Source organism: Streptomyces sp. NPDC007346 (genome assembly GCF_040703535.1).
Lineage (GTDB): Bacteria > Actinomycetota > Actinomycetes > Streptomycetales > Streptomycetaceae > Streptomyces.
Genome location: NZ_JBEYKR010000012.1, coordinates 1 through 85,132, shown reverse-complemented (window position 1 = coordinate 85,132; position 85,132 = coordinate 1). Strand labels below are relative to the sequence as shown.

Below are 85,132 nucleotides of genomic sequence, written 5' to 3'. Positions count from 1 at the left end.
ACCCGATTGCGCTTCACGAAATAGGCCACCACCACCAGCACCGTGGTGGCCGCGATGAACCACAGTTGCAGGCGCGATGCCGGACACACCGCCACCGTCACCGTGGACGGCGAGGTCCGCGACAACGCCACGGTGCGCGCCGACCAGCGCGAGCGCCTGGAGGGCCGCCGCGCCGCCCTGGAGGCCAAGGGCGACAAGCTCCGGCAGGAAGCCGAGTCCCTGCACCGCCGGTCCGACGAGATGGTCGAGCACCTCCCCCTGGGGCAGCCGGTCATGCCTGGCCCGCGCGGCCGGGCCCACCGCAACCTCCTGAACCGCAGCATCGACACCGCGATCAAGGGCGCCCTTACCGCCTGGTCCACGTCCGCGGCGAGTGGCGCAGGGTCGCCCGCGCCAACCCGAAGACCGTCAGCGTGACGACCGGCTACAGCTGGACCGACAAGTACGGGTGGGAAGAGGTCCGGGGCCACCGGGCCGCCGCCGACACCGCCTAGGACTGATCACCTCAGCGCGCGCCCGGTCGCCCCGGGCGCGCGCGGCCCCACCCCTCACTCACCAGCCAGCGAGGACACCATGACCGGCGACTCCACTAGCTTCCAGAGCATGTTCGACGCGATGAAGAGCGCGTACGAGCGGGACCACCCCGGCGAGCAGGACCCCGTACCGCCGTCCTCGACGCCGTACAGCAAGGCGCGCGAGCTGCCGCCCGTAGACCCCGGCGTCCCCTCCGCGCACGTCCGCACCGCCTACCACCTCCGCCAGGGCCCCCGCATGGCCAACGGCGAACACGCCGTTCTCGACCAGCCACTCAGCTCCGGCAGGCTCAGCCGCGTCCAGGGCGACGCGCTCTGTAAGCCGCAGGCGAAGTTCTGGGGCCTCTACGAGAGCCCGGACCGGACGGTGTCCTGCCCTCGCTGCAAGGCCATGGCGGAGCGGCACGGGATCACCATCCGCACGCCGCTCTGACCTCCTCCGGACACCGTCCGGACGCTCTCCCGGACGGTGTCCGCAGCGGCGTCCGGACGCGGCCCGCCGGAGGACGCCCGCACGGGCCCCCGGAGGCGCACGGACACGACCCGCCCAGACGCGTCCGGACAGCGTCCGACCAGCAGGAACACCCTCCGCGCGGACACGTCCCGAACACCTTCCCAGACGCGTCCGCGCCCCCTCTCCGGACACGTCCGGACACAGAAAGGACACCCATGAACGGCCCCCTCGTCGTCATCCCCTGCGCCGCCCGCAAACTCGACCGCCCGGCCCCGGCCGGAGACCTCTACCAAGGCAGCTATCACCGCGCCTGCCGGCAGACCGCCGACACCCTGACCGCCACCGGAGGCACGACCGTCATCCTCTCCGGCCTCCACGGGCTCCTGCCCCTCGACCGCGTCACCGCGCCGTACGACATGCGCATGGGCGACCCCGGCAGCGTCACCCCCGACCGCCTCCGCGACCAGGCCCAGGGGCTCGGCCTCGCAGACGCCCCCACGGTCGTCGTCCTCGCCGGAGCCCTGTACGTCACCGCCGCCCGCGCCGTCTGGCCCCATGCCTTCGCCCCCCTCTCCGGCCGTGGGATCGGCCGCCAGCTCCAGCGCCTTGCCGAGCTCCGCGCCGAACCCCTCTTCCCTCTCTTCTAACTCGCCCCGCCCCGGACGACCGCCCGGGGAACCACACGCTCATTGGAGAACCCGTGTCCCTGCTACTCGCCCTCGCCCTTACCGCCTCCGCCGTCTACGCCTGGCGCCGCTACAACACCCGCCGCGGCCCCAGCGCCTCCGCCGGCGCATCTGCTGCCGCCCGCACCCGGCAGCTCCGTACGCCCCTCGTCCGCCTCGCCACCGCCCTCGGCATCGACACCCGCGCAGAGCGGGAGGCCCGCAACTGGGAGGAAGGGGCGCGTGGTGAACGCCGCGCCGCCGCGCGCCTCCAGCCGCTCACCGATGCCGGCTGGTGGATCCGCTACGACCTCGCCCTCCCGCCCGGGGAAGGGTCGGCGAACGTCGACGGCCTGGCCATCAGCCCGGCCGGGAAGCCGTTCGTCCTCGACCCCAAGGTGATGCACCCCCGCTTCCCCGTCACCGTCCACGCGGGCCGGGTCTGGCACGGCAACCTCGACGTCACCCGGCGCATCACCAGCGCGGGCAAGGAGGCCGCGGCCGTCTCCCGGGCCCTCGGCGTGCCGGTCGTCGCCATCGTCGCCATCGAGGGCGCCCGCCTCCTCGGCCCCCACAAGCGACCGGCAACCGAACTGGCCCTCGGCCCCGTGCGCATCGTGCCGGCGCACCGCCTGCCCGCCGTCCTCCAAGCACAGGCACACGTCCCCGGGCAGCGCCACGCGGAGGCCCTGGTGGCCACCGCCGAGCGCGTGCTACCGCCATACCTGGGCCGTTAACGTGTCCTGATGTTGCAACTTGACATTGCAATATCAGGTTGCAAGTATGTGGGTGTTGGGACAGGGACACCACCGGCAGGGGAGCAACACCATGGCGCACCGCGAGACCACCGTCACCGTGCACGGCACCCGTCGCACCATCCGCACCGAGCAGACCGGCACTGTCCGCCAGATGGAGACGCAGCACACCCGCGCAGTCCGCGCCGCGATCGAGGAGCTGCACGCGGCCGGGAAGGTGGACGCCCTGTCTGCCGCCCAGAAGGGCGCCCGCGCCGCCGTGCACGCCGCCCGCAACCACAACTCTGGCCCCCTGGTGACCGCCGCCGTCGACGCGAGCCGCGCTGTGAAGCGCATCGAGACCTTCAAGGTCAACGTCCTGTCTTTCCCGAACCTGAAGGCGATGACCCGCCCCCACCCGGCGGTGAAGTTCGATCTCGACCCCACCGACCCCTGCCTGGCCGAGGCGCACCACGAGGTCATCGACCCCGACGCCCTCGCCGCTGTCGAGCCCACCGCCGAGGAGCCCCCGGCCCGCCTGCCCGGACAGACCTTCCTGGACTCGCTCCTGGCCCGCCACCTCCCCACCCCGACCCCGAAGGAGGAGGAGCCGATGGACCTGGAGACGTTCCTGAACGACTTCTTCGCCCCGGCGGACATGGGCGACGGCGAGGTCATGGAGGTGAGCGAGTTCATGGGCCTGGTGCCCGACGAGGCGTGACCCGACCAGCAGGGGCCCGCACGGTGCGCGTACGGGCCCCTGCCACATCTCTGAACCCCTCTGACCAGGCACGATGACCGTAGAATGAGGGCAGCCAGAGGCCCCCGGGTGAGCTTTCGCGGGCAGCACCACGGGGGCCGTGCCGACCACCGAAAGAGCGGTGACGACATGTCCCAGACTACCGACGCGCCCCGGCGCCCCTCCTCCCTGCTGGCTGAGGCCGCGTTCCGCGCCCGCCTCGCGGAGCTGGGGGCGACCCTCCTCGAACCCGCATGGTTGGGCAACGGCCAGCCGCACCGTGTCCGCTGCGCCGCCGGGCACGACTGCACCCCGCGCCCGAACAGCGTCCAGAAGGGCCGAGGGGTCTGCCGGACCTGCGCGGGCTCGGACCCCGCGACGGCCGAGGCCGCGTTCCGGGCCCGCCTCGCGGAGCTGGGGGCGACCCTCCTCGAACCCGCGTGGCTGGGCAACGGCCAGCCGCACCGGGTGCGCTGCGCCGCCGGACACGACTGCACCCCGCAACCGAGGAGCGTCCAGGGCGGCCGGGGAGTCTGCCGGACCTGCGCACGCAGGGACCCCGCGTCAGCCGAGGCCGCGTTCCGGGCCCGCCTCGCCGAGCTGGGGGCCACCCTCCTCGAACCCGCGTGGCTCGGCGCCACCCGAGGGCACCGGGTGCGCTGCGCGGCGGGCCACGACTGCACCCCGCGCCCGAACGGCGTCCAGCAAGGGGAAGGGATCTGCCGGACCTGTGTGGGCATGGACCCGGCGACCGCCGAGGCCGCGTTCCGCGCTCGTCTCGCGGAGCTGGGGGCCACCCTCCTCGAACCGGTCTGGCTCGGGAACGACCGAGGGCACCGAGTGCGCTGCGCCGCCGGACACGACTGCACCCCGCGCCCGAGCCACGTGCAGCAGGGGGGAGGCGCCTGCCGGAGCTGCGCGGGCAAGGTGTGGGATGCGTTCTACGTGGTCCGCGACGACGTCCGCGACGTGCTCAAGCTCGGTATCACGTCCGGCGACCCCCGGCCCCGACTGCGGACCCATGCCCGCGCGGGCTTCCGCGCCGTCCTGCGCGTCCACCGGGATCTGCCCGGCGACGTCGCCCCGGCGCTGGAGCGGACCGTCCTGGCCGCCCTCGCCGAGGTACGCGAGGCGCCCGTCCAGGGCCGGGAGTTCTTCCCGGCCCGGGTGGAGCCGCTGGTCCTCGCCCTGGTGGACAGTCACCTGTCCGGACGCCACCTCTCCGCCCGCCGCAAGCGCGTCACCGTCACGTACATGCCGGACGCACCGCAGTAGCCGACCCCCAGGGGCCCGCACACATCCGCGTGCGGGCCCCTCACCGTCTCCCCGGACACCCACCCCCCCTCACGGGCTGCCGGTCCGGCCACGGGGAGCCTGCCCCCTCTGGCCTTATCCTTCTGCGCCCTCACGACGCCGACCAGGGGAAGACCATGACCCAGGCCACCTACCTGCGCACCGACACCATCCCGCTCGCCCAGCTCCAGCCGTTCCCCGGCAACGCGAAGCGCGGGGACGTCGGCGCCATCCTCACCAGCCTCACCAGGAACGGCCAGTACCGCGCCCTCGTGGTCCGAGAGACCGATCCCGGGCGGTACGTCGTCCTCGCCGGGAACCACACCACCCAGGCCATCGCCGCCCACGGCCCCGGCGACTGCGGCATGACCGTCAAGGCCGGCGACGAGGAACGCCCCTGCGGGGTGTGCGGCAACCAGGAATGGGAGCCGTCCGCCCGGTGCGAGATCGTCCACTGCGACGACGACACCGCCACCCGCATCAACCTCGTGGACAACCGCAGCGGGGAACTGGGGGGCTGGGATGAGCAGGCACTCGCGGACCTGATCGGCGGCCTGGACGACCTCGACGGCACCGGCTACAGCGACGAAGACCTGTCCGGCCTCCTGGCCGCCATCGAGGAGGCTGCCGACGAGGAGGCCCCGGAGCCCGACGAGGAGGAGCAGGCGCCGGCCCGGCCGACCGGCACCCCCGGCGCCCCGGACACCACCGGACCGGAGCCCACCCCGGCCGCGGCTTCCGCCGGCGACTCCGTGCCGCCCCTGCCGCCGCCCCCGGGCCACGTCATCATGACGCTGACCTACCTCCCTCCGGACCGCGACGAGGCCGCGCGCCTCGTGTCCAACGCCCGGGAGACGTTCAAGGACGACGGCGCCCCGGGGATCGTGCTCCGCGCCCTGCGCGCCCTGACCGCCGTCCTGGACTCCCGGCACGCCTATGACGGAGTCGTCACCGTCACCGAGCTGCTGCGAGCCGCCGGGGTCGAGCAGCCCTGACCTCCGTCGAGCTTGGTCTCCGTGTTTTCCTGATCGTTTCCTGATCGCGGAACCCCCTACCGGGGCGGCGCGGAGCGCCCCACCACTGAGGGATGACTACCGAAGACATCGCCGCATTCGTCGCGGCGCACCCGCCCCACCCCGGATTCTCTGCGGACCAGATCGCGGACGTCTGGGACGAGCTCAGCTCGGTGGCTGACGTGGAGGTCATTGCTACGGACACGAGCGATCGGGAGACGCGCAGCACCCTGGAGCACGCCGCTGCGTACCGCCGGCAGCTCGCGGCCGCCGTGCGGTGGGTGAAGGCACACCATGGCGATGAGGTCGCCAACTCCTTCGTCACGTACCTCGGGAACGCGTCCTCCAGGAGGGGCGCGCACGCGATTCCCCCCGCCCCGTGAACCCTCCGGTCGTACGGCAGAACGCAGGGACAGCCTCGTCCGGCCGAAGCGTCCGACCACACGTCCCGGCCGCCGCGCTCGCCTACCTGGCGCTCTCGGCCTCCTGACCCACCCGCAAGGGCCCACCCGGACACCCGGTGTGGGCCCTTCCGCCTGTCCGTCGAAAAGCCGTCAACTCCGATTCTGATCAGCACTGGTAACCCGTCTCGGGGTGCCGGTCGCAACCTCCGCTTATCCTCTTGCGCTGCCATACACGACGAGGAAGGGCCAGCCCATGGCACAGGCCACATACGAGGGCACTGCGCTCGTGCCGCTCGACCAGCAGGAAGGGCACCACCCATGACGACCGATCAGGCAACCTACGCCCGTACCGCCCTCGTCCCCCTGGACCAGCTCACCCCGTACCCCGGCAACGCCAAGAGAGGCGACGTCGACACGATCCTCTCCAGCCTCCGCCAGAACGGGCAGTACCGCTCTCTCGTCGTCCGGGAGATCGAGCACGGGCCGCTCGTCGTCCTCGCGGGCAACCACACCATGCAGGCCTTCGGTGCCCACGGGCCCGGCGACTGCGGGGTCAAGGTCAAGGCCGGGCGCGGGGTACGGCCCTGCGGGATCTGCCAGAACGACCCGGCATGGGAGCCGACCCCGCGCTGCGAGGTCGTCCGGTGCGACGAGGACACCGCCCGCCGGGTGAATATCGTGGACAACAGGGCGTCCGATCTTGGGACTTACGACTACGAGGCGCTGTCCGAACTCCTCGCCGGCCTGGACGACCTGGACGGCACCGGCTACACCCCCCGGGACGTCGAGGACATCACCGCGCTGCTCACCGCCCCGCCGGATGAGGTCCAGGACCTGGCCGACCACCACGGCGAACCCAACGAAGACATCTTCCGCCCCAAGATCAGCATGTCCGTGGACGCGGAGACCTTCGACCGGTGGCGCGTGGCCCTGGACGCCCACCCGGGCAAGGACGACGAGGCCAAGCTCCTCGGCCTGCTGGACGAGATCGAGCGCACCCGGGCCACCACGGAGGCCACGGCGTGAGCGTCCACCTCGGCGGCCGGGGCGAGCCGTTCAAGGCATTGTGCTCGTACGCGTTCTGGCGCCCGACGAACATGCGCGACTTCGTCGGGAAGCTGGCCACCCCGGACACCATGATCTTCGGCGACTCCGGGGCCCACACCGCCCGCACCATGGGCCTCCACCTGACCCTGGAGGAGTACGCCGCCTGGTGCCAAAAGTGGGACCGCCAACTCACCCTGTACGCCAACCTGGACGTCATCGGCGGACCCGAGGCCACGTGGCGCAACCAGAAGGAACTGGAGGACCACGGCCTGGAGCCCATCCCCGTCTTCCACACCGGCGACCCGTGGGAGTGGCTGGAACGCTACCTGGACGAGGGCTACACATACATTGCCCTCGGCAAGCTCCTCGGCAACCCCGTCAAGGACGTCCTGCCCTGGGTCGCCAAGGCCTTCCGCCTCGCTGGAGACCGCGCGGTCTTCCACGGGTTCGGCATGACCGTGTGGCGAGCACTCCGGGAGTTCCCGTTCTACAGCGTGGACTCCTCCACCTGGACGTCTGGCTACCGCTTCGGCGTCGTCAAACTCTTCGACACCACCACCGGCACCTGGACCGACATCAAAATGCGCGACCGGGCTGCACTGCTCAAGCACCGGGACCTCGTCCGCGCGCACCACATCAGCCCGCTGTCCCTCGCCTCCCGGGCCACCTACAACCGCACTGACGCCACCGTGCTGGCCGCCGTCGCCTGGCGTCGAGCGGAGGAGTACATCCGCGCCCGTCACGGCCCCATCACCATCCCGCCCGGCCGGCACAACCCTGTCACCCGGGGCGGGCCCCGTACTGCGACCCCCGGCCTCCACCTGTACCTCGCGGAGGCCACCACCACCAACCTCTACCGCGCCGCAGCGGGCATCCAGGCCGCCCGGCAGGAAGCGAGCACCCCGTGACCGAGACCTACCCGGAGACCGTCCCCGTCCCCGCCGCCCTGCTGCGCACCGTGGACGTCGGCCCGTTCGGTATCTACTTCACCAACGTCAACCGGGCCATGGGACTGCGCGCCCACTCCCACACCGGGGCCGTCACCGTGGTGTACGACACCGTCGGCCGCCACGGCTACCCCTCGTTCGCGGAGACCAACGCCGCGCTGGAGGCCCGGATCCACGAGCTCACCCGCAAGGTCTTCAAGGACGCCACCAACGAGGACATCGCCGACCGCCTGTTCGCGCACCTGGACGGCTACGTGGCCCCCGAGTGGGAGCCCTGGGGCGGGGAGTACCGCCTGCGCGCCGTCCACCTGGACGTCATCGGCGTCCACGACGACATCGGTCACGACAACTCCACCACCCGCTACACCGTCGCCCGCCCGCACACCCTCCTGGGAGCCCACTGATGCCGCACGCCGTGACGGTCCGCCACAACTTCGAAGCCGGGCACCGGCTCCCGCACCTGCCCGGGAAGTGCCAGTCCCTCCACGGCCACTCCTGGTGGGCCGAGGTCACCGTCGAGGCCCCCGACCTCGCCGACGGGCTCGTCGTGGAGTTCGGCCCCTTCAAGAAGCAGCTCCGCCGCTGGATCGACACCCACCTCGACCACGGGCTCATGCTCGGCCCGAAGGACGAGCTGCTGCCGCTGCTCTCCCAGTACGGCAAGGTCCACGGCGTCCCCGGCTGGCCCACCGTCGAGAACGTCGCCGCCCTCATCGCCCGCGTCGCCAGCGACGCCCTGTTCGACCTCGTGCACGCCCCCGGCGCCCGGGTCACCCGCGTCAGCGTTTCCGAGACCCACGTCAACGCCGCCACCTGGACCGCCGCATGAGCACCATCACCGTGGACCTAGCCCACACCCTCGTCGTCCGAGAGACGTTCGGACCAACCGTTCAAGGCGAAGGGCCGTCGACCGGGCGCCGCTGCGGCTTCATCCGCCTCGGCGGCTGCAACCTCTCTTGCCACTGGTGTACGGTCGCGGGCACGATGATCTTGCGGCCTGACTTCACCTGGACCCCCGTTGAGCTGCTAGAAGTGGGGGACGTGGTGCTCGGTCGCACCACCCCCGGGAACGGCAAGCACGGAGCCCTCGCGGAGTCCACCGTCACCCACGTAGCGCGCCGCCAGGCACCCCTCGTTCGCGTCAATGGTGGTCTCGTGTGCTCCGCCGACACCCGTGCCTGGACGTCCAAGAACTCATCTGTGCGGTCCGGCTGGAGGGAGTTCTCCCGCAGCCAGGGATTGAACTGCACCTTCCTCGCCGATCCCGTGAAACGCGACCAGGCCGATTACGAGCGCGGCTACATCGCGGGCATGGCAGACGGAGACGGCTCCTTCTGGACCCTCCGGCAAAAAGCCAAGGACCGGACCTACCGGCGGTTCCGCCTCGCACTGAACGACCAGACGATGCTGGACCGCGTCCGTGAGTACGCCGCTCGGGCCGGATACACCCTGCGCCCCGGTGTCCACACGCGTACCGGCTTCAAGGGCCCTGGGACTCAGGCGTGCTTGTGGCTCACCAACCACAAGGAGGCGGAGCGCCTGGAGGCGTGGGTCGAGGAAGACGTCGACAGCGAGTCCTGGTCATGGGGGTACCTCGCAGGGATCTTCGACGCCGAAGGCAGCCTGTCCCAGACCAGCATCATCCGTATCTCGCAGTACCCCACCAGCGACGACGGGCGCCGGGTCTACGAGCGCGCCTACAACGCCGCCGTACGCCTCGGGTTCGGCGTCGCCCGGGAGCCCAAGGGAATCCGCCTGCGCACCGCTGGCGGGGAGATGTGGCGGTTCTTCAGCGGCGCGACCCCGGCCAAAGCCCATGCCCTGGCCAAGGGCATCGGCCGGGCCCCGAACAACGCCCGAGAGGTCATCTCTGTCGAGGACGCCGGAGAGGGCGAGGTGATCGCGCTCACCACCAGCACCGGCAACTACATCGCCGAGGGGTGGCTCGTCCACAACTGCGATACCCCGGAGACGTGGGACGCCTCCCGCTTCGACCTGCGGGCCACCCTCACCCGCCGGACCGTCGAGGACATCGTCACCCGGGCCATGGAGGGGCTGCCCGGCCTAGTCGTCATCACGGGCGGGGAACCGCTGCTCCACCAGCAGCAGGACGGATGGAACTCCCTCCTCGTCGCCCTGGAAGGCGCCGGCGCCGACATCGAGGTCGAGACGAACGGGACGGTCACCCCGACCCCCTTCACCGCGGCCCGGGTGACCCGCTTCAACTGCTCGCCCAAGCTGGCCCACGCCGGGGACCCGGAGGACAAGCGGATCAACGGGAAGGCCCTCGCGGTCCTGCGCTGGACCGGCCGCGTCGCCTTCAAATTCGTCTGCACCGGCCCCGCCGACCTGGAGGAGGTCGACCGCTTCGTCCGCGACCACAACATCCCGGAACACCTGGTGTGGATCATGCCCGAGGGCACCAGCGCCCCGGACCTCGCCGACAGCCTCCAGCGCCTCGCCGAACCCGCCATCGCAGCGGGCTACAACCTCACCCAACGCCTCCACATCGCCCTGTGGGGAGACGAACGTGGCAGGTGAGACAGCGTGCAGACAGGGGGTAAAGTCACCGTGTGGCAAACAGGCTTCCCCTCCTGCCGCGCCTGTGGGCGCGCACGACCATCGACCCGGAAACGGGCTGCTACCTCTGGACAGGAGGCACCCAGAACGGCCCCGGCAGCTACGGGCAGATCACTTACAACGGGCGCTCCCGTCCCACCCATGCCGCCGCCTGGGAGGAGCTGACGGGCCAGCAGGTACCGAAGGGTGCTCACGTGGACCACGTAGCCGCTCGCGGCTGCCGGTACCGCAACTGCTGGAACGTCGCTCACCTGGAGGTGGTCACCCCCAGGGAGAACACCCTCCGGGGCACGTCGCCGGCAGCGCTCAACGCGAAGAAGACGCACTGCCCCAAGGGGCACGAGTACACCCCGGAGAACACCCGTGTACTGGCGGGCTCGCGCTACTGCCGCGCCTGTGGAAGGGACCGAGCCAACGAAAAGTACCGGCAAAAGCAGGAGGCCGCAGGGAAGACCGTCGGTCCTCGCATGCAGGACAAAACTCACTGTGTCAACGGCCACGAGTTCACCCCGGAAAACACCTGCGGAGACCGAGGGCGACGACGCTGCAGGACATGCAGCAACGAGAAGTCGAGACGTGCGCAACAGAAGCGCCGCGAGCGGCTGAAGCAACAACAGAACTGATCAGGTCTCAGCATCCCTGCTGTGGCCCCCAGAAGGGATGCTGACCATGCGCACTGCGATCACCCCCGTACTGAACGCCCCCGCCGCCCGCCGTAAGACGGTCACCGCCTACCGCAAGGGCGTCCGCTCCTGGCTCATCGGCCGCGGCCTGGACCCGGACAGCCCGGCCCTGGTCGACACCCCGGACCGCGTGCTCCGCGCCCTGGAGGAGATGACCGCCGGCTACGCCGAGGACCCGGCCGAACATCTTGCCCGCGTCTTCCCCGTTGACCACGACGGCGGCCCCATCATGGTCACCGGCGTCCCCTTCACCTCCCTGTGCGAGCACCACATGCTCCCCTTCACCGGGCACGCGGACATCGCCTACCAGCCCCGCCCCGGCGACCCCGTGGCCGGACTGTCCAAGCTCCCGCGTGTCCTGGACGTCTACGCCCGACGCCTCCAGACACAGGAGCAGCTCACCCAGCAGGTCACCACCGCCCTCGACCGCCACCTCTCCCCGCTCGCCTCCGCGTGCGTCATCCGCTCCGAACACGGCTGCCTGGCTCACCGAGGAGCGAGGAAGCCGGGGTCCGTCATGGTCACCGCCTCCTACACCGGCACATGGCGCGACGACCGGGAGGCACGCGCCGAGCTCCACCGCCTCATGAACCGGTAACCACCACCCCGGACCCGGGCGGGCACACCCACACCGTGCCCGCCCCCACCCCGGTAGTTGAAACCGAAACATGGACACATTCCGTGAAACCAGGGAGGCACCCCCTCATGGGCAGCTCACCCGGCCAGCGCCTCACCGCAGCCGAGCGACGCAAGAAGGCCCTCGCCCTCCAGATCGCCGGCCTGGACCTGCGCACCATCGCCGACCAGGTTGGCTACGCGGACGCCTCCGCCGCGAAGAAGGGCATCGACCGGGCCATCGAGGAGAGCATCGCCCGCACCAAAGACGACGTCGACGAACTGCGCCGCCGGGAGGTCATGCGCCTGGACCGCCTCCAGGCGGCTTTCTGGAGCCCTGCCGTGAAGGACCGCGACAAGAAGGCCGCCGACATCGTCCTCAAGTGCATCAACACCCGTGACCGGCTCCAAGGGCTGTCCGCCCCGGTCAAGGTCGAGCACTCCGGGGAGATCACCGAGTACCACATCGTCGGCCTGGACCCGGAGGACCTGGTGTGAAGGCGGAGCCGGAGCCGGAGCGCCTGGTCGTGCAGTTCGAGCCGCGCGGCGCGAACTTGGACCTGCTGAAGTGCCGGGACACGGAGGTCGCGGCCGTCGGCAGGGCCGGGACCGGGAAGACGCTGGCAGCCTGCTGGAAGCTCCACCTCACCGCCATGAAGGTGCCGGAGCTCCAGGCGCTCATGCTGCGCGCCACCCACACAAGCCTCACCGCGACGACCCTGATCACTTTTCAGCGGAAGGTCGCGGCCGCCGCGCTCAAGGACGGCACGGTGCGCTGGTTCGGCGGCTCGGGGAAGGACCCGGCCGCGTTCCGGTACGCCAACGGCTCCACGATCCTCGTCGCGGGCGGCGACCGCCCGGAGAAGTTCCTGTCGGCCGAGCTGGACCGCGTCTTCGTGGACGAGGCGGTCGAGGTCACGCTGGACCTCCACGAAACGCTCATCACCCGGCTCCGGGGCCAGGCGCCCACGTACAAGCAGATCATCCTGGCCACCAACCCGGCCCACCCCCAGCACTGGATCAAGCAGCGCGCCGATGGCGGGCAGATGACCATGCTGACGTCCTCGCACCGGGACAACCCGGCCTACGTGAACCGGGACGGGAGCTACACCCAGGACGGGCAGGAGTACATGGAGAAGCTGGACGCGCTCACCGGGGTCCGGCGGATGCGGCTGCGTGACGGTAGGTGGACGGCCGCGGAGGGCGTCATCTATGAGGAGTACGACGAGACGGTCCACCTGGTCGACCGGTTCGCCGTGCCGGCGGAGTGGCCGCGCTTGTGGACGGTGGACTTCGGTTTCACGAACCCGTTCGTGTGCCAGTGGTGGGCCATCGACCCGGACGGGCGCCTCGTGCTGTACCGCGAGATCTACATGAGCCGCCGGACCGTGGATCAGCACGCCCGGGACATCCTGGATCAGGTGAGCGTGGTCGAGGACGACGGGACACGGGTGTGGACGGAGCCGCGGCCGATCGCCGTGGTGTGCGACCACGACGCCGAAGGGCGAGCCGTCCTGTCCCGGGAACTCGGCCTCACCACCACGGCCGCCCACAAGGCCGTCAAGTCCGGGTTGCAGGCCGGGAAGACCCGACTCAAGGCAGCTGGCGACGGGCGGCCCCGCATGGTGTTCATGCGGGACACCCTGGTGGAGCGGGACGAAGTCCTCGCGGACGCGAAGAGGCCCCTATGCACGGCCGAGGAGATCACCAGCTACGTATGGGCCAAGCCCAAGGAGTCCGCCCTCAGCAAGCCAGAGCCGGAGGAGCCCCTCAAGGTCGACGACCACGGGATGGACGCGATGCGGTACGCGGTCGCGGAGCTGGACCTCGTCGGGCAGACCTCGGTACGGTCCCCGGCCAAGGCCACGGGGCGCAGCAGCACGGCAGCCTCCCGCTACGGGCGCAGCATCGCGAGCGGGGGAGGTGCTGGTCACCCCGGCGGCAGGTAGCAAAGCTGACTGAGGCGGGCACGCCAGTGCCCGCCTCAGTCGGGGGTCGCTACGCAACTCGTGGATGCGCGCGGAGTGTACGGCCCGCGCCGGCAGGCCGCCGCCACGGCCCGTGGGAAACTGCCGCCATGACTCTCCTCGACGGCGAGCAGCTGCTCCGCGAGCACCTGGACCGCAACCCGAACGCGCAGCGCGCGGCGCTCCACGACGCCCAGTACGCGGCGGACGTGCATCGCCTGCGTACGGTCCTTGACCGGCTCGGCCACGCCCTGGCCGCCGAAGGCGTCACCGAGAGCGCGGCCCGGCGGATCGGGGCCCGTCTCGTCACGGACCTCCTCGGCACGGACGAGGCGAACGACCGGATGGGGGAGCGCGCCCGCATGGTGGCCCAGGTGATGGAGACGGGCGTCCTCCGCATCCCGATCCCGCTCACCTGGTGACCGCGTAACTCGACGCGAGAGGGGGGCCGGTGGCCACCGAGTGCGGATCGACCTCGGCGCTTCCCATGGGCACTGGCGTCAAGCCGACCACCGGCCCCCGGCGCAGCAGCCTAGACCCGCTACGCCTCGTCCTCTGGGACCCACACCTCCGCGTCCTTCCACCCCAGCGACTTGTACTCGACCGCCCCGGGGTAGCGCTGCCGCACCAGGTCCATGAGCGACTCCTCCGTCATGGCGAGCGCCTCGTCCGGCCACGTGGCAGACGCCGTGACCGACTGGCCATGAACGGCACCGTCGGCCATGACCGCCTCCGCGAGGAGCACCTTCACCGGAATGGGCTTCATCGGGATGTCGTCTGCGTCCACGGGGCGACGCTAGCAATCCGTGGCACAGACCGTGAGCGGTCCGCCACACTGGGACCGTGAAGCTTCCCCGCGTGGAGTGCCCGAAGTGCAAGCGGCCGACGGCTGTCGCCCCCATGGCCGGATCGCTGACGAAGGGCCACCTATGGCGGCACGACGACCCGGGCGCGCGCCGAGACCCCGACGGCTCCCTCGTGTCCTGTAGCGAGTCGCTCACCACCGTCGACCTGCCCGAGGCCGGCCGGCAGATGGAGCTGGACCTCGACGAGCCGGACACCGAGCCCACCACGGACGAGACGGACGAGACGGACGAGTACGCGTTCGCCCTATTCTGAGTATCGAGCTGCTGCCCTGGACGTCGCGCCCGTGGCCGGAGCTGCTCCTAAGCGCTGACGGGCGAGACTCCGGAGCGTAGCCCGCTGCGCCTCACCGGCGCCGTCCCGCAGACGGAGCGGGCCCCCAGGGGACGTACACCCCGGGGGCCCGAGCCAGGTCCGGCTGCGCTCCGGGCCGGAGGCGCCGATGGATGCAGAGTGGGTCTACCTCTGCGCCGCCCGGACGCTGTATGGGCGTAACCGCCGGCACCTCATGGCGAGGAGGGTACACCCCGCCGAACCTTCGGATTGATCAGATTCGGGGCCTTCGACCCGTAGGGATTGATCAGATTCCGGGTGTCGATCTTGCTATCGACGGCTTGCTCTATAGTGCTCCGCCGACCACCACGAAGATCGTCACCAAGGGGCCGAAATGATCACCGTCTGGGAGCTGGTCCTCCTCGCCTTCGCCGGCTACCGGGGGACGCAGCTCGCTGTCCACGACAGCATCCTCGACCCCGTCCGCGACCGCATCCACGAGTGGCACGAGGCCCGCCCCGAGTCCGGCGCCCGGGAGTTCGTCATCACGCTGATCTCCTGCGTCTACTGCATGGGCTGGTGGATCTCCGGCGCTCTCCTGGCCACGTACCTCCTCGTCACCGGCAGCTGGACCGGCACCCCGCTCCTCGTCCACGGCATCGAGTGGCTCGCCGTCGCAGGGGCCGCCGTGGCCATCAACCGGGTCGATGACACGCTCGGGCGCCTCACGTGACCCGGAAGGACATCACCGCCGCCGCGACGCGGTACGCCACAAGCACGACCAAGAAGCCGGGGTCGGCAGCCCAGTCCGGTACCCAGGGCGACCAGGCGCGCGCCTGGTCCTTCTACCGCACCCCGGAGGTCCGGTCCTTCGCGAACTGGATCGGCAACGCCATGTCGGGGGCGCTGCTCCACGCCGGGCACACCACCAGCGGCACCGACATCGAGCGAGTCCCGGACGACCACCCGGCCGCCCGGATCGTCGCGGAGATCGCGGGGGGCCCTCAGGGGCAGGCCCAGCTCCTGCGCGAGTACGGCCGCCACCTCGCCGTCGCCGGGGAGGCCTGGACCGTCATCCGCCCGCTCCGTGAGCAGCGCACGGAATGGCACGTGGTCTCCGTCCTGGAGATGAGCCGCAAGGGCACCAACCTGGAAGCCACGATCGGCGGGGAGCCGGTCCCCATCCCGGCCACCGACCCCGACAAGGGCGTCCCGGACACGGCCCCGATCGCGATCCGGGTATGGGACCCCAGCCCCGAGAGGCACGTGCTCGCCGACTCCCCGGTCCTGGGGAGCCTCAACGAGCTGGAGGAGCTGCGCCTCCTCAGTGCCGCCGTACGGGCCGTCACCCTCTCCCGCCTCACCGGCCGCGGCGTCCTCGTCGTCCCCAAGGGCGCCCGCTTCCCCACCACCGGCACCAAGGGCGAGGAGGAGGATGACCTGATCGACGTGTTCCTCCAGGTCGCGGAGACCGCGATCCGTGAGCCGGACTCCGCTGCCGCCACCGTCCCGATCATCCTCGAAGTGCCCGCCGAGATGGTCGGCTCCATCCAGCGGCTCACCTTCGAGTCCAATTTCGACGAGCTCGCGATCCAGCTCCGCGCGGAGAACATCAGGAGATTCGCGACCGCCGCCGATATCCCCGCGGAATTCCTCCTCGGCCTCGGCGACGTCAACCACTGGGGACAGTGGGGACTCACCCAGGAGGCTGTGCGCCTCGGGATCGTGCCCCGCCTCGACATCGTCACCCAGGCCTACACCCGGTTCTGGCTGCACCCCCTGCTGGAGAGCGAAGGCATCGCCGACGCCAGCGAGTACGTGGTGGCCGCGGACTCCTCCCCGCTCCGCGTCCGCACCAACCGATCCCAGACCGCCGTCCAGGTTTTCGAGCTTGGCGGGATCAGCGCCCAGGCCCTGCGCCGCGAAACCGGGTTCGACGAGAGCGACGCCCCCACACCTGATGAGATCGCCGCCCGCCGACACAGGCAGTCGCCAGGCGGCGGAACGGAGCTTCCTGTGGATGAGACGAACAGCGACCCCGACACCCTCCCCGCCTCCGCCGCTCCGACGCTGAACGAGGGCCTGGTCGCCGCCGCCGACGGGCTGATCTGGGCGGCCCTCTCCGCCGCCGGGGAGAAGCTACGCCGCACCCCGGCCTGCCCCCGCTCCCGGCGCGCCCAGGCCCGGGAAGTCCAATCCGCCGAACTCCACACCCTCCTGCGGGTGGAGGCCGTCCAGGTCGAGCAGTGGCGCCTCCTCGATGGAGCATGGACCCGCACCCCCGAGGTCGCGAGCCGCTACGGCATGGACCCGGAGTGTCTGGCGGACAGCCTCGACACGTACTGCCGGGAGCTGATCGCCGCCGGCATCCCCCACAGCTACACGGTCGTACCGGCCGCGATCAGCAGCTGCACCGAGGCCGCGGCGTGACCGGCGAGGAGCAGCCGCAGACGATGGTCCCGGCCGCCCGGAGCCTGCCGCCCCCCGCCCTCGTCACTGCGGGAGCGGACTGGCGCGTCGAGTGGTGCACCACGTGCAAGGCCTGGTCGCGGCTCACCGGCTCCGTGCTGCTGCTCACCCCGGACGGTGTCTCGACCGTCGGCACATGGGCCTGGTGCGAGATCTGCGACGACCCTGCCGACCAGGAGGCCCGCCGTGTATGACCCCTCCGCATTCATGAGCGAGTTCATCAGCGAGTTCATGCGCCAGATCCACCGTGACGCCGCGCGCGCCCTCGCCGATCTCCCCGCAGACCAGGACGCGGGCGTCATCGTCACCCCGGTCCTCGTCATCGAGGGCCACGAGAGCGTCGAGCTGGAGCCCATGGCCTTCTACCGCCCGAAGGAGGCCGCCGCCCGTGGCCGCCGCTGAAGAACTGGAGACCAAGCTCGACCAGGCCGAGACCGACGTCGCGAAGATCGTCCTCACGGTCCTCGCGGAGATCGCCGCGGAGTTCGCCGACGACCTCGCGGACGCGACGGAGATCGTGGCCGCCCGGTTCAGCGTGTCCCGGATCGCCGGCATGTGGGCGTCGAGGATGCCCCGGATCGTGCGCCGACTGCTGCGCGTCGCCGAGACCGCCGCCACCGACACGGCCGACACCGTCGAGATGCCGCTCCCGGAGGGCTGGGACGACCTGCCCGGCCGCCATGAGGACGGCCGGGAACTTCCGCCGGGCATCGGGGAGTACGTCCAGGTCACGGAACACCTGCTGCGCGCCGTGGGCGACCGCCTCGCCGACGTCGCCGTACGGGAACTGGCCGCCGGGGTGGAGGCCGAGGAGAGCGTCGACGAGCTCCGTGACCGGCTCCTGGCCGCGTTCCGCCGTGAGGGGGCCCAGCTCGGTACGGCAAGGGAGCAGCGCATCGCGCGTACGGAAGCCGGGCGGGCCTGGAACACCGCGACCCTTGCCGCGGCCCAGGCGCTCACCGGCCCGGACAGGCCGCTCGTCAAGCAGTGGCAGACCCGCCGGGACACCTCTGTGCGCGACGCCCACGACAAGGTGGATGGGCAACTCCGCTTCCTGGACGAGCCGTTCACCGTCGCGGGGGTGGAGATGTCCGCCCCGCTGGACCCGACCGCCCCACCCGCTCTCACGGTCAACTGCCGCTGCATCCTCCGGGTCCAGGCCGCGGACCGGGACGTGGTCGCCACCTGGGAGGGCTTTCCACACCTCACCGGCCGCGATCCCTTCGGATCTCAGACGACCGCCGGGAGCCCGGTTAAGAATCCACGGAAGGAGTCGATCGTGTCCGACCATGTGACGGCTGCGGCCGACGGTAGTCATCTGTCCGGCGCGATGATCGCGCTCATCCCGACCGCCGAGGACGCCGAACGCCTCGCGATCGAGGGCGGCGAGGCCGTCGAGGAGCTGCACCTGACGCTGTACTTCCTCGGCGCAGGGGCCGACTGGTCGGAGGACCAGCGCACCGAGCTGATCGACAACGTCCGCACGAAGGTCCAGGAGCACGGCCTCGCGGACGACCTGGTCTACGGCCGGGCTTTCGGCGCGAACCACTGGAACGCCGGCAGCGATGAACCGTCCTGGGTCTGGTCCGTCGGCGACGACCGCGACCGCCCCGACGACGCCCCGACCCTCCAGTCCGCTCACTGGGCAGCCACGTACGCCCTGGAGGACCGGCACGGCCCGGACATCCCCGCCCAGCACACCCCATGGGCCGCGCACGTCTGCGCCGCGTACTCCGACGACCCCGGCCTGCTGCCCGAGCTGGAGGCCCGGCTCGGCCCCGTCACCTTCGACCGGATCCGCGTGGCCTTCGCCGGCGAGCACACCGACATCCCCCTCGGCCCCCAGGAGGAGCCCATGGAACCCGACACCGACACCACGGCGGACGGTATGCCGATCCGCAGCTGGTCCAACCCCGACGACACCGCTCTGGCCTTCGAGAACGAGGAGACCGGCGACGGCCGCCTCTTCGTGGCCGGCTCCGTGTACTGGGAGGACACCAGCATGCCGCTCCAGTACGCCGACGAGATGCTGATGGGCCACCAGGGCGCCGAACTGGTCGGGGCCATCGAGACGGCAAGCCGGGACAGCAACCGCATCACCGGCTCCGGCGTGCTCTACACCAGCCGCCCGGCCGGCAAGGACGTCGAGAGTCTCCTGGAGGAAGAGGCCCCGCTCGGGGTGTCCGTCGACCTGGACGACGTCGACGTCGAGTTCGTCACCAGCCCGGCCCCGGAAGGCGAGGGGGAGGACTTCGCGGTCATGACCGCGTCCCTGCCGGCCGCGAGCGTCATGCAGCTCCCGGACGGAGCATGGAGGATCAACGCGTCCACGGTCGGGCGGTGGACGGCGTCCGGCACCACCATGTCCCAGGCCCGGCACTCCGTACAGCTCATCACCGGCCCCGGAGGCCGGGTATCGGCTGCGGCAGCTGAGCAGGCCTTCGGCCTCGTGGGCGGCCTCCGGAACACGGGCAAGCGCGATGGGGTGAAGGCCGCGGCCGGGGACCCGGACGACCCGGACGGCATCGTCATCCACTCCGAGCGCGCCGGGGACTTCATCATGCGGATCACCCGGGCCCGGCTGCGCGGCGCGACGCTCGTCGCCATGCCCGCCTACAGCCGCGCCCGGATCGTCCTGGACCCCGTCGAGGACGAGGACGCCGACCGCGCAGCCTCCATGCGACAGGTGGCCGCCCTCATCGCCTCCTCACCGGGCGATGACCACTGGCGGGTCGTCGGGTACGTCTCCTCCTCCCCGGCCGCCGTCAGCGTCCGCGAAGTGGCCCGCGCGCTCGGCATCACGATGCAGACCGCGCGCGGCCACCTCACCCGGGCCGCCGAAGCCGGGCGCCTGGTCCACCTCGGGGACGGCCTGTACGTCGGCGTCTCCTCCCTCCCCGAAGGGGCTGAGGCCACGGCTGCCGCCCTCCCGGCAGAGGACGAGGACCAGGGACTCCAGGAGCTTGTGGCGTCGGCCTGGGCCGCGATGCAGGACCTGCCGCCCATGCCCGCCGCCTGGTTCAAGGAGCCGACCGCCGAGGAGCTGCCGCCCGGCTCCGGCGGCGTCCACTACGCCAAGGGCCGCGTCTACGGGTGGGTAGCTCAGCGCGGGGTGCCGCACGCCGGCTACCCCGGGAAGAACCTCACGATCGAGTCCCTGGGAGACCTGGACTTCAGCCACTTCCTGCGGCAGCGGTTCGTCCTGGATGACGGGACGTACGTCAAGGTCGGCGCCTTCACCATGGGGGTAGGCCACCACCGCGACGGCGCCCAGTGCGAAACGGCCGCCTGCCAGTTCGACGACTCCGGCACCGTCGGCGCCATCGTCACGGTGGGCATGAACGACGGCGGGCTGTGGTTCTCCGGAGCCTCGGCCCCGTGGCTCTCGGAATGGGACGCCCTCACGTTCCAGACGTGCCAGCCCAGTTACCACCTGCGGCAGGGGCCCGGCGGACGGTACGAACTGCGGGCAGTCCTGTCCGTACCTGTCCCCGGCCACTCCTCGCCGCTCCTGGCGTCCGTCGTGGAGCGCTCCAACCTCGCCCTGGCCGCGTCCGCCGCCCGGCAGGACACCCTGCCCGGACACCTGGACACCGCGTCCGCGCACGCGTCCGCCCCGGTATCCGGACGTCTGGTGTCCACCCCGGCTGACCTGCCCGGACAGCGCCCGGACACCGTGTCCGCGACGAGCCCGGACACCGCCGGACAGGGGGAGCTGGTCGAAGCCGTCGCCGCGCTGCTCACCAGCCCCGCGTTCCTGGACCGGTTCGCCGGGGCCATGGAGCGCAGGGAGGCCGAGCACGCCGCGAACCGGGCCGAGGTGGAGCGCCTGGCCGCGTCCCTCGCCCCGGCCCGTCAGGAAGTCGCCGCCGGACTCGCCGGCACCGTCGAGAAGGGAGCGGCCTAATGGCATGCTCGTGCCAGAAGAACCGCAAGCAGTACGAAGTCGTCACCGAGGCCGGGAAAGTCGTCTTCACCGGGGCGTCAAAGCCGACAGCTGACAACGTGTCCCGGCGGTACCCGGGCAGCGTGGTCAGGGAGAAGCCCAAGGCCGCTAAGGTCGGGTAGCTCCCAGACGCGACGAGAAGGAGGAGCCGGACACATGGCCTGCAACTGCTCTCACGAGACCCGCACCACCCCGCCGCAGCCCTCCGGCACGCGGTATGAGGTGCTCTCCGGCGGGCGGGTCGTGTTCCGGTCCCCTGATTCCGACCAGGCAGAGACGGTGGCCGCCCGCTGGCCGGGCGGTACCGTCCGGCCGGTCGACGACAGCACCCCGTACACCGACACGTAACCCCCCGCTTGACAGCCCCCTGCCCGACAGGGCAGGGGGTTAAGATCGCACCAGCAGACGACTGATGGTTCTGGGCCTGGCGTCTCCAGCGTTTTTGGAGCCCCGCCCGTGGACCCCTTCGAGCTCCCCGCGGACATTACCGCCCTCAACGACGACGACCTGGCCGCCCTCCTGGACGGCGCCGTCCAGGCATTCGATGCCCGCTCCTCCAGCAGCACCGTCACGAGCGATGACCTGGCCCAGCTCCGGCAGCTCGCGACCGCCGTCGACGCCATCCGCCAGGAGCAGGCCAGCCGCGAGGAAGCGGCCACGCAGGCCGCCGCCGAGATCGACGCCCTGGCCGCGCAGGTCCGTGGCGGCGAGGAAGAGCCGGAGGCCGCCACCGACGCGGGCGAGGACACCACGGCCGCAGCCGAGGAGCCGGAGCCGGCCGCGGAGCAGCCGGTCACCGCCGCGGCGGTCGTACGCCGCCCGGCCCTGGACCTCTCCCGCGTCCGGAGCCGTCAGCCCCGTGTCCTGCCCCCGGACCCCAACCCCCGCCCCGAGATCACCGCCTCGGTGGACGTCCCCGGCTACCAGCCGGGCCAGCCCCTGGACATGGAGGGCGTCACCGAGGGCATCATCCGCCGCGCCAACGCGCTCAAGACGGCGGGCGGCGGCGTCGGGCTCACTGCCAGCTACCGGCTGCCGTTCGATAACCGGCTGATCGTCAACGACAGCTCGTCCGGTACCGAGGGCACCCGCGCGGTGATCCTGGCCTCGGACCAGTCCCGCCTGGAGGGCGGGGACATCGTCGCGTCCGGCGGCTGGTGCGCCCCGTCCGAGACCGTCTACGAGCTCGCGAACGTGGCGTGCCCGGAAATGCTCTGGGACGCCCCCGAGATCCAGCTCGCCCGAGGCGGGCTCCGGTACTTCCCGATCCCATCCCTCGACGTCGCCAGCATGACGTTCGTGCACACCGAGGCCGACGACATCGCCGGCACCGAGAAGCCCTGCTACACCATCCCCTGCCCGGAGCCGCTCGAAGTCCGCTGCGACGCCGTCGGCGTCTGCCTGGAGTCCGGGATCCTCACCCAGCGCCATTTCCCGGAGCTGGTCGCCTGGTACCAGTCCGCCGTCATGGTGGCCCACGAACTCCGCATCCGGCAGCACCTGTTCGAGCAGGCCGTGGCCCAGGCCACCCCGGTCACCCTCCCCGCGACCTTCGGCGCCCTGTCCGCCGTCTACGCGGCTATCGCCCTCCAGTCCTCCGACATGGTCGAGCGGCACTCCCTCTGCGACAGCATCAACATCGAAGTCGTACTCCCCTGGTGGAGCCGCGCCCTCATGCTCACCGACCTGGCCCGCCAGACCAACCGCTCCCTGGACGAGGTCAACGTGGCGCAGCTCGTCCGCCTCTTCGCGACGCTCGGCGTCGGTATCCAGTGGGCACGCGGGCTCGGCCCGGCCGTCCCCGCCGACATCGGCGGCACCGACCCCGCCACCGCCTGGCCCGCCCAGATCGACATGCTCATGTACATCGCCGGGTCCCTCCAGATCGGCCGCGGTGGCGAAATCTCGCTGGGCGTCGTCCACGACTCGACGAAGTTTTCGACGAACGACTACACCGCGATCTTCAGCGAGGAGTGCGTGGCCCTGATCAACCGGGGCCCGGACCTCCGCCTGATCACCATTCCGGTCTGCCCGTCCGGAGCCACCGGAGCACAGACCGAACTCGCCTGCCCCGCGGCCTGAACCGCCCCAACTACAACCGCAGTTGAGGAGGTGGGTGCATGCCGCCCGCAGGCATGGGACGACGCGTCGAGGCCATCCCCGGGGTACCACTGCCCTACGGGATCCTGGGCGGCTGCACCACCATCCTGGACGTCACCGACCCGCACGAGCTGCTCGGTGTGGAGTGGCAGGCCCTCGGGTGCTGCCCCGTCCACGACACCGACTGGTGCAGCGACGAGTCACCCGGGGAAGGCTCCTCCCCGCCCAAGGAGTTCTGCCGACCGACGTACGAGGACGCCCAGCCCGTCACGGTGTACGCCGGGATGGAGTGCTCCACGATCGGCTGGTCCTACCAGGAGGCCATCGAGCACGCACGGGCCACGATGGAACTCGGCGAGCAGCGGGCCGTGGAAGAGGCTTTCTGGCGGGACACCCTGTCCGCCCAGGCCGTCGACCTCACCCCGGCCGCCGGACCCGTCGGCATCGCCCAGGGCGTCGCCGCCCTGGAAGGGTGCCTGGCGGAGTCCTACGGCGGTGTCGGCGTCCTTCACGTCCCGGCCGGAGCAGCGGCCCTCCTGGGCTGCTGCAACGTCCTCACGCGGGTGGGCGATTCGCTGGAGACCCTCGTCGGGAACTGCGCGGTCATCGGGGCCGGCTACAGCGCGCTGAACACCGGGCCCGGCGGCATCCCCGCCGACCCGGGCACCGCGTGGCTGTACATCTCCGGCCCGCTCCAGGTCCGCCGCGGCCCCATCGACATGATCCCGGACGGCCCCGGGGCGTCCGTCGACTACCGATACAACGACAGGCGGGTACTCGCCGAACGCACCTACGTGGTGAGCACCACGTGCACGGTGTGCGCAGTGGCGGTGACGACGTGTCCCTGACCAGTTTCATCGGCGTCAAGCCACGCCCAACGTTTCCCGGAAGCCAGCGTCGAGATGTAGCTGGCCCGTACGCCGAATTCATCTGCAAGCGCTCGCGCGCTGCCCAGGTGCGGATGCCGAGCGCCCTTGACGTACCGCTGCCGGATCAGCCGAACTTCATCCCTTGTCAGCTTCGAACGCCACGAGAGCTCGCCTCGGTTGGCTTTGGTGCCACGACCCGCCTCGGCCATGTCGAGCATGTTCCTGGCTGCGTCGCCAAGGTAGAGGTGCCGGATGCTGATGCACCCGTCTTCGCCTCGATGACAGGTGTGCAGCACGTAGGTATCGCCCGGGTCTCCGTGTGCAAGCCTCCACACAGCTCGGGCGGCGTTTACCTGCTCACCCTGGTAGTTGATGGTCCAGCGGTATGCGTACCCGCTGAGGACCAGGCACTCGTCACCTGTGGCATGGGCCGCCGTACGCAGCTCGGCCATCAGCTCACCGTTGCTACGCACGTACGGCCGGGCGTCGGGAGCGCCATGCGTCCGGGACCACTTCCAACAGTTGACGCACCAACCAGGCGCGTAGCGGGCTGTGCGCGTGCAGAGCTTCCCGTTGGCGAATGTGACTCTGCAGGTCGAGGACGTCACGCGTCCGTACGGCGTGCGGCCTGCCGGGTCGGAACCGCCGTTGCGGTGCGACCAGGCGGCACAGGGGCTGCACCAGCCGGTGGCGTACTTCCGGCGGCGGGCGCATGGGGTGCCGTCGGCAAACACCACGACACACGTAGCCTGGGTCATGTCGACTCCTTCGCAGTCGGCCATGCCCCCGGACGGTTGCACCCGTCGCGGGGGTCTTTGTGCCCTCACTCTACCGACGAAATGCCTGTTCAGGACCGGTTTCGGAGGGCTTGCCCGTGAGTAGAGACATGATCCAGATCCGTCCCACCGCCGGCCAGCGCCGGGACTTCGCCCGCTGGGCGGTCGCACAGACCCCGAAGGTGCGCACCGTCACCACCCACGACTTCGCCGTCCCTTCGCCTCTTTTCGCGGACATGCCGGAGGAGCTGCTCGTCGGCGCGCTCGTGGAAGGACGCCGGTACGTCTCCCCGGAGGAGGACGCCCGTACCGGGACGCCGCCGCCCGGGGATCTCCTTGGCGTCAGCAACCCGAACCCGGGTGCCCAGCTCCTCGAGTGCGGTCTCTGCTACGAGGAGGACGGGGAAGAGGTCCACCCTCACCCGGAGTGCCCGCTCGGCACTGCCCCGGCCCTCGTCGAGGCCGCTATGACCGCTGCTCTCACGGCGGTGGAGCTTGCGGCCCTCAACACAGCTCAGGGGCCCATGAGGGAGGCGGTACGGGGCGATGTCCTCCCGGAGGTCCCCGCAGCCTCGTACGCCCCGGACAGCGTCGCCCTGGAGCCCGCCACGGGCGAGGGCGGAGACTCAAGCGGCCTCGCTGCGGATGGCCCCCCGTACGCGTGCGGTCTCTGCCCACGGGACTTCCCGACGAAGCGCGGCCGGGACATGCACCGGAGCCAGAAGCACCCGGAGGCGCCGGATGCCGGTTGAGCCCATCCCTTGTGCGCCGGGCGGTGGCGGGGGCAGCGATCCGGGCCCGTCCTGCTGCGCCCCCTCCATCACCTCCGTGCCCCTGTGTCAGGAGGACGGCACCCCGCTACTCCTGGTCCTCCGCTCCGCCTGCGCGTGCGACGGAGCAGATCCCGGTGACCCGGAGGTCGCCGGGTGGATCGACCCGGCCACCGGCTCCTACACGGCAGGTCCGGCTCCGGCCGGTGCCGGGCCGTGTCCGTCGAGCGACTGCGCGTCCGTCTCCGTCCTGCGCCTGTGCGACAACACCGGCGACGACTGCGTGCCGTTCCTGCGGCACCTCGTCCACGACTGCGACGGCGCGGTCACGGCCTCCACGGACACCGGCACGGACGGCACGAGCCCGTACACCCCGGCCGGGGAGGCCATCGACTGCGGGGACTGCCCGTGCGACGATCCGACGAAGGCCGTCCCCCTCTGCGACTACCAGCCGGACGGGAGCAGCGCCCAGTTCCTCCGGTTCCTCACGTACGACTGCGAGACCGGGCAGGTCACCGACCAGTTCGACACCGAGCTGGACGCGGTCACCCCGTACACCCCGGTCGGTGAGGTCGGCGAGTGCGGGCAGTGCCGCCCGGTCCCGATGTGCCCGCAGCTCCTCGGCTACAGCGGCCCGGACACCTGGGTCATGCCGGAGGGTACGGAGTCCTTGGCCGTCACCGTGGTGTGCGGGCCGGTGACGGTGACCGACTGCGCGGGCAACGTCACGGTGATCAGCGAATGCGGCGCGGCGTTCAACTGGTCGTCACCGGCGGGGAGTTGTGCCCCGGGCTCCCTGTGCGGCCCGTTCACGGTCGACCTCCCCGAAGGGGCCGCCGTCTACATCAACCTCCTGGCCCCCTGCGACGTCGGAGATGTGTCGTGAACTGTGACTGCTGCCCCCCGGTCATCTTCAGTAACGGCGGTGAGCCCCCCTGTATCTCAACCGACCCGGACAACGCGCTTACCCAGGGCAGTGACGGGTGCCTGTTTTCGCCGCGGCCGTGCACGGCGAGCACCGTGCAGCTCTGTGACGTCTCCCTCGGTGACCCGGCCGGCGAGCCCACGGCCACCGATACGGACCCCGCGCCCTGGTACAACTTCGCCGGGCAGGCGCCCCTGCCTGGTGGCGGACAGTCTCTGTGGGACGGCGGCACCCTCACGTTCCCCGCCGACACCGCCGGCACTGGGGGCACCGACAAGACGCATCGCGCGGTCGCTGCGCTCCTCACCGCCCCACTTCCGGTCTGTGACAACGGGCAGGTCACTGTCACCGCGTCCGTCGACGTCGAGAACCTTGGGCCGTCTAAGGGCTTCATCACCGACGGGTACCTGAAACTCGGGCTGGCGGACGGCATGATCCTCGCCGTGACCGCCTCCCAGGAGACCCCCGCCGGTGCGGTCCGCACCCTCACCGTCACGGCGGCTATCGACAGTGCCCTCCTGGCCGCCGGGCAGGGGGCCGTCTACCTGGACCGTGAGACGTACGACGAGGGCTCACAGAAGACGTGGGAGGCCCGAAACTTCACCTGGGCCGTGCTGGACGCGCCGGACCCGGCGGACTGTGTCGTCCCGTTCCTCCGCACGGTGATCACGGACTGTGCAACCGGCACCGTCCTGTCGACCGTCGACACCGACCTCGACGGCAACCCCTACACCGTCCAGGGCACCGCCGGCCCGTGTGACACCGGCAGCGCTCTCACCCTGGACCCCGACCCCTGTAACGCGGCCCAGACGACGGACGGCGGTCTGCTCGTCCCCCGTGCCGTGCTCGAAGGGGTCGGCTCCGGCGGGGCGGCGGGCCCGGAGCGGTCCGTGGACATCGACGTCACCGAGACACCCGGCTGCCCGGACACCTGGGCCGTCGGGGCACGCCTGGCCATGGTGTCCGATTTCGTGAACGCGGAGGGCCAGCACCAGAACCTCCTGGCCCAGGTCGGGCAGGACGTCCCCGTACCCGCGTCGGACATCGTCCTGCCGGAGGCCGGGGTCTACCACGTCGACGCTGACGTGCGGTACGCGCTCGGCACCGAGACGGGCGGTAGCGGCTACCTCCTCGGATGGCTCCAGGACGAGACGACCGGCCAGCTCCTCACCAGCTTCACCCAGCTCGCCGCGATCAACTCCCCGGCCGGGCAGGAGCACCAGGGCGGGACGGCTCACCTCATGACGGAGTACGCCGCCTCCACCGGTCCTCGGACCGTGCGCCTGCACCTCATGGCCGTCGAGACCGGCGGCACCCTCTCAGCCGCCGAAGCCGGCGGGTCCGACAGCAACGGTGCGACGCGAGTGCGCCTTCTGAAGATCCGCGACTGAGCCGCGCCCGCCACCTCTTCTACTGCTGGCCTGACCGAGAGCGAGACGACATGCCTGCCGGAGGCAGCACCGCCCCCCGCCACCAGGCGGAGGGCGGTGCGGATTCCTCAACCCGCGACCCACGCCTTTCGCTTGCCGTTGGCGATGTCGGAGATCAGCGATGGCACGACCCCGAACTCTTCGGCCAGCGCCAGACGATTACCCGGGTTCCAGCGGTTCCCCCGTACGAAGCGGCGCCGAATGTCGCGGACCTGTGCGTCGTCCAGAACGGCTCGCGCCGCTCGCAGACCGCGTGGTGGAACACGGCGTCCGGCGGCGTCCATGTCATGCATGTTCCGGGTCTGATCGCCCAGGTAGAGGTGGCGGACATTCACACAGCCCACGTCACCACGGTGGCAGGAGTGCAAGACCCAAAGGTCGCAGGGGTCCCCGTTGGCGATCATCCACACGGCTCGGGAAACGAACATTCCCCGGCCGTTGTACTTGATGCTTGGCCGGCCTACCCAGCCGGTGAGCATCACGCACTCGTCCGTCGTAGCAATCGCGGCGGCTCGAATCTCGGCCATGAGCTCGCCGTTGCCCTTCGCGCTGGGACGGCCCTCGGGATCGGCCCCGGCGTTCCTGTGCGACCACTGGTAGCACGTCCTGCACAGCAACCGGCGATGGTTAGTGACCGCTCGGATGCAGTCAGATCCGTCTGCGAATGTGACGCGGCACGTACGGTTGTCCATGTCGGACCTCTCTCTAGGTCTGGCCACGCCCCCGGACGGTGCCAGCCGTCGCGGGGGTCTTTGTGTGCCAATTCTACTGCTGCGACCTGTAACTACATTGAAAATGCGGGGATTTGACCATGCCTGTCGGTGGCGGTTTTGGCGGCTCAGGTGGATGCGGCTGTGGTCCTGATGTCGAGACGTGTGACTCTCCGACCGAGCCTTTGGCGACCGTCGGCTTGTGCCTGGCCGACGGGACACCGATCGCTGTCACCGTCGTACGTGACTGCGCAACCACGGTTACGTCGGAGGGGTGGATCAACCTCACCTCGGGCGCCTTCTCGGCCGGTGCGCCCCCGGCCGGGACGATCTCGTGTGGGGATAGCCGGTCTATCACCACGAACGGGACCTTCTGTGACGTCGCGGAGGACGGCGCAGTTCTGGGCTTGGTCCTCGTCGAGTACCAGTACGCGGCCGACGGCTCGATCGCCTCGGTGCGCCTGGTCGACGCCGTCACCGGCGAGACGTATGTGCCGGCAGGCGAGGTGAGGACGTGCCCGGCCGGGGTGGAGCAGCCGGAGCGGGACATGGTTCAGCTCTGCGACGTGAACGACGACGAGTCCGGCACCGTTCAGACGGTCCCGTTCCTCCGAGACTACGCCCGCGACGAGAACGGTCAGATCACCGGGCACAGCGACTACACCCTCGACGGGGCCCCGTACACCCCGGCCGGGACGGTCGGCGTGTGCCCGGACGAGCCGGCGTGTCCCACCGCGTGCGAGACCCTGCCCCTGTGCGACACCCCGCTGGTCACCGCCGCCGCGCCGGTCCTCGTGGCCGCGTCCCAGTCTGGTGCCCGGACCGGGACCGCGTCCAACGGGGTCGGCTGGCACACGAGCAGCGGCACGACCGGGGGCAATCCTGACTTCTTCCCGATCAGCCTGTTCCCGGTAACGGCGACCGGCCCGTTCGTCCTCACCCTCGACCGCCCGGCGGCCGTGAGCTGGTCGGCCCGCGTCGGGATCAACAGCACCGCCACCGGCCGGATCGTCATGCCGGCGGGCAGTGAGCTGGTCGACCTGTCACCCGCGCACGCTTACGACCCGGCGACCCGGACCCTGACCCCTGCCACGGGCGCCGGGCAGGCATCCGCGAACGGTGAGTCCCGGTTCGAGCACCCCGGCCCGGTCACGGAGCTGTCCTTTGCGAGCGACGGCACCAGCGGCGCCCCGGCCATCGCCCAGCGCTCGGTCGGCTCGTTCCTCCTCACCCCGGCAACGGTCCCGTTCCTGCGTACGACGTGCCGGGACTGCACCGGCCTGGTGCTGGACACCACGGACACCCTCCTCGACGGCACGCCGTACGAGCCGGTGGGCACGGTCGGCGTCTGCCACCCCCCGGAGGCGGAGCCGTGCGCCTCGACGGTGTCCACGCTGCGCCTGTGCGACCTCGACCCCAACGTGGAGCCCGGCGACGACGGCAAGCGGTGCGCCGTCCCGTTCCTGCGCCACCTGGTGCACGACTGCACCGGCGCCCTCGTCGAGACCCGCGACACCACGATGGACGGCGCCACCCTCTACACCCCTGTCGAGGTCGTGGACTGCGGCAGCGGCGGCGTGCCGGCCATGGTTGAGGTGCCGTGGGAGGTCGTGGACATCCAGCCCGACCCCGACAGCGCAGCAGGCCGCGGCCTCATCTTCAGCCTGTCGCCGATCGATGACCCGGACACCGTCGGCACGGTCCGGGTCACGACGAGCAGCGGCTACAACCCCGGGGCGTGCCCGTCGACGCCGCCGAACTACAGCTATGCCAACCCCACCACCTACACCTTCGCTCCGGACCAGGTCCTCCAGGACGCCGCGACGTACGTCCGCTGCGACCTGATCGATTTCGACACCTTCGAGCCGGTCACCGGCCTGACGCCGCCCCCGTCCCGGTTGGGCGGCACGGCGTACTGGGACGGCACCACCGTCCGGCCCACGGCCAGCAACGGCGTCGGAGAGATGTACTACGACGGCCCGCCGGTCACCTGGTCTTACCGGGTCGGGAACACCGGCGGCGGGGCAAGCTGCTCCGCGCTGTCCTTCGCGGCCGTATCCCTGCGTCCCGAAGGCTGCTGCTCCTGCACCGGTGAAGGCTCCGGGTCGAGCGGGCGGACTGTGCAGGAGGTATGCGTCGTCGCCAACGCGGCCCCGACGGTCGTGATGACGTGGACACGCGTGATCGAGGACGACGGCGCCACGATCTACTACCTGAACCCGCAAGGCACCCGGTACGACAACACCCTCCCGGCCGGACACCAGATCGTGCCGTGCCCGGCCGAGGAGACGGAGCCGTGCCGCAACTCCTCCACGATCCTCCTGTGCGACCTCCCCACCGAGGGCGGCCAGGGGGCCCCGACGGCCACGGACACCGACGCCGCGCCCTACCCCTGGGACAGTGACCCGATCCGCTGCGTCAACCCGCTCCCGGGTGGCGGGCAGCCGCTGTGGGACGGCGGCAGCGTCATCGCCCCCGCGCACTCCAGCGGTGCAGGAGGCTGCACCCTGACCCAGTGGCTGACCGGCCTTGCCGCGACGCTCCAGGCCGACCGCCCGGCGTGCGACAGCGGGACCGTCTCCCTCACCGTCTCGGTCAACGCCCTCAACCAGGGGCCGTCTGCGTCGGCGGTGAACTACGCGGGCAGCCTCCGCCTCCATCGGACGGACACCGGGCAGCGGCTCGCCGATAGCGGCAGCATCCTCGGCGGCACGCCGGCGGGCACCGCCCGCACCATGAGCGCGACCGCCGTGGACATCCCCGCCGAGCTCTTGGAGGCCGGGCAGATCGTCGTCGCCCTCGATGTCGAGGCGTGGGACCAGACCGGCAACACGGGCGCCGCCTGGGCCCTCTCGGAGTTCACGGCCGAGTACGAGTTCCAGCAGGACGGCTGCGCACAGCAGTTCCTGCGGACGGTCGTCACGGACTGCCAGACGGGCGAGACCCTGACCGTGGTGGACACCACCCTGGACGGCGAGCCGTACACCGTGGAGGGCGAGCCCGGCCAGTGCCAGGCCACCGGCGGTGGGAGCGGCTCGGAGTGCACGAGCTGCGAGACGCTGACCCTGTGCGACGTCCAGCCGGACGAGTCGCCTGGTGACCCGGAGATCGCCTACGAGACGATCCCGCTCGCCGAACTCGGCCCGGCTGGGTCGTACGGCGACGGCAGCCCCGTCACCGGCACGCTGCCCAACGGCGTCGGCTACTCGGTGAACGTCGGGGAGTGGGGGCCCGGTCAGGGGCACTACACGTTCTACCCGGCGGACGGCACCCAGCTCTGGACGTTCGACCAGCCGGTGTATGTGCGGTTCGGGCTCCGCGGCCTCAACATCACCCCGACGGAGTGCTTCGTCGTCCCGGACGGGGCGATCGTCGAGTCGATCAGCCCCAACCACACATGGAACGAGAGCAACCGCCTCCTGTGTGAGATCACCGGCCAGTCGTCCGCAGCCGACGAGTCCGTGTTCTTCTTCCCGGAGCCCGTCACCGAACTGCCCATCGTCCCGTCCGGCAGCAGCACCGGCGGGCGCGGCCCCGGCCTGATCCAGGTCGGGCTGGCCCTCGACGCGCCGGTACCCGGGTCGTCCACGACCTTCCTGCGCACGGTGTGCCGCGATTGCTCCGGTGCCGTCATCTCCAGGACGGACACCAACCTCGAAGGCGAGCCGTACACCCCTGTCGGGGAGGTCACCGTCTGCGGTGGCGACGGAGACGGCGGCATCACGACGGAGCCCTGCCGAGACTCCTCCTCCACGCTCTTGTGCGACACCGCCGACCAGGAGGCCGTGACCGTTTTCGACCCGGCGAACCGGCCGGGGTCGGACGGGTGGCAGGTCGTCAGCTACACGGGTGTCGACCCGACACACCCGGCGGAGGCCGCTCTCCCGTATGACGCCCCGCACCCTGCGGGGAGCCCGCTCATGGGCGCCCGCTCAGACCTCAGCGCAGGGGCGGGCGTCTCCTGGTCGGGGTACGACACTGCCCCGCACAGGTGGGTCCTGCGCAAGACCTTCACGGCGCCGGAGGACGGCATCGCGGTGGTCACGTCCGCCGGGTTCCGGGGTGACGGTGGCGCCCGGGTCAGGGTCAACGGGGTCGACGCCGGCATGTACGGGCAGTGGAACCAGCCCGCGACGTCCGGGACCGCGCAGATCCCTGTCACGGCCGGGCCGAACGTCGTGGAGATCGAGGTCCGCGACTCGGCCGGTCCGAACTACGTGCAGGGCCGCTTGGACATCGTGATGACGGCGACCGTCCAGTTCATGCGGCGCACCGTCGTGGACTGCGAGACCGGCGAGACCGTCGCCGTGGTGGATACCACCCTGGACGGTGAGCCGTATGAGGTGCTTGGCCTGGTCGGGCAGTGCGAGCCGGTCGCCGAGTGCTGCGAGCAGCCGCCACCGGAGCAGCGCGTAGACGTCGAGTCCGGCGTCCTGTGCATCCAGGACGCCGACGGCGAGATCGTCCGCCAGGTCCTCGTCGAGCGGGTCTATGACGACCAGTCCGGAGACCGTACGGAGCAGCGGCTCACCGACCCGACGACCGGGGAGGAGGTGGAGCTCCCGGCCGGTGCTGAGCTGGTCCTGTGCCAGGAGCCTCCGTGCCCGGTCGCGTTCTCCACGGAGTGCGTGGGCGCCGTCACGCGCACGGAGGCCGGCTACGACAACACCTCGTTGATCGGCGGGGTCCCCGGGAAGTGCGGCAGCGTCCAGGGCCCGAACGGTCAGTTCCCGTGCCAGCCGACGACCGGCGGCCTCACCATCACGAGCTGGATCGTGGACGGTGAGGAGGTCATCGGCGAGGGCGGCGGCCGGACCTTCAACGGCGGCCCGTGCGGCGATGGCACCGCCGCCAACCCGGGCATGCACCGCAACTGGGCGCTCGCCCTGACCAATCTGGACCCCGGCGGCGCTACATGGTCCGCGATGAGCGCCGAGGGCTGCGCCTGGTTCGTCGGGTCCACTGGCGGCACCGGTACCGCGTACGGGGCGATGACGATCGCCGACGCGGCCGGCCAGCAGTGGATCCTCGGCCCGGCACAGGCCTGCGAGGAGACCCAGTTCACGAAGGTCTACACCCAGGAGTGCGACGGCTCCATCAGCGTCTCGTGGCTGACGCCGCAGGGTGTGGAGACGGACGCCCCGGAGGGCGACCTCGTGCCGTGCGGCACCGGCTGCGGCGGCGGTGGCGGCGTCGGCCTGGACGTGGAGGTCCTGGAGCTCTGCGACGTCCAGGCAGATGGAAGCAGCGTGCAGTTCCTGCGGCACCTGACCTACGGCAGCGCCGGGCAGGTCACCGTCGTCATCGACACGGCCCTCGACGGCTTCGCGCCCTACACCCCGTCCGGGACCGTAGGCCGGTGCCAGGACGACCATGCGCCGGGTGTGGATGTCGAGCAGCTCCCGATGTGCGTCATCGACAACAACAGCGGCGGCTCCATTCAGCGGATCCTCGCTGAGGTCCGCTACGACGCGGAGACGGGCGAGCGGACCGGCGTCAACTACGTCGACCCGCAGACCTGGGGGCCGGTGGCACTGCCTGGCGGCACGCACATCGGGCTGTGCCCGGAGGCGGAGCAGCCCGAGCCGACACCGGACGTCGAGGTCGTGCAGCTCTGCGACCTGATCGATGGCGAACCGCCGGTGCCGTTCCTGCGCCACCTCGTCTACTTCGCCGGAGAACTCACCCCGACGGTGGTGGACAGCGCCCTGGACGGGATCACGCCGTACGCCCCGGCGGGCACGGTCGGGACGTGCAGCAGCAGCGAGCACGTCGTCGAGCAGTGCCGGTGTGACGACACCGACGGCGACGGGGTCGGGGACACCGACTACGTCGAGCTGCTCGCCGTCGACACGGCCACGGGCACGCTGACGACGATCGGCACGTACCTCCCGGATTACACCGGCCCGTACGCCCCTGTCGCCCCGGCCGAGTGCGCGGTCGAGGGCGCCGAGCCGGCTGCCATCGTCCAGGCGCGGCGCGTCGAGTTGACGGCGGGTGGGACCTGGTCGGCGGCGAGCGTGCCGCTGCTCCAGTCGGTCACGGCGACCGCCCATGACGGGCCGGGCGTGATCACCACCGTTGACGGCACGTCGACTCTCCACGCCGGGGAGTCGGTGAGCTGGTCCATCGCCCGTGACGCCGACAGCGTCCTGTCCGGCCCGCTGGCCATCACAGCGGGCCATGACGCAGCCACGGTCACCGTCGCGTTCACGACGGCCACCGCCACCTGACCCATCAGGCGCGCCCCGCTTCCCCCGGGGCGCGCCGTTCGAGGAAGGCCATCCGTATGTCCGGAACTGTCGGCAGCGTGTCTGTCGCGAACACCGACCGTGAATTCGTTCCGCTCTGCGACGACGATGGGGCGGGGACGGTCGTCCCGTTCCTGCGCCGCTACTCGACCGACCAGGCCGGGGCTGTCACGGCCACGGACACCGACCTGGACGGCACGACGCCGTACACGGTCGCCGGGACGGTGACGACGTGCCAGGCCGCCCCGGCGGTGCCGGTCGCCGTCGAGGTCCACGCCGTCCAGGACACCGACTGGGACCTGACCGCTCAGGCCGGTACGCAGTCGGTGACCCTCCTCGTCTTCGCGGGCGCGGTGACGGTCACGACCGCCGAGGGTGCTCTCACCGTGCCTGCGGGCTCGTCCCTCTCCTGGGGTGTCGACGGCGACCAGGGCGACGCAGAGCTGACCGGGACGCTCACGATCGACGGCGCCGCCCCAGGGGCGTCGTGGCACGTCCTGTGGACCTCGCAGTGAGCAGGCGATGAGCACTGACGGGCAGGTGAACCCGACGGCCCCGCGTACCGCGCGGGCCGTCGGCGTCACTAATGCGTCCGGCGACCTGGCCGTCACCTGGTCGCCGCCGTTCGCTGCCCCGCCGGTCGTGACCTCCACGGTCCAGGCCGGGGCGGGTTTCCGATCCACCCGCATCGCCGCCAATTCGGCGGCGTCCACGACCATCCACGTCGACGTCTCGGCCGGGGTCACGCTCCTCGGCATCGGCGTGCTGGCAGTCGGTGCTCCCGCTGCCGGCGTCACCGTCCACGTTCACGCCGTCGAGGCGTGAGGAAGAAGGAACCGATGGCTACCTGCTGCCAGCGCGCACGGTGCTCCTGCACCGTCACGGCCGGGCCCGGCGTCACGGTCGAAGGAGACGGCTCCTCGTCGACCCCCTATGTCATCAGCGGCGAGTCCACCCCGACCGCGCTTGGCGTCACGGACACGGACACCGTGGACCTGACGCTGACCGGTGACGGGACGGCGGGCGCCCCGTACAACGTTGCCGCCGATGTGAAGCTGAATCCCGCGCCGCCGCAGGGCGGGGACCAGCTCATCCAGGTAGGTCCGGACGGACTGTCCTTGGAGTGCGCCGACGTGCGCGGCTGCTTCTCGGCCGGGGACGGTGCGGGGTACGACGAGGCCACCGGGGTCATCACCGCGCGGGTATCGGCCGATGCGGGGAACACCACCTCGATCGGCACGGACGGCGGCCTGTTCACTCCGGCCGCCGACGCGGCCGAGCCCACGGCGATCGAGGCGGCCGACTCCTCGACCGTGGACACCGAGGTCACCGGCGCCGGTACCGCAGCGGATCCGTACGTGGTCACCAGCTCGGTCATCCTCGACCCCGCTCCGCCTGGTGGCGGGGACCAGCTCATCCAGTCCGGGCCGGACGGGCTGAGCCTGGAGTGCGCCGACATCAGGGGTTGCTTCTCCGCCGGGGACGGCGCGGGGTACGACGAGGCCACCGGGGTCATCACGGCCCGCCCCTCGGCGGACGCGGGCAACACGCTCGTCTACGGCGCCGATGGCGGGCTCCTCGTCCCGCCCGGGGCGGCTGCCGAGCCGCTGGAGGTCGGCTGTGGCCTCCAGGGCGAGGGCACGGCAGCGGCCCCGCTCACCGCCTTCCCCGTCGCCGGTGAGCAGCCCTGGACGGATGACTGGGACTGCGACGCGGCGGCGAACTCGACGCTCAAGTGCGACCCGGGCAGCGGGGCCTTGTGGACGCCGCCCGAGCACACCTCGGCCGCGATCACCTACCAGCAGCTCCACCCGATGGGTACCCCGGAGATGCCGGCCACCGGCACCGTGGTCATCATCGACGGCACTGCGTGGGCCGAGGGCGCCTATGAGGCGGACTCGCTGACTACCTGCCGGGGGCTGTCCTTCTCGACGGAGTTCACCGGGCATGCCGAGGTCTCGTGGACTGCCGGGGCGATTTTCGATCTCGCGTACGCGGTATCGATCGACGGCGGCGGTGCTGCCTCGTATCTGATGTACAGCGAGCTGACCCCGTCCGGCCCGGCCGGGCGCCGCCGGGTGACCTTCTCCACGGCTCAGGCCGTCGTGCTGCCCCCGCACACCGGCTACGCGGTCCGCGTCTACCCGGCTATCCGGGTCACCGCCGGCACCGTGACGATCCATCAGTGGATCACCGACACCCACCTGATCGCTATGACCCGCTAGGAGCCAGATATGCGGTACTACCTGTCCGACACCGGCGGCGCGATGGCCGTCAGCGGCGACACCGGCGTCTTCCCGGTGACCATCCCCGAGGGGTACCGGGAGGTGACGCAGGCGGAGTACCTGGCGGCGACCGGCGCTGAGATCGTGCCCCTGCCGCCGGAGCCTGCGGCGAAGGCGGCCGCCCCTGCTGCGGCGCCCGCGAAGGCCCGGCGCGCCAAGGGGAAATAGGCCGTGGCCGTGACCGGGTGGTCTTGCCCGGTCACGGCTAGACTCGTAGGGAGCTGCTGGTTCTGGGCCGGGCCATCCATTCATTGGTGGAGGCCCGTATGACCGCCCCGCTTATCGCCAACGCGAATACTTTCAGGGTGACGCGCGTCAACGGCTGTGGCCGCCCCGTCTGCGGCCCTGACAACGCGTACGTGACCGACTGCTTCGCCTCGCTCGGCATGGCCGCGAACATCGAAGAGGGCGAGGACGTGTCCTTTAAGGGCGCGAACGGGCGCCAGTGCGGCTTCAAGAAGGGCTGCCCGACCCTCAACGGCTACGACATCACTCTGGTGTTCTACCAGGCGTCGCCGGAGCTGATCGAGATCATGACCGGCGCGCCGGTCTTCTACGACTACGACGGCCGCCCGATCGGCTTCGACTCCTGCTCGATCCCCTGCCGCACCGGGTTCGCGATGGAGCTGTGGGCGGACATCCTCGGTGAGGACGTGTGCCCGGAGGAGGACACCAGCGAGGGGGCATGGCAATACTTCCTGCTGCCCTGGGTCACCAACGGCATCATCGGCGACCTGGAACTCGCTTCTGAGGGCGTGAACTTCACCCTGACCGGGTCGACCAAGGCGGACGGGAAGTGGGGGGTTGGCCCCTACGACGTCATGGCCCAGGACGCCGCCGGCACCCCCGGGCCGATGCTCGCCCCGCTGCCGGGTGGCTGTCACCGCAGGACTTTCATCACCACGATCGAGCCGCCGGAGCCGGACACGGAGTACCTGCCTGTCGAGGGGGAGCTGTGCGAAGTCTCGCCCTGATGGCTAGCTGACGTCGACAAGGAGAGGAGCGGCGGGTGCTGCCCGACATCGTGATCCCTGTCCGTGAGGGGGATCGGAACCCTGAGCTGCGGTACGCGCTGCGGGCGATCGCAGCGAATGTGCCGCACCGACAGGTGTGGATCGCCGGGCACATCCCGCCGTGGGTCGTCGGTGTCGGGCACATCCCGACCCGACAGACCGCCACCAAGTACGAGAATTCCAGGGCGAATTGGAAGGCGGCCGTCGATCACGACGGGGTCGCCGACGACTTCCTGATCTTCAACGACGACTTCTTCGCGATGAGGAAGGTACAGAGGGTGCCGCCGATGCACCGCGGCCTCCTGGCCGACGTCGAGCAGCACTTCCTGCGGCGCGTGCGAGCCGGCCGGTACCTGATGGGCATGCGGCAGACGGCCGGGCTCCTCGCCGACCTCGGGATCGAGCGCCCGCTGTCCTACGAGCTGCACATGCCGATGCTCCTCAACAAGGCCCGGTACCTGGAGGTGTGGGAGATCGCGAACAGGGTCCGGTACCCGCACTCCAGGACCCTGTACGGCAACTACTGGCAGATCGGGGGTAGTCGGGTGGCCGACCCGAAGGTGCTGACACGGGGCAGCGCCTACCCGAGGGGCTTGTCCTGGCTGTCGACCATGCCCGATAGCTTCGAGCACGGGCAGGTCGGCGCCTACATTCGTAGCCAGTTCCCGGCCGCGTCACCGTACGAGAGGGCCGGTGTCCGGCCGTGAGCGCACCGGACGTATGCGACCCCTGGCCCGTAGACCTGTGCTGCAAGCTCCCGGAGGACCTGGACGAGGCGGTCATCGAGAAGTGGGCGCGGGTGGCCAGTCAGATTCTGTTCCGGCTGTCCGGCCGCAGGTGGGGGCCCTCCTGCCCGATCACCGTCCGCCCTTGCAAGCAGGCGTGCGCCGAAGGCACCGCCGGTGCGGGGGCATTCGCCGGGCAGTCCACCGGTGGGTGGGTGCCGTACAAGGGGCCTGACGGCGTATGGAGGAACGGGGCGGTGTGTGGGTGCACGTCGTCGTGCTCGTGCACCGAGCTGTGCGAGATGCGCCTCGATGGCCCCGTGTACGACATCGTGGAGGTCCTGGAGGACGGCGAGGCCCTGGCCCCGGAGGCCTACCGCGTCGACGCGGCCAACCTGCTCGTGCGGACTGACGGGGAGTGCTGGCCGACCTGCCAGGACATGGCCGCCCCTTGCGGCGCCGAAGGGACGTTGTGCGTCACCTACCGCACCGGGCTGCGGCTTGACGAGTCCGCCATCGCGGCCGTCAGCGAGCTGACCTGTCACCTCCTCAAGGGCTGCAACCCGGGCGGCGGCTGCGGGTGCCGCGCCAACCCGAACCTGACCAGGGTCCAGCGGCAGGGCGTGGAGATCGAGCGCCCGGACCCATTCCAGGTCTATGCCGACGGGCGCACCGGGCTGCCGCTCGCTGACCTGTGGCTGTCGGCGGTGAACCCGTACGGGCAGCCGTCGGCGTCCCGTGTGTACTCCCCGGACTTCCGGAGGCCGAGGAGGACCACATGGCCATGAGGGCGTTTTCCCTGCGGGACATCACGGAGGCCGTCCTCGGCTGCGTGTGCGCGGCCCTGGACCAGGCGGCGGCCGAGATCGCCGAGCAGCCCGGGTGCCCGTGCCGGGCCTGCGTCGTGCCGGGCCTGCCGGCCTGGGACGAGTGTGCCGACCCCTGCGGCGAGGACGCGGCCGGCGGGCAGCTCACGGTTCACGTCGCCCGGATCTACCCGAGCACCCAGTTCCCCGTGGAGGACCAGGAGGTGCGTGGGCTACGCGGATGTGCCCTGCCGCCGACGACCGCTGTCGACATCGTGATCACTCTCCTGCGGTGTGTCCCGACGATCGACGAGAACGGGTGTCCCCCGACGTGCGAGGAGCTGTCGGCCGCGGCGGCGGTCACGCACATCGACTCGGTCACGGTCTTCAACGCGGTCATGTGCTGCCTGCCGCATACGGGTGGGAGGCGTGGCCGGCGGTTCGTGATGGGTGCCCAGCGCCTGATCGGCCCGCAGGGCGGGTGCGTCGGGATCGAGCAGCGGGTCACGGTGGCCCTGCCCGGCTGCGCCCCGTGCCCTGAGGAGGTCTCGCCATGACCAGCGTGGACGTCAGTATCGACAGCCGGTTCATTGAGCGGGCGCTGCGTCGCCCTGGCGGGATCGGGGAGCGGCTGCTGCGCCGCCGTGCCGCGCCGGTCGTCCGGCGTGCCCAGCAGCTGGCTCCCGGCAGCATGGGCCGGGGCATCACTCTTAGGGTGGAGGGCACCGGGCGGGGGATGCAGGCCGTCATCACGTCCACCCACCCGGCGTCCCTCTACGTCATCAACGGAACCCGGCCCCACGTGATCCGTCCCCGGCGGGCGAGGGCGCTGCGGTTCCAGGCCGGTGGGCGGACGGTGTACGCGGCCCGGGTGAACCACCCGGGGAACGCCGCGAATAACTTCCTCGCTCGCGCGATGCGGGAGGCCTTGTAACGCGTGTGGGGCCCGGCGCCTGGGGCGGTCAGCCGCCGGGTGCCGGGCCCCACGTGGCAGGGGCTCAGAAGCTCCCGGAGTCGCAGGACGAGGAGCCTCCGGAGTCGTAGGACGAGGAGGACGGCGAGGGCGAGGAGCCTCCGCCGCAGCTGCTCGATGGGGACCCGTAGTCGCTGGTGCTGGACGTGCTGGCCGCGTGGTCGATGACCTGACTTCCTCCCTGTGCCGGTCCGCTCGACGAGCGGCGGGTGGAGGTGGTGGTGGACTTCTTGGGCTTCTTCTTGAAGGGGTTCATGTCGCAGGCATTCCGTCAGGACTGAGCTGGTAAGCGCGATTTGAGCAAAATCTGCGGAACCGGGTCTTCGGCTACCCTTCTGCCGCCGCTGGTTTTGGGCCGGGCACCGGTTACCACCCCCAGGGGGCCATCGTGGCCACGAAGAGTTTCGCGATCAACAAGGAGCCGCACGTCGCCGAGATCGGCGATGACTTGGAGCTGCGGTTCCAGCCCGAGGTCATGGGCGATCAGTTCATGGACGCCTACCAGGCGCTCCGGGAGACACAACGGGACAGCGGCGTCGACCTCGACAAGCTCGCGGACGTGCAGCCGGACGCGCTGCGGAGGGTCTCACGGTCCCTACGGAAGTTCCTCTCCGAGCTCATGCTGGAGGACTCCGCGGACCTGCTCCTGCGGGTGGACGTCCAGGTGGGCGGCGAGGTGATCGACTCGTATCTCGACCTCGACGAGGCGACAGCCCGCGCGGAGGAGCTGGGAGATGCGCAGGTGGTGCACAGGCTGCGTCTGCCGGACCGTGTGCTGGTGCAGCTGATGGAGTGGGTCATCGAGCTGTACTCCGGTGGCCAGCGCCCTCCTACACAGTCGAGCGGCTCCTCCTCAGCATCGAAGCCGCCTGGGACTCGTGGGACGGGCAGCTCGCGCTCCATGGGGTCGACCCGCGCACGTGGACGCTGAGGCGGCTCCTCAACGCGGCTGAGGCGGCGATGTACCAGACGGCCGAGGATGAGGCGGAGCGCGCCCGTATCCACGCCAAGCTCTACACCGCCCCGAAGGGCACCCCGCCCCCGCGCCGTCAGGGTCCGCGAGCGGGTGGAGTGGCCCGTGCCGAGGCCGAGGCGTTGATGGCCCGGCTGGAGGCCGAGGACGCCGCGCTCAGGGGCGCCCGATAGGTATGCCGATATCCTGACTTCTGTCGCTGGTTCTGGGCCGGGCAACCTTCTCCGAGCGGGGTTGCCGTGGCCGACGACGTCGACGGCTCTGCACGTATCCGGATCACCCTGGACGACTCCGGGGCGGTCGCGGAAGCCCGTGCGCTCGGTGTCCGTATCAAGGGCGCTCTGGAGCGCGGGATGCGCGGCTTCGGCCGCGACCTCCAGCGCACCCTGCGTTCCCTCAGCGTCCAGGTCCGTGTCGAGCCGGACATGCGGCGCTTCGACGCGCAGCTCCTCGCCGGTCTCCGCGGCCTGCACAGCATCGACATTCCGGTCGCCCCGGACATGTCGATCTTCTTGGTGCGGCTGAGGGCTGCTCTCGCGGGCGAGGAAGTCGCTGTCCGGGTGGTGCCGGACATGAGCGACTTCGACGCCCGGCTGCGCGCGCACAACATGCCGACGTTGAACGCCCGCGTCGACGCGGATGCCAGCCCGTTCCGCCGGGTCCTGGGCGGCCTGGTCTCGGCAGCCTCCGGTGTGGGGTCGGCCCTTGCGGGGGCGCTGCGTTTCGCGGCCGTGGGGTCCGCCGCCCTGTCCGGTGCGGCCGGGGTGGCGTCGTTCGTGGGGTCGCTGGCCCCGGCGGTCGGGATCGTCGCGGCGCTGCCGGCGGTACTGCTGGGCGGGGCGGCCGCGATGGGGGCCTTGAAGCTGGCGGTGTCCGGGGTCGGGGACGCCTTCGGGGAGGCGCTGACGGGCGATGCGGAGGCTTTCGCCGGCGCGATCGAGGACCTGTCGCCGGCCGCGCAGGGGGCAGCTCGTGAAGTCCGGGCGCTCGCCCCGGAGCTGGAGGACCTGAAGGAGACGGTCCAGCAGGCCTTCTTCAAGCCGCTGGAGGGGCAGATCACGGCGGTCGCCAAGGCGCTCGGCGGGCCGCTGAAGACCGGGCTCTCCGGCATCGCCGAGGAGTTCGGCGTGGCCGCCTTGAAGGCCACGAATTTCCTGACGACCTCGGCCGGTATCCGCTCGGTCGAGCAGATCCTGACGGGGGCCACCCAGGCGACCAGGGGGCTCGCGTCCGCTTTCGGGCCCGTCGTTGCTGGGGTGCTCCGCATGGGTGGCGCCGTGTCGGAGGCGTTCGGCGCCCGGTTCGGGGACGCGATCGCCAATACGGGCGTCCGGTTCGGCCAGTTCCTGTCCGACGCGGCTGAGGGCGGCCAGGCCGTGGCCTGGGTGGAGGGGGCCGTTGGCGTCTTCAAGGAGTTGGGCTCGCTGATCGCCTCGATCGGTGGACTCCTCGGCGATGTCTTCGGGGCCCTGGCCGCCGGGGGAGGCGGTCAGCTCGCCGGCCTGTCCGCGATTTTCGACGCCGTACGGGAGGCGATCCAGCCGCTCCTGCCACTGATCACCCAGCTTGCGATCACGGCCAACTCCCTTTTGGGGAACGCGTTGTCGGTCCTGTCGGCTGCGCTGGGCCCGATCATCACCGCGCTGGCGGACACGCTGCTGCCACTGCTGCCGCCCCTCACCGCGGCTTTCAACTCGCTCGCGGCCGGGCTCGGCCCGATCGCCGCGGAGCTCGGCGGCGCGATCGGCGGAGCGATCTCCGCGCTCCTGCCGCCACTCCTTCAGCTGGTGCCCGCTCTCACAGGGGCGCTCCTGCCGGCATTCGCTCAGCTCGTGACGGCCGTCGCGCCGCTGGTCACGATGCTCGCCGGGAGTCTGGCCCCGGTGATCGCGCAGGTCGGCGGGCTGATCGCGACCGTCCTCGGAGCAGCCCTCCAGATCATCGTGCCGTTGCTCCCGCCGATCGTCACGCTCGTCTCGAATTTGCTCGTTGCCTTGACGCCGCTGATCGGCGTCATCACGACGGTCGCGGCAGCGCTCGGGGACGCGCTCGGGCAGGCGGCCGTCTCGCTGGTGCCGCTGCTCGACTCCATCGGTACGGCGGTCACCGGCGTCGTGGTGGCGCTGGCCCCGCTGGTCGGTCAGGTACTGGCGAGCCTGATCCCGATCCTGCCGCCGATCATCACCGCTTTCGAGGCGCTGGTCGAGGCGCTCCTCCCGCTTCTCCCGCCGGTCGTGGGCCTGGTCGAGTCCCTCACTCCTCTGCTGACCCTGGTCGCGCAGCTCAGCGGGGTGCTCCTCAAGGTGGCGGCCGGCTTCGCGTCGTGGCTGGTCATCAAGACGGTCGTCCCGATCATCACGTGGCTTGTCGGGGCCATCACCGGCACGGTCACCAAGGTCACCGGCGTCATCAATTTTTTCAACGCGCTGCCCGGTCGGATCGTCGCCGCGTTGTCGTCCTTCGGCTCGACCGTGGCCGCGTTCTTCACGGAACTGTGGCAGGGGATCACGTCCGGGGTGTCGTCCGGAATCGACAGCGTCATCGCGTTCTTCACGGACCTGTGGGACTCGATCACCAGCGGAGTCTCGACCGGGGTCGACGCGGTGATCGAATTTTTCGTCGCGCTTCCCGGGCGGATCGGTGCCGCGCTCATGGCGCTCCCCGGCCTGCTGGTGGACCTCTTCACCTCGGCCGTCGCCCTGGTCATCATCGGGCTCCTGACGACCCTGGCCGGGGTGATCTTCGTCTTCACCGAGCTGCCGGGCAAGATCGGCCAGGCGCTGCTAGACCTCGGCGGGTTGCTCGTCGATGCCTTCATGGCCGGGCTCGATGCGGTCACCAGCACGGTGACCGGGTGGATCGACTCCACCGTGGGGTTCTTCACGGCGCTGCCCGGCAGGATCGGGGCCGGTCTCTCGTCCCTGGGCTCGGGGATCCGGAGCACCTTCACCTCGGCCTTCACCTCGGCGACGGTCACGGTGACCGGGTGGATCGACTCCACCGTGGGGTTCTTCACGGCGCTGCCCGGCAGGGCCCGGTCCGCGGTGTCCGCTCTGCCGGGTCAGCTGCTCGGCGTCTTCAACTCAACGAAAGCGTCGGTCACTTCGAGCGTGTCGTCCATGGTTGCCTCGACGGTGTCCTTCCTGAGCGGTCTGCCGTCCAAGGCGTACTCCGCGGTCGCCAGTGTGGGGAGCCGGCTGGTGGGTGCGTTCAACTCCGCGAAGTCATCCGCGATCGGCGCGGTGAACTCCATGATCTCCAGCATCGTGAGTCTCTTCTCCGGGCTGGGCGGCAGGATCGTGTCCTCGCTCGGCAACATCGGCGCGCAGATCATCGGCAAGGTGAAGGCCGGCCTCCCCAGCGCGGTCCGGAACCTGCTCCCGTTCGCGGACGGCGGGATCGTCGACCGGCCCACTGCGGCCCTCATCGGCGAGGCCGGCCGCGAGGTCGTGATCCCGATGACCCGGCCGCAGCGGGCTGTCCAGCTCGCGGAGCGGTCCGGGCTTCTGGACCTCCTGGCGGCCCGTGGCGCCATGGCCCCGGCGCCCGCGCAGCCGGCTGTCAGAGGCGGGGACCGAACGGTCAACCACACCTGGAACATCCACACATCGGCTCAGGACCCTCGGACCTTGGCCGCGCACCTGTATGGGCAGATGGCTCTAGCGGCGGGGGTATGACCGGTGATCGCTGACTACCTGGACCTGGGCTGCACCGAGATCATCAACTCGGCGCGGGCCTCCGCCTATGCGGAGGAGTATTGCCTGCTGACGGGCTGTGAGCCGTGCCCGGAGCTGGCGGAGGCGATCAGTGATCCGCCGTACCAGGACCCGGTGACGGACCCGGCGCCTTGGTATGACCCGGCCGTCCCGGAGAGTGCGTTCTTCCTCGGCGTGATGGGTCTGAGTGCCGAGGGCTTCTCGCGGTCTACTCTCCAGCGCGTTCCGCAGCAGCTCGTCGGGGACGGGGCTGCGCTGGGTGTGGCACGGCGCGCGCACCGGGAGATCATCTACACGGTGCTCCTCCTGGTCCGCGAGGAGTGCGCCCTGACGTACGCCGTGGAGTGGCTGGCCGCCGCGCTACAGGGCGCCCCCTGCGACGGGGCGTGCGACGGCGAGGAGATCGGGGTGTACGCGTGCTGTCCGACCGGGGACGGGACGCGGGAGCTGCGCCACCTGTACGGGGTGGGGCTCCTGGAAGGGCCGTCCCTGGTGTCCGCCCGGTACGAGCCGGAAGGGATCATCGCGCAGGTCACTTTCACGCTGGCGGCGGTGGTGCCGTGGATCTACCGGGAGCCGCTCCAGACGCTGACGGAGTGGATTCCGCTCGGCGACGGTGAGCTGCTGGTGGTGGACCCGGATGAGATCTACGGGGAGTGCCAGGAGCCGACGCCGTGCCTGGAGGACCCGGAGTGCCCGCCGCCTCCGTTGCCGGTGCGGGCCCCGGTCCCGGTGGATGACTGCTACCCGACCGGGCCGGAGGGATTCCGGCGGTCGGTGGTGTCGCTGTCCCCGGTGGATCAGCCGGAGTGGCTGGAGGCGGTGCCGGCCCTGGAGCTGGAGACCGGCGGCAACGAGCTGCGCAGAGTGGTCGTCCGGTTCTGGGCCAACCCGCTCGGCGGTGACTGCGAGGAGATCGCCGACCCGTGCGGGGCCTGCACGGATATCCAGATTCCGTACCTGCCGCCCGGGGCGACGCTGCGCGTGGACGGGCGTACCCAGCGGGCTGAGGTGGAGTGCCCGCAAGGGCCGCTGGGGTCCGCGGTGAGCGCACCGACCCTCTACGGGCCGCTCGGCGGCGCTTTCGAGTGGCCGATCTTCGCCTGCTCGACGGGCCTGTGCATCGAGATCCTGTCCACGGCCTCGACGACCGCGCCGGACGCGCGGGCCCGTGTGCTGCTCGTCCCGCGATCGGATGTGGGCTGATGACTGTCCTGGGGTGCCCGCAGGAGTACCGGGCCGTCATCCACTGGCGGGGCGGCGCCAGGCCCTTCACGTCGCCGGGGGTGTCCGCGCTGACCTCCGTGAAGTGGAACCGCACGCTCAACGACACGGGAGAGGCCGAGATCAGCATCGCCAAGGGCGCGGCCGGCGCCCGGTGCTGCGGGCTGCTGGGGCAAGTGGAGCCGTACGCCCACGAGCTGAGCCTGTACCGGGACACGGAGCTGGTGTGGCAGGGGCCGGTCACCCGAGTCCGGGAGAACCGGGACCGGTTCCTGATCGAGGCCCGTGACATGACGGAGTGGCTGGCCCGCACGACGAACGCCCTGGTGCTCCGGTTCGTGGCCGCGACGGGGGCGACGCGTCGGGGGCCGGTGCAGGAGATCGCGGAGACGATCATCCGCCTGAACATGGAGACGGGGCTCCTGGCGTCCGAGCCGGACTGGGCGAAGATGCTGAACTACATCGTCCGGGACGACGACCCGACAGAGGTCTCCTTCGAGAAGGACGGCACGGACAACACCTCGATCTGGTTCGTTCCGATCCTGCGGATCATGGACGAGGAACTCGTGCCCCGCGGCCTGGAGTACACCACGGTCGGCCGGGCGCTGATCCTGGGGCGCCCGCGTACGACCGCCGACCCCACGCAGGCCCGGCTCACGCTGGACCACATCGCTGGGGACGTCGAGATCATCCGGGACGGCCTGAGCGCGGCGACCCTGATGTGGATCACCAACCAGACCGACCAGCAAATTTCGGACACGCAGTTCGGGGCGTCCGGGGTGATCACCTCCGTGTACGGGCGCCTCGACACCCTGGTGCGTACCCAGGCCGAGGGCCTGACCGCGTACGACCTGTGGCAGCTCGCCAGGGCCTCGTTCGTCGGCCGACATCCGGCGCCGACCGCGCTGAGCGTCCCGGACGGGTCCACGCTCGCGCCGAGTGCCCCGGTGACCATGCGACAGCTGGTCCCCGGGGTGCGGCTGGATGTGGCCGCGACCGGGATGTGTATCGGCGTGTCCCAGCCCTACCGGCTGTCGGACGTGGACGTGGCGTGGACGGAGTCCGGCGAGAGCGTCGGAGTGTCCCTCATCCCGATCGGTGACCCACTGCAAGGAGACCCCCCATGAGCCCGGCTCTTCCAGGACAGCGTGCCGCGCAGCGACCGCTGCGCGCGATGACGGCCTCTCAGCGGGCGCTCGGCCGCGCGGCCACGGCGCAGGACGGAGGGTTGGCCGGCGCGGTGGGCGTGGGCTGGATCGACGGCCGGCGGGTGGACATCGATCTTCTGGCGCCGCCGGGCAGGCAGGTGGTGCCGGTGCCCGAGCCGTGTGAGTGCCGGTGCGTGTGCGCCTGCTCCCAGCAGAACCAGGGCGTGACGGGCCATGGGGCCCAGGACGGGGAGGTGTAGGCGTGGCCAGGTGTGGATGCCAGGGAGGGTGCTCGTGCTCGGTGCAGGGCAGCGGGCTGGCGCGTGTGTCGGGGACCGGGGCGTCCGGGACGCCGTTCACGGTAGGGGTGTCGTGCGATGACGTCGCGGACTGCGTGGGTGGCCGACTGGATGCCCCGCTGACCTACGACGAGACGACGGGCCAGCTCGGGGTCCGTACGTCGGCCGATCCCGGCAACCTGGTTCAGCAGGGTTCGGACGGGGGGGTGTTCGTGCCGACGGCGGGCGCGTCCGCCGGGCTCCTTGAGGGCGACGGGATCGACATCACGGGCGATCAGACGTCCGGGTACACGATCAGCGCGCGGATCAGCGCGGACCCCCGCAACGGCCTGGTGCTCGGGTCGGACGGAGGCCTGTACGTCCGGGGCCGGGAGATCGAGCAGGCCGTCACCACCATTAACTTCACGAACCAGACCGCGTGGACGCAGGTAGTCACCTTCGCGGTCCCGTTCTCGTCGCCGCCGGTGGTGAGCATCGGGATCCAGTCAGGGGCTGGTCCCACGGCTCGGTGGGACGTACGGGCCATCAACGTGACCACGACGGCCTTCACGATCTTCGCCTACTACGGCGAGCTGCCCCTCGTCGCCTCCACATGGTCCGCCATCCCGGTGGCGTGGCGGGCGGAGGTGCCGTAGACCACCGTGTCCGGACATGCCTGAGTGATGTCCGCCCAGTTCACAGCCCTGACGCTCTCGTGTCCGGACCGTCGTCCGGACGCCCCTTTGCCGGGTGCCCGGACCGCTGTCCGGACACCGTCCACACACTACGGAGGTACTCATGTCCCAGCGCCCCACAATCGGCCGGGTCGTCCACTACGTCAGCCACGGGACGCCCCTGCGCGAGGACGGCACGCAGCGGTTCCCGTCGATCCGCCGGCCGGCGGAGATCACGGAGGTGGACGAGGAAGGGCACGTGGGCTTGATGATCAAGAACCCGGACGGTCTCCTTTTTCGCCCCATCGGGCACAGCGACGGGCCGATCCCGTACGTCGAGCCGGTCCCGGGGGAGCCGCTCCAGGGCGGTACCTGGCACTGGCCGGAGCGTGTCTGATGGCCGCGCCGCTGAGTGCTGACCGGCTGCTGTCGGCCCTGCGGGCCGAGGGCCTGACGGTCGTGGAGGTCCCGGGGTGGCGTACGCGCAACCGGAACCACATGGGGCCGTGGGGTCCGGCGCACGGGGTGATGATCCATCACACGGTGACGCGGGGTACCGCGCACACCGTCGCGATGTGCCGGGACGGGTACCAAGGGCTGCCGGGTCCGCTGTGCCACGGTGTGATCGCGAAGGATGGCACGGTCCACCTGGTGGGCAACGGGCGGGCCAACCACGCCGGGTTGGGCGACCCCGATGTGCTGCGGGCGGTGATCGCGGAGAGACCGGCCCCGGTCGACGACGAGGCGACCGTCGACGGCAACCGGGCGTTCTACGGCTTCGAGTGCGAGAACCTCGGCGACGGTCTCGACCCCTGGCCTGCTATCCAGTTGGAGGCGATCGAGCGGGTGGGCGCGGCGGTGTGCCGGGCGCACGGCTGGGGGGCGCTGTCGGTGATCGGCCACCTGGAGTGGCAGCCGGGCAAGCCGGACCCGCATGGGTTCACGATGGGCGGCATGCGGGACCGGATCGCGGGTCGTCTCGGCCAGGGGCAGCCGGCCCCTCCTCCCGCACCGGTCCGCCCGAAGGTGTCACTGTCGCAGCTCGTCGCGGCCGCCCGCTCGAACCCGTCGATGCCGGGGCAGCCGGTCACGTACGCGGGCGTCCTGGTGTACGAGACCGCGCTGGTCGATGAGGGCCTGCTGACGAAGAGCTACAGGGATGGGCACTTCGGGACGGCGACGATCACGGCCACGAGCCTGTGGCAGGAGCGTCTCGGCTACCGCGGCCGGAAGCCGGGTCAGCCGGCCGACGGTATCCCGGGCCGTGACTCCGTGACCCGCCTCGGCGCGAAGCGCGGCTTCGACGTCGTCGCCTGACCCATCCGATGACGGGACCGAGCAGGAGGTGAGCATGGAGGAGACGGGGATTCCAGCGCTCGATGTGGTGCTGATGTGGGGCGGTGCGGTCACCGTGGTGGCCGGGGTGATCGCTCTCGCCTGGCGGGCGGTCCGTGCGTCCGTGCGGCTCGCCGCCCGGGTCGACCATTTCATGGACGACTGGGCGGGCGAGGTCGGGCGGGCGGGTGTGCCGGCGAGGCCTGGGGTGATGGAGCGGCTCGCGACCTTCGAGGACCGGCTGACGAGCGTGGAGCACGAGCTCTACCCGAATGATGGCGGCTCGCTGCGGGATGCGGTCGACCGGGCGAATGCGCGACTGACCCGGATGTGCCCCGACGTGGACTCGACTGATGGGCCTGGCCCGGTGCCACCGCAGTCGGTGCCGTGACAGAGGCCCCGCTCCTCGTCTGGGAGGAGCGGGGCCTCTGGCGGTCATCTGCCTTGGCCCTTGCGGGGCGGGTAGGAGAGCGAGAGCATTCCCAGGCCCTGGGCCTTCCCTCGTCCGATGCCCTCTTCGAGGGCTGCCTGGAGCGCTTCGACGTCCTCGACCTCCAGCACTCCGCGTATGCGTGCCTCCTGGCTCATGCCTGTGGTGCCTCGGCGCTGGGCCCCGGCGATCTGTGCGAGGACCCGGAAGCCGGACCGGGTGGCGCGTGACGTGGTGGCCTCGCACGCCGCCGGTGCGTGGGCGCCCTCTGCGTGCTGGCCTGTCAGCCACTCATCCGGAGATACTGCGTACTCGCCGCCACGTCCTCGGCGGACGGTATTGGCCGCGAGGTCGAAGGCCCACAGCTGCCCCGGGGCCAGCATCTCCAGCAGTACCCGCATGTCGAGGACTTGGGGGAGGGTCAGGGACCCGGGCAGTAGCCAGGAGGGTCGGGGGCGGACTGGGTACTGGACCTGGATGACGCCGTCGCCCTCGCGGCGCCATAGGACGCGGGGGCCTGTGTCTGCCTGGGTGATGTCCTCTGGCAGGCGGGAGCGGATCTGCCGCTGCATCTCTGCCGGCCGCAGGATCCGGTCCTTCGAGGGGGCGAATTGGTACAGCACGCGGTACATGGTGGCTCCGGGTGGGGTGGGGTGCGCGCTGCGCAGTTGTTTTCGCCCAGGGGAGTCCCCGCATGCGCGGGGAAGAGGGGGCACGGCGAGCCACGTACTCTCTCGACGGTCCACCCCCGCGTGTGCGGGGACCACTTTGCCCATGGGGCTGTCCAGCTAAGTGGACTGGGTCCACCCCCGCGTGTGCGGGGATAAGGGGCTCCAGCGGTTATCGAGCGCCGCTCGAACGGGCCAACCCCGCGTGCATGGGGATGGGTTGGCGTCAGGCGTAGACGAAGTGTCTGACCTCGGGAGTCCTGGTGCACCCCCGCTGCTGCGGGGACGAGGTGGTCTCAGGTTAGGGGATGTCGCCCAGGATTTGCATGCCTGTCGCGGAAATTGTCTGCCTGCTGGCCGGATTTGCTGCGGCATAACGAAACGGTCCCCACCCATCGGGTGGGGGCCGCGGTGTGTCCGGGCGTCTACGCCGGTGGGGTCGGGTGCCGTACGGCCTTCTTCACGGCCATCTCGACGTGTACGCGATTGGCCTTGGCCTCTTTCGCGTGGTCGGTGATGGCCTGCTGTACGGCGGCGGCTGCCTGGCGCCAGGTCTCCCATGCGTCGGCGGGAGGGGATGCGGACGTGGCTGCGGCCTGGGCGTCCAGGGCTGCCTGTTCGAGCTGGAGGAGATGGGGTGTCGTCAGGTCGGAGGTCACGGTCGGATCGTAGACGTGCCTCTGCCGGAGGCGTCCGCCGGCTTGTCCGCGCGGGGTGTCCGGGCAGGATGTCCTGATGGTGTCCGTGCAGGTGGGGGGCACGGTCCGGGGGTGCGGCGGGCTCGCTTTCGGGCCGGTCGGACATCGTGTCCGGACGAACTGTCCGGCGAGCGGGAGGGGCGGTTGCGGCAGTCGCTGTGCTGGGTGGCGGCGGCCCACTGGAGTAGGAGCTGCTCGTACGCCTCGGCGCGGTGCTCCTGGTCGTGGTCCTCGTCTATCAGCTGGCGGATGAGGGTGTTGATCCGCGCGGCAGCAGGGCACAGAGGGCCGGGAGGGCGGGAGCGGGGTGGCATGGCTCCACGGTAAGGGCGGGGTGTGACAGCCCTTCCCGGGAGCCGGGTGGGCGGGGGCCTCGTGGGAGTGCGCCCCCGCAGCGCGGGGCTGTACGGGGGCACATTCCGGAGTACCGTCCTGAGTGTCTAGGTCAGAACGGAGTTCAGTATGCCCCTTCCTGCCGACGAGCACATCGGTACGCGCGTACGGATCGCGCGAAACGCCGCAGGGCTCACGCAAGTTGAGCTGGCGGATTTCCTCGGCCGCACCGAGTCCTGGGTGGCGAATGTGGAGTCGGGGCGGCAGCCCCTGGACCGGTACAGCGTGATCACGGCCATCGCGGACCAGTGCGACGTGGACGTGGTGTGGCTGCTCGGTCAGCCCTACCGGCTCCAGCGCAGCGGCGGGACCCTGGCCCACGCGCACGTCCCGGCATTGCGTACGGGGCTGCGCCGGGCCGGGCTGATCCTGTCCGGTCACCCGGGGCTCGTGCCGCAGGGGACGCCGGTGGACCTGGTCGCTCTGGCCGGGCAGACCCGCAGGGCGGCGGCCGCCCGGCAGGCGGCGAATCTGCCGCAGGTCGCGACCCTGCTTCCCCCGCTGGTGGAGGACCTGAACACGGCAGTGCTCACCACCGCCGGCAGCGAGCGGGAGGCGGCGCTGCGGCTGCTGGCTGATGCTGCCCGTACGGCGCGGATGTGCCTCAATCAGCTCGGGTACCCGGACTTGGCGTGGAGCGCGGCCGAGGTCGCGGCCGGTGCCGCGACGCAGCTCGGGGACCCGGTGGTGATGGCGGCCGTGGCCTGGGACCGGTGCGGTGCTCTCCTGCATCAAGCCTCGCTTCGGGAGACGCTCGCGGTCGCGGAGGCCGCGCTGCGGGACCTGGAGCCGCTCGCCTCTGCGCGCCGCCCGGAGGCTGCGGCCCTGTCCCTTCGCGGGGCCCTGCATCTGCGGTGCTCCATCGCTCATGCCCGGGGGGCTGGGACGGCGGATGACGCGTGGGCGCGCATTGACGCGGCGTTGCAGGACTCCGACCGGCTGGGCGAGAGCTGGTATGACCTGGAGCGGCACACCGTGTTTGGCCGGGGCACTGTGGCGGTGCACGCGGCCGAGGCCGGGGTGGAGGTCGACCAGCCGGACGCCGGGCTCACCCGTGTCCCGCGCGTGGATATCGGTGAGATCCCGTCCAAGGAACGGCGCACCCATTTCCGGATTGACGAGGCTCGTGCGCTGCACCGGATGGGGAGGAGTCCGGCGGCGGTCGTGAAGTTGAGGGAGGCCGCGGCCTCCGCGCCGTACTACGTGTACGCGGACCCGATGAGCCGTGCTCTCGTGTCCGACCTGGCCAGGGTGGGGGTGCCGTCGCAGGCGTCGGCGCTGTCCGGGCTGATCCGGAATATGGAACTGGTCAGCTAACTGCCCGCTGTTGTCGAACAGTTGACGCCCCCTAGATTCTCTAGGGGGCGCGCTCGTGCTTGAGGTCCACTCTCGGAAGGTCACTGTCCGTAGATGTGTGATCACCCTGGAGTGTCCGGCGATGGAGCCGATCGATACCCGCAATGCGAGCGCTGCGGTGCACGCGTACGGCGGATCCCTGCAATGGCCCTTGACGGTCGGGTTCAGGCGCCGCCCCCGTCAGGGGTGCACCTGCGGCAACAGAAACTGTCCTGACCCTGGCGGGCACCCTCTGCCCGGCCGACCGCTGTTCCACAGCGTCGAGGAGACCCTCCAGGAGCTGGAGGCTGCCCCGGGGGCGGCTCTGATCGCCTGGACCCGGACCTTCGACGTCGTCGTGGTCTCCCGCCCGGTGGGGATGGCGGCCATGGTGACCCTGGACCAGGTGGCCCCGGTGCCCTGCCTGGTGGCCGACCGGTACGTCGCCCTGTTCGTGCTGCCGGCGACCGGCCGCTACGCCTTGGGCGGTGGCCTGCCCGGCGAGGTGCGGTCCGGGGCCTCCGGGTGGATCGCCGTACCGCCGAGCCACGGGGTCCGGTGGGACACGCAGCCGTGGGTGGAGCAGACGTCCCGGCCGGTGGGGCTGCTGAACGGGGCCACGGTGGGTCAGCATCTTGCCAGCGCCTACACCGGCCAGGAGCTGGTGGTCGGGGCATGAGCGTGAACCTCGAGTCGGATAGCCGTCAACTGGGCGTAGAGAACTGGCTTTTGAGGGCAGCCCCCGACAAGGTGACGGCACGGCGGGAGTGGGAGGAACGCCTCTTCACGGTGCTGCCGTGCGGGGCCTGGTTCGATGCCGTACGCATCCCGGCGCGGCTCGTCGAGGCGGCCGCACAGAGCGATGATCCAGACCGGGTGGGCGCCTATCTCGCCGCGGCTGTAGTCGGGGCGCCCGTGATCCACGACCGGTACTCGGGGTGGTACTACGCCCTGGTGCCTGCGGGTACGGCGCGGTGGTGGCATACGGACGGCATCACGTGCCTAGGCGTCGGGGCCGTGCTGGGTGTGCCCCACCCGGGGGTGACCGCCGAGCGGCGGGGGAGCCGCGTCTGCTGGGCAGTCCCGATGGGCTCGGCCGGCGACTTGTGCGCGCCTCCGGCCGTGTCTCAGGTCGTCGCGCTGGGCGGGTACCGGGAGGTGTCCCGGTGACCGCCGCCCGCCCGCAGGCGCCGAGCCCGGCGCCGCAGCGCACCGATGACGCGTACAAGACCTGGCTCGGGCACACCTACGCGTGCGCCCGATGCCGCAACGGCGCGGCGGAGTGCCCCGAGGCCCGTCGCCTGGGCCGGGCCTGGCGGGCGTCGTGAGCAGCGGCACGGCCTAGCTCCTGTACGCCCTGGCCGTCCTCGGCCTGCTGGCGGCGCTCGCGTACGGCATCGCCACCTCCTGAACCGGCCCGGTCCTCTCCGGGCTCTCTGCTTTCTTCATTCGATCGAACGGCACATCATGACCAGACCCAGACTGCTGAAGACCCGCCGCGAAACACGCCTTGAGAATGTGCGGCTTCTGGAAGGCCATCTGTCCGAACTCGGGCTCGCCCCGACGTACGCCGTGACGGATGGCGCCACCCGTCGACTCGCGCCCGAGGGGCTGGGCTGGTGCCACGTCCTGTATGCGGCTGAGGAGGCGTGGCCGCTCGGCGCGGAGTCATGCGTCATCGTGCGGTGGCTTCCCGACGAGGCCTTCCAGTACGACCACCGTGCCGAGCGGGTGCCGGCTGGTGCCGCTGAGCACTGGAGGGAGCGGACGGCGGCGACGATGCAGGCGCTCCAGGGGCTCGGCTACCAGGCTGCGGTGACCGGTCCGCCGCGTCTGCCTCACCTGCATGCTGCTGAGGACATCCTGGTCTGGCGAGCAGGAGAGGGGGCTGCGGTGGAGCCGTGGCCCCCGGTCAACGCGTGGTCCGGCGCCGCCCCCGCGCGGCCGAGCTTCTCTCAGCCGGAGTACCTCCCCGGGGAGCAGTCGCCGGTGGACGTGGTGGACGAGGAGCTGAGATGCACACCGGCACCGGGCATGGCCTTCGCGCTGGATGCCCCGGCGGTGCTCTGGCCCGCGTACGCGGAATCCTGTGTGCGCGTGCTGTGGCAGCCGGACGCGGAGTACCGGCGCCGGCCAGACGGCACCGTCCCCTCCGGCGCTGCCGAGCACTGGAAGGCCGGCACCGGTCGAGTCCACGAGGCGCTGAAGGGTGCCGGGTACCGGGTGCAACGGTCGGAGCGTGCGACATCGCCGGTGCTGGATGACGATGCGGGATTCCTGGCCTGGCGGCGGCGACCGCCGCGCCTGCCAGTCTCCGCGTTTGTATGACCAGGGCCCTGGCCCTGAGGTAGACCTCTGCTCGAAGAAGGGAACACCTGCTGTGATCGTGACCACTACGGCCGAGCGGCTCCTGGCCGCAGAGCACTGGCTCCTGTCCGCGGCCTTAGACCGCGACCAGGCCCGGTCGGCCTGGGCGGAAGACGGCGACGCGACGCTGATGTGCGGAGCCATTTTCTCGGCTGTCCGTCTAGGGCCTGGAGACGTGCTCGGAGTGCCCCGGCCGGGGGCGAGGGAGCGGCGCGGGCACCGGGGCTACTGGTCGGCGCCGATGGACTCGGCCGGGGTCCTGTGTACGCCCGCTGCGGTGGCGCAGTTCATCACGGCCGGCATTCCCGGGGCGGGGTCCGGGTGACGATGCCGATCTGTGTGGACTGCGACTTGACCATCGTCGGCCCCGCCGAGCTGGTGGTGACTGGTGACTCCATGTCCGGGGCGCGCCCGGACGCGTATACCCACCCTGCGGGATCCGCGCGCTGCTGCCCCACGGAGCCGAGGAAGCAGGCGTTGCGCCAGGGGCTGGCTGCCCAGCTCCCGATCGTGCGCCGCTCCGTGCCGACGGGCAAGGCAGGGGGCGCCTCGTGATCGCCCTGTCTGCGACGGATGTCCGTACCTGCGAAGCGTGTTGGACAGAGCCAGTGACGGCGGCCCGCCACGTCCCGGAGCCGGTTGAAGACGGGAGTGAGGAGTCCGCCCACCCCGCCCTGACCGTTCGGGACCTGCTCTGTTCTGCCTGCGCTGAGGCGAACTACCCCCGCCGCGTCGACCTCTTCCCGCCCTTCGGGATCTACACCGTGACGGGGCGTCGGGGACCCGTTCCGTCCGCCTGAGCGCGGAGGCCTCAGCGGCACGAGAGGTCCAACCTCCGTCACTCGAAAGGGAGTTATGACCAATCCGAAGAACATCCCGACGAAGCGCTTCAGTCACGTGTCGATCCGTATCGGGCTCGGTGGCGTCCGGGTCCGAGCGGACGGTGACACGGGCTGGGCTGCCTGGCAGGCCCTTGGCCGGGAGCACCCCAGGGTCGCGCAGGCCGTGGCCCTGTACCTCGCGGCCGTGGTCGTCCTGATCTCGGCCGTCTGTACCGCCGTGTTGAGCAGGGGTCTGTGAGCACCGTGGCCCCGCCTGCGCTCGCCGTCCTGGTTCCGCTTTCGGAGGTCAGCGAGCCGGAGGTGGCCTACTACCGTCAGCGGCTAGATGACCCGTCCCTGCTGGAGCGTGCCCTCGGCGTCCAGGTCGAGGGCACGACGTACCTGGCCGTCCCGGCTGGTGGCTGTCGCCGGGGCGGGTTCGTGTCGGTGAGCGAAGTCGTGACCGGCCTGGCTGTGCGCTCGCTCCTCCGTGACCGCCCGGAGTTCCCGGACGTGCGGCTGAGCTGGTCCCCGTACGCCGATACCTGCCACGTCGTCCGGTGGGGTCCGCCTCTCCCGTACGACGACGATCCGGTCGCGGAGGGGCGGTTCTACGGCTACAGGGCCGAGACGATCGCCGCGTTCATGAGGGCGCACGGCCACCTGACCTGATCACCAGCCCCCGGGGGGCGGCGCCGACTCTGTCCCGGGGGGCTGTCCACTGCATCCTTCTACCGTGGAGTACCGCGTGACCGTACGTCCGAGCATCACCGGAGAGCAGGCGGGGGCCTGTGTCGACCGCAGGGGGAGGCAAGGCCGGCTGATCGCCGTCGAGGGCCCGGGTGGCGTCGGGGCGAGTACCGTCACCGCGCTGATCGCCGAGCTGCTGCGCGCTCAAGGCGTCCCCGTGCTCGTGGCCCAGAAGTCAGCAGACGCCTCTCTGGGAGCACTCGCCCGTCAGGGGGCGGAGACGATCCGGCCGGCACTGGACCGGGGGGACGTGGTGCTGTGCGACCGGTACATCGTCTCGTCGCTGGTAGCGCAGCGCATGGACGGGAGCGAGCAGGAGTTCGTCGGGGGCCTCCAGCAGCGCGTGGTTCAGCCGGACTTGGTCATCATGATCACCGCACTGCCGGACGTCCTCGCGGAGCGGGCTACGGCCCGGGGCGCGCACAGCAGCATGGAGTGCGCCCGCTTCGCCGAGGCTGGTCGGTTCCTCCGGAGCCAGGGCGTACGCGTCCTGGACGTGGACGCCTCCCACGTGGACGCCGCGGAGGTGGCTCGTACCGCAGCCGTCGCCATCACTCGAATCGCGAAGGGGCGCCGGTGACGCTGGAGGTCTTCACGCTCAATCTCCAGAGGCATAGACGTGCGACCGCCCCGGCACCGAGGGGAGACGGTGCCGGGGCGGTCGTGTGTCTGCCGCTGAGGGGAGTTAAGCGGCAGGGACGCTCTCCGGCGGGGGGGACGCCTGGAGAACCCGTTGGAGGTCGGCCGTCACGACGCGGAAGCTGCGGCCGGCCCGGAGCACGCTGCACGGGAACCTGTCGTTACGGGCGAGGTGGTACGCGTGCGTCCGCCCGATCCCGAGGGCGCGGGCGGCGGTCTCCACGTCGGTCGTCGGGGGGAGGTCCAGGAGGTCCCGGGTCGTCAGTTCCCTCACGGCTACGTCGATGGTCTGGGTCATTTTGGCGCAACTCCGGGCGTGAATCGGGTGTGCTTGCGTGCTCATTGCGCACTGTACGGCATGGGTTGATACGACTCAACACGCTCTGTACCTTGGGTCATTGTGGAGCAACCGGACTGGGCGCAGCGCGTCAGCAGGGCGATAGGTAGAGAGGTGCGCCGTCACCGCCGCGAGCGCGGGATGAGTGCACAGCAACTCTCTGACGCCTGCGCGGAGTTGGGTGGCGACTTGCCGCGTACGGTCATCTCCAACATCGAGAACGGCCGGCGAAGCAACCTGTCCGTCGCGGACACCACGCTCCTCGCGGCTGCGCTCGGCGTGCCGCCGGTCGCCCTGGTCTATCCCGTCGGGTACGAGGACGAAGTCGAGCACCTCCCCGGCCAGACCGTCAGTCCGCTCCAGGCCGCGGACTGGTGGAACGGCGAGCCTGCCCCGGACGACGGCGCCCTGGCCCTTCTGCGTCGGCACCGGCTGCTGGAGACGAACATCCGCCGCCTCTACAAGAGCCTGTGGGAGCAGAGCATCAGTGACTACCGGTGGCATGGCGAGCCTGGCGGTCCGGAGGCCGACGCGGCGCGGCAGGTCGCCGAGGACATGACGCAGGAGCTCCACGAGCTCCGCGACGAGATCACCCGGCGGGGCTTCGTGCTCCCGCCACTGTCCGGTCTGGATCGGCCGGCCTAGCCAGTCCGGCGGGGAACGACTCCGCCGTATCGCGGGCGCGGTGCGCCCAGTCCTCGACGGAGGGGGATGACTCATGTCCGGATCACGGCGTGCCGGCGGCATCACGAAGCGGTGTGAGTGCCGGGACGAGGCCGGCAAGCGGTTAGGGCTGAAGTGCCCGCAGCTGGCCAAGAAGAACCACGGCAACTACCAGGTGCGCCAGGAGCTGCCCGCCGCTGAGGACGGCACCCGAAGGATCTTCCGGCGCACCGGGTACGACCAGGTGAAGGATGCGCAGAAGGATCTGAACCGCATCGGGTCTCTCCTCGACCTGGCCGACGAGGATGACGAGGAGGCGGCGCGCCGGATCGGCGACCTTCTGATGGTCGTGATGAAGGACCGGGAGAAGATCCCGGACATCACGGAGACGAAGCGGCGCATTGCCGCAGGGGTGCTCGTCACGAGCAAGATGACCATGGCCGATCTGCTGGACGAGTACGTGGAGCTGAAGAAGAAGACGCGGAAGAGGCGTACCGGCAGCGGGTATGAGTCGCACGTGCGCGTGCACCTGCGTCCGGGCCTGGGCCGGTTCCGGGTAGACCGGCTGACCGTTGCCCACTGTCAGGCCTTCTTCGACGACATCGTGGAGCGTAACGAGGTCGTGCTGGCCGAGAACCGGGCGCGCCGTGAGCAGGAGGCGCGGTGTAAGTGGGGGAAGGGCGGCAGGCCGCCGCACGCCGAGGCTGAGCGCCTGGCGGCGGAGCGCGAGAAGCTGGCTGCTATGCCGCCGTACCGGCTGATCACGGGGGCAGCGACCAGGCAGCGGATTCGGGCCACTCTGCGCGGGGCGCTGAACCTGGCGATCCGGAAGCAGCTCATCACGTTCAACGCTGCTCAGTGGGTGGAGCTGGCGTCAGGGAAGCGGCCGAAGCCGCTGATGTGGACGGCGGGCCGCGTGGAGCAGTGGGAGCGCACTGGGGAGAGGCCGAGCCCGGTGATGGTGTGGACGCCGGTGCAGCTCGGTCGCTTCCTGGATGAGGCCGAGCGGTCGAGGCTCTATGCGTTTTTCCACCTGGTCGCGCTGCGGGGGTATCGCCGCGGTGAGGGGGTGGGGCAGGGGTGGGACGAGGTCGACCTTGACGGCGGGTTCATCACCCCGAGCCGAGAGCTGATCGTGGACAACTGGCAAGTTTTCGAGGACAGCCTCAAGACGGAAGAGTCCATGTCGACCATCGCGCTGGACTCGCTGAACGTGGGGGTGCTGCGGGCCCACCGGGCGCGCCAGTTGGCGGAGCGCGATAGCTGGAACCGGCACGCGGCGGCCGAGCGGGCGCAGGGGAAGGATGTGGCGGACTGGGTGGACCTGGGCAAGGTGTTCGTGGAGCCGGACGGTACGTGGCTGCACCCGGAGAAGGTTTCCGACGAGTTCCACCGGATCCGTATCCGGGCCGGGCTGCCTCCCATCAATCTGCGGGACCTGCGGCACATCGCGGCCACGCTGGTGCACGCGGGCGGTGGGGACATCCATGCGGTGGGCAAGACGTTGCGGCACACGACGATCCAGCTGGCATCGGATACGTACACCGAGCTGCTGGCGGAGGTCGACCGGGGTATCGCGGAGGCTGCGGCGGCTCTGGTTCCGAGGGCGCGCAAGGGGGCAGGGAAGGTCCCGGGCGAGCAGTCGGGAGGCGAGGTGTCGATGCAGGTCACATGCCCTCCCTGCTCGCCCGATGCTCGCCCGAACGCCACGTAACTGGGCGCACTGGGTGGCATGAGGGATGCGAGGGGTGACACGGAGAGGGGATGCAGGGTGCCGCTGAGCTGCACCTTTCGGCACGGCGTGAACTGGGCGGCACGGGCCGGACTGGACGGCCTGGCGTGCCAGCGGTCTCATAATCCGTCGGCCGTGGGTTCGAGTCCCACCCGCCCCACCGAGCGTCCCCAGGCAGAATCGTTCTGACCTGGGGATACGCGTTTTGTGGGGGCATTTTGCGTGTGGCGGACGTGTGGCGGACGTGGTTCGTCCCGCACTCAGGGTGGTCTTTGCACGGCTGTGACCTGGGCTTTTACCGTCCCGCGCCGGTGGGGGCGTTGAGAACGATCCCACCCGCCTTGTCGTGGGCTGCCCATGCCTTCGTGCGCGAGTGGGTGGTGATGTCTAGGTCTGATCAGATGCTGGACAGCGTCGTCGCCAGCGACTGGAACCAGGCTCCGTGGGAGAACGGTTCGGGCGGGCTTACCTCCATGCCGAGTTCGGCGGCGGCCAAGGCGTAGTCACCCTCGTCCAGTGGGAGGGCGAGCAGTTCGTGGAGTTCGCCCACGAGGCGTGCGACCAGTTGTGGGTCGGTGGTGGCGGTGTAGTCGGTGACTGCGGCTTCGTGGTCGGGGAACTCGTCGACGATGTCCTGTGAGAACCAGCCGCCGAGCAGTTGCGCGGTCTCGGGGAAGCGCATGTGCCATTCCCAGTGGGTCTGCGGGGAGGACCGCTTCGGCACGTCACCTTCCTCGATGCTCTGCTTCAGGTGGTCGGCCAGCACCGTCAGCCAGTCACCGATCTTCGATTCGGGCATGCCGGTGTCCGGGATCGCGTAGAACTCGCCCAGGCCGAGCCTGACGCGGCCCGGGGGGTTGCGGCTGTACTCGCGCAACTGGCGCTCCGCTTCCGCGATGGCCGAGGGACGGGTGTGCCAGGTGTGGCGGAGGTACGCGTCCAGGGCACGGCTGCGCCGCTCCGGGGTGTCGTCGGCGGGCTGCCCCAGGTATGCGCGCATGACCTGGTCCAGCTCGCCGTAGCGGCGGTCGTGTTCGAGGGGCTTCATGGGCATGTGCGTGCGATCCCTAGAGGTAGAACGGGACGGTCGTGTGGACGACGAAGCCGTGCGGTTTCGACGGCTCACGGCGCAGCACCACGCGTGCCGCGCGGACATCGATGGGCCCGCGTCCGGCCATCAGCTCGGCCTCCAGCTGTACCCGTCCCACGGGTTCCTCTCGGGAGGGCCAGGCGGCCTCGATGGTAAGGCGGGACCGGGTGTTCTGGGCGAGCCAGCGGTGAATGGCCTGCTCGTTGGCGGTCACCACCTGCTGGGTGGCCCACTTGGCGGTCTCCCGGTCGGGGTACGTTGCGGATCTCGTCAGCAATGCTCACCTTCCTCCAAGGCGCCGGGAACGGTTGTTCCTGGTACCTGAGCGTGTTCTCAGTTTGCGTTGAAAGACCAGAAGACTCCGACCTCGTCCGTGCTCACGGCGATCAGTCCGAGATCCATGACGTGGTCGGTGAAGGCGCGGCCGCCGGCAAGTTCTCCGGCGAGGAAGTCCGGCGACGTGGAGGTCCGGGCCAGGTCGGACGACGTACGAAAGTCGGCGTCGGCACCAAAACGGCTGAGTACCGAGCAGGCGTCGGCCATGACATCGTCCCGGTCGGCACGCGTCCGCACGGGGCGTGCTTCGAAGAACCACTCCTGGGTCAGAGAGGCGAGTAGCGCGGCGGCGGCAGAGGCCGTGACAGGATACGTCCAGGCGTGCACCTGCTCAGCCGTGAGCGGCAGGAACGGATAGGAAGGACGGATGTTCTCCCGTCCCTTCTTGTCGATCTGCCACTCCAGTGACTGCAGGCCCCGGGGGTCGGTGACCGAGCGGTCCATGACATCCAGGACATCTCTTCCCCAGTCGTCGTGCCGTCGGGGTCCAGTCCTCGCGAAGGCGTACACGTCGTCCAGAAGCCGCTCCAGAGCGGCCTCCCAGACAGTGTTGTCGATCGGGTTCATTCGGCTTCCGTCGGTCACGGGGCGGGCATGGATGTGTAAATGATGTAGGGCGGATCGAGCCTGGAATCGTACTTCAGGATCGTCTTCACGTTTTTGACGTCGACCGCCTTCGCATCGAGCCCGTGGTCCTTGTACCCGGTCCCGGGAATGGTGTTGCCCGACCCGCCCGGATCAGGAGTGGGCTGCTTGGACACGTACCGGCCACTCACGTCACCGTCCGGGGCCGGGCTCGTGAACGCCTGCGTCTTCCCCTCTGGAGGATTGGTGGCCAGCCACGTGTCGATCTCGGACTGTCTGGCCCGCAGATTGTGTTCCGTCAGCCGCTGCGCGTCGGCCATGTCTTTGAAGGACGACGAGCCGCCGATCATGGGCTTGCGCTGCTCAGGCCAGTTGTTGTTGTCGTCGGCCTGGTCGCGCAATCGTTGGGCGAGCTGCTCGTCGGTCTTGCCGACGTGCTTGTCCAGGGTGTGACCGCCGCCCAGGTACTCGTTGCTCGCCAAGTTGAAGGTGTGATTGCCGCTGGAGCCAGCTTCAGTCCACCGCTGCTCGTGTCTGAACTCCTCCAGGGCCCGGGCCCCGAAGCCATGCGCACGGGCGACGCCGGCCTCGAACTTGGGGGCGCTGCGGTACGCCTCGTCCAGCGGCCCTTCCAGTGCCGTCATCCGGGTGGTCAGGCCGTCCAGGATGCCGGTGTATTTGGCGACGATCCCGTTCAGCTTGCCGGTGTCCAGGTTCAGTACCGTCCTGACATCGAACGACAGGAGCAGGCCGGCGCCGCTGCCGAGGAGAGAAGTGGCGGCACCGAGCGCGCTCTTGAGGTCTTTGGGCTTGGCCAGGTCCTCGATGATGTCCTTGGCGGCTTTCCACATGGCGCGGTCGAGCTCGTCCTTGACGTCGCGGTTCAGGTCGACGGCGGCTTCCGCGTACTCGCGGAGGATGGTGGCGATGTCATCGGCCGTGTCCTTGAGTACGGCCAGGACGGGCTGACTGCCCGTGGGGACGCGTGGCGTGCCGCGGCCGGAGTTGGCGGTCTGCGCCCACTGGTAGCCGTGCTGTTGCTGCCCCCAGGCCGTTCCTCCCCACAGAGCGCTGCAGAAGGTCCGCATCGCGGCCTCCCACTCGGCCTGCTGGTGGTTGGTGATGGCCCCGACGGCCTGGGTGAGCTGGTCCGCTCCCAGCGACGCGGTGATGGAGACGCTCATCCAGCTGCGGCAGAGGGAGTTGAGGTAGTGCTGTTCCGGATAGGGGTAGACGTCTGCCACCCTGCCGACCCGGAACACGTTCTTGCACAGTGGATGGAGGAGGTCCCGGACGATTTCGGGTATGCCCTCCATCAGGCCGCGCAGGATGTCGTCGCCGCCGTCGTCGTCGCCCCACTTGATGTCGGGGATGGAGCCGAGGTTCGGGGCTTTGTCGATGACCGCGGGCCGGGGGCGCTGCTCGGCAGTCCTGTCGGGCTTGGGGTGGGCAGCGACGTCGGCCTTCGTGTAGGCGTTGGCCGTCTCGGTGAACCCGACTGCCACACCGCCGACGCTGAGTACGGACCGGCCCCAGACCTCCAGCCAGCGGTCACCGATCCTTTTGTACGCCTGGGCGAACTTCCGGGCCTCGGTGCCTGCGCCTCCTGCATCGGGGTACTTGCCCAGTTCCTCCAGAAGCCTCTTCGCGCCGCGTACCAGAAAGTCCTGTTGTACGGCGACGCGGCCGGAGGCCGACCAGAGGTCGCTCGGCTTGACGTCGATGGTGCCGTTGCCACCCGGCGGCTGGGCAGGGGTGGAGGGCCCGGCCATCAGGCACCGCCTCCCCAGCCCTCGAGAACGGACCTGTTGGCCGAGGCGTAGCTGAGGTGCCCCTTGACCACGACCTCGTGGAGCCAGGCTTGGGTGGCCTTGAGGTCATCGGCCGAGCGTCCCCATTTGTCCAACTCGTCGATGAAGACCTCGCGTGCTTCACCGTCCCAGCTCAGTACGGCATGGGTAGCTCGCTCGTACAGGATGTCCAGCTTCTTGTTCAGGGCCCGGAGGATGACCTCCAGATCCCCTGAGAGGCGGTGCAGGGTGGCGAAATCGACGGTGATCCGGTCTTCGTCCGGCATGGTGCTGATCCCCCGTGGTTCAGACGTCCAGAAAGTTGGGATCCGATGCAGATACCGGCCCGGGCACCTTGACGGCGCGGCGCCCGGTCAACCACTCAGGTATCCGGTTCGGCATTCGTATTCTGGGCCTTGTCCGCGGCGCTGTTCGTCCGCGTGTTCTAGGCGTGGGTACTCACTTTAAGCTCCATCCGGAGGGTCGCGTGTATTTCTCGCCAGTGACTGAGGAGGGGGCAACCGCGGCATGTTGACTCAACGGGTCCCCGCTCCAGGTTCGGTCGTGCCCGTGGTGTGATTCGGCTGAATGTGATGGCTTCGGGGGCCACCCAAGATCGGCATCGTGGTCGGCCGACGCGAAGCTTGGGAACGCCGGTCGCAAGTTTTCCTGGCGGATGCGATCTGCCGGGCCGGATCGAGGGCGGCTCGAGCCGCACGGGAGGGAGGGTTGGGCCGACTCCTCTGTTGACGGCTGTAGGTTTTCTGCACGTTCGCACGTCGGTGGACAAAGCAGCCCTTTCACCCTCGGCATGCCATCGCTGACCACACACGAGCTCGGTAAGGTGGGTATGCGACTGCCGCACAAGCCCGAAGAAGGAGGGTGGCATGGGCGACGAGCCTAAACTCGCTTACACATCCAGTGAGTTGAGCAAGCTAGCGGACGATCTGGATGACATGCAGGAGTACCTTGGCAAGCAGGTCAAACGCATGGACGAGGTCGTCGACAGTATCGAGGTCGGCTGGCGCGGTCCCACAGCCAATGCCTACCGAGCTCTCCATCGCGACGCCGCACTGGATGCCGTTCGCATTCAGCAGACCATGCAACTGCTCGCGCTGGGTGTCCGTCTGAGCGAAGACGGTTTCACGAAGCAAGAACTCGAGACCCTCGAACAGTTCCGCAGGGTCCAAGTGGACGTCGATATCGAGGCAGAAGCCGACGCCCTCTCCACACCGGCGGTACCTCCCAGCCGCCTGAACGATTTCTGAGCTCTTTCAGCGAGGCCGTCGACCGGGTGAAGCCGTTGAGGTGTTGCAGCACACGAGGGTTCCGCGCTGCTGAGAGAGGTGTACGACATCTCGTTCTGCCGACGTAGGAGTCCCGTCGGGTTCCTGCCCTGCAGTCGCCCTGCCCCATGCTCCGGTGGAATGGTTCGCCAGGCTCTTCGTCGCTCGCGAGGATGACCGTCGACGGCTACAGAACGTCACCGCATACGGTGGGCGCTGGCGAGCTGGAGGGGCTATGGAAGCCCCTCACTGCTCCGACGTGATCTGTTGGCCCTCCCAGCCGGACCCCCCTCTACTTCCGCAGGGCAGAAGTGGTGCTGAGCGCAACGACACGGGTGTGGCGAACGCCTAACCGATCCCCATTCGAGGGGGATCGAGGGGGGTGCAGCCGGATGCAAACGGGTGGCTATGTCCGTTGTTTCGGTATCGTCGCAGGTGAGAGGCGTCACTCCTATGGGTTCGAGTCCCACCCGCCCCACCGAGCGTCCCCAGGCAGAATCGTTCTGACCTGGGGATACGCGTTTTCCGGAACGAGACTGACCAGCTCACGCGCGTTTGCGGGGGCCTCGGTCCAGCTGAGGCCCTGCGTGACGTTCTGCTCTCCTTCTGGAAGTCCGGTCCCCACCTGGTCGGTCAGGGGATCGGGGCCGGGAGAACCGCCGTGGCGTGTGCCCAGGCTGCGTCGAACTGGCGCAGAGCGGCGTCGTAGAGAGTGCCGGGCGCTCGGGCGTGCAGACATGGAGAGTCCTGCTGTGTGCTGACGCGTTGGAGCAAGTGAGGTAGGCGGCGCGGTCCGTCGCGATCACACGGCAGGTGTTCGGCCGGCGGCGTCCGCGTGGACCGTCGCCACGCGACAGCCGGGCCGTCAGCCTGGCCACCACCACCAGCTCGGCCGGTCGAAAGGCTTCCGTGAGGAACTGACGGGCCATCACGACGGATCGAGCTGGGGCTGGGACAGGGGCAGGCTGGGTGCGTGGCGTGTGGGCCGGGTCAGGCCTCGCTCAGCTTCTTCCTGACGTGGTCGGCCGTGTACCGGGCGAGGTCGGTGACGTCCTCGGGCTGTTTCGCGCCGGCCGAGATGACGACGATCGTCGAACCCACGTGCATGGTCACGTGGGAGGTGTATGTGCCCTCCCACGGTACGAGGACTCCGTGCGAAGCGACGGTCTGATCCGCCCCGGTCCGGATCTCCATGGCCGTCCCGCCCTTGTGTTCCGTTGCCATGCCCTCAAAGGCTGCTTTCGCGTTCTCGGCCGTGTCGAAGGCGACGATGCCGACGCCCGCGATGAGGCCGTGACCGGTTGGCTGGATCTCCACGCCCTCCAGGCCTGTAGCCCCCCTTGCCACGAAGCCGGGACACTTCGTACCCGACTCGTTCCGGCAGCGGTTCTCCCCTGCGGCGAAATCCTCCATCGAGGGCGCGTGGCGCAACATCCAGCCGTCGGGAAGGGTTCTCTCGGACAGCAGCGCCTGTCTGACCCCCTCCTCCGACAGCGGCTTGCTCTCGCTGCCGCATGCCGTCAGCCCGCACACCGCGATGGTTGCGAGCGCCGCAGCGCGTATGCCGTACTTCACCGTCATCCCCAAGCTCCCGCGTGATCACTTCCGGGGCCATTCAACGTGACGGTCGGTCGGATGGGCAGGCATTTCCCGGGGCCGCCCTGTGGCACCTCTTCCGTACGCCAGGGGCGTCGCGGCCCTGAGCAGGCCACATCGCCGCCGGTCTGCCCGGTCCTGGGGCTGCCCGCCCCTCACGGTGGCCCTCAGTCGCCGCGGCCTCGTCCGCTCCAGCCCGTGACGGAGCATCCCTCCAGGCGTCAGGGAGCCCTGGTCAGGGCGAGGACGACATTGTGGCCTCCGAAGCCGAAGGAATGGCTGACGGCTACGCGGATGTCCTGCCGACGCGACCGCTTGGTCACGCAGTCGATGTCGAACTCCGGTGCCGGCGCTTGCAGGTTGGCGATCGGGGGCACCGTGCGGTGCTCGACGGTGAGCACGGTCAGCGCCGCCTCGACGGCTCCTGCCGCGCCCAGGCTGTGGCCCAGCACGCCCTTGGGCGCGGTGACGCTGGGGCGGTGGGGCAGTACGCGGGCGATCAGCGCCGCCTCCCCGGCGTCGTTGAGCGGGGTGGAGGTGCCGTGGGCGTTGACGTGGTCGACATCCTGTGCGGCCAGGCCCGCCTGGGCCAGCGCGGTGCGCAGGGCTGACTCGGCGCCGGTGGTCCCTGGGTCCGGGGCGGTGGGGTGGTGTGCGTCCGAGGTGCTGCCGCAGCCCACCAGCCGGGCGCGGGAGCGGGCGCCGCGAGCGGCGGCGTGCTCCTCGCGTTCCAGGACCAGGACGCCCGCGCCTTCTCCCATGACGAAACCGTCACGGTCGGCGGCGAAGGGCCGGGATGCCGAGGTGACCGCGTCGACGCGCCGGGACAGGGCGCCCAGGCGCCAGAAGCCGGTCACCGCCGTGCGGCTGGTCGCCGCTTCCGTGCCTCCGGCCACCGCGACATCGCACTGGCCCGAGACCAGGAGGTCGCGGGCCACGGCGATGGCGCTGGCGCCGGAGGCGCAGGCGGAGGCCGGAGCGAGGCTGGGGCCGTGGGCCTTGAGGTCGATGGAGACCTCGCCGGCCGCCATGTTCGGGATGAGCTGGGGGATGGTGAGCGCCGAGACCATGTCGGCGCCCAACTCCTCCAGGCGCCGGGCCTGTTCCTCGTGCGTCGCCACTGCTCCGAGTCCGCAGCCGATGACGACGGCGACCCGGTCGCCGTCCCAGGACCGGGGATCGAGGCCGGCGTCGCGTACGGCGTCGCGGGCGGCGAGCACCGCGAGTTTCGCGTTCCGCGACATACGCCAGGAGGCGCGCCCGATGCGCTGGTCCAGCTCGTCGGCCGAGTGGGGGACACGGCAGGAGAAGTCCACGGGCAGGCCGGTGAGCGCCGGATCGGGGGCCGCGGTGCTCACGCCGCGACAGACCGCGCTCCAGGTGGCGTCGGCGTCGCCTCCGGCCGGGGTCACCAGACCGAGACCGGTGATGGCGACGGGCGCGGTCATGAGGGTGTCACCGTCCTCGGGCCGGCCGCGACCAGCGCGTCGAGGTGGTCGGCGACCTCGGCGACGGTCCTGCCGAGTACGGCGTACTCGTTGCTGATCCTGACCGCGAAGCGCTCGTGCAGGATGAGCACCATCTCTGTCAGGGCCATGGAGTCCAGGCCCAGTTGCTCCAGCGTCGCCTCGGGGTGCACGGCATCGTCCGGGACCCGGAGGGAGCCGGTCAGGACGGAACGGAGGGTGTCGTAGGTTTCGGGCACGGTGTGTCCTTGCTGTCGTCGGAGGCGGACGGGGCGGTCCGGGCGAGTTCCGCGAGGCCGGCCTCGAATCCGATCGGGGGTTCGAAGGACAGCTCGCGGCGCGCCGCGGTGAGGTCGAAGTAGTGCGGTTGCAGCAGTTCCGCCACCAGGAAGCGGCTCAGCGCCAGGGTGCGCGGGCTGCGGACCGTGCGCAGGTACGTGTCGCTGAGCGCGGCCGCGGCCGTGGCCAGGCGGGGTGGGACGGCGCACCAGCGGGCGTCGATGCCCGCGGCCCGCAGGAAGTGGTGGACGATCTCGCGCAGGGGGCGTGGCTCGCCCTGGCTGATGAAGTAGGCGCGGCCGCCGGCCTCGGGTGACCGCCGCAGATGGTCCAGGGCGAGCAGGTGGGCGTGGGCGGCGGTGCGGAGATGGGTGGTGTCCACGAGGTTGCTGCCGTCGCCCGGCATCAGCAGGCGCCCGGCCCGCACGGCGCGCGCCAGGGCGGGGACGAAGTGGGGGTCGCCCGGACCCCAGATGATGTGCGGGCGCAGCGAGACCGTGGCCAGCTCCGGACCGTGGGCCGCGAGGACCGAGGCCTCGGCCATGGCCTTGGTCTGCGGATAGGCGGCCAGATGGCCGGGAGGGCGAGGGAGGTCCTCGGTGACGCCCTCCAGGCCACCGGGCCGGAAGGCGACGCTGGCGGTCGAGGTGTGGACGAGCGTGCGCACCCGGTGGGCCCGGCACTGTTCGATGACGTTGAGGGTGCCGACGACATTGGTGGCCCGGTAGAGCCGCATCGGACCGCTGACCCCGGCCAGAGCGGCGTTGTGGATGACGGCGTCACACCCCGCGACCGCGCGGGAGACGGCGCTCGCATCGGCGAGATCCCCCAGGTGCTGGGCGACTTCCAGCCGTTCCAGGGCGGCGCTGGGGCGGCGGCCCAGGGAGGACGTGGTGATGCCGCGTGCCGTCAGCCGGCGGCAGATCTCCAGCCCCAGGAACCCGCTTCCTCCGGTGACCAGTACCTTCATCGAGCCCTCCCGCGCAGGCGCCCGGCGGCCCAGCCCGCCAGCCGTGGACGGTCGATCTTGGAGTTGTGCCGGGGATCGGTGGGAAAGCCGGGATGGGGGAGCACGACCTCGATGCGATGCCCCTCCGGGTGGCCCTTCAGGGCGGTGCGTACGGCTGCCAGGGCCGCGGCCGGGGAGATCGAGGGCAGGGGCTCCACGCACAGGACGGGCCGTTGGCGTACGGCCGTGCCGACGCCGACCAGAGCGGTGCGCCGGACGCCGGGAGCGGTGTCGGCCACGGTCTCGACGTCCTCGGTGGTCAGCGTGAAGCCGGCGCCGGTGACCAGGTGCGCCTTGCGGCCGAGGAACCACAGCCGGCCCTCGTCGTCGAGGCGGCCGAGGTCTCCGGTGCGGTGCAGTACGCCGTCACCGACGGCGCTCTTCGTGGCGGCGTCCGCGTCGGGGCGTCCGTGGTAGGCGGGGCTGACGGTGGGGCCGGCGACGGCGATCTCGCCGAGCCCGGTGGGGTCCGCGTCCAGGATCCGGGGCCGTACGCCGGGCAGCGGCCGGCCCAGACACGTACCGGTCTGGCCGGCGGGCGGCTGGATGCGTGCGGCCCGCAGTTCGTGGTCGTCGATCGCCGATACGGGCAGGCATTCGGTCGCGCCGTAGACGCTGAGGATCTCGGTGTCGTCCGGCACGGCCTTGCGCAACGCCTCGGCGAGGTGGAGGCGTAACGGGGCACCGAAGGAGAGGATCTGCCGGACCGAGGGCAGGGCGATGCCGTGGCGGAGGCAGTGACGGGCGATCAGGGTGAGCACGGCGGGCGAGGCGATGATCCTGGTGACCCGGTGCCGCAGGATCGGCTCGACGAGTTCCCTCGGCGGTGTGCGTGCCGGGGACAGGTGGTTCACGGCCGGGACGAGCGTGGTCAGGCCCAGGAGCGGGCCGAGCATCGCGACCGGAAGGAACCCGGCGAGGAGTACGTCCTCGGGCCGGGGGTCCAGCAGCGTGGTGAGCGCGTCGAGTTGTCCCGCCAGGGTGGCGTAGCGGTACTCCGCGCCTTTGGGACGCCCGGTGGAACCGGACGTGAAGGCGATGATGGCCAGCTCGTCCCCGTCGGGCTCCTGCGGTCGCAGGGGCGGGAGGCCGCCGCCCGGGGCCCGGGTCTCCAGGCGCCGGCCCGGAGCGAGCGGCAGCCGGCCGGTGACCAGGGGGATACGGATGTGGGGGCGGCCCCACCCCAGGACCTGGCGCCCGAGCTGGGCCAGCGGTTCGCCGATGAAGACGTCCGGTGCGATGTCCCGCAGACAGCGGCGGACCTCGGCGCGTGGCTCGATCAGGACGGGTACGGCGCCGAGGGAGCACAGGGCGTACACGACGGCGGTGAGGTCGTACGCGTCGCGCGTCATCACGACGGCCTTGTGGCCGGGACGGACACCGGCCTGGTGCAGGGCCTGCACGAGGCTGTGGCAGCCCCGCACCAGGTGGCCGCGGTCGGTGGTCCGGGAGGTCCCCTTACGGCAGCGGATGAGCGCGGGGGCGTCGGGCTGGTCGGCCAGGCGGGCGATGACGCCCGGAGCGGTCACGGTCATCGGGGTCCTTGCAGGAAGTCGCGGATGAGGCCCCCGAGTTCGTCCGCGGCGTCCTCCATCACGAAGTGTCCGGCCTCGGGGAACCGGTGGACGGCCGCGTGGGGACAGCGGCGGGCCCACTCCTCCAGCACCTGCGGGGTGAACACCGGATCGCGCATGCCCCAGCCGATGAGCATGGGCAGTGCGGTCGGAGCGGGATCGGCGCCGGAGGGGTCGAGCAGCCGCCACACGGGATCGTCGTTGTCACGCGGGATGGCACGGACGGCGTCGGTGACGGCCCGCCGCTCGGAGCGCCTGGCGTAGGGGCGCAGGAAGGCACGGCGCTCGGCCGGCCGCAGCGGGTGGTGGACTCCGGCGCGCACGGCGGTGCGTGCGAAGCCGTTGGTGAGGTGCACGGCGTCGGCCACCAGCGGGTGGTCGCGGATCCAGCGCAGGTAGAACGGCACCCGGAAGCCGCCGGGCCAGGGGAAGGCCACGGTGTTGCAGATCACCAGACGGTCCACGACCCCGGGGTTTCGCAGGGCCCAGGCGATGCCGAGCGGACCGCCCCAGTCGTGCAGGACGAGCGTCCAGCCCCGCTCGGGCAGCCCCTCGTTCCGTACCAGGTGCTCGTGGAGGAGGTCCAGGTGTTCCAGCTGGACACGGTAGGGATCCGGGACTCCGGCGGCCGGCCTCAGATGCCGGGACAGGCCGAAGCCGGGCAGGTCCGGCGCCAGGCAACGGGCGTGCGGGGAGAGCCGGTCGAGCAGCTTGCGCCACGCGTAGCTCCATGACGGATTGCCGTGCAGGAACAGCGCCGGCTCCCCGGAGCCGAGGTCGAGGTAGTGCTGCCCGGTGGCCGGCACCCGCCGCCAGTGCCGGGGCGCGGGGTAGCCCGGCAGCAGCCGTTCCAGCGCCGTGGCGCGGTCCGTCGCGGTGAGTGCCGGTCCACGGCCGGCCTGTGTGCTCACCATCGGACCAGAGCCAGACCGAAACTGAAGCCGCTGGCCAGACCGATCATCGCCACGGTGTCCCCGGCCTCGACGCGGTCGGCCTCGCGCGCCTTGACCAGTTGCAGGGGGAGCGAGGCCGCCGCGCAGTTGCCGTGCTCGGCCACCGCGGGCATGCACACGCTCTCGGGTAGGGAGAACGCGTCGAGCATCTGCCGGTACTGCGGCATGGCGATCTGGTGGAAGGCGACGAAGGAGCCGGCGCGTGCCGCGGCGAGTTCCTCGCCGGCCACGGCGAGGACCCCGGGGAGCACGTCGAGCAAGCTCTGGCGCAGGTCCCCGTTGAGCCGCAGCGTGGTGTGGTCGTCGTGGACGGAGCGCTGGTGCATGGTTCCGCCGCCGGACACGGTGCAGGCTTCCCAGGCGGCGGAGTTGCTGACGAACCGCATCGCCGTGATGCCTGGGCCGTCCGCGGGCCCGGCGGTGAGCACCATCGCGGCGCCGGCGTCGGAGGCGGTGTAGCCGGGCAGGGCTCTGAGCAGCGCCTGCCGGTCGGGGACGTTCCAGCGCGTCACCAGGGAGCCGACCTCTCCGCAGACGATGAGGACGGTGCGGTAGCGGCCGGTCTCGATGAACGAGGCGGCCGTCTCCATGGCGTTGAGGACGCTGTTGCAGGCGTTCTTCACGTCGAAGACCGGGCAGGTGGCGCCCATCTTGGCGGCCACCAGGTGCGACGTGGCGGGCTCGATCAGGTCCGAGGCGGTGGCGGCGAACAACAGCAGATCGATCTCGTCGATCCGCAGGCCCGCCTCGTCGAGCGCCTGCCGGGCGGCGGCCACGGCGAGGTCGGAGGCGTCCTGGCCCTCTCCTCGCACATGGACGCCGCGCACTCCGGTGAGATCTTCGAGTAGGCCAGGTGGCGGTGCGTAGGCTCCGCTCTTCGCGATCTTCTCGCGGATCTCGTCCATGGTTCGGTAACGGGTCGGCACGTGGGCGGCGACGGCTGCGATGCGGGCACGGGCGGGTTCGGGCACCGCGCAACCGTAACGGCGCCGTGTCGCCCGCCGGACCGAAATATGTCCCGCCGACTCCCCTTCACTCTAACGAGTGGTCGGTATTCGCTTTTCCTTTCCGTCATGCCTTTCAATTCCGCCGAAGCCTGAAATTCGGCGTGAAAAGGCGGGAACGTGGCAGAGCAGCAGCGTGAACGGTCCGTGGCGGTAGTGGGCGTCGGATGCCGGCTTCCGGGAGGAATCACCGACCTGGACGGACTGTGGTCCGTGCTGCGTGACGGGCAGGACATGGTCGGTGAGATGCCCGCCGACCGGCTGCCCAGGGACCGGATGGTCGACCCGGGGACCGTACGCCCCGGCCGCAGTTACACCGCCGCCGGAGGGTTCCTCACGGACGTCGCCGCCTTCGACGCCGCCTACTTCGGCATCTCACCCGCCGAGGCGCGGCACATCGACCCGCAGCAGCGGATCCTGCTGGAGATGGCCGCGGAAGCGCTCGACGACGCCGCCATTCCCGCCGAATCGCTGGAAGGTTCGGACACCTGCGTCTACGTCGGGATCTCCGACCCCGCCTACGGCACGACGCTCACCCTGCTGCAGGACCACAAGAGCCCGCACACCATGCCCGGCGCCACACTGTCCATCGCGGCGAACCGGATGTCGTACGCCTTCGACCTGCGCGGGCCCAGCATGGCCATCGACACCGCCTGCTCCTCGGCGCTGGTCGCGGTGGACCGCGCCTGCCGCACCCTGCACGAGGGCTCCAGCCGTGTCGCTCTGGTCGGCGGCGTCAACGTGCTGAGCAGCCCCTACTCCTTCGCCGGATTCTCCTACGCGGGCATGCTGTCGCGGCGCGGACGCTGCTCGGCCTTCTCGGCGGACGCCGACGGCTTCGTCCGCGCGGAAGGCGGCGCGGTGCTCGTCCTCAAGCGGCTCGCGGACGCGGTGGCCGACGGGGACCGCGTCCACGCCGTGCTCGCGGCCACCGGCAACAACACCGACGGCCGCAGCACCGGCATGATCGTGCCCAGCGCCGAGGCCCAGGAGGCGCTGCTGCACGCCGTCTACGCGGAAGCCGGGATCAGCGCGGACGACCTGGTGTACTTCGAGGCCCACGGCACCGGCACCCAGGTCGGGGACCCGGCGGAGGCCGAGGCCATCGGCCGGGCGCTGGCCCGTCACCGGCGGGGCGGCCCCCTGCCGGTCGGGTCGGTGAAGTCCAACCTGGGCCACCTGGAGCCCGCCTCCGGGATGGCGGGCCTGCTCAAAGCGATCCTGGTGCTGCGCCACCGGATCGCGCCCGCCTCGTTGCACGCCCTGCCGCTCAACCCCGCGATCGACTTCGACGGCCTCGGGCTGTCCCCGACGGTCGAGCCGGTCCGGCTGCCCGGGGCGCGAACGGCGGCCGTGGGCGTGAACGCCTTCGGCTTCGGCGGAGCGAACGCCCACGCCGTCCTGACTCCGCCCCCCGCCGCTCCCCAGCCCGAACCGGAGCGGCCCCCGGCCCACCGCCCGCTGCCGCTGGTCGTCTCCGCGCGCTCTCCCAAGGCGCTGAAGCAACTGGCCACCGGGATGGCGGAGCGCCTGCGGGCCACCGGGCCCGAGGAGTTCTACGACCTGGCCCACACCAGCACCGTACGGCGCAGCGCCCATCCGCACCGCGCGGCGGTCCTGGCCGCCGACCCGCAGGACGCCGCCCGGCAGCTGGACCGGCTGGTGGCCGGGGAGCCCGCCCGTGGAGCGATCGTGCGCAGGAACGCGCAGGACGGCACCGTCTTCGTCTTCTCCGGCAACGCCTCGCAGTGGCCGGGCATGGGCGCGGACCTGCTGGAGCACGAGACGGTCTTCCGCACCGCCGTGGAGGAGGCCGACGCCGCCCTCGCCCCGCACCTGGGCTGGTCGGTGGCCAAGGAACTGGCGTACCCCTCGCCGCACTCCTGGCAGCGTACCGAGATCGCCCAGCCCGCCCTGTTCGCCGTACAGGTCGGCCTGACCGCGTTGCTGGCCTCCCACGGGCTGCGGCCGCGGGCGGTGGTCGGGCACAGCGTCGGTGAGGTCGCCGCCGCCCACGCCGCCGGGGCCCTGACCCTGCGACAGGCGGCACTGGTCATCGCCGAACGCAGCCGCACCCAGGCCACCACGGCGGGCAGGGGCCGCATGGCCGCCGTCGGGCTGGGCGAGGAACAGGCCCGCGAGGAACTGCTGCGCCACGGCGGCGCGCTGGAGATCGCGGGAATCAACAGCGACCGTGCCGTGACCGTGGCCGGCTCCGCCGACGAACTCGCCTCATGGGGACAGGAGTTGACGGACCGCGGAGTCTTCTTCCGTGAACTGGACCTGGACTACGCCTTCCACAGCCGGGCCATGGACCCCATCGAGGAACCCCTGTGCGTCGCCCTCGAAGGGCTGACCCCCGGCACGGCCCGCATCCCCTTCGTCTCCACCGTCACCGGCACCCCCCTGAGCGGGCCGGAACTGGACGCGCGCTACTGGTGGCGTAACGTCCGCGAACCGGTCCGCTTCGCCGAGGCCGTCACCCACCTCGCCTCCGAAGGCGCCGGCGGTGTGGTCGAGATCGGCCCGCACCCGGTGCTGCGCCCCTACCTGCGCCACACGGACCTCTCCTACGTCGCGACCCTGCACCGGGACGGGGACGGCCTCCGCGAGACCGCGGGGACGGTCGCCGCGCTGCTCGCCGCCGGTACGGCCACCGACTGGCGGTCCCACTTCCCCCGCCCCGGCCGTGTGGCCGAGCTGCCCGCCTACCCGTGGCAGCACGAACGGTACTGGCACGGCACCCCGCACGACCGGATCGCGGGCACCAGCGGCTCGGGCGCGCTCGACCACCCGCTGGTGGGCGAACGGATGCCCGCCCCGCACCCCGTCTGGCACGGCACGGTCGAGCCGCAGCTGGTGCCGTGGCTGGGCGACCACAAGATCGGGGACGACGTCCTCATGCCGGCCGCCGCCTACGTGGAGATGGCCCTGAGCGCCGGCCTGCGTGCCATGGAGCGCCCGGTCGAGGTACGCCACCTGGAGATCGGCCGTCCACTGGCCGTGCCCTGGCCGGACCCGACACCGACCGCCCTTCAGACGGCCGTCACCCCCGATGACGGCGCCCTGACCATCAGCGTCCGCGAGGAACACGGCGGCGAGTGCCGGCCCGTCGTACGGGCCCAGGTGCGCACCCTGCTCGGCACGGCGCCGTCTCCCCTCGACATCGACGCTCTGCGAGCACGCTGCGCCAAGGGCCTCGGCGGGGCGGACTTCTACCGGACGTGCCACCGCATCGGACTGAAGTGCGGGCCGGACTTCCAGCTCATCGAGCACCTGGACATCGGCGAGGAGGAGGTGCTGGTCTCCTACCGGCTCCAGCACCCCGCCGACGCCTACACCGCCCACCCGGTACTTCTCGACGCACCGTTGCAGGCCACCGTGGCCCTGTCCGAACTCACGGCGGAATCCGCCGGCTTCCTGCCGACGGTGTTCGGGTCCGTACGCGTATGGCGCACCCCCGCGACCGCCGGAGTCGTGCACCTGCGCCGTCGCAGCCGCAGCGCCAACGAGATCTGCTGGGACATCACCTACGCCGACGCCGACGGCACGGTCACCGCCGAGATCGACGGTTGCCGTACCCGCCGCGGTGGCATGACGGAACACTTCCCCCTGGCCGTCCAGCGCACCGTCCTGCGGGCCGCCCCGCACCCGGGCGCACCCGCGCCTGCCACCCCGCTCCCCGGTCCCGCCGAGGTGGCGGGCACGGCCGGGCCCGCCATCGCCGCCGCGCGCGCCGCCCTGGACGACAGCGGCCACCACCGGTTCGTCGCCGCGGCCGAACAGACCGGAGCCCACTGCTGGGCCGGGGCGCTGTACGGCCTGCTCGCCGACCCGGCGGCCCCGTTCTCGACGCGCGACCTGGTGAGCGGAGGCCTCCAGCCCCAGCACCGCCGCCTGGTGCGGCTGATGATGCCCCTGCTGGTCGAGCACGGCCTCGCCCGGCCGGTCGGGGAGACCTGGCAGCTGACCGGAGCCGAGATCCGCCCCGCGACACTGCTGCGCGGCCTCGTGGAGGACCACCCCGCGTTCGGATCGGACACCCTGCTCCTCAACCGGCACCTGCGCCACCTGGAGGAACTGCTGCGGGGAGACGTCGACGCGCACGAGCTCCTGCCACCGGCGGACAGCGCCTACGACCAGCTCCGCGAGACCGGCCCGGCCCACCGCTTCACCCACCGTGCCGTACAGGCCCTGCTCGGCTCCATCGTCGCCCGGTGGCCCGCCGACCGTCCGCTGCACGTCCTGGAGGTCGGTGCGACCACCGGGGCCCTGACGGCCGCCGTGCTGCCCCTGCTGCCGGCCGACCGGACCCGCTACACCTGCGCGGCCACCACCGGCACCGGCCTCGCCCGCGCCGAACACCGCTTCGCCGCCCACGACTTCGTCGACTACCGCCTCCTGGACCTGAACACCGACCCGAGCGGCCAGGGCCTGCCCCGAGCCGGGTTCGACCTCGTCCTGGCCGGGGACGCCGTGCACGCCACCCACGATGTCGCCGCGACGCTGCGGCGCCTGCACACCCTGTTGGCCCCCGGCGGGCACCTGCTGGCCACCGAGGAGCACCACGCTCAGCTACAGGCCCTGCTGTTCGGCACGGTGGAGGAGTTCTGGGAGCGCGGCGACCACACCCTGCGCCCCGTCTCCCGCATCCTCGCCCGCGACCAGTGGGTGCCGCTGCTGCGCCGGTGCGGCTTCCCCGACCCGGTGCAGACCGGACCCGAGGACCGTTCCGTCCTCCTCGCCGCGGCTTCCCCCGGCGAGACCGGCGAGACCGGCGAGGCCGCCGAGACCGCCGACACCGGCGAGACCGCCGACACCGCCGACACCGAGGCCCCGGCACCGGCCCCCGGCGTCTCCTGGATCGTCGCCGTCGAGGACGACACCGAGAGGCCGACCGCACAGGCCCTGGCGGACCTTCTCGGCGAGGCCACCGTCGTCGCCGCGTCCGAGGAGGCCGGCGCCTGGGCCGAAGCGCTCACCACCGACGGCGAGCCGCACATCGTCCTGCTGCTCGCCGAACCCGGGCCGGAGCAGGGCGTCGTCACCCTGACCACCCGTCGCGCGGCCCTCCTGCGCGCCCTGGCCGAGGCCTGCGACGGCCTCCACGGCGGCACCAGCCCCAGGCTGTGGCTGGTCACCCGCCCGACGGGCCTGTTCCCGGCCCCGGAGCAGCCCACGCACCCGCACGACGCGGCCGTCTGGGCCGCCTGCCGCACACTCGCCAACGAGCGCCCCGACCTGCGCGTACGACGCCTCTCCTGGCAGCGCGGCGGTACGACGGCCGCCGACGCACACCGCCTGGCGGGGGAACTCCTCGCCGCCGACGGCGAGGAGAGCGCTCAGGAGGACGAGATCGTCCTGACCGCGCACGGCCGTTTCGTGCCCCGGCACGTCGAGCACGCGCAGGACGAACCCCCCGCCGCCCCCACCGGCACGCCCTACATCCTGGAAGCCCGCGACCCGAGCCTGCGCCGACGGCTGATCTGGCGGCAGGCCGACATCCCCGAACCCGGGCCGGGGGAGGTGGCCCTCGACATGCGGGCCGTGGCCCTGAACTACCGCGACCCCATGCGGGCCAACGGCCTGCTGCCGCCCGAAGCGGTGGAGAACAGCCCCCTCGGCCGGGGCCTGGGAACGGACGGCGCCGGCATCGTGCGCGCCGTGGGACCGGGCGTGCGGGGCATGAAGCCGGGCGACAGGGTCTGCGGACTCGTGCCCGCGGCCCTCGCCTCCCACGCCACGACCCCCGCCGCCGCCGTCGTCCGCATCCCCGAGGGGATGAGCTTCGCGGAAGCGGCGACCTTCCCCGTAGCGTTCCTGACCGTCCACCACACCCTGGTCAACCAGGCGTTCCTCGGCCGGGGGGAGACCGTACTCGTCCACGGCGGAGCCGGAGCCGTAGGCCTGGCCGTCCTTCAGTGCGCCCGCAACCAGGGCGCCCGGGTCATCGCCACCGCCGGTACGGAGACCAAGCGCGACCTGCTCCGCACGCTCGGCGCCGAACACGTCCTGGACTCCCGCAGCCTGGACTTCGTCCCCCAGGTGCGGGAGCTGACCGGCGGCCGGGGCGTCGACGTCGTGGTGAACTCCCTCAGCGGCGAAGCCATCGCCCACAACCTGGACCTCCTGAGCCCCAACGGACGGTTCATCGAACTCGGCAAGAGGGACATCTACCTCAACAACCCGATGACGCTGCGCCCCTTCCACCACAGCCTCACCTTCACCGCCTTCAACCTCGACGCCGTCATGGAGTCCCCGGCCCTGCGCTCCCGTCTCGTCTCGGTCTTCGACGAGCACGTCAGCCGCGGCTCCTACCGGCCGCTGCCCCACACGACGTACCCCGCCGCCCGTGTCGAGGAGGCCTTCCACCTCCTGCAACACTCCCGGCACACCGGCAAGGTCGTCATCACCTTCGACCCCCTGGACGAACCCGTCCTCGTCGAACCCGCCCCCGGCACCCTCACCCTCGACCACGAGGGCACGTACCTGATCACCGGCGGGCTGAGCGGTCTCGGCGCCGCCACGGCCCTCCGGCTGGCCGACCACGGGGCCCGGCATCTGGCCCTGGTCTCCCGCCGGGGCCCCGACGCTCCCGAGGCCCCCGCCCTGCTCCGGCAGCTCGCCGACCGTGGCGTACACGCCACGGCCCACGCCGCCGACGTCACCGACGAGACGGCACTGCGCCGGGTCATCGAAACCGTGGACGCCACAGGACACCGGCTGCGCGGCATCGTGCACGCGGCCATGCACATGGACGACGCACCGCTCTCCGAACTCACCGACGACCGGTTCGCCGCCGTGCTGGGACCCAAGGCGGCGGGCGCGGCCCTGCTGGAGCGGCTCACCGCCGACCGTGGCCTGGACCTCTTCCTCACCTACTCGTCCGTCTCCGCCACCATCGGCAACCCCGGCCAGAGCGCCTACGCGGCGGCCAACGCCTACCTGGAAGCCCATGCGCGGGCCCGGCACAGCGTCGGCAAGCCGGGTACGGCGCTGGCCTGGGGGCCCATCGGCGAGACCGGCTACGTCGCCCGCAACGGCATGGAGAGGGCCATGTCCGAACGCGGCCTGGAGCCCCTCGCCCCCGCCGAGGCCCTGACGGCCGCCGGCCACCTCGTCGCCGCCGGCACCGATGTCGCCGGGGCGGGACGCTTCCGCTGGGGAACCGCGCGTCACCTCCTGCCGGCTCTGGCCACCCCACGGTTCGCCCGTCTGGTGCCGTCCTCCTCGCTCGCCTCCCCGGACGACCGCGACGAGCTTCTGGGGCGGCTGGCGGGCCTGCCGACGGACGAGGCCGTACGGAAGATCACCGACGCGCTCGGCCATCTCCTCGCCGGAGTCCTGCAGACCGACCAGGCCGACCTGGACCCCGCCCGCCCCGTCACCGACTTCGGACTCGACTCCCTGCTCGGCATGCAGTTCCTCGTCGGCGCCCGTGACCTCTTCGCCGTCCGCCTCGCACCGGCGGACCTGGCCACCGGACGGACCCTGAGCCACTTCGCCCGCCTGGTCCACCAGCGCCTCGACCTTCCGGGGCAGGAGGTCTAGCCGGAGCGCGGGGCCCACGTCACTTCTCGGTCTCCGGGAGTGAGGGGGCGCCCCGTCGGACGGCGGCGCGCGCCGCCGCCCGACGGGGCGCCACTCGGACCACCTGGCGAAGAGCATGGTTCCACGGTGGCCACAGCGCGCAAGACGGCGGCGCGGGGGCCGATAAGCTGCCCGGAACAGCGATTCGGCCGCAAACTGCATGGGGTGGGACAGGGCATGACGAGGCGACAGGTGTGGTGGCGGTGGGGTGCGGCGGTGGTGGCCGTCGCCCTGGTGACCGGGTGCTCGGTGATCGAGGACGCGACATCGCCCGAGCCGGCGGACGGGAAGCCGTCCGCCTCGGCCTCCGCCGGGACCGGCGGCGGCGAGGCGGCCGACGAATCGACCCTGCCGGGCATACCCTCCGAGGGGCAGGCGCGGGAGGAACTGGCCGGGCTGGAAGTGGCCCGGCACGGTTCGATGTCCGGCTACAGCCGGGCGAAGTTCCCCCACTGGGCCGCCCAGGGTGAGTCCTGCGACACCCGGGAGACCGTGCTGGAGCGCGACGGCACCGATGTCGAGCGGGACGCGCAGTGCCGGGCGGTCTCCGGGAAGTGGACCAGCGTGTACGACGACGAGGTCTTCAGCGAGGCCCGGGACCTGGACATCGACCACATGGTGCCCCTCGCCAACGCCTGGCGCTCCGGGGCCAGGACCTGGACGCAGGACAAGCGCAAGGAGTTCGCCAACGACCTGACCCGCCCGCAGCTGCTGGCGGTCTCGGCGTCCTCGAACCGCTCCAAGGGCGACCAGGGGCCGGACCAGTGGCAGCCGCCGTCGAAGGCGTACTGGTGCACCTACGCCCGTGCGTGGGTGTCGGTGAAGGCGGCGTACGAACTCTCGGTGACGGAGGCGGAGAAGGGCATGCTGGACGAGATGCTGGACACCTGTACCTCATGAACGGACACACCTCATGAACGGACCCGAACCGGCACGGCCGCAACAGTTCGTGGACGATGTCGAAGCGGGCCCCGGCGGGGCGATGACCGATGAGGTCGGCGTCGTCACCGGCGAGCTGACCGTCTCCACCGCCCTGCGACCCGACGGGCGCGCCGGTGTCGCCGTCCAGTACACGGGCGCCGAGGAGTGGTACGCCCTCTCCGGCAGCCCCGTGCCGCTGCCTCCCGCCGGGCTGGAGGCCCTGCACCGGGGCATCCTCGACCGCATCCGCCAGGGCGGCGGCGCGCAGGCCGCGCCCTGACGGGACGCCGTAGCCCGGCCCTCCCGTCCGGGGCTTCCCGGCGACGACCACGGCGCTGCTCGTCGGCCGCTCGCGCAGAGGGCCGCCCCGGTCGTCCACCGGCCGGTCGTGGAGCGTGTCCTCCGCGGTGAGGGCGGTGTCGCCGTCGCCCAGGGCCTGCCCGGCCGGCCGGTCGATGCCGTCGGCCGGCCGGACCGCCGGGAACAGGGCGTGACTACCATCCCCTGTGACCGAAACGACCGAGCCGACCTCACGCCGCCCCCGCATATTCGCCGACCTCACGCCGCTCCGTGCCTCGCGCGACTACCGGCGGCTCTGGTTCGGGAACACGGTGTCCTGGATCGGGCAGGGCATGACGGCCCTCGCCGTTTCGCTCCAGGTCTACGACATCACCGGGTCCGCGTTCTCCGTGGGGCTCATCGGGTTCTGCTCGCTCGTGCCGCTCGTCGTGTTCGGGCTCTACGGCGGAGCCGTCGCCGACACCGTCGACCGGCGCAAGCTCGGCCTGTTCAGCGCGGCGGGCTCGTTCTCCCTGGCCCTCGTCCTGATGGCCGCCACCTTCGCGGGCATCGAGAACGTGGGTCTGCTGTACGCGATCGTCGCCCTCCAGGCCGTCTGCTTCGCACTCAACGCACCGGCCCGCTCCTCGATGATCGCCCGGCTGCTGCCGCCCGAACAGCTGCCCGCCGCCAACGCGTTGAGCTCCATGACCAGCACGACGGGCGGGCTCGTCGGGCCGATGCTGGGCGGGCTGATCGTGGGCTGGTGGGGGTACCGCGCCGCGTACACCGTCGACGCCGTCACCTTCACCGCCTCCCTGTACGCGATGTGGCGGCTGCCCTCGATGCTGCCCGACCGGAAGGAGGCCGGGGAGCGGGGGGAGAAGGCGAAGCGGGCCTCCGTACGGGACGGGCTGCGGTTCCTGGCGGGCCGGCCCAACCTGCGGATGACCTTCCTGACCGACCTCTGCGCCATGGTGCTCGCCCACCCCCGGGCGCTCTTCCCGGTCGTCGCCATCGTCTGGTACGGGGGTGACGCCCGGACCACCGGAATGCTCGTCGCCGCCCCCGCGCTCGGGGCGCTCCTCGGCGGCGTGTTCTCCGGATGGCTCGGCCGCATCCGGCTGCACGGCCTCGCCGTCCTGCTGGCCGTCGGCGGCTGGGGCGCCGCCATCGCCGTCTTCGGGCTCACCCGCCACCTCTGGCTCGGGCTGTTCTTCCTGGCGCTCGCCGGGTGCGCCGACACCATTTCCATGGTCTTCCGCAACACCATGCTCCAGGCGGCGGTCCCGGACGACATGCGCGGCCGGCTCCAGGGCGTCTTCATCGTCGTCGTCGCGGGCGGGCCCCGGCTCGGCGACTTCCTGGCCGGTTCGGTCGCCGACCTCACCTCGCCCACCGTGGCCGTCGTCGGCGGAGGCGCCGCCTGCGTCGTCGCGGTGTCCCTGCTCGCCCTGAAGTGGCGCGGCTTCGCCCGCTACGACGCCAGGGACCCACAGCCGTAGGGGCTCGTCCGCTACGGCCCCGGGGCCCGCGGTTGCCGTGCCCCGCCTTCCGCTACGACGCCGGGCCCCGCAGCCGTGGAGCCTCGCCCGGCGAACGGGCGGGGCCCCGGACCGGCGAGGCCGTGGCCCCCTTACGTGACGATCGAGCGCGCGATCCCCAGCTCCACCAGATCCTGCGGCCGCAGGCGGAGCTGGTCGGCGGTGGCGCCGGTCTCCTCCGGGGGCCGCTTGAGGATCGCCGCCGCGAGTTCGGGGGCGATGACGGAGAAGTAACCGTCCGCCGTGACATGGGTGTTGCCCGGCGCCGCGAGCGCCAGCGCACCGCCCGAGCCGCCCTCGCCGATCACCAGCGTCGTCACCGGGACCCGGGCCGCCGCGATCACCGCGAAGACGTCCGCGATGGCCGCGCCCGCGCCCGCCCGTTCCGCCTCGGCGTCGTTGGCGGCGCCCGGGGTGTCGACCAGGGTGAGGACGGGGATGCCGAGCCGGTCCGCGAGCCGGATGGTCCGGGCCGCCGCACGGTACCCGGCGGGGCGGGTCGGGGTCCCGCACTGGGCGACGTACGCCACCGGCCGCCCGTCCGCGCGCAGCCCGAAGCCGCTCAGCAGCCCCGGGTCGCTGCCGCCGCACCTGTCGCCGTGGAGGGGGAGCCGTACGGCGAAGTAGTCGGCCAGATACGCCTCCGCGCGCGGCCGCCCCGCCGCTCGGGCCCGCTCCACCGCCTCCCGCCCGGTCCCCGGCAGCCCGGAGGCGGCGGACGCCTCTGCGCACGGACTTTTCGGTGGCTTCCCAGTCGATGCAGGCATCGGTGATCGACACGCCGTACTGC

85 protein-coding genes and 2 pseudogenes are annotated in these 85,132 nt (G+C 71.1%); 67 read left to right on the top strand and 20 right to left on the bottom strand.

The genetic code is table 11. The features are described 5' to 3' along the window. The first annotated feature begins 102 nt into the window (after positions 1-102). The 19 genes and pseudogenes from AB0917_RS06485 to AB0917_RS06395 all read left to right on the top strand — a co-directional run bounded on the left by AB0917_RS06485 (position 103) and on the right by AB0917_RS06395 (position 14,096). Complete coding sequence (locus tag AB0917_RS06485) at positions 103-417, top strand: DUF3560 domain-containing protein (protein ID WP_366818345.1); 315 nt, start codon at positions 103-105, stop codon at positions 415-417. Between the two features lie 156 nt (positions 418-573). Continuing rightward, positions 574-966, top strand: coding sequence for a hypothetical protein (locus AB0917_RS06480; protein ID WP_366818344.1), 393 nt, complete (start codon positions 574-576; stop codon positions 964-966). A 236-nt stretch (positions 967-1,202) separates the two neighbouring features. Continuing rightward, complete coding sequence (locus AB0917_RS06475; protein ID WP_366818343.1) at positions 1,203-1,634, top strand: DUF6884 domain-containing protein; 432 nt, start codon at positions 1,203-1,205, stop codon at positions 1,632-1,634. Between the two features lie 53 nt (positions 1,635-1,687). Further along, positions 1,688-2,389 (top strand): NERD domain-containing protein, encoded by a 702-nt coding sequence (locus AB0917_RS06470; protein WP_366818342.1) that lies wholly within the window; start codon positions 1,688-1,690, stop codon positions 2,387-2,389. 91 nt (positions 2,390-2,480) lie between these two features. Continuing rightward, entirely contained in the window at positions 2,481-3,107 is a 627-nt protein-coding gene (locus AB0917_RS06465; protein ID WP_366818341.1) for a hypothetical protein, read from the top strand. A gap of 168 nt (positions 3,108-3,275) precedes the next feature. Next, positions 3,276-4,400: a hypothetical protein gene (locus tag AB0917_RS06460; RefSeq protein WP_366818340.1), complete on the top strand. Its 1,125-nt coding sequence runs from the start codon at positions 3,276-3,278 to the stop codon at positions 4,398-4,400. 155 nt (positions 4,401-4,555) lie between these two features. After that, positions 4,556-5,413: a hypothetical protein gene (locus AB0917_RS06455; RefSeq protein WP_366818339.1), complete on the top strand. Its 858-nt coding sequence runs from the start codon at positions 4,556-4,558 to the stop codon at positions 5,411-5,413. A gap of 92 nt (positions 5,414-5,505) precedes the next feature. Continuing rightward, entirely contained in the window at positions 5,506-5,814 is a 309-nt protein-coding gene (locus tag AB0917_RS06450) for a hypothetical protein (RefSeq protein WP_366818338.1), read from the top strand. Between the two features lie 339 nt (positions 5,815-6,153). Further along, on the top strand, positions 6,154-6,861 hold the full coding sequence (locus tag AB0917_RS06445) for a hypothetical protein (protein ID WP_366818337.1): 708 nt from the start codon (positions 6,154-6,156) through the stop codon (positions 6,859-6,861). Then, positions 6,858-7,790, top strand: coding sequence for a hypothetical protein (locus tag AB0917_RS06440; protein WP_366818336.1), 933 nt, complete (start codon positions 6,858-6,860; stop codon positions 7,788-7,790). Before AB0917_RS06445 ends, AB0917_RS06440 begins: the two co-directional genes overlap by 4 nt. Beyond that, positions 7,787-8,233 (top strand): hypothetical protein, encoded by a 447-nt coding sequence (locus AB0917_RS06435; RefSeq protein ID WP_366818335.1) that lies wholly within the window; start codon positions 7,787-7,789, stop codon positions 8,231-8,233. Before AB0917_RS06440 ends, AB0917_RS06435 begins: the two co-directional genes overlap by 4 nt. Beyond that, positions 8,233-8,658 carry a 6-carboxytetrahydropterin synthase gene (locus tag AB0917_RS06430; protein WP_366818334.1) on the top strand — a complete coding sequence of 142 codons (426 nt, stop codon included), beginning with the start codon at positions 8,233-8,235 and terminating at the stop codon, positions 8,656-8,658. Before AB0917_RS06435 ends, AB0917_RS06430 begins: the two co-directional genes overlap by 1 nt. Next, a pseudogene (locus AB0917_RS06425) lies at positions 8,655-8,798 on the top strand (7-carboxy-7-deazaguanine synthase QueE); the annotation flags it as partial. The gene AB0917_RS06430 and the pseudogene AB0917_RS06425, both read left to right, overlap by 4 nt. 15 nt (positions 8,799-8,813) lie before the next feature. Next, positions 8,814-10,370 carry a hypothetical protein gene (locus tag AB0917_RS06420; RefSeq protein ID WP_366818346.1) on the top strand — a complete coding sequence of 519 codons (1,557 nt, stop codon included), beginning with the start codon at positions 8,814-8,816 and terminating at the stop codon, positions 10,368-10,370. Positions 10,371-10,402: 32 nt separating this feature from the next. Then, a complete protein-coding gene (locus AB0917_RS06415; RefSeq protein WP_366818333.1) occupies positions 10,403-11,032 on the top strand; it encodes an HNH endonuclease in 630 nt (209 codons plus the stop codon). A gap of 46 nt (positions 11,033-11,078) precedes the next feature. Then, positions 11,079-11,690, top strand: a complete 612-nt coding sequence (folE, locus tag AB0917_RS06410) for a GTP cyclohydrolase I (protein ID WP_366818332.1) — start codon at positions 11,079-11,081, stop codon at positions 11,688-11,690. A 107-nt stretch (positions 11,691-11,797) separates the two neighbouring features. Beyond that, positions 11,798-12,205 carry a hypothetical protein gene (locus AB0917_RS06405; RefSeq protein ID WP_366818331.1) on the top strand — a complete coding sequence of 136 codons (408 nt, stop codon included), beginning with the start codon at positions 11,798-11,800 and terminating at the stop codon, positions 12,203-12,205. Next, complete coding sequence (locus AB0917_RS06400) at positions 12,202-13,656, top strand: phage terminase large subunit (RefSeq protein ID WP_366818330.1); 1,455 nt, start codon at positions 12,202-12,204, stop codon at positions 13,654-13,656. Before AB0917_RS06405 ends, AB0917_RS06400 begins: the two co-directional genes overlap by 4 nt. A 128-nt stretch (positions 13,657-13,784) precedes the next feature. Then, on the top strand, positions 13,785-14,096 hold the full coding sequence (locus AB0917_RS06395) for a hypothetical protein (protein WP_366818329.1): 312 nt from the start codon (positions 13,785-13,787) through the stop codon (positions 14,094-14,096). Between the two features lie 119 nt (positions 14,097-14,215). Here AB0917_RS06395 and AB0917_RS06390 read toward each other — a convergent pair whose 3' ends face one another. Then, positions 14,216-14,461, bottom strand: coding sequence for a hypothetical protein (locus AB0917_RS06390; RefSeq protein WP_366818328.1), 246 nt, complete (start codon positions 14,459-14,461; stop codon positions 14,216-14,218). A gap of 56 nt (positions 14,462-14,517) precedes the next feature. Here AB0917_RS06390 and AB0917_RS06385 point away from each other — a divergent pair, with 56 nt between their 5' ends. The 9 genes from AB0917_RS06385 to AB0917_RS06345 all read left to right on the top strand — a co-directional run bounded on the left by AB0917_RS06385 (position 14,518) and on the right by AB0917_RS06345 (position 24,174). Beyond that, complete coding sequence (locus AB0917_RS06385) at positions 14,518-14,793, top strand: hypothetical protein (RefSeq protein ID WP_366818327.1); 276 nt, start codon at positions 14,518-14,520, stop codon at positions 14,791-14,793. Positions 14,794-15,205: 412 nt separating this feature from the next. Then, the gene (locus AB0917_RS06380; protein WP_366818326.1) at positions 15,206-15,544 is read left to right on the top strand and encodes a DUF1360 domain-containing protein; all 339 of its coding nucleotides are present in this window, start codon (positions 15,206-15,208) and stop codon (positions 15,542-15,544) included. After that, positions 15,541-17,241 (top strand): hypothetical protein, encoded by a 1,701-nt coding sequence (locus AB0917_RS06375; RefSeq protein WP_366818325.1) that lies wholly within the window; start codon positions 15,541-15,543, stop codon positions 17,239-17,241. The genes AB0917_RS06380 and AB0917_RS06375 overlap by 4 nt, the downstream gene beginning before the upstream one ends. Further along, positions 17,238-17,474, top strand: a complete 237-nt coding sequence (locus AB0917_RS06370; RefSeq protein WP_366818324.1) for a hypothetical protein — start codon at positions 17,238-17,240, stop codon at positions 17,472-17,474. The genes AB0917_RS06375 and AB0917_RS06370 overlap by 4 nt, the downstream gene beginning before the upstream one ends. Before the next feature lie 13 nt (positions 17,475-17,487). Continuing rightward, complete coding sequence (locus AB0917_RS06365; protein ID WP_366818323.1) at positions 17,488-17,682, top strand: hypothetical protein; 195 nt, start codon at positions 17,488-17,490, stop codon at positions 17,680-17,682. Further along, positions 17,669-21,187: a phage minor head protein gene (locus AB0917_RS06360; RefSeq protein ID WP_366818322.1), complete on the top strand. Its 3,519-nt coding sequence runs from the start codon at positions 17,669-17,671 to the stop codon at positions 21,185-21,187. Before AB0917_RS06365 ends, AB0917_RS06360 begins: the two co-directional genes overlap by 14 nt. A 195-nt stretch (positions 21,188-21,382) precedes the next feature. Continuing rightward, on the top strand, positions 21,383-21,574 hold the full coding sequence (locus AB0917_RS06355) for a hypothetical protein (protein ID WP_366818321.1): 192 nt from the start codon (positions 21,383-21,385) through the stop codon (positions 21,572-21,574). Positions 21,575-21,682: 108 nt separating this feature from the next. Further along, positions 21,683-23,308 carry a major capsid protein gene (locus AB0917_RS06350; RefSeq protein ID WP_366818320.1) on the top strand — a complete coding sequence of 542 codons (1,626 nt, stop codon included), beginning with the start codon at positions 21,683-21,685 and terminating at the stop codon, positions 23,306-23,308. 38 nt (positions 23,309-23,346) lie between these two features. After that, positions 23,347-24,174 carry a cupin gene (locus AB0917_RS06345; RefSeq protein ID WP_366818319.1) on the top strand — a complete coding sequence of 276 codons (828 nt, stop codon included), beginning with the start codon at positions 23,347-23,349 and terminating at the stop codon, positions 24,172-24,174. Here the strand turns inward: AB0917_RS06345 and AB0917_RS06340 are convergent. After that, on the bottom strand, positions 24,117-24,647 hold the full coding sequence (locus AB0917_RS06340) for a hypothetical protein (RefSeq protein WP_366818318.1): 531 nt from the start codon (positions 24,645-24,647) through the stop codon (positions 24,117-24,119). The genes AB0917_RS06345 and AB0917_RS06340 overlap by 58 nt on opposite strands. Positions 24,648-25,081: 434 nt before the next feature. On the opposite strand from AB0917_RS06340, the gene AB0917_RS06335 reads away from it, so the two are divergent. The 3 genes from AB0917_RS06335 (at position 25,082) to AB0917_RS06325 (ending at position 28,057) form a co-directional block, all read left to right on the top strand. Further along, positions 25,082-25,723 (top strand): hypothetical protein, encoded by a 642-nt coding sequence (locus AB0917_RS06335; RefSeq protein WP_366818317.1) that lies wholly within the window; start codon positions 25,082-25,084, stop codon positions 25,721-25,723. Between the two features lie 76 nt (positions 25,724-25,799). Then, positions 25,800-26,627, top strand: coding sequence for a hypothetical protein (locus AB0917_RS06330; protein WP_366818316.1), 828 nt, complete (start codon positions 25,800-25,802; stop codon positions 26,625-26,627). A 134-nt stretch (positions 26,628-26,761) separates the two neighbouring features. Next, a complete protein-coding gene (locus AB0917_RS06325) occupies positions 26,762-28,057 on the top strand; it encodes a hypothetical protein (protein ID WP_366818315.1) in 1,296 nt (431 codons plus the stop codon). Positions 28,058-28,164: 107 nt separating this feature from the next. Here the strand turns inward: AB0917_RS06325 and AB0917_RS06320 are convergent, their stop codons facing one another. Next, positions 28,165-28,623 (bottom strand): hypothetical protein, encoded by a 459-nt coding sequence (locus AB0917_RS06320; protein ID WP_366818314.1) that lies wholly within the window; start codon positions 28,621-28,623, stop codon positions 28,165-28,167. A gap of 590 nt (positions 28,624-29,213) precedes the next feature. Between AB0917_RS06320 and AB0917_RS06315 the strand changes: the two genes are divergently transcribed. The 10 genes from AB0917_RS06315 (at position 29,214) to AB0917_RS06270 (ending at position 40,820) form a co-directional block, all read left to right on the top strand. Next, the gene (locus AB0917_RS06315; RefSeq protein WP_366818313.1) at positions 29,214-35,039 is read left to right on the top strand and encodes a hypothetical protein; all 5,826 of its coding nucleotides are present in this window, start codon (positions 29,214-29,216) and stop codon (positions 35,037-35,039) included. Positions 35,040-35,116: 77 nt separating this feature from the next. Beyond that, positions 35,117-35,572 carry a hypothetical protein gene (locus AB0917_RS06310; RefSeq protein WP_366818312.1) on the top strand — a complete coding sequence of 152 codons (456 nt, stop codon included), beginning with the start codon at positions 35,117-35,119 and terminating at the stop codon, positions 35,570-35,572. Between the two features lie 7 nt (positions 35,573-35,579). Then, positions 35,580-35,882 carry a hypothetical protein gene (locus AB0917_RS06305; protein ID WP_366818311.1) on the top strand — a complete coding sequence of 101 codons (303 nt, stop codon included), beginning with the start codon at positions 35,580-35,582 and terminating at the stop codon, positions 35,880-35,882. Positions 35,883-35,896: 14 nt separating this feature from the next. Next, on the top strand, positions 35,897-37,282 hold the full coding sequence (locus AB0917_RS06300) for a hypothetical protein (RefSeq protein ID WP_366818310.1): 1,386 nt from the start codon (positions 35,897-35,899) through the stop codon (positions 37,280-37,282). Between the two features lie 9 nt (positions 37,283-37,291). Then, positions 37,292-37,510, top strand: coding sequence for a hypothetical protein (locus AB0917_RS06295; protein ID WP_366818309.1), 219 nt, complete (start codon positions 37,292-37,294; stop codon positions 37,508-37,510). A gap of 98 nt (positions 37,511-37,608) precedes the next feature. Next, on the top strand, positions 37,609-38,316 hold the full coding sequence (locus tag AB0917_RS06290; RefSeq protein WP_366818308.1) for a hypothetical protein: 708 nt from the start codon (positions 37,609-37,611) through the stop codon (positions 38,314-38,316). Between the two features lie 35 nt (positions 38,317-38,351). Next, positions 38,352-39,062 carry a hypothetical protein gene (locus AB0917_RS06285; RefSeq protein WP_366818306.1) on the top strand — a complete coding sequence of 237 codons (711 nt, stop codon included), beginning with the start codon at positions 38,352-38,354 and terminating at the stop codon, positions 39,060-39,062. Next, positions 39,059-39,868, top strand: coding sequence for a hypothetical protein (locus AB0917_RS06280; protein ID WP_366818305.1), 810 nt, complete (start codon positions 39,059-39,061; stop codon positions 39,866-39,868). The genes AB0917_RS06285 and AB0917_RS06280 overlap by 4 nt, the downstream gene beginning before the upstream one ends. Beyond that, a complete protein-coding gene (locus AB0917_RS06275) occupies positions 39,865-40,443 on the top strand; it encodes a hypothetical protein (protein ID WP_366818304.1) in 579 nt (192 codons plus the stop codon). Before AB0917_RS06280 ends, AB0917_RS06275 begins: the two co-directional genes overlap by 4 nt. Then, positions 40,440-40,820 (top strand): hypothetical protein, encoded by a 381-nt coding sequence (locus AB0917_RS06270; RefSeq protein WP_366818303.1) that lies wholly within the window; start codon positions 40,440-40,442, stop codon positions 40,818-40,820. Before AB0917_RS06275 ends, AB0917_RS06270 begins: the two co-directional genes overlap by 4 nt. 64 nt (positions 40,821-40,884) lie before the next feature. Here the strand turns inward: AB0917_RS06270 and AB0917_RS06265 are convergent, their stop codons facing one another. Then, positions 40,885-41,115: a hypothetical protein gene (locus tag AB0917_RS06265; RefSeq protein WP_366818302.1), complete on the bottom strand. Its 231-nt coding sequence runs from the start codon at positions 41,113-41,115 to the stop codon at positions 40,885-40,887. 132 nt (positions 41,116-41,247) lie between these two features. Between AB0917_RS06265 and AB0917_RS06260 the strand changes: the two genes are divergently transcribed. The 10 genes from AB0917_RS06260 (at position 41,248) to AB0917_RS06215 (ending at position 50,598) form a co-directional block, all read left to right on the top strand. Then, positions 41,248-41,790: a hypothetical protein gene (locus tag AB0917_RS06260; protein ID WP_366818301.1), complete on the top strand. Its 543-nt coding sequence runs from the start codon at positions 41,248-41,250 to the stop codon at positions 41,788-41,790. Between the two features lie 29 nt (positions 41,791-41,819). Then, positions 41,820-42,005, top strand: coding sequence for a hypothetical protein (locus AB0917_RS06255; RefSeq protein WP_366818300.1), 186 nt, complete (start codon positions 41,820-41,822; stop codon positions 42,003-42,005). Positions 42,006-42,071: 66 nt separating this feature from the next. After that, complete coding sequence (locus tag AB0917_RS06250) at positions 42,072-45,509, top strand: hypothetical protein (RefSeq protein ID WP_366818299.1); 3,438 nt, start codon at positions 42,072-42,074, stop codon at positions 45,507-45,509. A 3-nt stretch (positions 45,510-45,512) separates the two neighbouring features. Then, positions 45,513-46,754 carry a hypothetical protein gene (locus AB0917_RS06245; protein ID WP_366818298.1) on the top strand — a complete coding sequence of 414 codons (1,242 nt, stop codon included), beginning with the start codon at positions 45,513-45,515 and terminating at the stop codon, positions 46,752-46,754. Beyond that, positions 46,754-47,899, top strand: coding sequence for a hypothetical protein (locus AB0917_RS06240; protein ID WP_366818297.1), 1,146 nt, complete (start codon positions 46,754-46,756; stop codon positions 47,897-47,899). The genes AB0917_RS06245 and AB0917_RS06240 overlap by 1 nt, the downstream gene beginning before the upstream one ends. Continuing rightward, the gene (locus tag AB0917_RS06235; protein WP_366818296.1) at positions 47,896-48,180 is read left to right on the top strand and encodes a hypothetical protein; all 285 of its coding nucleotides are present in this window, start codon (positions 47,896-47,898) and stop codon (positions 48,178-48,180) included. Before AB0917_RS06240 ends, AB0917_RS06235 begins: the two co-directional genes overlap by 4 nt. A 134-nt stretch (positions 48,181-48,314) precedes the next feature. Further along, entirely contained in the window at positions 48,315-48,854 is a 540-nt protein-coding gene (locus AB0917_RS06230; protein ID WP_366818295.1) for an H-type lectin domain-containing protein, read from the top strand. A gap of 142 nt (positions 48,855-48,996) precedes the next feature. Beyond that, positions 48,997-49,269, top strand: a complete 273-nt coding sequence (locus AB0917_RS06225) for a hypothetical protein (RefSeq protein ID WP_366818294.1) — start codon at positions 48,997-48,999, stop codon at positions 49,267-49,269. After that, complete coding sequence (locus tag AB0917_RS06220; protein WP_366818293.1) at positions 49,269-50,189, top strand: N-acetylmuramoyl-L-alanine amidase; 921 nt, start codon at positions 49,269-49,271, stop codon at positions 50,187-50,189. The genes AB0917_RS06225 and AB0917_RS06220 overlap by 1 nt, the downstream gene beginning before the upstream one ends. Before the next feature lie 34 nt (positions 50,190-50,223). Further along, on the top strand, positions 50,224-50,598 hold the full coding sequence (locus tag AB0917_RS06215) for a hypothetical protein (protein ID WP_366818292.1): 375 nt from the start codon (positions 50,224-50,226) through the stop codon (positions 50,596-50,598). Positions 50,599-50,642: 44 nt separating this feature from the next. Here AB0917_RS06215 and AB0917_RS06210 read toward each other — a convergent pair whose 3' ends face one another. Together AB0917_RS06210 and AB0917_RS06205 are read right to left on the bottom strand one after the other, a co-directional pair. Continuing rightward, the gene (locus AB0917_RS06210; protein WP_366818291.1) at positions 50,643-51,260 is read right to left on the bottom strand and encodes a type I-E CRISPR-associated protein Cas6/Cse3/CasE; all 618 of its coding nucleotides are present in this window, start codon (positions 51,258-51,260) and stop codon (positions 50,643-50,645) included. Positions 51,261-51,730: 470 nt separating this feature from the next. Further along, entirely contained in the window at positions 51,731-51,964 is a 234-nt protein-coding gene (locus AB0917_RS06205; RefSeq protein ID WP_366818290.1) for a hypothetical protein, read from the bottom strand. Between the two features lie 501 nt (positions 51,965-52,465). On the opposite strand from AB0917_RS06205, the gene AB0917_RS06200 reads away from it, so the two are divergent. From AB0917_RS06200 to AB0917_RS06160, 9 genes and pseudogenes are all read left to right on the top strand, one after another. After that, a complete protein-coding gene (locus AB0917_RS06200; RefSeq protein WP_366818289.1) occupies positions 52,466-53,713 on the top strand; it encodes a helix-turn-helix domain-containing protein in 1,248 nt (415 codons plus the stop codon). Positions 53,714-53,834: 121 nt separating this feature from the next. Beyond that, positions 53,835-54,410 carry a hypothetical protein gene (locus AB0917_RS06195; protein ID WP_366818288.1) on the top strand — a complete coding sequence of 192 codons (576 nt, stop codon included), beginning with the start codon at positions 53,835-53,837 and terminating at the stop codon, positions 54,408-54,410. Continuing rightward, positions 54,407-54,901 (top strand): hypothetical protein, encoded by a 495-nt coding sequence (locus AB0917_RS06190; RefSeq protein ID WP_366818287.1) that lies wholly within the window; start codon positions 54,407-54,409, stop codon positions 54,899-54,901. Before AB0917_RS06195 ends, AB0917_RS06190 begins: the two co-directional genes overlap by 4 nt. After that, positions 54,898-55,059: a hypothetical protein gene (locus AB0917_RS06185; protein WP_366818286.1), complete on the top strand. Its 162-nt coding sequence runs from the start codon at positions 54,898-54,900 to the stop codon at positions 55,057-55,059. Before AB0917_RS06190 ends, AB0917_RS06185 begins: the two co-directional genes overlap by 4 nt. Before the next feature lie 139 nt (positions 55,060-55,198). After that, a complete protein-coding gene (locus tag AB0917_RS06180; RefSeq protein ID WP_366818285.1) occupies positions 55,199-56,059 on the top strand; it encodes a hypothetical protein in 861 nt (286 codons plus the stop codon). 590 nt (positions 56,060-56,649) lie between these two features. Next, a pseudogene (locus AB0917_RS06175) lies at positions 56,650-56,868 on the top strand (hypothetical protein); the annotation flags it as partial. 85 nt (positions 56,869-56,953) lie between these two features. Further along, positions 56,954-57,178 (top strand): hypothetical protein, encoded by a 225-nt coding sequence (locus tag AB0917_RS06170; RefSeq protein ID WP_366818284.1) that lies wholly within the window; start codon positions 56,954-56,956, stop codon positions 57,176-57,178. Beyond that, the gene (locus AB0917_RS06165) at positions 57,175-57,591 is read left to right on the top strand and encodes a DUF6302 family protein (RefSeq protein ID WP_366818283.1); all 417 of its coding nucleotides are present in this window, start codon (positions 57,175-57,177) and stop codon (positions 57,589-57,591) included. The genes AB0917_RS06170 and AB0917_RS06165 overlap by 4 nt, the downstream gene beginning before the upstream one ends. Before the next feature lie 76 nt (positions 57,592-57,667). Continuing rightward, the gene (locus AB0917_RS06160) at positions 57,668-58,249 is read left to right on the top strand and encodes a hypothetical protein (protein ID WP_366818282.1); all 582 of its coding nucleotides are present in this window, start codon (positions 57,668-57,670) and stop codon (positions 58,247-58,249) included. Between the two features lie 105 nt (positions 58,250-58,354). On the opposite strand, the gene AB0917_RS06155 is transcribed toward AB0917_RS06160, so the two are convergent. Beyond that, the gene (locus AB0917_RS06155; RefSeq protein ID WP_366818281.1) at positions 58,355-58,606 is read right to left on the bottom strand and encodes a DNA-binding protein; all 252 of its coding nucleotides are present in this window, start codon (positions 58,604-58,606) and stop codon (positions 58,355-58,357) included. Positions 58,607-58,708: 102 nt separating this feature from the next. Here AB0917_RS06155 and AB0917_RS06150 point away from each other — a divergent pair, with 102 nt between their 5' ends. Together AB0917_RS06150 and AB0917_RS06145 are read left to right on the top strand one after the other, a co-directional pair. Continuing rightward, positions 58,709-59,290 carry a helix-turn-helix transcriptional regulator gene (locus tag AB0917_RS06150; RefSeq protein WP_366818280.1) on the top strand — a complete coding sequence of 194 codons (582 nt, stop codon included), beginning with the start codon at positions 58,709-58,711 and terminating at the stop codon, positions 59,288-59,290. Between the two features lie 73 nt (positions 59,291-59,363). Then, a complete protein-coding gene (locus AB0917_RS06145) occupies positions 59,364-61,022 on the top strand; it encodes a tyrosine-type recombinase/integrase (RefSeq protein ID WP_366818279.1) in 1,659 nt (552 codons plus the stop codon). Between the two features lie 415 nt (positions 61,023-61,437). Here AB0917_RS06145 and AB0917_RS06140 read toward each other — a convergent pair whose 3' ends face one another. Genes AB0917_RS06140 through AB0917_RS06120 form a run of 5 tightly spaced genes read right to left on the bottom strand, consistent with a single transcriptional unit; the run spans position 61,438 to position 65,128 of the window. Continuing rightward, positions 61,438-62,094, bottom strand: a complete 657-nt coding sequence (locus tag AB0917_RS06140) for a contact-dependent growth inhibition system immunity protein (RefSeq protein WP_366818278.1) — start codon at positions 62,092-62,094, stop codon at positions 61,438-61,440. 13 nt (positions 62,095-62,107) lie between these two features. Continuing rightward, positions 62,108-62,407 carry an RNase A-like domain-containing protein gene (locus AB0917_RS06135; RefSeq protein WP_366818277.1) on the bottom strand — a complete coding sequence of 100 codons (300 nt, stop codon included), beginning with the start codon at positions 62,405-62,407 and terminating at the stop codon, positions 62,108-62,110. A gap of 56 nt (positions 62,408-62,463) precedes the next feature. Continuing rightward, positions 62,464-63,033: a hypothetical protein gene (locus AB0917_RS06130; RefSeq protein WP_366818276.1), complete on the bottom strand. Its 570-nt coding sequence runs from the start codon at positions 63,031-63,033 to the stop codon at positions 62,464-62,466. Between the two features lie 14 nt (positions 63,034-63,047). After that, positions 63,048-64,823 carry an RNase A-like domain-containing protein gene (locus tag AB0917_RS06125; protein ID WP_366818275.1) on the bottom strand — a complete coding sequence of 592 codons (1,776 nt, stop codon included), beginning with the start codon at positions 64,821-64,823 and terminating at the stop codon, positions 63,048-63,050. Then, positions 64,823-65,128 carry a WXG100 family type VII secretion target gene (locus AB0917_RS06120; RefSeq protein ID WP_359760850.1) on the bottom strand — a complete coding sequence of 102 codons (306 nt, stop codon included), beginning with the start codon at positions 65,126-65,128 and terminating at the stop codon, positions 64,823-64,825. The genes AB0917_RS06125 and AB0917_RS06120 overlap by 1 nt, the downstream gene beginning before the upstream one ends. A gap of 600 nt (positions 65,129-65,728) precedes the next feature. On the opposite strand from AB0917_RS06120, the gene AB0917_RS06115 reads away from it, so the two are divergent. Beyond that, entirely contained in the window at positions 65,729-66,109 is a 381-nt protein-coding gene (locus AB0917_RS06115) for a WXG100 family type VII secretion target (protein WP_356837895.1), read from the top strand. Positions 66,110-67,117: 1,008 nt separating this feature from the next. Here the strand turns inward: AB0917_RS06115 and AB0917_RS06110 are convergent. From AB0917_RS06110 to AB0917_RS06080, 7 genes are all read right to left on the bottom strand, one after another. Further along, a complete protein-coding gene (locus AB0917_RS06110; RefSeq protein WP_366818274.1) occupies positions 67,118-67,708 on the bottom strand; it encodes a hypothetical protein in 591 nt (196 codons plus the stop codon). Between the two features lie 236 nt (positions 67,709-67,944). Further along, a complete protein-coding gene (locus AB0917_RS06105) occupies positions 67,945-69,171 on the bottom strand; it encodes a beta-ketoacyl-[acyl-carrier-protein] synthase family protein (RefSeq protein WP_366818273.1) in 1,227 nt (408 codons plus the stop codon). After that, the gene (locus AB0917_RS06100) at positions 69,168-69,428 is read right to left on the bottom strand and encodes an acyl carrier protein (protein ID WP_366818272.1); all 261 of its coding nucleotides are present in this window, start codon (positions 69,426-69,428) and stop codon (positions 69,168-69,170) included. Before AB0917_RS06100 ends, AB0917_RS06105 begins: the two co-directional genes overlap by 4 nt. Further along, positions 69,392-70,438 carry an NAD-dependent epimerase/dehydratase family protein gene (locus AB0917_RS06095; protein ID WP_366818271.1) on the bottom strand — a complete coding sequence of 349 codons (1,047 nt, stop codon included), beginning with the start codon at positions 70,436-70,438 and terminating at the stop codon, positions 69,392-69,394. Before AB0917_RS06095 ends, AB0917_RS06100 begins: the two co-directional genes overlap by 37 nt. Next, entirely contained in the window at positions 70,435-72,012 is a 1,578-nt protein-coding gene (locus AB0917_RS06090; protein WP_366818270.1) for an AMP-binding protein, read from the bottom strand. The genes AB0917_RS06095 and AB0917_RS06090 overlap by 4 nt, the downstream gene beginning before the upstream one ends. Continuing rightward, on the bottom strand, positions 72,009-72,965 hold the full coding sequence (locus AB0917_RS06085) for an alpha/beta fold hydrolase (RefSeq protein WP_366818269.1): 957 nt from the start codon (positions 72,963-72,965) through the stop codon (positions 72,009-72,011). Before AB0917_RS06085 ends, AB0917_RS06090 begins: the two co-directional genes overlap by 4 nt. Beyond that, positions 72,959-73,975 (bottom strand): 3-oxoacyl-[acyl-carrier-protein] synthase III C-terminal domain-containing protein, encoded by a 1,017-nt coding sequence (locus AB0917_RS06080; RefSeq protein WP_366818268.1) that lies wholly within the window; start codon positions 73,973-73,975, stop codon positions 72,959-72,961. Before AB0917_RS06080 ends, AB0917_RS06085 begins: the two co-directional genes overlap by 7 nt. Positions 73,976-74,128: 153 nt before the next feature. Here AB0917_RS06080 and AB0917_RS06075 point away from each other — a divergent pair, with 153 nt between their 5' ends. The 4 genes from AB0917_RS06075 (at position 74,129) to AB0917_RS06060 (ending at position 84,303) form a co-directional block, all read left to right on the top strand. Further along, a complete protein-coding gene (locus AB0917_RS06075; RefSeq protein WP_366818267.1) occupies positions 74,129-81,559 on the top strand; it encodes an SDR family NAD(P)-dependent oxidoreductase in 7,431 nt (2,476 codons plus the stop codon). 216 nt (positions 81,560-81,775) lie between these two features. Further along, a complete protein-coding gene (locus AB0917_RS06070; RefSeq protein ID WP_366818265.1) occupies positions 81,776-82,498 on the top strand; it encodes an HNH endonuclease family protein in 723 nt (240 codons plus the stop codon). A 13-nt stretch (positions 82,499-82,511) separates the two neighbouring features. Further along, the gene (locus AB0917_RS06065; RefSeq protein WP_366818263.1) at positions 82,512-82,799 is read left to right on the top strand and encodes a hypothetical protein; all 288 of its coding nucleotides are present in this window, start codon (positions 82,512-82,514) and stop codon (positions 82,797-82,799) included. Positions 82,800-83,025: 226 nt separating this feature from the next. Further along, complete coding sequence (locus AB0917_RS06060) at positions 83,026-84,303, top strand: MFS transporter (protein ID WP_366818262.1); 1,278 nt, start codon at positions 83,026-83,028, stop codon at positions 84,301-84,303. Between the two features lie 131 nt (positions 84,304-84,434). Here the strand turns inward: AB0917_RS06060 and AB0917_RS06055 are convergent. Further along, positions 84,435-85,132, bottom strand: a 698-nt coding sequence (locus AB0917_RS06055; RefSeq protein ID WP_366818261.1) for a carboxyl transferase domain-containing protein, incomplete at its 5' end; no start/stop codon positions are given.

What these genes read in the sequence shown, in the direction of transcription:
- AB0917_RS06085 (WP_366818269.1), bottom strand. Translation starts at nt 72,965, where the DNA reads ATGGTGAGCACACAGGCCGGCCGTGGACCGGCACTCACCGCGACGGAC.
- AB0917_RS06195 (WP_366818288.1), top strand. Translation starts at nt 53,835, where the DNA reads ATGGAGCCGATCGATACCCGCAATGCGAGCGCTGCGGTGCACGCGTAC.
- AB0917_RS06120 (WP_359760850.1), bottom strand. Translation starts at nt 65,128, where the DNA reads ATGCCGGACGAAGACCGGATCACCGTCGATTTCGCCACCCTGCACCGC.
- AB0917_RS06355 (WP_366818321.1), top strand. Translation starts at nt 21,383, where the DNA reads ATGGCCTGCAACTGCTCTCACGAGACCCGCACCACCCCGCCGCAGCCC.
- AB0917_RS06110 (WP_366818274.1), bottom strand. Translation starts at nt 67,708, where the DNA reads ATGACGGTGAAGTACGGCATACGCGCTGCGGCGCTCGCAACCATCGCG.
- AB0917_RS06125 (WP_366818275.1), bottom strand. Translation starts at nt 64,823, where the DNA reads ATGGCCGGGCCCTCCACCCCTGCCCAGCCGCCGGGTGGCAACGGCACC.
- AB0917_RS06180 (WP_366818285.1), top strand. Translation starts at nt 55,199, where the DNA reads ATGACCAGACCCAGACTGCTGAAGACCCGCCGCGAAACACGCCTTGAG.
- AB0917_RS06405 (WP_366818331.1), top strand. Translation starts at nt 11,798, where the DNA reads ATGGGCAGCTCACCCGGCCAGCGCCTCACCGCAGCCGAGCGACGCAAG.
- AB0917_RS06465 (WP_366818341.1), top strand. Translation starts at nt 2,481, where the DNA reads ATGGCGCACCGCGAGACCACCGTCACCGTGCACGGCACCCGTCGCACC.
- AB0917_RS06255 (WP_366818300.1), top strand. Translation starts at nt 41,820, where the DNA reads ATGTACCAGACGGCCGAGGATGAGGCGGAGCGCGCCCGTATCCACGCC.
- AB0917_RS06420 (WP_366818346.1), top strand. Translation starts at nt 8,814, where the DNA reads ATGATCTTGCGGCCTGACTTCACCTGGACCCCCGTTGAGCTGCTAGAA.
- AB0917_RS06395 (WP_366818329.1), top strand. Translation starts at nt 13,785, where the DNA reads ATGACTCTCCTCGACGGCGAGCAGCTGCTCCGCGAGCACCTGGACCGC.
- AB0917_RS06295 (WP_366818309.1), top strand. Translation starts at nt 37,292, where the DNA reads ATGCGGTACTACCTGTCCGACACCGGCGGCGCGATGGCCGTCAGCGGC.
- AB0917_RS06345 (WP_366818319.1), top strand. Translation starts at nt 23,347, where the DNA reads ATGCCGCCCGCAGGCATGGGACGACGCGTCGAGGCCATCCCCGGGGTA.
- AB0917_RS06240 (WP_366818297.1), top strand. Translation starts at nt 46,754, where the DNA reads ATGACTGTCCTGGGGTGCCCGCAGGAGTACCGGGCCGTCATCCACTGG.
- AB0917_RS06275 (WP_366818304.1), top strand. Translation starts at nt 39,865, where the DNA reads ATGAGGGCGTTTTCCCTGCGGGACATCACGGAGGCCGTCCTCGGCTGC.
- AB0917_RS06095 (WP_366818271.1), bottom strand. Translation starts at nt 70,438, where the DNA reads ATGAAGGTACTGGTCACCGGAGGAAGCGGGTTCCTGGGGCTGGAGATC.
- folE (WP_366818332.1), top strand. Translation starts at nt 11,079, where the DNA reads ATGCGCACTGCGATCACCCCCGTACTGAACGCCCCCGCCGCCCGCCGT.
- AB0917_RS06170 (WP_366818284.1), top strand. Translation starts at nt 56,954, where the DNA reads ATGACCAATCCGAAGAACATCCCGACGAAGCGCTTCAGTCACGTGTCG.
- AB0917_RS06305 (WP_366818311.1), top strand. Translation starts at nt 35,580, where the DNA reads ATGAGCACTGACGGGCAGGTGAACCCGACGGCCCCGCGTACCGCGCGG.
- AB0917_RS06090 (WP_366818270.1), bottom strand. Translation starts at nt 72,012, where the DNA reads ATGACCGTGACCGCTCCGGGCGTCATCGCCCGCCTGGCCGACCAGCCC.
- AB0917_RS06455 (WP_366818339.1), top strand. Translation starts at nt 4,556, where the DNA reads ATGACCCAGGCCACCTACCTGCGCACCGACACCATCCCGCTCGCCCAG.
- AB0917_RS06320 (WP_366818314.1), bottom strand. Translation starts at nt 28,623, where the DNA reads ATGGCCGAGATTCGAGCCGCCGCGATTGCTACGACGGACGAGTGCGTG.
- AB0917_RS06335 (WP_366818317.1), top strand. Translation starts at nt 25,082, where the DNA reads ATGATCCAGATCCGTCCCACCGCCGGCCAGCGCCGGGACTTCGCCCGC.
- AB0917_RS06380 (WP_366818326.1), top strand. Translation starts at nt 15,206, where the DNA reads ATGATCACCGTCTGGGAGCTGGTCCTCCTCGCCTTCGCCGGCTACCGG.
- AB0917_RS06445 (WP_366818337.1), top strand. Translation starts at nt 6,154, where the DNA reads ATGACGACCGATCAGGCAACCTACGCCCGTACCGCCCTCGTCCCCCTG.
- AB0917_RS06480 (WP_366818344.1), top strand. Translation starts at nt 574, where the DNA reads ATGACCGGCGACTCCACTAGCTTCCAGAGCATGTTCGACGCGATGAAG.
- AB0917_RS06115 (WP_356837895.1), top strand. Translation starts at nt 65,729, where the DNA reads ATGGGCGACGAGCCTAAACTCGCTTACACATCCAGTGAGTTGAGCAAG.
- AB0917_RS06365 (WP_366818323.1), top strand. Translation starts at nt 17,488, where the DNA reads ATGAGCGAGTTCATCAGCGAGTTCATGCGCCAGATCCACCGTGACGCC.
- AB0917_RS06475 (WP_366818343.1), top strand. Translation starts at nt 1,203, where the DNA reads ATGAACGGCCCCCTCGTCGTCATCCCCTGCGCCGCCCGCAAACTCGAC.
- AB0917_RS06460 (WP_366818340.1), top strand. Translation starts at nt 3,276, where the DNA reads ATGTCCCAGACTACCGACGCGCCCCGGCGCCCCTCCTCCCTGCTGGCT.
- AB0917_RS06290 (WP_366818308.1), top strand. Translation starts at nt 37,609, where the DNA reads ATGACCGCCCCGCTTATCGCCAACGCGAATACTTTCAGGGTGACGCGC.
- AB0917_RS06270 (WP_366818303.1), top strand. Translation starts at nt 40,440, where the DNA reads ATGACCAGCGTGGACGTCAGTATCGACAGCCGGTTCATTGAGCGGGCG.
- AB0917_RS06450 (WP_366818338.1), top strand. Translation starts at nt 5,506, where the DNA reads ATGACTACCGAAGACATCGCCGCATTCGTCGCGGCGCACCCGCCCCAC.
- AB0917_RS06130 (WP_366818276.1), bottom strand. Translation starts at nt 63,033, where the DNA reads ATGAACCCGATCGACAACACTGTCTGGGAGGCCGCTCTGGAGCGGCTT.
- AB0917_RS06430 (WP_366818334.1), top strand. Translation starts at nt 8,233, where the DNA reads ATGCCGCACGCCGTGACGGTCCGCCACAACTTCGAAGCCGGGCACCGG.
- AB0917_RS06155 (WP_366818281.1), bottom strand. Translation starts at nt 58,606, where the DNA reads ATGACCCAGACCATCGACGTAGCCGTGAGGGAACTGACGACCCGGGAC.
- AB0917_RS06220 (WP_366818293.1), top strand. Translation starts at nt 49,269, where the DNA reads ATGGCCGCGCCGCTGAGTGCTGACCGGCTGCTGTCGGCCCTGCGGGCC.
- AB0917_RS06300 (WP_366818310.1), top strand. Translation starts at nt 35,897, where the DNA reads ATGGCTACCTGCTGCCAGCGCGCACGGTGCTCCTGCACCGTCACGGCC.
- AB0917_RS06235 (WP_366818296.1), top strand. Translation starts at nt 47,896, where the DNA reads ATGAGCCCGGCTCTTCCAGGACAGCGTGCCGCGCAGCGACCGCTGCGC.
- AB0917_RS06340 (WP_366818318.1), bottom strand. Translation starts at nt 24,647, where the DNA reads ATGGCCGAGCTGCGTACGGCGGCCCATGCCACAGGTGACGAGTGCCTG.
- AB0917_RS06070 (WP_366818265.1), top strand. Translation starts at nt 81,776, where the DNA reads ATGACGAGGCGACAGGTGTGGTGGCGGTGGGGTGCGGCGGTGGTGGCC.
- AB0917_RS06145 (WP_366818279.1), top strand. Translation starts at nt 59,364, where the DNA reads ATGTCCGGATCACGGCGTGCCGGCGGCATCACGAAGCGGTGTGAGTGC.
- AB0917_RS06190 (WP_366818287.1), top strand. Translation starts at nt 54,407, where the DNA reads ATGAGCGTGAACCTCGAGTCGGATAGCCGTCAACTGGGCGTAGAGAAC.
- AB0917_RS06215 (WP_366818292.1), top strand. Translation starts at nt 50,224, where the DNA reads ATGGAGGAGACGGGGATTCCAGCGCTCGATGTGGTGCTGATGTGGGGC.
- AB0917_RS06105 (WP_366818273.1), bottom strand. Translation starts at nt 69,171, where the DNA reads ATGACCGCGCCCGTCGCCATCACCGGTCTCGGTCTGGTGACCCCGGCC.
- AB0917_RS06140 (WP_366818278.1), bottom strand. Translation starts at nt 62,094, where the DNA reads ATGCCCATGAAGCCCCTCGAACACGACCGCCGCTACGGCGAGCTGGAC.
- AB0917_RS06200 (WP_366818289.1), top strand. Translation starts at nt 52,466, where the DNA reads ATGCCCCTTCCTGCCGACGAGCACATCGGTACGCGCGTACGGATCGCG.
- AB0917_RS06225 (WP_366818294.1), top strand. Translation starts at nt 48,997, where the DNA reads ATGTCCCAGCGCCCCACAATCGGCCGGGTCGTCCACTACGTCAGCCAC.
- AB0917_RS06265 (WP_366818302.1), bottom strand. Translation starts at nt 41,115, where the DNA reads ATGAACCCCTTCAAGAAGAAGCCCAAGAAGTCCACCACCACCTCCACC.
- AB0917_RS06065 (WP_366818263.1), top strand. Translation starts at nt 82,512, where the DNA reads ATGAACGGACCCGAACCGGCACGGCCGCAACAGTTCGTGGACGATGTC.